The organism is Subtercola lobariae, assembly GCF_014640255.1.
Lineage (GTDB): Bacteria > Actinomycetota > Actinomycetes > Actinomycetales > Microbacteriaceae > Subtercola > Subtercola lobariae.
The window spans coordinates 1-115,343 of record NZ_BMGP01000003.1 but is presented as its reverse complement, the minus strand read 5'-3'; the positions used below and the strand labels follow the sequence as shown (position 1 = coordinate 115,343).

At 64.9% G+C, this 115,343-nt stretch carries 97 protein-coding genes, 4 tRNA genes and 1 pseudogene (1 of these 102 running past the window's edge); 71 read left to right on the top strand and 31 right to left on the bottom strand.

All coding sequences use genetic code 11. The features are described 5' to 3' along the window. Nucleotides 1-135, top strand: partial view of a hypothetical protein gene (locus IEX24_RS08550; RefSeq protein ID WP_188676871.1) — the 3' portion only. 240 nt of this gene lie to the left of the window's left edge; the window shows 135 of its 375 coding nt (coding positions 241-375); its start codon lies beyond the left edge, outside the window; its stop codon occupies nt 133-135. A 140-nt stretch (nt 136-275) separates the two neighbouring features. Here IEX24_RS08550 and glnA read toward each other — a convergent pair whose 3' ends face one another. Both glnA and IEX24_RS08540 read right to left on the bottom strand, forming a co-directional pair. Next, nucleotides 276-1,700, bottom strand: a complete 1,425-nt coding sequence (gene glnA, locus IEX24_RS08545) for a type I glutamate--ammonia ligase (protein WP_188676868.1) — start codon at nt 1,698-1,700, stop codon at nt 276-278. Between the two features lie 178 nt (nt 1,701-1,878). Further along, a complete protein-coding gene (locus IEX24_RS08540; protein ID WP_188676865.1) occupies nt 1,879-4,056 on the bottom strand; it encodes a glutamine synthetase III family protein in 2,178 nt (725 codons plus the stop codon). A 135-nt stretch (nt 4,057-4,191) separates the two neighbouring features. Between IEX24_RS08540 and IEX24_RS08535 the strand changes: the two genes are divergently transcribed. Beyond that, nucleotides 4,192-4,647 carry an RDD family protein gene (locus IEX24_RS08535; RefSeq protein WP_229715187.1) on the top strand — a complete coding sequence of 152 codons (456 nt, stop codon included), beginning with the start codon at nt 4,192-4,194 and terminating at the stop codon, nt 4,645-4,647. An 18-nt stretch (nt 4,648-4,665) separates the two neighbouring features. Here IEX24_RS08535 and IEX24_RS08530 read toward each other — a convergent pair whose 3' ends face one another. Continuing rightward, nucleotides 4,666-5,379 carry a DUF4191 domain-containing protein gene (locus IEX24_RS08530; RefSeq protein ID WP_188676863.1) on the bottom strand — a complete coding sequence of 238 codons (714 nt, stop codon included), beginning with the start codon at nt 5,377-5,379 and terminating at the stop codon, nt 4,666-4,668. A 142-nt stretch (nt 5,380-5,521) separates the two neighbouring features. On the opposite strand from IEX24_RS08530, the gene IEX24_RS08525 reads away from it, so the two are divergent. Continuing rightward, nucleotides 5,522-7,159 carry a serine/threonine-protein kinase gene (locus IEX24_RS08525; protein ID WP_188676860.1) on the top strand — a complete coding sequence of 546 codons (1,638 nt, stop codon included), beginning with the start codon at nt 5,522-5,524 and terminating at the stop codon, nt 7,157-7,159. A gap of 10 nt (nt 7,160-7,169) precedes the next feature. Here IEX24_RS08525 and sucB read toward each other — a convergent pair whose 3' ends face one another. The 3 genes from sucB to IEX24_RS08510 all read right to left on the bottom strand — a co-directional run bounded on the left by sucB (nt 7,170) and on the right by IEX24_RS08510 (nt 11,822). Next, complete coding sequence (gene sucB / locus IEX24_RS08520) at nt 7,170-8,678, bottom strand: 2-oxoglutarate dehydrogenase, E2 component, dihydrolipoamide succinyltransferase (protein ID WP_188676857.1); 1,509 nt, start codon at nt 8,676-8,678, stop codon at nt 7,170-7,172. 121 nt (nt 8,679-8,799) lie between these two features. Next, entirely contained in the window at nt 8,800-10,173 is a 1,374-nt protein-coding gene (gene lpdA, locus IEX24_RS08515) for a dihydrolipoyl dehydrogenase (protein ID WP_188676854.1), read from the bottom strand. A 131-nt stretch (nt 10,174-10,304) separates the two neighbouring features. Beyond that, the gene (locus IEX24_RS08510) at nt 10,305-11,822 is read right to left on the bottom strand and encodes a leucyl aminopeptidase (protein ID WP_188676851.1); all 1,518 of its coding nucleotides are present in this window, start codon (nt 11,820-11,822) and stop codon (nt 10,305-10,307) included. A 118-nt stretch (nt 11,823-11,940) separates the two neighbouring features. Here IEX24_RS08510 and IEX24_RS08505 point away from each other — a divergent pair, with 118 nt between their 5' ends. The 5 genes from IEX24_RS08505 (at nt 11,941) to IEX24_RS08485 (ending at nt 18,042) form a co-directional block, all read left to right on the top strand. Next, nucleotides 11,941-12,876, top strand: coding sequence for a proteasome assembly chaperone family protein (locus IEX24_RS08505; RefSeq protein WP_188676848.1), 936 nt, complete (start codon nt 11,941-11,943; stop codon nt 12,874-12,876). A 47-nt stretch (nt 12,877-12,923) separates the two neighbouring features. Next, the gene (locus tag IEX24_RS08500) at nt 12,924-14,237 is read left to right on the top strand and encodes an MFS transporter (protein ID WP_188676845.1); all 1,314 of its coding nucleotides are present in this window, start codon (nt 12,924-12,926) and stop codon (nt 14,235-14,237) included. A 235-nt stretch (nt 14,238-14,472) separates the two neighbouring features. Next, nucleotides 14,473-15,852, top strand: coding sequence for an RNA polymerase sigma factor (locus tag IEX24_RS08495; RefSeq protein WP_188676842.1), 1,380 nt, complete (start codon nt 14,473-14,475; stop codon nt 15,850-15,852). Nucleotides 15,853-15,856: 4 nt separating this feature from the next. Further along, nucleotides 15,857-17,218 (top strand): MurT ligase domain-containing protein, encoded by a 1,362-nt coding sequence (locus IEX24_RS08490; protein ID WP_188676839.1) that lies wholly within the window; start codon nt 15,857-15,859, stop codon nt 17,216-17,218. Continuing rightward, nucleotides 17,218-18,042, top strand: coding sequence for a type 1 glutamine amidotransferase (locus IEX24_RS08485; protein WP_188676837.1), 825 nt, complete (start codon nt 17,218-17,220; stop codon nt 18,040-18,042). Before IEX24_RS08490 ends, IEX24_RS08485 begins: the two co-directional genes overlap by 1 nt. Nucleotides 18,043-18,139: 97 nt before the next feature. Here IEX24_RS08485 and IEX24_RS08480 read toward each other — a convergent pair whose 3' ends face one another. Further along, a complete protein-coding gene (locus IEX24_RS08480; protein WP_188676833.1) occupies nt 18,140-20,227 on the bottom strand; it encodes a DNA gyrase/topoisomerase IV subunit B in 2,088 nt (695 codons plus the stop codon). Between the two features lie 205 nt (nt 20,228-20,432). Here IEX24_RS08480 and IEX24_RS08475 point away from each other — a divergent pair, with 205 nt between their 5' ends. Beyond that, nucleotides 20,433-20,669, top strand: a complete 237-nt coding sequence (locus tag IEX24_RS08475; RefSeq protein ID WP_188676829.1) for a DUF7455 domain-containing protein — start codon at nt 20,433-20,435, stop codon at nt 20,667-20,669. A gap of 171 nt (nt 20,670-20,840) precedes the next feature. Here the strand turns inward: IEX24_RS08475 and IEX24_RS19550 are convergent, their stop codons facing one another. Next, nucleotides 20,841-23,570 carry a DNA gyrase/topoisomerase IV subunit A gene (locus IEX24_RS19550; RefSeq protein WP_229715186.1) on the bottom strand — a complete coding sequence of 910 codons (2,730 nt, stop codon included), beginning with the start codon at nt 23,568-23,570 and terminating at the stop codon, nt 20,841-20,843. Nucleotides 23,571-23,677: 107 nt separating this feature from the next. Here IEX24_RS19550 and IEX24_RS08460 point away from each other — a divergent pair, with 107 nt between their 5' ends. Then, nucleotides 23,678-24,832 (top strand): alkaline phosphatase family protein, encoded by a 1,155-nt coding sequence (locus tag IEX24_RS08460; RefSeq protein WP_188676826.1) that lies wholly within the window; start codon nt 23,678-23,680, stop codon nt 24,830-24,832. A gap of 243 nt (nt 24,833-25,075) precedes the next feature. Here IEX24_RS08460 and sepH read toward each other — a convergent pair whose 3' ends face one another. Then, nucleotides 25,076-26,461 carry a septation protein SepH gene (gene sepH, locus IEX24_RS19545; RefSeq protein WP_203585910.1) on the bottom strand — a complete coding sequence of 462 codons (1,386 nt, stop codon included), beginning with the start codon at nt 26,459-26,461 and terminating at the stop codon, nt 25,076-25,078. Between the two features lie 202 nt (nt 26,462-26,663). Between sepH and IEX24_RS08450 the strand changes: the two genes are divergently transcribed. Continuing rightward, nucleotides 26,664-26,957 (top strand): DUF4193 domain-containing protein, encoded by a 294-nt coding sequence (locus IEX24_RS08450; RefSeq protein WP_104244106.1) that lies wholly within the window; start codon nt 26,664-26,666, stop codon nt 26,955-26,957. An 88-nt stretch (nt 26,958-27,045) separates the two neighbouring features. Here the strand turns inward: IEX24_RS08450 and IEX24_RS08445 are convergent, their stop codons facing one another. After that, the gene (locus tag IEX24_RS08445) at nt 27,046-27,504 is read right to left on the bottom strand and encodes a DUF3093 domain-containing protein (RefSeq protein WP_188676814.1); all 459 of its coding nucleotides are present in this window, start codon (nt 27,502-27,504) and stop codon (nt 27,046-27,048) included. A gap of 51 nt (nt 27,505-27,555) precedes the next feature. Here IEX24_RS08445 and dut point away from each other — a divergent pair, with 51 nt between their 5' ends. The 6 genes from dut to dxs all read left to right on the top strand — a co-directional run bounded on the left by dut (nt 27,556) and on the right by dxs (nt 37,027). Continuing rightward, entirely contained in the window at nt 27,556-28,050 is a 495-nt protein-coding gene (gene dut, locus IEX24_RS08440) for a dUTP diphosphatase (protein ID WP_188676811.1), read from the top strand. 140 nt (nt 28,051-28,190) lie between these two features. Continuing rightward, complete coding sequence (locus IEX24_RS08435) at nt 28,191-28,811, top strand: DUF3710 domain-containing protein (protein WP_188678104.1); 621 nt, start codon at nt 28,191-28,193, stop codon at nt 28,809-28,811. 5 nt (nt 28,812-28,816) lie between these two features. Beyond that, a complete protein-coding gene (locus tag IEX24_RS08430) occupies nt 28,817-29,647 on the top strand; it encodes a DUF3159 domain-containing protein (RefSeq protein WP_188676808.1) in 831 nt (276 codons plus the stop codon). Further along, nucleotides 29,644-32,028 carry an HAD-IC family P-type ATPase gene (locus IEX24_RS08425; protein ID WP_188676806.1) on the top strand — a complete coding sequence of 795 codons (2,385 nt, stop codon included), beginning with the start codon at nt 29,644-29,646 and terminating at the stop codon, nt 32,026-32,028. Before IEX24_RS08430 ends, IEX24_RS08425 begins: the two co-directional genes overlap by 4 nt. Nucleotides 32,029-32,181: 153 nt before the next feature. Beyond that, on the top strand, nt 32,182-34,992 hold the full coding sequence (gene acnA / locus IEX24_RS08420) for an aconitate hydratase AcnA (protein ID WP_188676803.1): 2,811 nt from the start codon (nt 32,182-32,184) through the stop codon (nt 34,990-34,992). 94 nt (nt 34,993-35,086) lie between these two features. Continuing rightward, entirely contained in the window at nt 35,087-37,027 is a 1,941-nt protein-coding gene (dxs, locus tag IEX24_RS08415) for a 1-deoxy-D-xylulose-5-phosphate synthase (protein ID WP_188676801.1), read from the top strand. A 3-nt stretch (nt 37,028-37,030) separates the two neighbouring features. Here the strand turns inward: dxs and IEX24_RS08410 are convergent, their stop codons facing one another. The 5 genes from IEX24_RS08410 to IEX24_RS08390 all read right to left on the bottom strand — a co-directional run bounded on the left by IEX24_RS08410 (nt 37,031) and on the right by IEX24_RS08390 (nt 43,027). Then, the gene (locus IEX24_RS08410; protein WP_188676798.1) at nt 37,031-37,582 is read right to left on the bottom strand and encodes a dihydrofolate reductase family protein; all 552 of its coding nucleotides are present in this window, start codon (nt 37,580-37,582) and stop codon (nt 37,031-37,033) included. A 119-nt stretch (nt 37,583-37,701) separates the two neighbouring features. Then, nucleotides 37,702-39,852 carry a 3-hydroxyacyl-CoA dehydrogenase NAD-binding domain-containing protein gene (locus IEX24_RS08405; RefSeq protein ID WP_188676795.1) on the bottom strand — a complete coding sequence of 717 codons (2,151 nt, stop codon included), beginning with the start codon at nt 39,850-39,852 and terminating at the stop codon, nt 37,702-37,704. Between the two features lie 17 nt (nt 39,853-39,869). Then, complete coding sequence (locus tag IEX24_RS08400) at nt 39,870-41,060, bottom strand: thiolase family protein (RefSeq protein ID WP_372435704.1); 1,191 nt, start codon at nt 41,058-41,060, stop codon at nt 39,870-39,872. Between the two features lie 100 nt (nt 41,061-41,160). Then, a complete protein-coding gene (locus IEX24_RS08395; protein WP_188678102.1) occupies nt 41,161-42,357 on the bottom strand; it encodes an HRDC domain-containing protein in 1,197 nt (398 codons plus the stop codon). Nucleotides 42,358-42,430: 73 nt separating this feature from the next. After that, nucleotides 42,431-43,027, bottom strand: a complete 597-nt coding sequence (locus IEX24_RS08390) for a DUF3000 domain-containing protein (RefSeq protein WP_188676790.1) — start codon at nt 43,025-43,027, stop codon at nt 42,431-42,433. A gap of 88 nt (nt 43,028-43,115) precedes the next feature. Here IEX24_RS08390 and IEX24_RS08385 point away from each other — a divergent pair, with 88 nt between their 5' ends. After that, the gene (locus IEX24_RS08385; protein ID WP_188676787.1) at nt 43,116-44,363 is read left to right on the top strand and encodes an alpha/beta hydrolase; all 1,248 of its coding nucleotides are present in this window, start codon (nt 43,116-43,118) and stop codon (nt 44,361-44,363) included. Nucleotides 44,364-44,369: 6 nt separating this feature from the next. Here IEX24_RS08385 and IEX24_RS08380 read toward each other — a convergent pair whose 3' ends face one another. Both IEX24_RS08380 and IEX24_RS08375 read right to left on the bottom strand, forming a co-directional pair. After that, the gene (locus tag IEX24_RS08380) at nt 44,370-44,834 is read right to left on the bottom strand and encodes a SufE family protein (RefSeq protein ID WP_188676784.1); all 465 of its coding nucleotides are present in this window, start codon (nt 44,832-44,834) and stop codon (nt 44,370-44,372) included. A gap of 2 nt (nt 44,835-44,836) precedes the next feature. Then, nucleotides 44,837-45,742 (bottom strand): sulfurtransferase, encoded by a 906-nt coding sequence (locus IEX24_RS08375; protein WP_188676781.1) that lies wholly within the window; start codon nt 45,740-45,742, stop codon nt 44,837-44,839. Nucleotides 45,743-45,804: 62 nt separating this feature from the next. On the opposite strand from IEX24_RS08375, the gene zapE reads away from it, so the two are divergent. Together zapE and IEX24_RS08365 are read left to right on the top strand one after the other, a co-directional pair. Beyond that, complete coding sequence (gene zapE / locus IEX24_RS08370) at nt 45,805-46,842, top strand: cell division protein ZapE (RefSeq protein WP_188676778.1); 1,038 nt, start codon at nt 45,805-45,807, stop codon at nt 46,840-46,842. A 282-nt stretch (nt 46,843-47,124) separates the two neighbouring features. Then, nucleotides 47,125-48,402, top strand: a complete 1,278-nt coding sequence (locus IEX24_RS08365; protein WP_229715185.1) for an ammonium transporter — start codon at nt 47,125-47,127, stop codon at nt 48,400-48,402. 101 nt (nt 48,403-48,503) lie between these two features. On the opposite strand, the gene IEX24_RS08360 is transcribed toward IEX24_RS08365, so the two are convergent. Continuing rightward, nucleotides 48,504-50,282 (bottom strand): long-chain-fatty-acid--CoA ligase, encoded by a 1,779-nt coding sequence (locus tag IEX24_RS08360; RefSeq protein ID WP_188676771.1) that lies wholly within the window; start codon nt 50,280-50,282, stop codon nt 48,504-48,506. 229 nt (nt 50,283-50,511) lie between these two features. Between IEX24_RS08360 and IEX24_RS08355 the strand changes: the two genes are divergently transcribed. Further along, nucleotides 50,512-50,706 (top strand): hypothetical protein, encoded by a 195-nt coding sequence (locus IEX24_RS08355; RefSeq protein WP_188676769.1) that lies wholly within the window; start codon nt 50,512-50,514, stop codon nt 50,704-50,706. Between the two features lie 75 nt (nt 50,707-50,781). Further along, nucleotides 50,782-51,285: a type II toxin-antitoxin system PemK/MazF family toxin gene (locus tag IEX24_RS08350; RefSeq protein ID WP_188676766.1), complete on the top strand. Its 504-nt coding sequence runs from the start codon at nt 50,782-50,784 to the stop codon at nt 51,283-51,285. A gap of 48 nt (nt 51,286-51,333) precedes the next feature. Here IEX24_RS08350 and IEX24_RS08345 read toward each other — a convergent pair whose 3' ends face one another. The 3 genes from IEX24_RS08345 to IEX24_RS08335 form a co-directional block, all read right to left on the bottom strand. Beyond that, on the bottom strand, nt 51,334-54,063 hold the full coding sequence (locus tag IEX24_RS08345) for an MGH1-like glycoside hydrolase domain-containing protein (protein WP_188676764.1): 2,730 nt from the start codon (nt 54,061-54,063) through the stop codon (nt 51,334-51,336). 41 nt (nt 54,064-54,104) lie between these two features. Beyond that, complete coding sequence (locus tag IEX24_RS08340) at nt 54,105-54,452, bottom strand: hypothetical protein (RefSeq protein WP_188676761.1); 348 nt, start codon at nt 54,450-54,452, stop codon at nt 54,105-54,107. 181 nt (nt 54,453-54,633) lie between these two features. Then, nucleotides 54,634-54,706: transfer RNA gene (locus tag IEX24_RS08335), tRNA-Val, on the bottom strand. A gap of 184 nt (nt 54,707-54,890) precedes the next feature. Between IEX24_RS08335 and IEX24_RS08330 the strand changes: the two genes are divergently transcribed. The 3 genes from IEX24_RS08330 (at nt 54,891) to IEX24_RS08320 (ending at nt 55,222) form a co-directional block, all read left to right on the top strand. After that, a tRNA-Gly gene (locus IEX24_RS08330) sits at nt 54,891-54,962 on the top strand. Between the two features lie 36 nt (nt 54,963-54,998). Further along, a tRNA-Cys gene (locus IEX24_RS08325) sits at nt 54,999-55,069 on the top strand. 81 nt (nt 55,070-55,150) lie between these two features. Continuing rightward, nucleotides 55,151-55,222: transfer RNA gene (locus IEX24_RS08320), tRNA-Val, on the top strand. A gap of 192 nt (nt 55,223-55,414) precedes the next feature. Here IEX24_RS08320 and IEX24_RS08315 read toward each other — a convergent pair. Next, a complete protein-coding gene (locus tag IEX24_RS08315) occupies nt 55,415-55,852 on the bottom strand; it encodes a DoxX family protein (RefSeq protein ID WP_188676758.1) in 438 nt (145 codons plus the stop codon). A 117-nt stretch (nt 55,853-55,969) separates the two neighbouring features. On the opposite strand from IEX24_RS08315, the gene IEX24_RS08310 reads away from it, so the two are divergent. Continuing rightward, entirely contained in the window at nt 55,970-57,010 is a 1,041-nt protein-coding gene (locus IEX24_RS08310; RefSeq protein ID WP_188676755.1) for a zinc-binding metallopeptidase family protein, read from the top strand. On the opposite strand, the gene glsA is transcribed toward IEX24_RS08310, so the two are convergent. From glsA to IEX24_RS08295, 3 genes are all read right to left on the bottom strand, one after another. Then, the gene (gene glsA / locus IEX24_RS08305) at nt 56,989-58,062 is read right to left on the bottom strand and encodes a glutaminase A (protein WP_203585911.1); all 1,074 of its coding nucleotides are present in this window, start codon (nt 58,060-58,062) and stop codon (nt 56,989-56,991) included. The two genes, IEX24_RS08310 and glsA, sit on opposite strands and share 22 nt — an antisense overlap. An 88-nt stretch (nt 58,063-58,150) precedes the next feature. Further along, nucleotides 58,151-59,461 carry an ABC transporter permease gene (locus IEX24_RS08300; protein ID WP_188676752.1) on the bottom strand — a complete coding sequence of 437 codons (1,311 nt, stop codon included), beginning with the start codon at nt 59,459-59,461 and terminating at the stop codon, nt 58,151-58,153. Continuing rightward, entirely contained in the window at nt 59,458-60,144 is a 687-nt protein-coding gene (locus IEX24_RS08295) for an ABC transporter ATP-binding protein (RefSeq protein ID WP_188676749.1), read from the bottom strand. Before IEX24_RS08295 ends, IEX24_RS08300 begins: the two co-directional genes overlap by 4 nt. A 198-nt stretch (nt 60,145-60,342) precedes the next feature. On the opposite strand from IEX24_RS08295, the gene IEX24_RS08290 reads away from it, so the two are divergent. The 3 genes from IEX24_RS08290 to IEX24_RS08280 are packed head-to-tail and all read left to right on the top strand — an operon-like array spanning nt 60,343 to nt 62,627. Further along, on the top strand, nt 60,343-61,605 hold the full coding sequence (locus IEX24_RS08290) for a sensor histidine kinase (RefSeq protein ID WP_188676746.1): 1,263 nt from the start codon (nt 60,343-60,345) through the stop codon (nt 61,603-61,605). Beyond that, complete coding sequence (locus IEX24_RS08285; protein WP_188676741.1) at nt 61,602-62,330, top strand: response regulator transcription factor; 729 nt, start codon at nt 61,602-61,604, stop codon at nt 62,328-62,330. Before IEX24_RS08290 ends, IEX24_RS08285 begins: the two co-directional genes overlap by 4 nt. A 48-nt stretch (nt 62,331-62,378) precedes the next feature. Next, a complete protein-coding gene (locus IEX24_RS08280) occupies nt 62,379-62,627 on the top strand; it encodes a hypothetical protein (protein WP_188676740.1) in 249 nt (82 codons plus the stop codon). On the opposite strand, the gene IEX24_RS08275 is transcribed toward IEX24_RS08280, so the two are convergent. The 3 genes from IEX24_RS08275 to IEX24_RS08265 are packed head-to-tail and all read right to left on the bottom strand — an operon-like array spanning nt 62,567 to nt 65,502. Next, nucleotides 62,567-63,316 carry a pyrimidine reductase family protein gene (locus tag IEX24_RS08275; protein WP_203585912.1) on the bottom strand — a complete coding sequence of 250 codons (750 nt, stop codon included), beginning with the start codon at nt 63,314-63,316 and terminating at the stop codon, nt 62,567-62,569. The two genes, IEX24_RS08280 and IEX24_RS08275, sit on opposite strands and share 61 nt — an antisense overlap. Nucleotides 63,317-63,358: 42 nt before the next feature. Then, nucleotides 63,359-64,240, bottom strand: a complete 882-nt coding sequence (gene folP / locus IEX24_RS08270; RefSeq protein ID WP_188676734.1) for a dihydropteroate synthase — start codon at nt 64,238-64,240, stop codon at nt 63,359-63,361. Nucleotides 64,241-64,251: 11 nt separating this feature from the next. Then, nucleotides 64,252-65,502 carry a type III PLP-dependent enzyme domain-containing protein gene (locus tag IEX24_RS08265; protein WP_188676731.1) on the bottom strand — a complete coding sequence of 417 codons (1,251 nt, stop codon included), beginning with the start codon at nt 65,500-65,502 and terminating at the stop codon, nt 64,252-64,254. A 166-nt stretch (nt 65,503-65,668) separates the two neighbouring features. Here IEX24_RS08265 and thrS point away from each other — a divergent pair, with 166 nt between their 5' ends. The 12 genes from thrS to IEX24_RS08205 all read left to right on the top strand — a co-directional run bounded on the left by thrS (nt 65,669) and on the right by IEX24_RS08205 (nt 79,677). Continuing rightward, nucleotides 65,669-67,585, top strand: a complete 1,917-nt coding sequence (gene thrS / locus IEX24_RS08260) for a threonine--tRNA ligase (protein WP_229715242.1) — start codon at nt 65,669-65,671, stop codon at nt 67,583-67,585. Nucleotides 67,586-67,587: 2 nt separating this feature from the next. After that, the gene (locus IEX24_RS08255; RefSeq protein WP_188676725.1) at nt 67,588-68,130 is read left to right on the top strand and encodes an HIT family protein; all 543 of its coding nucleotides are present in this window, start codon (nt 67,588-67,590) and stop codon (nt 68,128-68,130) included. Between the two features lie 21 nt (nt 68,131-68,151). Continuing rightward, nucleotides 68,152-69,054 carry a pyridoxal 5'-phosphate synthase lyase subunit PdxS gene (gene pdxS / locus IEX24_RS08250; protein WP_188676722.1) on the top strand — a complete coding sequence of 301 codons (903 nt, stop codon included), beginning with the start codon at nt 68,152-68,154 and terminating at the stop codon, nt 69,052-69,054. Between the two features lie 122 nt (nt 69,055-69,176). Next, nucleotides 69,177-69,773: a pyridoxal 5'-phosphate synthase glutaminase subunit PdxT gene (pdxT, locus tag IEX24_RS08245; protein WP_188678097.1), complete on the top strand. Its 597-nt coding sequence runs from the start codon at nt 69,177-69,179 to the stop codon at nt 69,771-69,773. A gap of 66 nt (nt 69,774-69,839) precedes the next feature. Further along, entirely contained in the window at nt 69,840-70,598 is a 759-nt protein-coding gene (locus IEX24_RS08240; RefSeq protein ID WP_188676719.1) for a YebC/PmpR family DNA-binding transcriptional regulator, read from the top strand. A 192-nt stretch (nt 70,599-70,790) separates the two neighbouring features. Next, nucleotides 70,791-71,429, top strand: a complete 639-nt coding sequence (gene ruvC / locus IEX24_RS08235; RefSeq protein ID WP_188676716.1) for a crossover junction endodeoxyribonuclease RuvC — start codon at nt 70,791-70,793, stop codon at nt 71,427-71,429. A 436-nt stretch (nt 71,430-71,865) separates the two neighbouring features. Then, nucleotides 71,866-72,495 carry a Holliday junction branch migration protein RuvA gene (gene ruvA / locus IEX24_RS08230; RefSeq protein ID WP_188676713.1) on the top strand — a complete coding sequence of 210 codons (630 nt, stop codon included), beginning with the start codon at nt 71,866-71,868 and terminating at the stop codon, nt 72,493-72,495. Then, nucleotides 72,492-73,610, top strand: a complete 1,119-nt coding sequence (gene ruvB, locus IEX24_RS08225; protein ID WP_188676710.1) for a Holliday junction branch migration DNA helicase RuvB — start codon at nt 72,492-72,494, stop codon at nt 73,608-73,610. The genes ruvA and ruvB overlap by 4 nt, the downstream gene beginning before the upstream one ends. A 121-nt stretch (nt 73,611-73,731) precedes the next feature. Further along, nucleotides 73,732-74,169 carry a preprotein translocase subunit YajC gene (gene yajC, locus IEX24_RS08220; RefSeq protein WP_188676708.1) on the top strand — a complete coding sequence of 146 codons (438 nt, stop codon included), beginning with the start codon at nt 73,732-73,734 and terminating at the stop codon, nt 74,167-74,169. A 165-nt stretch (nt 74,170-74,334) separates the two neighbouring features. Then, nucleotides 74,335-76,242, top strand: a complete 1,908-nt coding sequence (gene secD / locus IEX24_RS08215; protein WP_188676706.1) for a protein translocase subunit SecD — start codon at nt 74,335-74,337, stop codon at nt 76,240-76,242. Further along, on the top strand, nt 76,242-77,261 hold the full coding sequence (secF, locus tag IEX24_RS08210) for a protein translocase subunit SecF (protein ID WP_188676703.1): 1,020 nt from the start codon (nt 76,242-76,244) through the stop codon (nt 77,259-77,261). Before secD ends, secF begins: the two co-directional genes overlap by 1 nt. Before the next feature lie 163 nt (nt 77,262-77,424). Beyond that, nucleotides 77,425-79,677, top strand: coding sequence for a RelA/SpoT family protein (locus IEX24_RS08205; protein ID WP_188676700.1), 2,253 nt, complete (start codon nt 77,425-77,427; stop codon nt 79,675-79,677). On the opposite strand, the gene IEX24_RS08200 is transcribed toward IEX24_RS08205, so the two are convergent. The 3 genes from IEX24_RS08200 to IEX24_RS08190 form a co-directional block, all read right to left on the bottom strand. Then, entirely contained in the window at nt 79,664-80,245 is a 582-nt protein-coding gene (locus IEX24_RS08200; RefSeq protein ID WP_188676698.1) for a hypothetical protein, read from the bottom strand. The two genes, IEX24_RS08205 and IEX24_RS08200, sit on opposite strands and share 14 nt — an antisense overlap. 95 nt (nt 80,246-80,340) lie before the next feature. After that, nucleotides 80,341-81,570 (bottom strand): DUF349 domain-containing protein, encoded by a 1,230-nt coding sequence (locus IEX24_RS08195; RefSeq protein ID WP_188676695.1) that lies wholly within the window; start codon nt 81,568-81,570, stop codon nt 80,341-80,343. A gap of 11 nt (nt 81,571-81,581) precedes the next feature. Continuing rightward, nucleotides 81,582-82,388 (bottom strand): peptidylprolyl isomerase, encoded by an 807-nt coding sequence (locus IEX24_RS08190; protein ID WP_188676692.1) that lies wholly within the window; start codon nt 82,386-82,388, stop codon nt 81,582-81,584. A gap of 166 nt (nt 82,389-82,554) precedes the next feature. Here IEX24_RS08190 and IEX24_RS08185 point away from each other — a divergent pair, with 166 nt between their 5' ends. The 30 genes and pseudogenes from IEX24_RS08185 (at nt 82,555) to IEX24_RS08040 (ending at nt 115,296) form a co-directional block, all read left to right on the top strand. Further along, the gene (locus IEX24_RS08185) at nt 82,555-83,958 is read left to right on the top strand and encodes a replication-associated recombination protein A (protein ID WP_188676689.1); all 1,404 of its coding nucleotides are present in this window, start codon (nt 82,555-82,557) and stop codon (nt 83,956-83,958) included. A gap of 191 nt (nt 83,959-84,149) precedes the next feature. Next, nucleotides 84,150-84,785, top strand: a complete 636-nt coding sequence (gene rpsD, locus IEX24_RS08180) for a 30S ribosomal protein S4 (RefSeq protein WP_188676686.1) — start codon at nt 84,150-84,152, stop codon at nt 84,783-84,785. A 118-nt stretch (nt 84,786-84,903) separates the two neighbouring features. Further along, nucleotides 84,904-85,236: pseudogene (locus IEX24_RS08175) on the top strand (DUF948 domain-containing protein); the annotation flags it as partial. A 199-nt stretch (nt 85,237-85,435) separates the two neighbouring features. Continuing rightward, entirely contained in the window at nt 85,436-85,633 is a 198-nt protein-coding gene (locus IEX24_RS08170) for a hypothetical protein (protein ID WP_188676674.1), read from the top strand. Beyond that, nucleotides 85,633-88,308: an alanine--tRNA ligase gene (alaS, locus tag IEX24_RS08165; RefSeq protein ID WP_188676672.1), complete on the top strand. Its 2,676-nt coding sequence runs from the start codon at nt 85,633-85,635 to the stop codon at nt 88,306-88,308. Before IEX24_RS08170 ends, alaS begins: the two co-directional genes overlap by 1 nt. A 9-nt stretch (nt 88,309-88,317) precedes the next feature. After that, a complete protein-coding gene (gene ruvX, locus IEX24_RS08160; protein WP_188676670.1) occupies nt 88,318-88,818 on the top strand; it encodes a Holliday junction resolvase RuvX in 501 nt (166 codons plus the stop codon). After that, nucleotides 88,815-90,158, top strand: a complete 1,344-nt coding sequence (gene mltG / locus IEX24_RS08155) for an endolytic transglycosylase MltG (RefSeq protein ID WP_229715184.1) — start codon at nt 88,815-88,817, stop codon at nt 90,156-90,158. Before ruvX ends, mltG begins: the two co-directional genes overlap by 4 nt. Further along, nucleotides 90,155-91,036 carry a shikimate dehydrogenase gene (locus tag IEX24_RS08150; protein WP_188676668.1) on the top strand — a complete coding sequence of 294 codons (882 nt, stop codon included), beginning with the start codon at nt 90,155-90,157 and terminating at the stop codon, nt 91,034-91,036. The genes mltG and IEX24_RS08150 overlap by 4 nt, the downstream gene beginning before the upstream one ends. A gap of 85 nt (nt 91,037-91,121) precedes the next feature. Then, nucleotides 91,122-92,342, top strand: coding sequence for a chorismate synthase (aroC, locus tag IEX24_RS08145; protein ID WP_188676665.1), 1,221 nt, complete (start codon nt 91,122-91,124; stop codon nt 92,340-92,342). Between the two features lie 136 nt (nt 92,343-92,478). Next, entirely contained in the window at nt 92,479-92,982 is a 504-nt protein-coding gene (locus IEX24_RS08140; protein WP_188676654.1) for a shikimate kinase, read from the top strand. Then, the gene (aroB, locus tag IEX24_RS08135; protein WP_188676652.1) at nt 92,979-94,211 is read left to right on the top strand and encodes a 3-dehydroquinate synthase; all 1,233 of its coding nucleotides are present in this window, start codon (nt 92,979-92,981) and stop codon (nt 94,209-94,211) included. Before IEX24_RS08140 ends, aroB begins: the two co-directional genes overlap by 4 nt. A gap of 59 nt (nt 94,212-94,270) precedes the next feature. Next, complete coding sequence (locus tag IEX24_RS08130; protein WP_188678094.1) at nt 94,271-94,708, top strand: type II 3-dehydroquinate dehydratase; 438 nt, start codon at nt 94,271-94,273, stop codon at nt 94,706-94,708. 133 nt (nt 94,709-94,841) lie between these two features. Further along, nucleotides 94,842-95,411: an elongation factor P gene (gene efp / locus IEX24_RS08125; protein WP_188678092.1), complete on the top strand. Its 570-nt coding sequence runs from the start codon at nt 94,842-94,844 to the stop codon at nt 95,409-95,411. A gap of 9 nt (nt 95,412-95,420) precedes the next feature. Beyond that, nucleotides 95,421-95,843 carry a transcription antitermination factor NusB gene (nusB, locus tag IEX24_RS08120; protein WP_188676651.1) on the top strand — a complete coding sequence of 141 codons (423 nt, stop codon included), beginning with the start codon at nt 95,421-95,423 and terminating at the stop codon, nt 95,841-95,843. 58 nt (nt 95,844-95,901) lie between these two features. Beyond that, nucleotides 95,902-96,543, top strand: a complete 642-nt coding sequence (gene pyrR / locus IEX24_RS08115) for a bifunctional pyr operon transcriptional regulator/uracil phosphoribosyltransferase PyrR (RefSeq protein ID WP_188676648.1) — start codon at nt 95,902-95,904, stop codon at nt 96,541-96,543. Next, the gene (locus IEX24_RS08110; RefSeq protein WP_188676645.1) at nt 96,540-97,544 is read left to right on the top strand and encodes an aspartate carbamoyltransferase catalytic subunit; all 1,005 of its coding nucleotides are present in this window, start codon (nt 96,540-96,542) and stop codon (nt 97,542-97,544) included. Before pyrR ends, IEX24_RS08110 begins: the two co-directional genes overlap by 4 nt. Further along, complete coding sequence (locus IEX24_RS08105; protein WP_188676642.1) at nt 97,541-98,896, top strand: dihydroorotase; 1,356 nt, start codon at nt 97,541-97,543, stop codon at nt 98,894-98,896. The genes IEX24_RS08110 and IEX24_RS08105 overlap by 4 nt, the downstream gene beginning before the upstream one ends. 1 nt (nt 98,897) lies before the next feature. Next, nucleotides 98,898-99,629, top strand: coding sequence for a PH-like domain-containing protein (locus IEX24_RS08100; protein WP_188676640.1), 732 nt, complete (start codon nt 98,898-98,900; stop codon nt 99,627-99,629). Beyond that, complete coding sequence (gene carA, locus IEX24_RS08095; protein ID WP_188678090.1) at nt 99,629-100,771, top strand: glutamine-hydrolyzing carbamoyl-phosphate synthase small subunit; 1,143 nt, start codon at nt 99,629-99,631, stop codon at nt 100,769-100,771. Before IEX24_RS08100 ends, carA begins: the two co-directional genes overlap by 1 nt. Further along, nucleotides 100,771-104,106, top strand: a complete 3,336-nt coding sequence (carB, locus tag IEX24_RS08090) for a carbamoyl-phosphate synthase large subunit (RefSeq protein WP_188676638.1) — start codon at nt 100,771-100,773, stop codon at nt 104,104-104,106. The genes carA and carB overlap by 1 nt, the downstream gene beginning before the upstream one ends. A gap of 153 nt (nt 104,107-104,259) precedes the next feature. Beyond that, nucleotides 104,260-105,204, top strand: a complete 945-nt coding sequence (gene pyrF / locus IEX24_RS08085; protein WP_188678085.1) for an orotidine-5'-phosphate decarboxylase — start codon at nt 104,260-104,262, stop codon at nt 105,202-105,204. Continuing rightward, complete coding sequence (gene gmk / locus IEX24_RS08080; protein ID WP_229715183.1) at nt 105,201-106,133, top strand: guanylate kinase; 933 nt, start codon at nt 105,201-105,203, stop codon at nt 106,131-106,133. Before pyrF ends, gmk begins: the two co-directional genes overlap by 4 nt. Before the next feature lie 142 nt (nt 106,134-106,275). After that, complete coding sequence (gene rpoZ / locus IEX24_RS08075; RefSeq protein ID WP_188676628.1) at nt 106,276-106,542, top strand: DNA-directed RNA polymerase subunit omega; 267 nt, start codon at nt 106,276-106,278, stop codon at nt 106,540-106,542. A gap of 129 nt (nt 106,543-106,671) precedes the next feature. Continuing rightward, nucleotides 106,672-108,030, top strand: coding sequence for a bifunctional phosphopantothenoylcysteine decarboxylase/phosphopantothenate synthase (locus IEX24_RS08070; protein ID WP_188676625.1), 1,359 nt, complete (start codon nt 106,672-106,674; stop codon nt 108,028-108,030). Beyond that, a complete protein-coding gene (gene metK, locus IEX24_RS08065; protein ID WP_188676622.1) occupies nt 108,023-109,219 on the top strand; it encodes a methionine adenosyltransferase in 1,197 nt (398 codons plus the stop codon). Before IEX24_RS08070 ends, metK begins: the two co-directional genes overlap by 8 nt. A gap of 2 nt (nt 109,220-109,221) precedes the next feature. Continuing rightward, entirely contained in the window at nt 109,222-111,579 is a 2,358-nt protein-coding gene (locus IEX24_RS19540; RefSeq protein ID WP_229715182.1) for a primosomal protein N' family DNA-binding protein, read from the top strand. Beyond that, a complete protein-coding gene (gene fmt / locus IEX24_RS08055) occupies nt 111,576-112,502 on the top strand; it encodes a methionyl-tRNA formyltransferase (protein WP_188676619.1) in 927 nt (308 codons plus the stop codon). The genes IEX24_RS19540 and fmt overlap by 4 nt, the downstream gene beginning before the upstream one ends. Next, a complete protein-coding gene (locus IEX24_RS08050; protein ID WP_188676616.1) occupies nt 112,499-114,121 on the top strand; it encodes an RsmB/NOP family class I SAM-dependent RNA methyltransferase in 1,623 nt (540 codons plus the stop codon). The genes fmt and IEX24_RS08050 overlap by 4 nt, the downstream gene beginning before the upstream one ends. Nucleotides 114,122-114,195: 74 nt before the next feature. Then, nucleotides 114,196-114,510 carry an EthD family reductase gene (locus IEX24_RS08045; protein WP_188676614.1) on the top strand — a complete coding sequence of 105 codons (315 nt, stop codon included), beginning with the start codon at nt 114,196-114,198 and terminating at the stop codon, nt 114,508-114,510. 102 nt (nt 114,511-114,612) lie between these two features. Further along, nucleotides 114,613-115,296 (top strand): DUF222 domain-containing protein, encoded by a 684-nt coding sequence (locus IEX24_RS08040; RefSeq protein WP_188676611.1) that lies wholly within the window; start codon nt 114,613-114,615, stop codon nt 115,294-115,296. Nucleotides 115,297-115,343: the final 47 nt, after the last annotated feature.

Sequence of the window (115,343 nt, the reverse complement as noted above, 5' to 3'; positions counted from 1 at the left end):
GATGCTCAGGCAGCAGCGGCGGCAGAGTCTCGAGCGGCGGCACGAGCCCTGAAAAACGATGGTCTGACCGTGCGCGAGATCGGCCACCTGCTCGGCATCTCACATCAGCGAGCACACCAGCTGCTCGCCGCCTAAGTCGCAACGCAGAAGGGCCGCGCCCCCGAAGGAGCGCGGCCCGGTAGCTCTGCATGCGCAGGGCCTTATACGTGACGCCCGGCGAGGACGGGCGTCACCAGTGGCTCAGACGCCCGGCGAGGACGGGCGTCACCAGTGACTCAGACGCCGTAGTAGAGCTCGAACTCGAAGGGGTGCGGGCGCTGCGCGATGGGCTTGATCTCGTTTTCGCGCTTGTAGGTGATCCACGTCTCGATGAGGTCGGGCGTGAAGACGTTGCCCTTCGTCAAGAACTCGTGGTCGTTCTCGAGTGCGACGAGAGCCTCTTCGAGCGACGCCGGAACCTGCGGAATGTTCGCAGCCTCCTCGGGCGGCAGCTCGTAGAGGTCTTTGTCGACCGGTTCGTGCGGCTCGATGCGGTTTTGGATGCCGTCGAGGCCAGCCATGAGCTGCGCGGCGAATGCGAGGTACGGGTTGCCCGAGGCATCCGGAGCCCTGAATTCGATGCGCTTGGCCTTCGGGTTCGTTCCCGTAATGGGGATGCGCACCGACGCCGAACGGTTGCCGGCCGAGTAGACCAGGTTCACGGGGGCCTCGAAGCCCGGCACGAGGCGGTGGTACGAGTTCACCGTGGGGTTGGTGAACGCGAGAACCGCCGGAGCGTGCTTCAGCAGACCACCGATGTACCAGCGGGCGATGTCGCTGAGCCCGCCGTAGCCGGCCTCGTCGTAGAACAGGGGAGACCCCTCGTTCCACAGCGACTGGTGGGTGTGCATGCCCGAACCGTTGTCGCCGAAGAGCGGCTTCGGCATGAACGTTGCGGTCTTGCCCCACTGGGTGGCCGTGTTCTTCACGATGTACTTGAACTTCAAGATGTCGTCTGCCGCGTGCACCATGGTGTCGAAGCGGTAGTTGATCTCGCCCTGGCCCGCGGTGCCGACCTCGTGGTGAGCGCGCTCGAGAATGAGGCCCGAGTCGATGAGCTTCAGCGAGATGTCGTCGCGCAGGTCGGCGTGCTGGTCGACCGGGCTGACGGGAAAGTAGCCACCCTTGTAGGGCGTCTTGTTGGCGAGGTTGCCACCTTCTTCTTCGCGGCCCGAGTTCCAGGCGCCTTCGCTCGAGTCGACCGAGTAAAAGCTCTTGTTCTGCTTCACTTCGTAGCGCACGTCGTCGAAGATGTAGAACTCGGCCTCGGGTGCGAAGAACGCGGTGTCGGCGATGCCAGTCGAGGCGAGGTAGCGCTCGGCCTTGTGGGCGACTTGGCGCGGGTCGCGCGAGTAGATCTCGCCGTTTCGCGGGTTGTAGATGTCGAAGATGATGATGAGAGTGCGCTCGACACGAAACGGGTCGACGTACGCGGTCGACACATCGGGAATCAGCTGCATGTCTGACTCGTGAATCGAGGCGAAGCCCCGAATGGATGATCCGTCGAACATCTGACCGACCGAGAAGAACTCTTCGTCGACCGTTGATGCGGGAATGTTGAAGTGCTGCTGAACACCGGGAAGATCGGTGAAGCGAATATCAAGGAACTTTACATCGGTGTCTTTGATGAACTTGAGCACCTCGGAGGAATCACTGAACATTTGAGAGGCTCCAAATGGCTGGTACGTGAACAGTTGCAGTCGCAACTAGCCCTGAGCATACGGGCGTGCCATTACTCCGCGGTGTCGCAATTGTTTCGGGCATGTTACGTGCGGGCACGCCAAGAGCGGTGACGTGCCCGATGCTCTCCCGCACGCCACCGTCTTCGGTGGGTTTTCGCTACAGCATGAACAGCATTTCTTGGTACGTCGGCAACGGCCAGAGGTCGTCGGCCACGATGTCTTCGAGCTTGTCGGCCGCTGCGCGCACCGCCAGCATGGCGGGCAGGAGGGCATCGCGAGCGTGTTCCGCTTCGGCAAGGGCTGAGTGCCCTACCTCGTCGGCGAGGGCGCTCTTCAGCGAACCGAGGCCCGCTTTGAGTTCGGCGAGCGGGCCAGAAACGGCGGCCAGGGCATCCGGATCACCCTCGACACCTGCAGCCTTGAGAGCCGCCACGTTCGCTGCAAGCTCTGTCTGGTAGCGAACGGCCGCCGGCAGAATCGACGTTGCGCCCACCTCGAGGGTGAGGCGCGCCTCGACGCCGATGGTCAGCGCGTACTGCTCGAGCCCGATCTCGTACCGCGAGTGCATTTCGCGGTGGTTGAAGACCTTGTACTTCTCGAAGAGTTCCATGGCGGGCTCGGTGATGAGCTCAGGCAGAGCATCCAATGTGGTCTTCAGGTTGGCGAGGCCACGCTTCTCGGCCTCGATGGGCCACGCGTCTGCGTAACCGTCGCCGTTGAACACCACGGCGCCGTGCTCGGTGATGATGTCGGTGAGCAGTTGCTGCACGGCCTTGTCGAAGTCTTCGCCATCGGCGACGGCCTTCTCGAGAATGCCGGCGATGTAGTCGAGCGAGTCGGCCATGATCGTGTTGATGGTGGTCATGGGGCCAGCGACGCTCTGCATCGAGCCTGGCGCCCGAAACTCGAATCGGTTGCCGGTGAAGGCGAACGGGCTGGTGCGGTTGCGGTCACCCGGGTCGGTCGGCAGAATCGGCAGCGTGTCGACACCGATGATCATGGTGCCCTTGCCCTTCGACGAGGTTGCGGCGCCGTTGGCGATCTGCCCGAAGACGTCTTGCAGCTGATCGCCCAAGAAGATCGAGATGATGGCCGGGGGAGCCTCGTTCGCACCGAGACGGTGGTCGTTGGTGGCTGAGGCGACGGATGCGCGCAGCAGGCCTGCGTACAGGTGCACGGCGCGAATGACGGCCGCGCAGAACACCAGGAACTGAGCGTTCTCGTGCGGGGTGTCACCGGGCACGAACACACTGCCGACCTCGGAGTTGCCGAGCGAGAAGTTGACGTGCTTGCCCGAACCGTTGACGCCGGCGAACGGCTTCTCGTGGAACAGACACTCCATGCCATGCTTCTTTGCGATGGTTTTGAACGTGGTCATCAGCAACTGCTGGTGGTCAGCGGCCAGGTTGGCCTTCTCGAACATCGGCGCGATCTCGAACTGGCCCGGCGCGACCTCGTTGTGACGAGTCTTCGCGGGGATGCCGAGTTTGAACAGTTCGCGCTCGGTGTCCATCATGAAACCGAGTACACGCTCGGGAATGGCACCGAAGTAGTGGTCGTCGAACTCTTGGCCCTTGGGCGGCTTCGCGCCAAAAAGCGTACGGCCCGCGTTCAGCAGGTCGGGGCGCGCCAAGAAGAAGTGCCGGTCGACCAAGAAGTACTCTTGCTCGGGCCCGCAGTACGACACGACGTGCTCGGGGTCGGTGTGGCCGAAGAGCTTGAGGATGCGCTCGGCGTGCTCACCCATCGCCTGCTGCGAGCGGAGAAGTGGGGTTTTGTGGTCGAGAGCTTCACCGGTCATCGACACGAAGACGGTGGGGATGCATAGGGTGTTGCCATTGGGGTTCTCGAGCACGTAGGCGGGGCTCGTCGGATCCCACGCAGTGTAACCGCGGGCTTCGAACGTGTTGCGCAGGCCGCCGTTAGGAAAGCTCGAGGCGTCAGGTTCACCCTGGGTCAGCGTTTTGCCGGCGAATTCGGCCAGTGCCGACCCGTCAGAGACTGGTTCGAGAAAGCTGTCGTGCTTTTCAGCGGTGAGGCCGGTCAGCGGGTAGAACACGTGTGCGTAGTGAGTAGCGCCTTTTTCGAGCGCCCAGTCTTTCATTGCGCTTGCGACCGCGTCAGCGACGAGGGGGTCGAGTTTCGCGCCGTGCTCGATGGTGGCGATCACCGATTTGTAGACCGACTTCGGCAGACGCTTCTGCATGACGACCTTGTTGAAGACGTTCTCGCCGAAGATCTGGCCAGGAGCCTCTGTGTTGATGAAGCTGGCCGACGGTGGCACGTACGCTTCAACATCCCGGATGGCTTGCAGGCGAACTCTGTTTCCACTCATTTTTACCCCTTATGCACAGTTCTGACTCGCAGTGTTCTGACAAGTGCGACGAGCCAAATCTAGGCAGTCGCTGTGGCGGGCATGTTTCGGCGGTGTGACAGTTTATGTCTCAGGATGCACGCATAGAATCGCTGGGTGACGAACCAGAATCGCGGCCCCGCGCCGACGTCTTCAGCTGTGCCCCCCAAACGGTGGTCAGGAGCAGCGCCGAGCGAATGGCCGGGGGAGCGGCTGGGTTTTCCCGAAGAGGGGCGAGGGTCGGTGGCCCGGCCGGGGCGCCGCATGATCGCCCTTGTCATCGACTTCGTGGTGTGCTTCGTGATCTACGCCGCGTTCTTCTTCGGCAACCCGTGGGCATCGACGATCATCTTCTTCGGTGAGCAGGTGGTGCTGATCGCGCTGACCGGAAGCGGGTTCGGGCACGTGCTGCTGGGCCTGCGAGTCGTGAAGGTCGATGGCACGTACGCGGGGTGGTGGCGCCCGATCATCCGCACGTTCTTCTTGATTCTGACCGTGCCGCCGCTGATTTGGGATTCAGACCAGCGCGGGCTGCACGACGTGTTCGCCGGAACGGTACTCGTCAGGCGGTAGAAGTGGCGGCAGGTCGGTCTAGCGACCGCGCTGCGGGCGAACCTTCAGAGGGTCGACACCCTTCGGAATGGGCAGATTGGCCGCGCCGAGCGACGTGAGACGGTTGTCGACTGCCAGCACTTCGGGCTTCGTGAGCGTCTGCTTGATACGCGCGAGCTTGCGGGGAATCTTCTGCAAGGCGATGGAATCGGCGTCAGGCCCGACGAACAGCAAGGTCACCGGCACGTTCGGCAGCACACGTAAAATCTTGCGACGCTCATCGTCGAGCATGCGCGTCGTGCGCGACTTGGGGCCTTCGCCGATGAGCACGACTCCGCCGCGGCCCACGGCACGATAGACGGCGTCTTGGGTCTTCGCGTTCACGGCGACAGGCATCTCGCTGCCACGCCAAGTGCGTTTGAGAGAGCTGCGAAGCACCGCTCCGACAGCGCCGGGCTGGCCTTCGATCTGCCCATAGGCCGCCGATTCGGCGCGCCGGCCGAGAACGACCAACGCGATCAGCACGCCGGCGAGCAGACCCGCGATGATCCACAGGGCTATGGCGAAGCCGTTGCCGTCGCCGAGCACGAGGGCGACCACCAGGCCGACGGCCACAGGGCCGAGCACGCTGAGCAAGAGCAGCGGCACGATGTTCTTGTCGTAGCGACGGGTCATCTGAAAGACCTGCCACATCTGTTTGATGCGGCCGTCTTCTTTCGGCTTTTTCGGGGTCTTTTCTTTGGTGCGTGCCATACGTCAATGGTACCGAGTCGCAGGGGCTCCAAACGCCCGGCATTCGGCCTACTACCTCTTCACAACGCAGGCTCTGAGCGAACTGTGCACAGATACGGGCTCCGGATGCCCGGCCGAGCTCACACCGGGCCACGCTGTTCGGGTGCCTCACTTCACTTTTGCGCCCCTCCGCTCAGCTCGCCGACGCCGCAACACGACCACCAGCTCGCCCTCCGTGCGCGGCTACGAGTTGCTCAGCGTGCTCGGCCACGGGCGGCACTGCACGGCGTATCTCGCTACGCCTGTAGACACACCTCAGCCGCTGCTCGACCGGGTGGTCTGCCGGGTCTACACAGCAGGCGGCGAGGATTTTGAGCATGCGCGGCAGATGGCGTATCTCTGGCAAGAACTCGATTCGCCGCACTGCCCGCAGTTTCTCGACGAGCCGCGACATGACAGCGGCGATGCCTCGCCGGCCGTCGTTTGTTCGTGGGCCCGCTGCGGTTCGCTACGGGAGCTGCTCGATCGAAGGCATTCCGGGTTTCGGCTCGGCGAAGCGGTGACGGTGCTTGCACCCGTCGCTCAGCTGCTCGCGGAGCTTCATCGACGCGCAATTACGCACGGCGGCGTCTCGGCCGAGGCGATCCATTTCGATCAGGCTGGGCGGCCGATTCTGCTCGGCTGGGGTGAAGCCACGCACGCCGAGGCTCCGATGGCAGATGTCGTGGCGTTCGCCGAGCTGTGCGAGGTGGTTTTTGCGGCGTGCCAAAAGGCAGACTGGCAAGCGATTCGGGCACGCTCACCGGGGCACGACTGTGCGATCCCGCTGCCGACCGATTTAGCCCAGTGGGGAGCGGGCCGCGAGGCGGAGATGGCGGCGTTGGCCGAGTATTGGGCGAACGTCGAAGAAGCACTCTTCGCGCTCGCCCAACCGTGCCCGATTGAACCGTTGCAGCCCTTCGACTGGGGCGCTGAAACCACCGCGGTGCTGGCCGAAATCGACGCGGAGGTCGAGACGCGGGTGGCCGAGCATCGACAGGCTGAACGACCGCTCGTGCGAATGCGCGCTGGAGTGGTGCGTGCGCTCGGCGGTGCGCGGGTTGCTGCAGCGCGAATAGCTCGGGAGCGAACCATTCGGCTCGTGCCCGGCGGTCAGCGCACGGTATCGGTGAAGACGGTGGTGATCAGTGTGCTCGTGGGTGGGATCGCGCTCACGGGCGCCCTCCTGGCAACCCCGCCGGCTTCGGTGACGGCGGCTCCAGCGCCCACCAATCCGGCCGCCACGGAAAGCCCGGCGTCGGCAGAACGCGTGACGCCTGGTTCGAATTGGAGTTCGAGTTCGGGCAGCGCAGACGCCACCACGGGCGCGACGGCCGCTGCGACTGGCGAAGAGGCTGTCGAGGGAGAAGACAGCCTGGCGGCGTTGACGGCGTTGTTACAGCGTCGCGACGCCTGCTTTCACCAAGCTTCGGCTGGCTGCTTCGACGACGTGGATCAGCAGCAGTCGGCGGCCGCCTCGAACGATCAAGGAGCGTTTGCTGAAGCTGAACGAACAGGATCAACATCGTGGCCGAGATACGTCGTCAGCAGTGGAACCTCACCGCCGCCGATCCAGCGTGTCGGAGATGCGGTGATGATTCCGGTGACGGCGTCGACCGCGGCCGGCGCGAGCACGGCCGTCGCCACTGGCTCCGTCGCCGGAGCGGCACCGGCAGGCAGTACGACAAAGCCGGCCTCCGCCCTTCTCGTGAAAGGGGAGACCGGCTGGCGAATCAGGGAGGTATTTATTCAGCCTGATTGAGGTGGTGCTATCAGATACCGAGGTTCGCGGCGAAGTTGCCCTCTTCGAGGCGGTTCTTCACGGCGACCAGGAAGCGAGCGGCGTCAGCCCCATCGACGATGCGGTGGTCATAGCTCAGGGCGAGGTAGACCGTCGAGCGGATCGCGATGGCGTCGGATCCGTCGACCGTCACGACGACAGGCTTCTTCGTCACGATGCCGGTGCCGAGAATGGCTACCTGCGGCAAGAAGACGATAGGGGTGTCGAAGAGTGCTCCACGCGAACCGGTGTTGGTCAACGTGAACGTGCCGCCACCGAGTTCGTCGGGCTTGAGCTTGTTGTCGCGGGTACGAGCGGCCAGGTCGGCGATCTCTTGAGCGAGGCCGGCCAGGTCGAGCTCGCCGGCGTTGCGCACCACGGGGGTGAGCAGACCACGCTCGGTGTCGACGGCGATCGAGATGTTCTCGTGATCGGGGTAGACGATCGAGTCGCCCTCGATGGTGGCGTTCACGATGGGGTACGCCTTGAGCGCCTCAGCGGCGGCCAGAGCGAAGAATGGCAAGAACGAGAGCTTCGTGCCGGTCTTCTCGGCGAACGATGCCTTCACCGAGTCGCGGAACGCGGCGACCTTCGTCACGTCGACCTCGACCACAGAGGTGAGCTGGGCGCTCGTCTGCATGGAGATGACGGCACGCTCGGCGACGACCTTGCGAAGGCGCGACATGGGAACCGTGGTTCCGCGAAGCGGCGAGACCTCGAGCGGTGCGGCAGCAGCCGCGGGGGTGGCCGAAGCACCACCCTGCGGCTTGGCAGCGACGGCAGCGAGCACGTCTTCTTTGCGAATTCGGCCGCCGACGCCGGTTCCGCTGACGGTCGAAAGCTCGATGCCTTGGTCGTGAGCCAGCTTGCGAACGAGCGGCGTCACGTAACCCGAGTTGCTCGTCGACGATTCTGAAGAGGAGGCAGCAGGAGGCGCAGGCGTTGCCGGAGCAGCGGCCGCGGGTGCAGCGGCAGCAGGGGCTGGTGCGGGCGCAGCAGCAACCGGAGCAGCAGCGGCGGGAGCAGCAGGAGCAGGAGCAGGCGCAGCAGCAACGGGCTCAGGAGCAGCTGCCGGAGCAGGTTCGGGCGCAGCAGGCGCCGGCGCCTCGGCCTCGGTGGTCGCTTCGGTCGAGGGCACCTCGGCGGCCGGAGCCGCTTCAGGCGCGGGCGCAGCGGCAGGCTCGGGCTCAGCGGCCGGCTCGGGCTCAGGTGCCGCAGCAGGCTCCTCGGCGGGAGCTTCGGGCGCAGCCGCGGCCGCACCAGACCCGTCACCGATGGTCACGAGGGGGGTACCCACCTCGACGGTCTCGTCTTCTTGAACCAGAATCTGCTCGATGACGCCCGACACGGGCGACGGAATTTCGGTGTCGACTTTGTCCGTTGACACCTCGAGCAGGGGTTCGTCGACCTCGACGTGATCCCCGACGTTCTTGAGCCAGCGGGTCACCGTTCCCTCGGTTACACTCTCGCCGAGTGCTGGAAGGTTGACGGATTCGCTCATCAGTGTGTCTCCTCTTCAGAAACAGTTCAGTTGTTGATATCTACTTTAGGTGTTCGGTGCGCAGAGCGCTTCGCAGCCCGCGCGGCACCGTCTGCCGCAGGGGCGGCGGCTGACAACGAAATCAGAGCGCGTGCAGCGGCTTGCCTGCCAGAGCGAGATGTGCCTCGCCGAGAGCTTCGTTCTGAGTCGGGTGAGCGTGGATGAGCGAGGCGACGTCTTCGGGGTAGGCCTCCCAGTTGACGATGAGCTGGCCTTCGCCGATCAGCTCGCCGACGCGGGCGCCGATCATGTGGATGCCCACAACAGGCCCATCGTTGACCCGAACCACCTTCACCGAACCAGACGTTCCGATGATGTGGCTCTTGCCGTTGCCGGCGAGGTTGTAGTCGTACGACGAAACCTTGTCGGCGCCGTACTTCTCGGCGGCCTTGGCCTGCGTGTAACCGACCGAGGCGACCTCAGGGTCGGAGTAGGTGACCTTCGGAATGTTGACGTCTTCGACGATCTGCGGCGCGAGGCCGGCGATCTCTTCGGCCACGAAGATGCCCTGCTGAAAGCCGCGGTGGGCCAGTTGCAGGCCGGGAACGATGTCGCCGACGGCGTAGACACCGGGCACGCTCGTCTCGAGGCGCTCGTTGGTGATGACGAAGCCGCGGTCGATGGTGACGCCCTGCTCTTCGAAGCCGAGACCGGCGGTCGAGGGGCCGCGACCGACGGCGACGAGCAGCAACTCGGCCTCGATCACGGTGCCGTTTTCGAGCGTCACGACGACACCCTGATCATCCTGAGTCACGCTTTGAAAGCGCACGCCGAGCGAGAACTCGATGCCGCGCTTGCGGTAGGCGCGCTCGAACTGCTTGCTGATCGATTCTTCTTCGTTCGGCACCAGGTGGGGGAGAGCCTCGATGATGGAGACATCGGCGCCGAACGACTTCCAGACGCTGGCGAACTCCACGCCGATGACGCCGCCGCCGAGAATAGCGACCTTCTGGGGAATGTAGTCGAGCGAGAGCGCAGCTTCGCTGGTGATGACGCGACCGCCGATTTCGAGGCCGGGCAGTGAGCGGGAGTAGGAGCCGGTAGCCAGAATGATGTTCTTGCCCACGAGCGTGTCGTCGCCGACCTGAACCGTCTTCGGCCCGACGAGCTTGCCCTCGCCGCGAATCACCGTGATCTTGCGCGCGTTGATCAGGCCCTCGAGGCCCTTGAACTTGCTCGAGACGATGCCCTCGCGGTACGAGGTGACCGCAGCGAGGTCGATGCCCTCGAACGTGGTCTTGACGCCGTACTTCTCTGACTCACGCGACACATCTGCGACCTCGGCCGAGTGCAGCAGCGCCTTGGTGGGAATGCAGCCGCGGTGCAGGCATGTTCCGCCTAGCTTGTCTTTTTCGACCAGCGCGACGCTGAAACCCAGCTGGCTGGCGCGAAGCGCTGCGGCATAACCGCCGCTGCCGCCACCCAGAACGACAATGTCAAAATTCTGTTCCGACACTACGAGACTCCCTTTGTGCATGAAGATTGTGCTGTGGATGACGGGTGTGAGTTCACATTCGTCAAACGGCCCGCTTGTCGCAGGTCTCTTGATGGCGAGATATTTTTTCGCCCATCAGAGCCTACTACGAGTCACTCGCTCGCCAGCTTCTCCGCCACATCGAGCAGCGTTCGCACAGTTACTCCGGTGGGGCCTTTCGGGGTGAAGCCGTAGCCTTCGCCGCCGTTCACGGCCGGCCCTGCGATGTCGAGATGCACCCACGGAATGGCGCCAGAGCCGTCTGCCTTCTCGCCCACGAACTCGCGCAAGAAGATCGCCGCGATGAGCATGCCGCCTGCGGTGTTGCCCGGCTTCACGTTCTGCAGGTCGGCGATGTCTGAGTTCAGCAGCGGCCTGAGCTCGGCCGGCAGCGGCATAGGCCAGAGTGTTTCGCCCACCGCCTTGGCCGACGCGATGACGCTCGCCACCAGCTCGTCGTCGCCCATGGTGCCCACATAACGATTGCCGAGTGCGGTGACTTGGGCGCCGGTCAGCGTGGCGACATCGATGATCGCGTCGGGGTGCTCTTCGCTCGCGGCGACCAGTCCGTCGGCCAGCACGAGCCGCCCCTCGGCGTCGGTGTTCAGCACCTCGACCGTTCGACCGCCGTAGATGCTCAGCACGTCTCCCGGGCGAATGGCCGAACCCGAAGGCATGTTCTCGGCCACGCACAGCCAGGCCGTCACCCGCACCGGCAGCCCGAGCGCGGCGACAGCCAACGTTGCCGCCAGCACGGTGGCCGCGCCGGTCATGTCGTTCTTCATGCCGATCATCGAGGCCGGCGGCTTCAGCGAGAGTCCGCCCGAATCGAACGTGATGCCCTTGCCCACCAGAGCGAGGTGTCGGGATGCCCGTTCGGGCTCATAACTCACCTTCAGCAATCGCGGCCCCCGCGTCGACCCTTGGCCGACCCCGAGTATTCCGCCGAAGCCGCCCTCTTCGAGCTCGGCCTGCGCCCAGACCTTCAGCGTCACGGGCAGGCCCTCGGCCGCGGCGACGGCACGCTGTACGAGCGTTTCGGGGTAGAGGTCGAGCGGGGGCTCGTTCACCAGATCACGCACGAGGGCGACGGCACGAGCGGCCTCGCGTGCGGCGTCGATTGCCGCGGTGACGGCGGCGTCAGAAGCCTCGAGGTCGGTCGCGAGGGCGATCGATTCGGCACCCTGCTGCCGGGCATCCAGCGACTTCACGCGATAGGCGGTGTAGCTGTACGAGCCCAGTGCGGCGCCTTCGAGAATCGCGCGTACGTCGGTTGCGGTCTCGGCGGGCAGCCCCAGGCCGAAGTTCGCCAGCCCGCGAATGCGGCGTGTCGCGGCTCCGGCGGCATAGCGCAGCGACTCAGCGGTCGGTGTCGACGCTCCGAGGCCCACCAGAACGACGACGCGGGCCCGGATGCCCGTCACCGCCCCGACCCGAACCACTTCGTCTTTCTTACCGCCGAACCCGAGGCCCTCGAACTGCCCCTCGAGCGCTGCCGCGGTTTCGGGCGCTAAACCTGCAGGCACGAGCAGCGACGGGCGGTCATCCACTCTCGTCGCGCCCAGAACGAGCACGTCGGTGTCGAGTTCTGATGCGGGTGTCGGGGTAACGGAAATATCGGGAAGGCTCATGCGCTTAATGCTACCGAGCCATGAACGCGCTGACTGGGTACCGCGCCCGGCATGCGCGTTCGCTCAGGGCTTGAGCCGACGCGACTCAGGGCCCTGGTGGTCAGATTAGAGTGGAAACATGAAGGATCCGGCGCAGTTGTACGAACTGGCAGACGAGGTCGACCAGATACCTGACGGTCTGCCGCTTGTTGCTGCCCTCACCGGGTTCACCGACGCTGGCGGGGCCGTGAGCCAGTTCGGCGAATACGTTCTCGACACCCTGAACAATCGGGTGGTGGCAGAGTTTGACACTGACACGCTGCTCGACTACCGGGCGCGCCGGCCGATCATCTACTTCGATCAAGACCATCTCACCGACTACCAGCCGCAGACGCTGCGGCTCTACCTGGTGAACGACGAACTGGGTCAGCAGTTTCTGTTGCTGCACGGCTTCGAGCCCGACTTCAGGTGGGAGCAGTTCACGGCCGCGGTGCTGCAGCTCATCGACCGTTTTCAGGTCAAGACCACCACGTGGGTGCACGCGATTCCGATGCCGGTACCGCATACTCGCTCGGTCGGGGTGACGGTCAGCGGCAACCGCGTCGAGCTGACCGACGCGATGTCAGTGTGGCGGCCGCACACGCAGGTGCCCTCGAACGTCTTGCACCTCGTCGAGTACCGGTTACAGCAGCTCGGGCATCCGGTCACCGGGTTCGTGTTGCTGATACCGCACTACCTGGCTGACACTGAATACCCGTCGGCCGCCGTGACAGCGCTCGAGTGCATCAGCGCGGCAACGGGCCTCATTTTTCCCACCGACAAGCTGCGTGAAGAGAACCGTGAATTCTTGACGAAGATCGATCAGCAGGTGAGCTCGAACGCCGAACTCGAGAAGCTGGTGGGTACGCTCGAAGAGCGGCACGACAGCTATATGGAGAACGCCGGGCTGCGGTCGCCGTTGACCGACGAAGACGGCGAACTGCCGTCGGCCGACGAGATCGCTGCCGAGCTCGAGAACTTTCTCGCCATCAAGCGGCGCGGCGACGACTCGTCGCCCGGCTTCGGCGGGCTGTAAACCTTCAGCGCCAGGCGCATTCGCCGCCACCGCCTAGACTTGAGCGAGTGAACTCCCGGCGTTCTTGGCTCATCTTCGGCATCGCCGCACTCGCCTACGTCGCCGCCGTTCTGCAGCGCTCGACTCTCGGTGTGGCAGGCGTGGCGGCGGCCGACCGGTTCGACACGTCGGCCGCGGTGCTCTCGAGTCTCGCCGTAGTGCAGCTCATCGTGTACGCCGCGCTGCAGATTCCGAACGGTGTGCTCATCGATAAGGTGGGCCCCCGCCTGCTCGTCGTCGTAGGTACCGGCGTCATGGTGGCCGGCCAGCTGATCTTGGCGTTCTCGCCCGACATCGGCACCGCCATCATCGGCCGCATTCTGGTCGGGGCGGGCGACTCGGCCATCTTCATCTCGGTCATCCGTCTCGTGAACTCATGGTTCTCGGGCCGCATCGTTCCTCAGCTGTCACAGTGGATGGGCAACATCGGCGCCCTCGGCCAGATTCTGTCGGCCGTGCCGTTCGCCCTCGTGTTGCACGCCGCAGGGTGGTCGGTGGCGTTCACCTCGGCGGCATCCGTCGCCTTCTTGGCATTCATGCTGAGCCTCATTGCCCTTCGCGACCGGCCCGCGTCGGTGAAAGCGCCCGTGGCGCCCTCGTTTCGCACCGTGCTCGGCCGCCTCGGGCCCACGCTCAGACGGCCCGGAACTCAGCTCGGATTCTGGTCGCACTTCGTGACGCAGTCGTCGGGCACGGTGTTCGCGTTGTTCTGGGGTTTTCCGTTCATGGTTTCGGCGTTGGGCTTCAGCACCGAGCTCGCTTCGAGCCTGCTGGTGGTGATGGTGGTCACCGGTCTGATCGCCGGGCCCATTCTCGGTGTGCTGACGGCCCGCTTTCCCATGCGCCGATCGAACTTGGTGCTCGCGATCGTCGTGATGCTCGGCGTCGTGTGGACTGTTGTGCTGCTCTGGCCCACCGCCCCGCCCGTCTGGCTCATCGTTGTGCTGGTCGTGGCTCTCGGGGTCGGCGGCCCCGGGTCGCTGATCGGCTTCGACTTCGCCCGTACCTTCAACCCGCCGCACACCTTGGGTTCTGCGAACGGCGTCGTCAACGTGGGCGGTTTCACCGCGAGCTTCATCATGATGTTCGTCATCGGCGTGCTGCTGGATGCTGAACACAACGCCGGCTGGAGCGTGAACCTCTACGACCTCAGCGCCTTCAGAGTGGCCTTCTGCATTCAATACGTGGTCGTCGGCGCGGGAGTCATTTTCTTGCTGCGTTCACGGCGCCGGGCTCGCAGGCAACTCGAAGAAGACGAGGGAATATCGGTAGCACCCTTGTGGGTTGCACTGAGTGCGGCTTGGCAGCGAAGAAAGGCTTGACAAAGCAGTGGCTGACACTGCATGCGTCGGTCAGCTTCGCCCCAGAAACCGTGCAATAATTGTAGGTAGAGACCCGTTCTTGTGTTGGGGTGGTCAGTCAAACGATCACGCAAAATCCCGGCACTTGACATGGGTCTTAGTAATGTCAAAAAACAACTCTGGTTGACCTTGACGCGGGGGGCTTCGGCGCTTTCGTCGCTCTTTCGTCATCTCGATCGGTGTGAAAGGTGATCGTATGGCCACCACGAAGGCTCCGGCCGCAGTCTCAACCGCCCCCGCTTCAACGAAGGCGCCCGCCGCAAAGGCAAGCGCCACTACATCCGCGCCCAAAGCCGCTACAACCAAAGCAGCTACCAAAGCAGCTTCTGCCAAAACGGCGGCAAAGGGCCCCGCAACCAAGACCGCCGCAAAAGGCAAGGCTACGGCCAGCAAAGCCACAGCCGAAGTCGACGGCGAAGACGAAGAGGTCGTCGACCTCGACGATGTGAGTGCCGACGACGTAGCCACTGACGACGACACAGAAGACGTGCTTGTTGTCGTCGCGGTAACCGACACCGACGACGCCGCCGCAACCGACGACGACGCAGATTCAGACGACGACTCGAAGAAGAGTGCTGTCGCCGAAGACCTGCCCCAGGGTGCCCTCGTGCTCTCGCTCGTCGACGACGATGATGACGTTCCCGTCTACTCGAGTGCCATCACCGGCGCCACCGCCGACCCGGTCAAAGACTATTTGAAGCAGATCGGTAAGGTCGCTCTGCTGAACGCGGCCGAAGAGGTCGAGCTCGCGATGCGTATCGAGGCGGGTCTCTTCGCCGAAGACAAGCTGGCGAACACCGAAGGCATGACGCCCCAGCTGAAGCGTGAGCTGCAGTGGGTCGCCAAAGACGGCCAGCGCGCGAAGAGTCACTTGCTGGGCGCGAACCTGCGCCTCGTGGTTTCGCTCGCGAAGCGCTACACCGGCCGCGGCATGCAGTTTCTCGACCTGATTCAAGAGGGCAACTTGGGCCTCATCCGCGCGGTCGAGAAGTTCGACTACACCAAGGGCTTCAAGTTCTCGACGTATGCAACGTGGTGGATTCGCCAGGCCATCACCCGCGCCATGGCCGACCAGGCTCGCACCATTCGTATTCCGGTGCACATGGTCGAGGTCATCAACAAGCTGGCACGCGTTCAGCGCCAGATGTTGCAAGACCTGGGCCGCGAGCCCACGCCAGAAGAGCTCTCCCGCGAACTCGACATGACCCCTGAAAAGGTCGTCGAGGTGCAGAAGTACGGCCGTGAGCCGATTTCGCTGCACACTCCGCTGGGTGAAGACGGCGACAGCGAGTTCGGTGACCTCATCGAAGACACCGAAGCGGTCGTTCCGGCCGACGCGGTGGGCTTCACCATGCTGCAGAAGCAGCTGGAGTCGCTGCTCGATTCGCTCTCCGAGCGCGAAGCGGGCGTCATCCGCATGCGCTTCGGGCTCGGTGACGGCATGCCGAAGACGCTCGACCAGATCGGTGACACGTTCGGTGTGACGCGCGAGCGCATCCGCCAGATCGAGTCGAAGACCATGGCGAAGCTTCGCCACCCCTCCCGGTCGCAGTCACTTCGCGACTACCTCGAGTAAACCCTTGGGGTTTCGCACCACGACGGCCGTTCTCGTCGGCCGCGCCGTACGCGTCGCTTCGCGTGCGCGCGGCGGCGGATCGGCGATTCCCGGCAACATCGCCCTCAAGATCGACCCCGAGTTTCTTCAGCACAGCATCGCGCGCATTCCGCTCGGTGTGGTTGCGGTGTCGGGCTCGAACGGCAAATCCACGACGACGAACATGCTTGCGGGCATCCTGCGCGAACACGGGCTGAAGGTCTTCACGAACCCCTCGGGCGGTAACCTGCCGCAGGGCATTGCGTCGTCGGTGCTCTCGTCGGTGTCGGTGACGGGCGTGCTCGACGCCGACATAGCGATTCTCGAGGTCGACGAGGGCTACGGGCCCAAGATCACGAAAATGCTGACGCCGTCGACGGTGCTGCTGCTGAACATCCAAATCGACCAGCTGAACCGCTATCACGAGCCCGATCGGGTGGTGCGGATGCTCGAAGAAGTAGCCAGCACGGCCACGCAGTCACTCGTGCTGAACCGCGACGACAACTACCTTGTCGACCTCGATACGCGTCTGGGATCGGGGTTTACCGGCTCACGTGCCGTGTCGTTCTTCGGGGCATCACCTGAGCTCATTGGCGCCTCGGCTCATGGGCTGGCGTCGGCTGAGCGTTTCGGCGACGCCACGAGTGGGTCGGGTACTCCGGTTGCGGGCGGCGCGGCTGGCTCCGCCGAGGGCACCGCAGGCTCGGGCCACCTCGCCGCGGGCGCTCGTGAGGCAGACGTGACGGTCACCGACCTCGGCGACAGCCAAGCCGTGCTCGGCATCGATGGACACGACATCGCCGTTCGCCTGCCCGCTCGCGGTCTGCACTACGCACTCGATGCTGCCGCCGCTACCGCTGCTGCTCGTGCGGTGCTCGGCGACCGTTTTCGGGCCGGGCTCGTCACGGCTGCGCTCAACGGGCTCACCACGGTATATGGCCGCGGCGAGCTGCTGCAGGTCGACGGCGAAGACATCGAGATCATCATGATGAAGAACCCGGCGAGCTTGCAGCTGAACCTCGATTCACTGTCGGCGCCGCCCGAACAGGTGTTCATGGCCGTCGACGAAGGAACGCCAGACCCCTCGTGGGTATACGACATCGACCTGTCGAGCCTCGATCACGTCGACGTGATCACGGGGTCGAAGGCGTGGCAGTTCGCGGTGCGGTTCGGGTACGCGAACATTCCCGTGGGTACGGTCGATCTCGATGTGCGGGCCGCGGTGAAGCAGTTTCTCGCGCTGCCTCGGCCGGCGCACGGTCGCAAGACGATGATTCTGAACTACGAGCAGATGATGGGCATCCGCAAGATTCTGGGCTTCAAAGAGCTCGAAGGCGGGGGAGCGTGATGGCTGAGCACGGTGAACCGCTGCGAATCCTCCATCTGTTTCCCACCACGCTGGGGTTGAACGGCGAGAGTGGCAACGTAGACATTCTGCGTCGGCGCGCCGAGTCACGCGGCGTCGAGGTCGACGTGGTGCGCCTCGAGGCCGGCGACCAACTACCGGCGTCGGTCGATCTCGTCTTCATCGGCAGCGGGCCGGTTTCGGCGCAGGTGCAGACGCAGGCCGCCGTGCTCGCGGTTGCCGCGCCGCTACGCGAGCTCGCTGCGTCTGGAGTGCCGTTTCTCGCGGTGGGCGCCGGCTTCCAGCTACTGGGAGAGTCGATCACCCTTGCCGACGGCACAGGACTCACCGGCGCTGCCGTCTTCCCAGTGAGCACCGTCATTGCGGGCGAACGCGTCGTGGGCGATTTCGTGGTCGAGTCACGCCTCGGCACCCTCGTCGGGTTCGAGAACCGCGGTTCGTACATCGACATCGGCCAGGCGGCGCCCATCGGGCATGTGGTCTACGGTCGCGGAAACGTGGCGGCAACCGGCCCCGGCGCGGGCGCAAGTGCTGCGGCCATCGCGGCGTCGGGCGGCACCGCCGAGGGTACCGTTCTGGTGGCTCCGGATTCCCGTGTCGAGGGTTTCTGGGTCGACAACCTCATCGGCACTCACCTTCACGGCCCCGTTCTCGCGAACAACCCGGCGCTGGCAGAGTGGTTGCTCGAAACCGCCCTTGCGCGGCACGGCGCGGCGCTGCCTCCGGCAACACCCGATCTCGTCGAGATCGACCGCCGAGCATCCGAAGCCCGCGCCACCATCGCGGCGGCCCCCCTCTCGGAGTAGCGCCCAAGGCAATCGAGAGGTCGAAATCTCTCCCAAAACGGCTCGTTTCGGAGAGATTTCGACCTCTCGATTGCCATGGCCGAGACGGGGCTTGGGGTTAGGTGTCGATGCGGTCGGCGCTGAGGCCCGCGCCGCCGGCGATGATGAAATCCTTGCGGGGGGCTACGTCGTCGCCCATGAGCAGTTCGAACGTGCGTTCGGCGGCCTGGGCATCCGTCACGCGTACGCGGCGCAGCATGCGGTGCCGTTTGTCCATGGTGGTGAGGGCGAGTTGGTCGGCATCCATCTCGCCGAGACCCTTGTAGCGCTGAATGGGGTCTTGGTACTTCTTGTTGGTGCGCTTGAGTCCGGCGAGCACGCCGTTCAGCTCAGTCTCTGAGTAGGTGTAGATGGTCTCGTTCGGCTTCGTTCCGGGGTTCATCACCACCACCCGATGCAAGGGGGGCACTGCGGCGAAGACCCGGCCGGCGTCGATCATCGGCCGCATGTAGCGGAAGAACAGCGTCAGCAACAGCGTGCGAATGTGCGCCCCGTCGACGTCGGCGTCGCTCATCAGGATGATCTTGCCGTACCTGGCCGTATCGATATCGAACGAGCGACCGGAGCCCGCGCCGAGCACCTGGATGATCGACGCGCACTCGCTGTTCGACAGCATGTCGGCCACCGAAGCCTTCTGCACGTTGAGAATCTTGCCGCGAATCGGCAACAACGCCTGAAACTCACTGTTGCGAGCAAGTTTCGCCGTGCCGAGCGCGGAATCGCCCTCGACGATGAACAACTCCGACGACACCACGTCGCTCGAGCGGCAGTCGACCAGTTTTGCCGGCAGCGACGAGCTCTCGAGGGCGTTCTTACGACGCTGCGTTTCTTTGTGCGCGCGGGCCGAGATGCGCGACTTCATCTCGGCGACGACCTTGTCGAGCACCAGGGCGGTCTGTGTCTTGTCGTCGCGCTTCGACGAGGCGAACCGTTCGCCGAGCGCCTTCGTCACCACGCTCGTCACGATGTTGCGCACCGCGGGCGTGCCGAGAATCTCTTTCGTCTGCCCCTCGAACTGCGGCTCGGGCAGGCGCACGGTAAGCACCGCCGTGAGCCCGGCGAGCACGTCTTCTTTGTCGAGCTTGTCGTTGCCCACCTTGAGTCGGCGCGCGTTGTCTTCGACGGTCTTGCGCAAAAAGCGCAGCAAGCCGGCCTCGAAGCCCGCGAGATGCGTGCCACCCTTCGGCGTCGAGATGATATTGACGAAGGTCTTGAGCTCGGTGTCGTAACCGGTTCCCCAGCGCAAAGCGATGTCGACCGAGCAGTCGCGGGTGAGTTCGGTGGGCACCATGGCGCCCGCGTCGCTCAAGACGGGAACGGTCTCGACGAAGGTGCCAGAACCTTCCAGGCGCCAGGTTTCGGTGAGGGGAGCATCCGGCGCCAGAAAATCGACGAACTCGGCAAGGCCACCTTCGTATTTGAACGACTCGTGCAGCGGTTCTTCGCCCCGGTTGTCGGTGATGTCGAGCGCCAGGCCCGACACGAGAAACGCGGTCTGGCGCGCACGGTCGACCAGCTCTTCGGTCTGAAAAGCTGCGTTCTCGGTAAAGATCTGCGGGTCGGCCCAGTACCGGATGCGCGTACCCGTCACACCGCGGGCGACCTTGCCCACCACGCGCAGCTCGCTCTTCTTCTCGAACGGTGTGAATTTCGAGGTGGGGCTCGGGTTCTTCGGGTCGGCGTCATCGAAATTACCCGGCTCGCCGCGGTGAAACGACATCGCCCAGATTTTTCCGTCACGGTCGACCTCCACGTCGAGCCGCTCGCTCAGCGCGTTGACCACCGAGGCGCCCACGCCGTGCAGGCCACCGGATGCCGCATACGAACCCGAGCCGAACTTGCCGCCGGCGTGCAGTTTCGTGAACACCACTTCGACACCGCTGAGGCCGGTGCGAGGCTCGATGTCGACCGGAATGCCGCGCGCTTTGTCGCGCACCTCGACGCTGTTGTCGGGGTGCAGAATGATGGAGATCTCAGTGCCGAAGCCGCCGAGCGCCTCGTCGACCGAGTTGTCGATGATCTCCCACAGGCAGTGCATGAGGCCCTTGGGGCCGGTGGAGCCGATGTACATACCGGGGCGCTTGCGAACTGCTTCAAGGCCCTCCAGCACCGAGAGGTGTCTGGCCGAATAATCGGAGGATGCCAAAGAATGCTCCTAAGAGGTCACGGAATGTGGGATGCAACGTCTAAGACTACGTTCTGGAGCGTCGTCAAGCCCCCATCGACACCCGTGACCAAACCGATGGTACGCGCACAGCGAAACACAGGAGAATGTAACCTCGAAGGAACATACGCATGCTTGAATCGGTTATACAGATTGTCTGAGGTACGAACCCGTGAGGAGCCATAAGATGCAAACAATTGCAACAGAGACCAGCGTGGTTGGCGATCTGGAAGTGGGCCGGCAGTTGACTGGCGCCGACCGCTGCGACAGCTGCGGTGCCCAAGCGTACATTCGCGTCGAGATGGCGAGCGGCGAACTGCTGTTCTGCGCCCACCACGGCCGCGAGGTTCACGACAAACTCTTCCCCATCGCCAAGAGCTGGCACGACGAGTCAGCGAAGCTGCTCGAAGACCACCGCTCGTAGGCGGCGGCTTCGCGCACGCCAGCGGCGTCGGCGCATCCTTCGGGATGCCCGGCGCCGCTTTTTCGTGCCTGCTTCAGAGGGAGTTCGGTCGGAGCACAGGGCCTCTGTCGACGTAGTGCAGACATGTCGCCTGATCTCCGACCGAACTCCCTGTGGGCGAGAAGGGGTGGATTAGTCGAGGGCGACGGCGAAGCCGACGGAGCCCACGGCGGCCGCGAGGGGCACGCCGGAGGCGTCGCGCTTGGCGCCGGAGTCGGGCAGTGTGCGCACCGCACCGTCGGGGGCCACGGCCAGCGCAGGGGCAGGGCCGACCCAGGCGAGCTGCAGGGCATCCTCACCCTTGATGAAGCGCTGAGCCCTCACTCCGCCGGTTGCACGACCCTTGGTGGGAAATTCGCTGAGCGCCGAGACCTTCGCCGAACCCGCGTCGGTGCCGGGGAGGGTGGCCGAGTTGCCAGCGACGGTGACCACGACGATGCCGAGGTTCCCGGTCGCGGTGGTGTCATCGCTATCAGCGGCGCCACTTGTCGCGGAGGGCGCCGACGGGTCGACCGCGGAGAAGGCGATGACGGTAGATCCCGCGCCGAGACTGATGCCCGCCATACCGCCCGCGGAGCGGCCCTGCGGCCGAACGGAGGCCGCCGGGTAGTGCAGCAGCTGAGCATCCGTCGCCACAAAGACGAGGTTCGACGTCTCGGGAGCCTGCTCGGCGCCGATCACCTCGTCTCCCGGCTTCAGCGTGATGAGTTCGAAGTCGGGTTTGTTCGGCCAGTCACCCGGAATGACGCGCTTGACCGTTCCGAGCTTGGTACCGAGCGCGATGGGCACGTCGCTGGTCAGCGAGACGAGCGCGATGACCCGCTCGCGCTTGGCATCGAGAGCGAGGTAGTCGGCAATACGAACGCCGGCCGCGAGCTGCACCGAGTTTGCGGGTGCCACGGGCAGGTCAAGCACCGACATACGGATGACCCGGCCGAGGTTCGTGACGGCCCCAATCTCGGTTCGCGTGGTGGTGTCGACCGCCGAACGAACCGCGTCATGCTTGCTGCGACGCAGCTTCGCGCCCGCCCCGGCACCGGCCCTCGGAGACGGGCGCGTGGTGCTGGCGACCGTGCTGGATGCACTGGCCGACGTCGAAACGGCCTCGGCCGAGAAAAGAGCCCCGTCTGGCGACGAAGACCGATCGGCGTCGATCTCTTCCATGCTTCGCACGCCACCGTCGCCGCCTGCACCAGCAGCGCCCGCACCGCCCGCACCAGCATCCCCGGCACCAGCCGCGGCATCCGCAGCGCCCACGTCGACCCGAATCGTGCGCCCTGTCGTGCTGAGAAACACCCGGCACGGCGTATCGGCCAGCTCGAGCGACTCCTGAATCTTGCGAGCTGCCGCAGTGGATGCCGGTGCCGCCCGCCCCTCGGTGAGCAACGTTCGGCGTGGGGTGCCCAGACGATCGGCGACCTCATCGAGCTCTTCTGAAACCGTCTGCCGAATCAACGCCGGGCTCGCCAGCAGTGCCTCGAGGTACTCGATTTCGCGTTGCAGCGCGTCGCGCTCGGTCTCGAGCTCGATGCGGGAGAACCGCGTGAGGCGGCGCAAACGCAGCTCGAGAATATAGTCGGCCTGCAGCGTATCGAGGTCGAAAACGTCGATCAGCCGCGTGCGCGCTTGGTCGGTGTCGTCGCTGTTACGAATGACCTGAATCACTTCGTCGATGTCGAGAATCGCAATGAGCAGCCCGAGCAGCAAATGTAAGCGTTCGCGCCGCTTGGTGAGCCGATACTGCGTTCGCCGGGTGGTGACCTCGATGCGATGGTCGACGTAGACCTCGAGCAACTGCTTCAGCCCGAGCGTCTGCGGGCTGCCGCCCACGAGCGCCACGTTGTTGATGTTGAACGAATCTTCGAGCGGAGTCTGCCGGTAGAGCTGCTCGAGTACGGCATCCGGGCTGAATCCCGTCTTGATGCCGATGACAAGACGAAGACCGTTTGTGCGGTCGGTGAGGTCGGTGACGTCGGAGATGCCCTGCAGCTTCTTCGAGTTGACGCCGTCTTTGATCTTCGAGATGACCTTCTCGGCACCGACAAGGTACGGCAACTCGGTGACGACCAGCCCCACCTTGCGCGCAGTGAGGTTCTCGACGCTCACCTTCGCACGCGTCTTGAACGCACCGCGCCCGGTCGTGTAGGCATCGCGGATGCCCGCCAGCCCCACGATCGTGCCCCCGCCCGGCAGATCGGGGCCCGGGATGAACGACATCAGGTCATCGACCGTGGCATCGGGATGCGTGATGAGGTACCGCGCCCCCGCCACGACCTCGATGAGGTTGTGCGGCGCCATATTCGTCGCCATGCCCACCGCGATACCGCTGGCCCCATTGACCAGCAGGTTCGGGTACGCGGCCGGCAGCACGTCGGGCTGAGTGAGCTGGTTGTCGTAGTTCGGCACGAAGTCGACCACGTCTTCGTCGAGCCCGTCGGTCATCGCCAGCGCGGCGGGTGCCAGGCGCGCCTCGGTGTACCGCGAGGCCGCTGGCCCGTCGTCGAGCGACCCGAAGTTGCCGTGACCGTCGATGAGCGGCAGCCGTAAGGTCCACGGCTGCGCCAGTCGCACCATCGCGTCGTAGATCGACGCGTCACCGTGCGGGTGGAGCTTGCCCATCACCTCGCCGACGACACGAGCCGACTTGACGTGCCCACGGTCGGGCCGAAGACCCATGTCGCTCATCTGGTACAAGATGCGGCGCTGAACAGGCTTCAAGCCGTCACGGGCATCTGGCAACGCCCGCGAGTAGATGACCGAATAGGCGTACTCGAGAAACGACCCCTGCATCTCGCTCGACACATCGATGTCTTCGATGTTCTCGACCACGTCGGGTTCGGGCTCGGGCGTCTTCGGTGTCATTCCTGTACGTTTCGTCGGGTTCGGGCTCGGGGTCACGAGGGTGGCCGGTGCTCAGATCTGGGTGTTCTCGTGCCCCAGCTGAGCCGGTGCGTGCCAGACTTGGCACAATGCCACCCATGCTACCGGCCCTCGATTCTGCCGCCGCGCACCTCACAGACGTGTTGCCGAGTTGCCTCGCGGCTCTCGACGGCCTACCCAACACGCTCGGGCTGCCCGCCGCGAATCACGTGGTGGTTGTGCTGGTCGACGGGCTCGGGCTCTCGTCTCTGCGCGCTCGCGCCGGGCACGCTCGGCACCTCACGGCGCATCTCACGAAAAAGAGCCGATTGGCCAGCGGATTCCCCACGACCACCGCTGCCGCGCTGGCATCTCTGACCACCGGGGTCTCGCCAGGCATCCATGGGCTCGTCGGCTACACCGCGCTCGTGCCCGAAACCGACACCGTCGTGAATCAGCTCACCGGCTGGGGCCCCAGCATGCAGCCGCAGACCTGGCAGGCAGTGCCGACCCTGTTCGAGCGGGCGAGCGCAGCGGGCATCGGATGCACGGCCATCGGCGCCCCCAAATACGTCACGAGCGGGTTCACCCAGGCCGTGCTGCGCGGGGCCACCTACCTCGGCGGCAAAACCATCGCCGACCGCTTCGCAGCCGCACGTGCCCTGCTCGATCGCACCCCGGCGGGGCAGCGCACCCTCACCTACCTGTACATTCCCGAGCTCGACATGGCTTCGCACGCCCACGGCTGGCAGTCTGACCAGTTCACGGCGGCGCTCGAGACTGTCGACGCCGAGATGGCGGCGTTCAGCGCGGCTCTTGGTTCGGGCGAGGGGATGCTCTTGACCGCCGATCACGGAATGATCGATGTACCGCAGACCTCACACGTTCTGTTCGACTCCGTTCCTGAGCTGGTGGCGGGCATCCGTCACGTGGCGGGCGACCCGCGCTGCCTGCAATTGCACTTCGAACCCGAGCTGCCTGCGGCCGAGCGGGCCGCTGTGGTCGAGGCGTGGCGGGCGGTCGAAGGCGAACGCGCCTGGGTGCTCACCCGTGACGAGGCCATCGAGGCGGGGTGGTTCGGGGAGGTGCTGCCGAGCATCCGGCCGCGTATCGGCGACCTCATTGTGGCGGCGCGCAAGAACATCGCCTACTACGACTCGCGACGAACCCCCGCGTCGAAGCGCACCATGATCGGCCAGCACGGCTCCTGGAGCGACGACGAGCTCTTCGTGCCACTGCTGCGTTTCGGCGCCTTCGGCGCCTGAGCGCCGAGCTGCGTCGGGTCGAGTGAGCCCGTTAGGCGCAATTGAGCCCGGTCTAACAGGCTCACATCGGCGTAGTGGCCTCATGTGGTTCGGCCGGGTGGATTCGAGGCCGCGCGGAAGCTGCCGGCTCGGAGTCGTGGCTGGCGCGGTAGCACGGGGTCCGGCACGGAGCCGTGGCTAGCGCGGCAGCACGGAGTCCGGCACGGAGTCGTCACGGCGCGACGGAGGCGGCAGGGCCGCGGCTCAGCCGAGGTCGTCGTCGCTGCGGGCGCCGAACACAATCTCGTCCCAGCTGGGCATCGCGGTGCGGCGCTTCGAACGAGACTGGGGGCCCGTTTGGCGCTGATCGGGCACCTCATCGAAGCCGTCGAGCGTGGTCACACCCGCTCCCGTCGGCGTCTCGAATTCACTGCCGGCGCTTGCGTCGGCCGCGGTGCCGGTTCTGCCCGATGCATCACCGGGGCGCGACAGGTGTGCGACCGGTCGGGTCTCTTCATCGGCCCGGCTGGCTGACGAGTGCGCCGATGGATGCCCGGAGCCCAGTGCATCGAATTCGTCGTCGCCCTCGACTGTGAACGAGGCCGCTTCGCGTTCACCACGACGACGACGGAGCGCCTCGAGCAGATCGGCCGTCTCGTTCTGATTCACGGGGCCGGGGGCCTGCCGGGTCACGGCTGCGGCTGCGGCGGCGGGAGACGACTCTTCGCCGGTGCGCCCGAACCGAGTGAACGGGGTGGGCTCGGTGAGAACCGGGGGAGCAGACGGGTCTGACGAAGAGCCGCCGCCGAACGACAAACCACCAGACGTACGCCCAGGCAGATCACCACCCGAAGACGCACCACCCGATGCCGCGCCCGGGCCCGATGCCGCCTCTGAGCCCGATGCTGAGCCGGGGCCCGATGTCGCCACTGGCCCAGATGAACCGTCGGCCCCGAAATCGAGGGCCGAGTCGAGCTCGTCGAGAGCGAGCCCCGCTGTCTCGGCCCGCGATTCGCTGCCGACTCGCCGAGCATCCGCATCGACCGCACGAAGGCGAGGAATCAGACCCTCGACGATCTCGCCGTGCTGCGAAAGCGTTACAGCGCCCGAGTTCAGCGGCGAGAGGGAGTGGCGCTTGGGGTCGTACTGCCAGCGCGCGTCATGGTCGATCTCGCTCGCGGTGAAGGTGAGCTTGACGACCCAGCCGGTCTCTTCTTTCCAGCTCGCCCACCGCAGGTCGACAGCGCCGAGGCCGTCGAGGCGCTCTTCGATCACGTCGCCGAACGTCGACGACTGATCGTCGCTCAGCGGGTCACCGCGCAACGGGTCAGTCGGGGAGGCGACTTTCACCGGTACGCGGAGAGCTGAACTCACGATGTGCAGACGCTCGGCGAGCACAGGGCCCTCGAAGCGTTCGACGAACTCGAGTGAGGCACCGGTCGAGCGCGCAACGTCTTCAGCGCTCATGCCAGCCCTGATCTGCGCCTGAATCTCGCGCGGCGACACCTTCACGCCGCTCTCTGGCTGTGTGGTGCTCTGTCTCAGCCGCGATTGCAATACTTCGTCGATGGCAACGCGGTAACGCTCGCCTGATTCGGAAGCGACGAGGAGTGCCCCGTTCTCGATTCCGATGACTGTCAAATCTTGCATGGTGAATGGCCCCGTCTTGGTCTGGAGTTCCCTGCAAGGATGCCATGACAACCCCCCTGAACTCGGGAATGTTTGGGGCGTGCCGTAAGTTGCTACGGGCGAGGGAATGAACCGCTGCAAACACGGTTTGCTATTCCCCTTGGAATGATGCAAACTAACGCCGCCGATTTTGTTTTAGCTGGCGTATGAGAAGTGGATAAGCATGGCAACCGATTACGACGCTCCGCGCAAGACCGACGACGATTCAGACTCGATTGAGGCGCTGAAAGAGCGAGTTCCAGACAAGATGTCTGGTGTCGTAGACGTTGATGACGCCGACAACCCCGGTGGCTTCGAACTGCCTGGAGCAGACCTCTCAGACCTCGACCTCGACGTGGTGGTTCTTCCGCCGCAGGCAGACGAGTTCACCTGTGTGAGCTGTTTTCTCGTGAAGCACCGTTCGCAGATCGATCACCAGACGAAGCTCGGCCCCGTCTGCATCGAATGCGAGATGTAAGCGAGGGCATCGGGCGCCCTGAACGGGCGCTCGCTTCATAGCCCGGCGCGAAGGCTTCGCGAGAAGCTTTGCGCTGTCACCAAACGTTCTACGAATCTGCGAGCTCGTGGTTGTTGGCCTTTTCTAAGGCCGCCACGAGCTCGTTTGGGTTTCGCGACGAGATCAGCCAGTAGGGCACCGGGTCTGCGGGGTCGTGCACGTTCACTTTGACCACAGGCTGAACCCAGCCCCGGATGCACAGCCACGCCCGCGCGTCGAGCCGCTGACCTCTGGCCAGCGTGGCGCCCTCACCCGTGAAGGCCTCTGGCTCACCCAGCAGTGACACCGGAATTCGTGCTTTGCCGGCGGTGAGCATCCCGTCTTCCACAGTCACGACAGGCGACAGCGCGAGCAGAATCAGTACGGTGCCCACATACAGCACAACCGCGCAAATGTAACCAACCGTGATGTTGATCGGGGCGAATACAAGGATGCTCGCGGGAATCACCAACACCAAATACACGTAGATGCGCCCTGAGGGGGTCAGTCTCTCTCGATACGTCGACATGCCTCTATTCGATCAGAGATTTGGGTCAGTAATCTGCACTACCCTCGACTCGTGACTGAAACCGTCGAAGTTCTCATCAAGGCAGAGCAGATTCCCAGCTACGCGCATCCGGGTGATGCCGGGGCAGATCTGTACTCTGCCGAAGCTCTGACTCTGCAACCCGGCGAGCGGTACACCGTCGCCACCGGCGTCTCGATCGCCTTGCCCGATGGGTTCGTGGCGTTCGTCGTGCCGCGCTCGGGCCTCGCCAGCAAACACGGAATCACCATTGTGAACTCACCGGGAACAGTGGATGCCGGCTATCGCGGCGAGATTCGCGTCGCCCTCCTGAATACTGACACCTCGGTGCCGTACGATATCGCCGTTGGCGACAGAATCGCCCAGTTGATCGTAATGCCGGTGACCCGTGCCATATTCGTGCCGGTCGAGGTGCTGCCCGGCAGCGCCCGAGGCGAGGGCGGCTTCGGTTCTACCGGAACCGCCGAGCTGAACCAGCTCGCCGTCACAGACGACAACACCCCAGACAGTGAAGAAAGCATGCCGTGAGCAAAAGGTCTGAACGTAAGAACGAGAAAGCCGCCCTCGAGGCAGCCGCAGCTGCCGATACGGCTGCTGACGACTCATCGACGGGTGATGCCGAGTCGAACGACGAGCTCGTCGTTCGAGGGCGCGCGGGCTCGCCAGCCGTGAACGAGAGTGATGGCGCCGACGCTGCGCCTGACGCCAAGTCGGCGCCCGAGAATCGCGCGGCCGACGGCCCCTTCGACGCCGACGAGGCGAACCCGGCGAGGCCGTACGTCGACCTCGGCGGCATCAAGATCTTGCCGCGTGAGGGCCTTCAGCTGAGGCTCGAAGTCGAAGAGGGCACGCAGCGAGTCGTTGCCGTCGGGCTCGACTTCGCCGGTTCGACGCTGCAGGTTCAAGCCTTCGCCGCGCCGCGGTCGACCGGGCTGTGGCACGACATTCGCGGGCAGATCAAAGAGCAGATCTCGGCGCAGGGCGGTTCGCTCGTCGAGCGCGACGGCGTGTTCGGCCCCGAACTCGTCGCCGAGGTGCCCGCCGCCGGCCTCGACGGCAAGCCGGTCGCGCGTCTCGCGCGATTCGTCGGCGTCGATGGCCCGCGCTGGTTTCTGCGCGGTGTGATTGCGGGCGACGCGATGAGCAGCGAAGACTCGCAGGCTGCCGTCGAGGAGCTCTTTCGCAGCGTCGTGGTGGTGCGTGGGCAGTCGCCCATGCCGCCGCGCGATCTGATTCCGCTCAGCATTCCGAAGACCACAGCGGGGCCTGCCGCGACGACCGCGATCTGATCCTCATGACCGATTCGAGCCCTTCGCAGCCAGTACCCGAGCCAGAACACGACCGCGAACCCGAGCGCAACCGGCCGAAATACGGCGAGCGGATTCCCGGCGGGGCCAGTGCCGCCGTGCATCCTGAGCCGGCCGACGATCGTGCACCGAGTACCTTCTCTGAGGCGTTCGCCGCTGCGGCGCGGCGTTCGGGAATCGGGCAAGTCGCTCCCGGCGAGACTCCCACCGCGAACTCGTTGTTACGAGCGATGGGCGGCATTAGAGGGCTCATCGAGTCGATTCTGCCGGGGCTCGCCTTTCTGGTGCTCTACACCTTCACGAAAGATCTGACGCTGAGCGTCGTCGCCCCGCTGATTCTGGGGGCGATCTTCTTCATCGTGCGCCTCGTCAGCCGCAGCGCGGTGATGCCGGCCATCATCGGGGTGGTGCTTCTCGGCATTTCTGCGGGTCTTTCGCTCATCACCGGCAAGGCCGAAGACAACTTCATTCCGGGGATGGTGATCAACGCCATCTCGTTCGTTGTACTGCTCGTCTCGATCATCGCCCGATGGCCCCTGATCGGCGTCATCGTAGGACTGCTGACGGGTGACGCCGTGGGCTGGCGCACCGATCGCGCAAAGTTTCGCGTTGTACTCGTCGCCACCTGGTGCTGGGTCGGATTGTTCGCCCTGCGGCTCGCCGTCGAACTCTCGCTCTATCTGGCAGCCCTGCCCGAGGCGCTGGCCTCGGCGAAACTGTTGCTCGGTGTTCCGCTGTACGCGGGCATGCTCTGGGTCACCTGGCTTCTCGTGCGCGCGGCCTTCGGCCACCAGAAGGTCGCGGCCGAAGAGAAATGACCGTGGCCGTCGACCCGGGGCTCAGCACTGCTGAGGTACACGAACGTGTTGCCCAGGGTCAGGTCAATGTCACGCACGCCCCTACCTCTCGGTCGCTCGGCGACATCATTCGCGAGAACGTGTTCACGTTCTTCAACGGCATTCTCACGGTGTGCTTCATCGCCGTGCTGCTGCTCGGTGATCTGCGCGACGGGTTCTTCTTCGGTGTGGTGGTGTTCAACGCGCTGATCGGCATCGTTCAAGAGCTACGCGCGAAACGGGCGCTCGATCGGCTCGCGGTGCTTGCGGCGCCCGAGACCGCGGTGCGTCGAGACGGGGCCGTGTCGGTCATCCGGCCCGAAGAAGTAGTGCTCGGCGATCTGGTGATCGCCCGGCCCGGTGACCAGATCACGGCCGACTGCGAGGTGCTGCTGACCACCGCTCTATTCATGGACGAGTCGCTGCTGACGGGGGAGTCAGACCCGGTGGGCAAGAAGCCCGGCGACCGGCTCATGTCGGGCTCACTGGTGCAATCGGGTACGGCCGAGGCGCGGGTGACGGCCGTCGGGGCAGATTCGTATGCCAGCAAGCTCACCGCCAAGATCAAGCGGCACAGCCTGGTGCACTCCGAGCTTCGGGCGGCCACGAACCGCATTCTGGTGTACCTGTCGTGGATTCTCGTTCCGCTCATCATCATCATCGTGTTCGGTCGCATCGCGACGTACGGCGGGTTTGCTGCCCTCGCAGACCCCAACGATCAGAGCTGGCGCAAGGCGCTGGTGGATGCCGTGGCCAGCGTCGTCGGCATCATTCCCGAGGGTCTCGTGCTGCTCACCAGCCTCGCGTTCGGGGTGGCCGCCATCTCGCTCTCGCGCCAGAAGGTGCTCGTGCAAGAGCTCGCCGCGGTGGAGGTTCTGGCCCGTGTCGACGTGCTCTGCCTCGACAAGACCGGCACGCTCACGACGGGAACCATCGGCTTTCACGGCCTGCAGCAGCTGCCGGGGGCCGACGAAGACCTCGGACCGTGCCGAGTGGCGCTTGCTGCGCTGGCGACGGATGACGCGGGCAACGCCACCTCGCGTGCCCTCGCCAATCGGTTCGAGCTCGGGTCGGCGGTGGTCGAAGAGCGGCTCGCGTTCAGCTCGTTCCGGGCGTTCAGCGCGGTGCGGGTTCGAGAGAGCGCTGCGAGCACCACCACGTGGTTGCTCGGTGCGCCCGAGCGGCTGCTCGCCGGGCATCCGGCAGCCCTCGACGAGGCTCACGTGATCGCCTCGAGCGGGCGGCGAACCCTCGTCTTGTCGCGTACCGATCTTGACGCCGACGTGCTGGTCGACGAGCCCGAACGGGTGCGCGAAGCCACCCCGGCGTGCTTCGTGATTCTCGAAGAGACTTTGCGGCCCGAGGCCGCCGCGACGCTCGCGTACTTCGCCGACGAGGGCGTGCGCGTCATCATCATGTCGGGTGACAACCCGCACACCGTCAGCTCTATCGCCAGACAGCTGAGTCTCGGTGACGAAGCGCTCGATGCCTCGACGCTGACGACCGACGATGAACTGACCGCGGCCCTCGCCACGACGAGCGTCTTCGGCCGGGTCGCGCCCGAGCAGAAGCAACGCGTCGTGGCCCTGCTGCAGGCTCAGGGGCGTTCGGTGGCGATGACCGGCGATGGGGTCAACGACGCCATGGCCATCAAAGACGCCGACCTCGGCATCGCCATGGGCAATGCGACGCCGGCGACGCGCGCTGTGTCACGCCTCGTGCTGCTCGACAGCCGATTCGACCGGATGCCCGAGGTGCTGCTGCTCGGCCGTCGCGTCATCGCGAACGTCGAACGCGTCTCGAACCTGTTTCTCTCGAAGACCGTCTACGGAATCATTCTGGCGCTGTTCACCGCCATCTTCGCCTGGGAGTTTCCGTTTCTGCCACGTCAGCTCACCCTGGTCTCGGTGCTCGCCATCGGCGTGCCGTCGTTCTTCTTGGCGCTGGCGCCCAACCGTCGCCGCTACCGCGCGGGAGTCCTGCCGCGAGTGTTGCGTTTCTCGGTGCCCACCGGGCTCATCGCGGCGGCCTCCTGCCTGCTCGCGTACGCTCCGCTGCGCACCGCTCTACCGCAGATCGAGGCGCGCAGCCTCAGCACCATCGCACTCTTCATCGTGTCGCTCTGGATCGTCTCGGTGCTCGCCAGACCACTGTCGAAGCCCCGTGTCGCCCTGATTCTGGCAGTATCGGTTGCATTCGTGCTCGCGTATCTGCTGCCGTTCACCCAGAGCTTCTTCGTGCTTCAGGTCACCTCGCCGGGCTGGCTGCTTTACGTTCTGCTGGTCGGCGCGCTCGGGGCTGGCGGAATCGAGCTCTACTATCGGTTCGCCAAGCGCCGCGGTCTCGTGGTGGATCGAACCTGATGTGTCGTGCAGACGCTCTGCACGGTGCTAAAGTTATCTCGACGTCGAGATACTTTCACGAGCCCTCGCGCTGACCTCTAGTTAGGGCAGCCTTGCTAGCCACGGGTATCTGGGCAGAAGAAGATTGACGTACTCAGCGAAGGAGAGACGTACGTGTCTACAGTAAACAGCTTTGGGTCGAAAGACACTCTGAAGGTCGGCGAGCAGTCGTACGAGGTCTTCAGACTCGACACCGTTCCGGGGTACGAGAAACTCCCGTTCAGCTTGAAGGTTCTGCTCGAGAACCTGCTTCGCACCGAAGACGGTGCGAACATCACCGCCGAGCACATCAAGGCCCTGGGATCGTGGGTTCCGACGGCGGAGCCCGACACCGAGATCCAGTTCACCCCCGCCCGCGTCGTGATGCAAGACTTCACCGGCGTGCCCTGCATCGTCGACCTCGCCACCATGCGTGAGGCCGTCGGCACCCTCGGCGGCGACCCCACCAAGATCAACCCGCTGGCTCCGGCCGAGCTGGTCATCGACCACTCGGTCATCGCCGACCTGTTCGGCACCGAGAACGCCCTCGAGCGCAACGTCGACATCGAGTACGAGCGCAACGGCGAGCGTTACCAGTTCCTCCGCTGGGGCCAGACCGCGTTCGACGACTTCAAGGTCGTTCCGCCGGGAACCGGCATCGTGCACCAGGTCAACATCGAGTACCTGGCCCGCGTCATCTTCACGCGAGAGGTCGGCGGAGTACTCCGCGCCTACCCCGACACCTGTGTCGGCACCGACTCGCACACCACCATGGTCAACGGCCTGGGCGTGCTCGGCTGGGGCGTCGGCGGAATCGAGGCCGAGGCTGCCATGCTCGGCCAGCCCGTGTCGATGCTCATTCCGAAGGTCGTCGGCTTCAAGCTCTCTGGCACCATTCCGGCCGGCGTCACCGCTACCGACGTGGTGCTCACCATCACGCAGATGGTGCGCAAGCACGGCGTCGTGGGCAAGTTCGTCGAGTTCTACGGCGAGGGCGTCACGGCTGTTCCGCTCGCGAACCGCGCCACCATCGGCAACATGAGCCCCGAGTTCGGCTCGACGGCTGCCATGTTCCCCATCGACGACGTCACGCTCGACTACCTGCGCCTCACCGGCCGCAGCGACGACCAGGTCGCCCTCGTCGAGGCCTACGCGAAGCTGCAGCACCTCTGGCACGACCCGGCGGTCGAGCCTTCGTTCAGCGAGTACCTCGAACTCGACCTGTCGACGGTTGTGCCCTCGATCGCCGGGCCGAAGCGCCCGCAAGACCGCGTCGAGCTCAGCCACGCGAAAGAGCAGTTCGAGCAAGACCTCAACGACTACGCCTCGCAAGACTTCTCGCGGGTCGACGCTGCGATCGATGGTTCGTTCCCCGCATCCGACCCCATCGGCTTCACCGCTCAAGACGAAGACCGTGCCCACGAGGTGTCGCACGCTCACGTGAGCCACGCCCCGTCGACTGTTTCGGCGCCGACCCCGGTCACCACGCCGGCCGGTCTGAACTACACCCTCGACCACGGAGCGGTCGCCGTTGCGGCCATCACCTCGTGCACGAACACGTCGAACCCGTCGGTCATGCTCGCTGCGGGCCTCCTCGCTCGCAACGCGGTCAAGAAGGGCCTCACCTCGAAGCCCTGGGTCAAGACCACGCTGGCTCCCGGCTCGAAGGTCGTCACCGACTACTACGAGAAGGCCGGCCTCACGGGCGACCTCGAAGCCCTCGGCTTCTACACGGTGGGGTATGGATGCACGGTCTGTATCGGTAACACGGGCCCGCTGATCGAAGAGGTCACCGACGCCATCAACAAGAACGACCTCGCTGTGACCGCGGTGCTCTCGGGTAACCGCAACTTCGAAGGCCGCATCAGCCCCGACGTGAAGATGAACTACCTGGCGTCGCCGCCCCTGGTCATCGCCTACGCCCTCGCCGGCTCGATGAACTTCGACTTCGAGACCGATTCGCTCGGTACGGGTTCTGACGGCAACGAGGTATACCTCCGCGACATCTGGCCCGACGCGGCTGAGGTGCAAGAGACCATCGACACCTCGATCAACACCGGAATGTTCACACACGAGTACTCGAGCGTGTTCGACGGTGACGAGCGCTGGCGTTCGCTGCCCACGCCCACCGGCCCGGTGTTCGAGTGGGACGCGACATCCACTTACGTGCGTAAGCCCCCGTACTTCGATGGCATGACGATTGAGACCACCCCGGTCTCGTCGATCTCGGGTGCACGTGTTCTGGCGAAGCTCGGCGACTCGGTCACCACCGACCACATCAGCCCTGCCGGCAACATCAAGGCCGACAGCCCCGCAGGCAAGTACCTCGACGAGCACGGCGTGGGCCGCAAAGATTACAACTCCTACGGCTCGCGACGCGGCAACCACGAGATCATGATCCGCGGCACGTTCGCGAACATTCGTCTGCGCAACCAATTGCTGGATGGCGTCGAGGGTGGCTACACCCGTGACTTCACGCAGCCGGATGCCCCGCAGTCGTTCATCTACGACGCTTCTCAGAACTACCAGGAGCAGGGCATTCCGCTGGTGATTCTCGGCGGCAAGGAGTACGGCTCGGGTTCGTCGCGTGACTGGGCGGCCAAGGGCACCTCGCTGCTCGGCGTGAAGGCGGTCATCACCGAGAGCTTCGAGCGTATTCACCGCTCGAACCTCATCGGAATGGGCGTTCTGCCGCTGCAGTTCCCGGCAGGGGAGTCAGCCGACTCGCTCGGCCTCGACGGCACCGAGGTCATCGATATCTCGGGCGTCGAAGAGCTGAACGAGGGTCGTACCCCGAAGACGCTGCACGTGGTCGCCACCGGCGAGGCCAAGGCTCCCATCGAGTTCGACGCCGTGCTGCGCATCGACACCCCCGGTGAGGCCGACTACTACCGCAACGGCGGCATTCTGCAGTACGTTCTGCGTTCGCTGGTCACTGCGGCATAGTCGCACAAGCACTGAACTGAGGCTGGCTCTTAGCACACGCGTGCTGAGACGCCAGCCTCAGTTATTTCCGCGCCACGCAGAATAGACTCGTCAAATGAGTATTCTCGAAACGATCTCTGGGCCTCGTGACCTTGACCGTCTGTCGAATGAACAGCTCATCGAACTCGCGGCTGAGATTCGCCGGTTTCTGATCGCCGAGGTTTCGAAGACGGGCGGCCACTTGGGCCCGAACCTCGGTGTGGTCGAGTTGACCATCGCCATCCACCGGGTCTTCGACTCGCCGCACGACGCCATCGTGTTCGACACGGGGCACCAGTCGTACGTGCACAAGCTTCTGACGGGCCGCCAAGACTTCAGCCACCTGCGCGAGCGCGGTGGGCTCGCCGGCTACCCCCAGCGCTCTGAGAGCCCGCACGACGTTGTCGAGAGCTCTCACGCCTCGAGTTCACTCTCGTGGGCCGATGGCATCTCGCGCGCGTTCGTGATGACCGGGCAGGCCGACCGGCACGTGGTCGCTGTCGTCGGCGACGGAGCTCTCACCGGCGGCATGACGTGGGAGGCGCTGAACAACATCAGCGACGACAACGACCGCAATCTCGTGATCGTCGTGAACGACAACGGCCGCTCGTACGCCCCCACCATCGGCGGCATGGCCCGCTACCTCAACTCGATTCGCACCGCAGCCGGCTACCGAGATCTGCATCACTCGAGCGAACGCCTCTTCGGCCACTTCGGTGCCGCCGGCCGCGCCGTCTACCGCGGCGTTCGCGGGGGCACGCACGGCTTTCTCGCCCGCCTCACCAACAACCAGGCGCTCTACTCGAACCTCGACATCAAGTACATCGGTCCGGTCGACGCGCACGACGAACACGCCATGGAGCAGGCCCTGCACCAGGCCAAGGAATACCGTCAGCCCGTGATCGTGCACGCCATCACCGAGAAGGGCCGCGGCTACGAGCCCGCCCGCAACGACGAGGCCGACCAGTTTCACGCGGTGGGGCAGATCGACCCCGAAACAGGCGAGCCCATCGGCGGTGCCGACGGTGGCCCTTCGTGGACGGGGGTATTCTCCGACGAGATCGCCGAACTCGCCGTGCACAACCCAAAGATCGTGGGCATCACAGCGGCCATGCTGCGGCCGACAGGCCTGCACAAGATGGCCGAGCGCTTTCCGACTCGTGTGCTCGACGTCGGCATCGCCGAGCAACACGCTGTGACGAGCGCCGCCGGCCTGGCGTTCGGCGGCCTGCACCCGGTGGTGGCCCTCTACGCAACCTTCGTCAACCGTGCATTCGACCAAGTACTGATGGATGTCGGGCTGCACCGCGCCGGAGTCACCTTCGTGCTCGACCGTGCCGGCGTGACCGGCCCCGACGGCCCCAGCCACCACGGCATGTGGGATCTGGCGATACTGCAGATCGTACCCACGATTCGGCTCGCCGCACCTCGAGACGGCGAGCGGCTGCGCGAAGAGCTCGCCGAAGCGATTGCGGTCGATGACGCCCCCACGGTCATCCGGTTCCCGAAGGGTGCAGTCGGCCCGAACATCGATGCGGTGCAGCGTACGGCAGACGGTGTGGATGTTCTGCGCGAGTCATCGCAGCACGACGTGTTGCTCGTCACCGTGGGCCCGTTCGCCTCGCTCGGTCTCGAGGTGGCCGAACGGCTCGCCGCTCAGGGCATCGGAGCCACCGTCATCGACCCGCGTTGGGTCGTTCCGACCGCTCGCAGCGTGATCGATTTCGCCGCGAAGCACCGCCTGGTCGTGACGATCGAAGACGGCATCAGGGTCGGCGGCATCGGCACGCGCATCCGGCAAGACCTGCGCGACGCAGGCGTCGACACCGCAGTCACCGAGCTCGGCCTGCCCGATGAATTTCAAGAGCACGCAACGCGATCGCAGATTCTCGAAGACGCGGGGCTCACGCCGCAGCACATCGCGCGAGACGTGGTGGCCCAGGTGCTCGGCAGCAAAATCCCCATCGCGCGCCCCCTCACCGACGCCGCCGACGACGAGTCGCGCCAGCTCGGCTGACGTTCAGGCGGCTGGGGGCCGTTCAACGCGGTACGACAGGCCGACCGCGCCGCTGTCGAACTGGGTCGTTTCGACGTGCGTCAGGCGCAGGGGAGTGCCGCCGACGGGCAGCAGCGGAGTGCCCGAGCCGAGCACGATGGGCATCACGCTCACCAGCAGCTCGTCGAGCAACCCACGCTCGGCGAACTGGGCCGCCACATTGCCGCCACCCACGATCCACACGTTCTTGCCCGCAGCCGCGCCGAGTGCTCGCGCCGCAACCACTTCGACGCTCTCGCTGCTGAACAGGATGTTCGCGCCCTCGGCCGTCGGCAGCTCACGACTCGTCAGCACCCAGATCGGCATGTCGCCGTACGGCCACGACTGCAACTCCTCGTCGAGAATGAACTGGTACGTTCCCGAGCCCATGACGAGCGCACCCACGTCGCTCAGAAACGCGTTGTAGTGCACCTCGTACGCTTCGAACCCGAACTGCAGCAGCCAATCCATCTTGTCGTCGGCGTCAGCGATGAACCCGTCGAGGCTCGCTGCGACGTAATACTGGGTCTTGGCCATGCACCCACCCTATTGGGCAGGTCGGGGCTTCGCTCAGTGCCTCGCAGGCATCGAAATCACGAAAACCGCCCCACAACGCGAGGTTTGGGGCGGTTTTCGTGATCGATTACCTAGGCTGATTAGGCGACCCCGGCGATTCGGGGGTGGTGGAAGGTGGTGCCGAAGACACGCTCTGAAGCGCCTACCCGGTCGAGGTAGGGCGTTGCGCCACCCATCTGGAACGGCCATCCGGCGCCCAGAATAAGGCAGAGGTCGATGTCTTCGGCGGCGTGCACCACGTCGTCTTCGAGCATGCGGTGAATCTCGTCGGCCAGGCCGTCTTCGACCCGCCGCAAGATCTCGGCGCCGGTCATGGGCGTCGTGCCGCCGGCGACGATCGCCACAGCCTTCTTGTCGAAGCCCTTGATCTTGCCCTTGGCGTCGCGCTCGAAGATCTTGCCATGATCGGCAAGTTTGTGCAGATTCGTGCTCTCGAAGAACCGGTCGGGGAAGGCCGCGTGATGCGTGTCGAGCACGTGCGCGCCCACCTTGAGCCCCACCAGCTCGAGCAGTTCGAACGACGTCATCGGCAGCCCGAACGGCGCTAGCGCGGTGTCGACGATCTCGAACGGAGTACCCGTGTCGACCGCGTGCATCGCCTCGCCGAGCAGTTTGGCGAGAATGCGGTTCACGACGAAACCGGGGGTGTCGCGCGTGATGACGGCGTTCTTGCGCAGCTTCGCCGCCACGACCATCGCGGTCGACAGCGTCGCCTCGTCGGTGTGCGGCGTGTTGACCACCTCGACCAGCGGCATCACAGCCACCGGGTTGAAGAAGTGAAAACCGACGACGCGCTCGGGGTGCTTGAGCTTCGACGCGATCTGCTCGACCGAGAGCGACGAGGTGTTCGTCGCGAGCACCGCGGTCTCGGAGATGTACTGCTCCACGTCGGCAAAGACGTCTTGCTTCACACCGAGCTCTTCAAACACCGCCTCGATGACCCAGTCGGCGTCAGCAAAGTCGGCCTTGTTTGTCGTGCCCGAGATGAGCGCGTTGAGCTTGTTCGACTCGTCGGGCGAGATGCGCCCCTTCGACAGCAGCGTAGCGATCTCGCCGCGAATGTAGTCGAGCCCCTTGTCGACGCGGGCCTGGTCGAGGTCGGTGATCACCACAGGCACCTGCAGGCGGCGCACGAACAGCAGCGCGAACTGCGAAGCCATCAGGCCTGCACCGATGACGCCCACCTTCGTGACCGGCTTCGCGATCTTCTTGTCGGGTGCGCCGGCAGGCCGTTTGGCCCGCTTCTGCACCAGATCGAACGAGTAAATGGATGCCCGAAACTGGTCACCGGCGACGAGATCGGCCAGCGCCTCATCTTCACGCGCGAAACCCTCTTCGCGGGTGCCCGATTTCGCGGCCCGCAGCAGCTCGAGCGCAGCGTACGGCGACTTCGCGACCGTGCCGATTCGGCTTTCGAGAGTCTTGCGGGCGATGCCGATTGCCGCATCCCACTTGACCATGCGCTCGATCTTGCCGGGCACGTTGGGCCGCTTGACCGTGACCGAACCGCCCAGCACGCCGTCGGCCCAGGCCAGCGACTCTTCGAGAAAGTTGGCCGGGCTGAACATCGCGTCGGCGATGCCGAGTTCGAGAACCTCGGCCGCCTTCAGCGTCTTGTTGTTGCGCAGCGGGTTCGAAATGATGACGTTGAGTGCATTCTCGATGCCGATGAGGTTCGGCAGCAGGTACGCACCGCCCCAGCCGGGAATGATGCCCAAGAACACCTCGGGAAACGCGAGAGCCGCAATCGACGCGTCGACGGTGCGGTAATCGGCAGCCAGCGAAATCTCCACGCCGCCACCGAGTGCGAGCCCGTTGATGAACGCGAACGAGGGCACACCCACGTCGCTCAGCTTCGTGAGCACGTAGTGACCCAGTTGAGCCATCTGCAGCGCCATGGCGCGCGACTTCACCTCGCCCACCTTGCTGAGGTCGGCCCCGGCAGCGAGGATGAACGGCTTACCGGTCACGGCCACCGCGTCGATCTCGCCGGCGGCCGCACGGTTCTTCAGGGCATCCAGAACGTCACCGTATTCGACCAGAGTCACCGGGCCGAGAGTGTTCGGGCGGGTGTGGTCACGGCCGTTGTCGAGCGTGATGAGGGCGAGCGTCTTGCCGCTCGCGAGCTTCACGTCGCGCACGAACGAGTGCGTGACGACCTCGTCGGCAGAGAACGCGAGCAGGTCGGAGAAGTCGATTTCGGAGTATTTAGTAAGCACAGTGTTCGTCATGGTCTGTCGGGCTCCGCCTAGCGGCGCGCCTTCTTCGCCTTTCGATCGTAGTTCGGGTTCTCCCAGATGACCGTTCCGCCCTGGCCGAGGCCCACGCACATGGCGGTGAGGCCGTACTGCACCTCGGGGTGCTCGCTGAACTGGCGGGCGAGCTGGTTCATCAACCGCACCCCTGACGAGGCGAGTGGATGCCCGATGGCGATCGCCCCACCGTATTCGTTCACGCGCTCGTCGTCGTCATCGATGCCGAAGTGGTCGAGAAACGACAGCACCTGAACGGCGAACGCCTCGTTGAGCTCGAACAGGCCGATGTCGGTGATTGAGAGCCCAGCCTTCTTCAGCGCCTTCTCGGTCGAGGGAACTGGGCCAATGCCCATGATCTCGGGCTCGACGCCCGCGAAGGCGAAACTCACCAGACGCATCTTGGCGGTCAGACCGAGCTCGCGCGCGACCTCACCGCTCGCCAGCAGGGCGGCGGTGGCACCGTCGTTCAGCCCTGACGAGTTGCCGGCCGTGACGCGGCCGTGCGGGCGGAAGGGAGTGCGCAGGTTTGAGAGCCCCTCCATGGTGGTCTCCGGGCGAGGTGCCTCGTCGATAGTCGCGAGACCCCAGCCGCTCTCGCTTCGGGTCGCGACCGAGATCAGGTCGGGCTGAATCTTGCCGGCCGCGTAAGCCGCGGCGACCTTCTGCTGCGAACGCAGCGCGTAGTGGTCTGAGCGCTCTTTGGTGAGCTGCGGAAAACGGTCGTGAATGCGCTCGGCCGTGTTGCCCATGTTCAGCGCCTCGGCGTCGACCAGACGCTCGGAGACGAATCGCGGGTTGGGGTCTGCGCCCGCGCCCATCGGGTGGTGACCCATGTGCTCAACTCCACCGGCGATGACGAGGTCGTAAGCCCCGAAGGCGATGCCGCTACCGGTCGTGGTGACGGCGGTCATCGCGCCGGCGCACATGCGGTCGATGGCGAACCCGGGCACCGATTTCGGCAGCCCGGCGAGCAGCGCTGCTGTGCGGCCGATGGTCAGACCCTGGTCGCCCGTTTGCGTTGTCGCAGCAATAGCGACCTCGTCGATGCGCTCTTTCGGCACGTTCGGGTTGCGTTCGAGCAGCCCCAGCATCGCCTTGACCACCAGGTCATCGGCCCTGGTGTTCCAGTACATTCCCTTTTCGCCCGCGCGCCCGAAGGGGGTGCGAACTCCATCAACAAACACGACTTCAGATTTTTCGGCCACTGTGCCTCATGCCTCCCGCAATAACGTCACTTGCGATACTAGGCACCCGAAAAACCGGCCCGAAATCGTTTGCTTCTTTCTACGATTCGGGTTCGGCCTCATCGAGCAGCCTTTGGTGTGCTTCTACAAAGGCTTGGGCGATTGGCTGTGCAGTTAGCTCAATCTGCCACGGGCGCGCGCCGGCCCGTGCAAGGGCCTCTGCGACGTGCTCGGCGTCGATGACGGCCGGGGGAGTCCAGGCGATTCGCCGCAGAAACTCGGGTGTGAGCAGGTTCTCGAGAGGAATCTGCCGCTCTTCGCCGAGCGCCACGAGCGTTTGGCGTGCCGACTTCAGCCGGGCATCCGCTTCAGGGTTGCGGTCGCCCCAGCTGCGCGGCGGGGGCAGCGTGTCGCCGGTGCGGGTGAGTTGCGGTGGGGTGGTGGATGCCCGCCCGGCCTCAATCGCGTTCCACCACCTATCGAGTTCAGACCTCGACGCGCGCCCGGTGAACTCACGTAACGCGGCGAGCTCGCGCTTCGACTCCGGCAGGGCCCTCGCGGCGGCGGTCAGCGACAGGTCAGGAACCAGACGCCCCGGCGCAATGTCTGTCTCGCGCGCAAGCTGATCGCGTGCGAACCACAGCTCGCGCGCAACCGACAGGCTCTTCGGCCCGCGCAGCGAGTGGACCCCCGACAGCCGCCGCCACGGGTCGGCCGCGGCCGGCTTCGTCTCTTTATCGAGGGTGGCCTGAAACTCTTGACGAGCGATCTCGGTCTTGCCCTGCTCGGCCAGCAACCCCACCATCACGTCGCGCAGGTCGACCAGCAGCTCGACGTCGAGCGCCGCATACTCCAGCCAGGTCGCCGGCAACGGGCGCGTCGACCAGTCGGCTGCAGAATGCTCTTTCGCCAAGTGGATGCCCAGCAACTCCTCGACCACAGTGCCGAGCCCCACCCGGGGCAGCCCCAAGAGCCGCGCAGCGAGTTCGGTATCGAAGATGACGGTCGGCGAAAGCCCCACTTCGCGCAGGCACGCCAGGTCTTGGCTGGCCGCGTGCAACACCCACTCCTCACCGGAGATGAGAGCAGAAAGCTCGGCGAACGAGCCGATGGGCGGCGGGTCGAACAAGAACGTTCCCGCGCCTCGGCGGTACAGCTGAATGAGGTAGGCGCGCTGCGAGTACTTGAAGCCAGAGGCGCGCTCGGCGTCGATGGCCAACGGGCCGGTGCCCGCCGCGATCTGGTCGATGGCGGCCAGATACCCGTCGCGGGTGTCGATGACCGTGCGCGGGGTCACCTCAGCGGCTTCGGCAATCTCGCCCGGCACGCCGCCCTGAGTTTCACCATCGGTGTCGCCCTGCGCCGAAGCTTCACTCACGATTCGCGCGCTTCGTCGACAGCAGACTCACGCCTTCGCCCACCGGCGGCAGCCCCGCCAGCATGCAGAGCAGTTCACCCCAGCCTTCGACATGGCTCTTCACGTCAGCGTTCCCTGGGCTCCACGATGCGCGCAATTCGATCTGGGCACCGTCGCCCTGTTTCGCCAGTTCGCCGAACCCGGAGGAGATGATTTTCGTTGCTGTACCCGAAGCATGTGAATAGTCTGCTCCCTGTGCGTCTAAAGCATCAATCAGCCACGACCAGGTGACGTCTGCGAGAAACGGGTCGAGCCCGATTTCGGTCTCGAGCGGAGCCTGAACGAAGCACACCACACGAAACGGGCCGCCCCACGCCTGAGGCTCTTCGGGGTCGTACAAGAGAATGAACCGGCCGGTGCCGAGGTCGGAGTCGGAGCCGTGCCGCTGCGGGTTGACATCGGCCGAAAGCGCAATGGAGTAGGGCGCGAGGTTCGCCGGCGAGGCGATCTCGTTCACCACGAGCTCAGGGCGGGTCTTCGCCTTTCGCAGCGAGCCCAGTGCCGCGGCGAAGGCCTGCGGCAGCGCAGGGCTGAAGGGAGAATCGGACACGTGGTCAGACTAGGGTTTTTTTGTGTGTCTGCTGGGAAGGCACGCCGTTTGGCAGGTGGGCCTGCCCAACATATGAAAAGGTGTGCGCATGAACAACCGCGACTCACAAGGCAGACGTACGAGCGTTCACGATCGGCCCGCTCGCGATCTGGTCGCGCCGTGGGTGATCTCAGCCATCGCCGTTGGTGCGGCCGCCACCCTCGCCACGGCGACGGCCGCTTTCGTCACCGCGAAGTTCTCGCGGTCAGTGGTCATACCCACCGACTCGGCCACCGAGAACCTGCGCATCTACGGCACCGAGCTGCACGACGACGGCGCGGGCAACGTCACCGGCACCGTCACCCTGGGCATCTCGGCCGATTCCCTGGTGGCCGGCCGCTACAGCCTCTGGTTCGCGGGCGGCACGGGGCACGCCCGAGTGGGCGGCATCATTTCGGTGAAAGACGGCACGGTCATCCGCACCGTTGAACGTGTCGACTACGGCGAGCTGACGGATGCCCGCTGGGGGCGCCTGGGCAGTTGGTACTTTCTCGACCCCCGTGAAACCGGCCTCGAGGTGAACGACGTCGAGGTCGAAACCGAACTGGGTCTGGCCCCCGCGTGGTTCGTGCCCGCTCAGGCAGCGGATGGCACCGCCAGCACCCGCTGGGTCATCGCGGTGCACGGCAGGGGAGTGCGCCGCGCCGAGACGATTCGCCCGTTGCCGCTCTTTCACGAACTCGGCTACAGCGTGCTGCAGGTGTCGTACCGAAACGACGGCGAGGCGCCGCGCAGCGCCGACGGTCGCTATGCGCTCGGCGACACCGAGTGGCACGACATCGACGCCGCCATGGCCTACGCCGTAGCGAACGGCGCAACCGAACTGGTTCTGATGGGCTGGTCGATGGGCGGCGCAACCGTGCTTCAGGCGGCCACTCGTTCATCGAGCCGTTCGTATCTCACCGCGGTCATTCTCGACTCGCCGGTGGTCGCCTGGAGCGACACCATCATCTTTCAGGGGCGCCTCAACCACTTGCCCGAACCCATCTCGAAGGCCGTCATGGCAACCATCGGCTCCGAGGTCGGTCGCCCGGTGACCGGCCAGTCGCAGCCCATCGACTTCAAACGGCTCGACTTCGTGGCACGGGCGTCAGAAGTGGCCTGGCCCGTGCTGATCATGCACAGCGACGATGACGGCTTCGTACCCTCCACAGCGTCGCGCAAGCTCGCCGAGGCTCGTCCTGACCTCGTGACGCTCGTACCCTTCTCGGTGGCGAAACACGTGCGCCTGTACAACTACGACCCCGAGAAGTACCTCACGAGCATCCGCACCTGGCTGACTGGTCTAGATAACTGAGCTGGTCTAGATAACTGAGGCGGTCTTCTCGCGCACCTGACGCTTGGTGCGGGCGAGCATCGCGGTCATGCCCCGAATGCGAAGGGGCGAGACGGCCTGCGTGAGGCCGAGCATCTGAGGGTAGTCGTCGGGTACTGCCAGAACCTCTTCGGCAGTGAGCCCGGCGAGCCCCTGCGCCAGAATCGACGCGAAACCGCGCGTGGTCGGGGCCTCCTGCGGCGCGGTGGCGTAGAGGTGCACGATCTGGTTCTCGTCGACCTCGACGAAGATGAACACCGGCGACTGACACTCCACCACTTTTTCGAAGAGGTCAGGATGCTCGCCGTACCGCCCGGGCAGCTCGGGCAGCTCGTTAGAGAACTCGAGCAGTAACAGCAGCCGATCTTTCTGGCCGAGCTCGAGAAACCCGTCGCGTATCTCAGCCAGGGCCGGGTGCAGCTCGGCGTTCGGGGTGGAATCAGAGAGAGGCATCGCTATTTCGCGACGTGCTCGCCGCGGTCGGAGCCCTGAACGATGGGCACGCGCACGGCAGAACCCCACTCGGTCCACGATCCGTCGTAGTTGCGCACGCCTTCGAAGCCCAACAGGTGGGTCAGTACGAACCAGGTGTGGCTCGAACGCTCGCCGATGCGGCAGTACGCGATGACGTCGGAGCTGTCGTCGAGGCCGAGCCCTTCGCGGTAGATCGCGTTCAGATCGGCGAGTGGCTTGAAGGTGCCGTCTTCGGCAGCCGCTTTGGCCCACGGCACGTTATGAGCACTCGGGATGTGCCCGGCGCGCAAGGCGCCCTCTTCGGGGTAGGCCGGCGCGGTGGTGCGCTCACCGCTGTACTCTTCGGGCGAGCGAACATCGATGAGCTTGCCACCGGCATCCAAATGCTCGAGCACGTCGTCTTTGAAGGCGCGAATCTCGACGTCGCTGCGCTCGGCAATGGGGTACTCGACCGGCGTCACGTCGGGCTGGTCGGTGGTGATCTCGCGACCCTCGGCAATCCACTTGTCACGGCCGCCGTCGAGCAGACGCACGTCTTCGTGGCCGAACAGGCTGAACACCCAGAGCGTGTACGCGGCCCACCAGTTGCTCTTGTCGCCGTAGATGACCACGGTCGAGTTGCGGTCGATGCCACGGCTGCCAGCGAGAACAGCGAACTCTTCGCCGAAGATGTAGTCGCGGGTCACCGGGTCGTTGAGGTCGGTGTGCCAGTCGATCTTCACGGCACCCGGAATGTGGCCGGTCTCGTACAGCAGCACGTCTTCGTCAGACTCGACGACCACGAGATCGGTGTCTCCCAGGTGTTCGGCGAGCCACTCCGTGCTCACCAGACGGTTGGGGTGAGCGTATTCGGCGAATTTGGGTGTGGTGTCGGCTTCGGCAGCCATTGTTACCTCCGGGTTGCGGCCGTGCGGCCGGGTGGTTCATTCGTGCGCTTTAATTGCTAGTGATGACAACCGACAGCGGCAGTACAACTATTCCATTGCATCTCGTTGATCTGCGGCCCACGCTCAGTGGGGCAGAGATGGCTGCCGTTCTGGTGCCACCGCGCCAGTTTGACACGGCATCATTCGACTCATACCGACCCGACCCCGATTATCCGTCACAAGCCGAAACACTTCAGAAGGTGCGCGCGTTCGAGCAGAACTGGGGCGCTTCTAAGTCGGGCGGCTTCTTCGGCCGAGCCAAGAAGGCACCCGAGGCAAAGCCGGGTGTGTACCTCGACGGCGGTTTCGGCGTGGGCAAGACCCACCTGCTCGCATCGCTCTGGCATGCGGCGCCCGCGCCTAAATACTTCGGCACCTTCATCGAGTTCACCGCGCTCGTCGGCGCGCTCGGGTACCTCGACACGGTCAAACTGCTCACGGGCGCGAAGCTCATCGCCATCGACGAGTTCGAACTCGACGACCCGGGCGACACCATGATGATGACCCGCCTGCTCGGCGACCTGGTTGCCACCGGAACAAAAATAGCCGCGACCTCGAACACCCCGCCGAACGCTCTCGGCGAAGGCCGGTTCGCCGCTCAAGACTTCTTGCGCGAAATTCAGGCGCTCTCTGGCCGATTCGATATCATTCGCATCGATGGTCTCGACTACCGCCGCCGCAACATAGAAGGCCACGCCACAACTCTCACCGACGATGAACTCGAAGCACGGCTCGCCGAGTTGGATGCCCGGGGCAGCCATTACACGGTCGACTCCTTCAGCGAGCTCATCAGCTTTCTCGGCAGTCTGCACCCGTCGAAGTACGTCAAGCTGCTCGACGGCCTCGACGCACTGGTCATCACTGACGTTTCGACGCTGGTGAACCAGACCGACGCGCTGCGTTTCGTCGCCTTCATCGACCGGGTCTACGACGCCCAGTTGCCCATAGTGGCCACCGGGCTGCCACTCGACGAGGTTTTTGCCGGAGACATGATGAATGGTGGCTATCGCAAGAAATACCTGCGGTCGGTGTCTCGATTGATCGCGTCGACGCAAGCGTAGCCAGAGGCTTCGCCGAGCATCCGCGAAACCATGCGGATGCGCACCTCACGCACGACAGATTTGTCACCCGAAGAGGGGGTACAGATTTCAATCGAATTGTCGGCAGCCCGAAACACAGTTGTTACAAAGGCATGTATGGCGTTACGAACGCGAAACATAGATTCACCTCAGCCGAAACCTCGACCCACGAAGCTAATGGCGTAGCCGAGGCGAGCAGACCCGAACTGTGGGGGACATCTGCGCACCGGTGCATTTACTCGGTTCGAGAGAGGTAATTTTCCAATGATGTTCCTAGCAGATGATCCAACAGCTGGAGACGTTCAATCCGCTGTAAACGCCCTGTGGCTGCTTGTCGCAGCCGCCCTCGTGCTCATCATGACCCCCGGTGTCGCCTTCTTCTACGGCGGCATGGTCAAGGCAAAGAGCGTTGTCAGCATGATGATGATGAGCTTCGGCGCCATGGGTTTGATTGGCGTGTTGTGGGTGATCTACGGGTTCGGTATGTCGTTCGGAACGGGCGGTATTCCGGGTCTGGTGGGTAACCCGTTCGACTCGTCGAACCCGCTGTTCTTGCTGACCGGCCTGCTCGGTGCGGGTGACAACCCCGGGTCGATGAGCCCAGAACTGCCTCAGTTGGCGTTCGTCGGCTTCCAGGCCACGTTTGCCATCATCACCGTAGCGCTCATCTCGGGTGCCATTGCAGACCGCGCCAAGTTCGGTGCGTGGATGGTTTTCGCCGGTATTTGGGGCACGATCGTCTACTTCCCCGTCGCGTTCTGGGTGTTCAACCTCGGCAACGGCTGGGCTTCGGCGTGGGGCGTCAATGACTTCGCGGGTGGTACTGCAGTGCACATCAACGCTGGTGCGGCGGGCCTCGCTCTCGCACTGGTACTCGGCAAGCGCATCGGATTCCAAAAGGGCATTCAGAAGCCTCACAACGTTCCGCTGACACTTCTCGGTGCTTCGCTGCTCTGGTTCGGTTGGTTCGGCTTCAACTCCGGTTCAGAAGCCGCAGTTGACGGCGTCGCAGCCATCGCCTGGATCAACACCCTGGCCGCTCCCGCCGCCGCCATCATCGGCTGGCTGATCGTTGAGAAGATCAAAGACGGCAAGGCCACCTCTATCGGTGCCGCTTCGGGCGCGGTCACCGGCCTCGTCGCCATCACCCCGGCCTGTAACATTCTGACGCCCGGTTGGGGGCTGCTGCTCGGTCTGCTCGCCGGTGGCCTGTGCTGCCTCACCATCGAGCTGAAGTTCAAGCTCGGCTTCGACGACTCACTCGACGTGGTGGGCATCCACCTCATCGGCGGTCTCTTCGGTACCCTCTACATCGGTATCTTCGGCGCCGGCATCGGCCTCATCGACACCGGCAGCTTCGCTCAGCTCGGTAAGCAGGCCGGCGCAGCATTCGCGGTCATGGGGTACTCCTTCGTTCTCGCCTGGATCATCGGCACGATCATCCAGAAGACGATGGGCTTCCGCATCACCAGCGAAGACGAGATCGCTGGCGTCGACACGGCGGTTCACGGCGAAGAGAGCTACGCTCTCGACCCGGCGTAACCACCGCCTGCACCAACAGCAACAGCAGAAAAGCTGGGTATCGCTCCTTCGGGAGTGGTACCCAGCTTTTTGCGTTGCGCCGAGTGAAGGCGCGCGTGCGCCTAGCTCTGCGCCTCGTCGGCACTCAGCAGGTCGTCGCGCACCTTACGGCGCAACACCTTGCCGATGAGCGACACCGGCAGTTCATCCAACTCGACCACGCGGCGGGGCACCTTATAGGCGGCCAGGTGGTCGCGGCAGAGGTCGCGAATCGCCCTCTCGTCGAGCATCTGCCCTGGCTTCAGCACTACTGCAGCAACCACGTCTTCTCCGCCCTTGGCGCCCGGCAAGCCGACGACGGCCACGTCTTTCACGCTGGAGTGAGTGCGCACCGCGTCTTCGACTTCAGACGGCGAGACGTTGAAGCCGCCCGTGATGATGAGCTCTTTGATGCGGTCGACCACCGAGACGAATCCGTCTGCGTCGATCGACACGATGTCGCCTGTTCTGAACCAGCCGCCCTCGAGCAACACCTCTCGAGTCTGATCGGGCTTACCCCAGTAACCAGAGAAGACCTGGGGCCCCCGAATGAGCAATTCGCCTGCCTCGCCTACTGCCCGATCTGTCTCCACATTCTCGGGGTCGACGATGCGAATCTCGGTGTTCGGAAACGGCAGGCCGATCGACCCTGCGCGTCTGGTCGGCCCGACCGGGTTGCCCAACGCGATAGGCGATGTCTCGGTCAAGCCGTAACCCTCGACCAGCAGACCACCCGTGACGCTCTCCCAGAGCTCGACGGTGGCGACCGGCAGGTTCATCGCGCCCGAAATCGACACCCGGATGCCCGTCAGATCGACCCCGCGCTCCTTCGCCGCCACGGCGAGCCTCTGGTAGATCGGCGGCACTGCCGGCAAGAACGTCGGCGGGTTCTTCTTCGCCGCCCGCAGCACGAGGTCGACGTCGAAGCGCGGCAGCAGAACGAGCCTGGCTCCGAGGCTCATGGCGAAGGTGAGGCAGAGCGTGAGCCCATAGGCGTGGAACATCGGCAGCACGCCGTAGACCACCTCGGCGCCTTCGCTCATTCCGGGCACCCAGGCGCGGCCCTGCAGGGCGTTGACGTGCAAATTGAGGTGGGTGAGCATGGCACCCTTCGGCGCGCCCGTTGTGCCGCTGGTGTACTGCAGCAAGGCGATGTCGTCGACGCTCGGCTTGGCGACCGACTTCTTGATGCGGCGGTGCGCAAGCAGCGACTCCCACGTCACGGTGCGACGCGCCTTCGCGTGCAGGGCATTTCGCGATTCGTGGGCGCGCTTGATCGGCAGTCGCAGGGCAGCTCGGGTCGAGAGCGGCATTGCGCGGGTGAGGTCGACGGAGATCAGATGACTGACGGCAAGATCATCCGGCATCTTCTGAATGGTCTCGCACACCTTGTCCCAGGCGATCACGACTGAGGCGCCGTGGTCTTCGAACTGGTGCCGAAGCTCACGCGGGGTGTAGAGCGGGTTGTGCTCCACCACGATGGCGCCCAAGCGAAGAACGGCGTAGAACGCGGCGATGTGCTGCGGGCAGTTCGGCAGCACCAGAGCGACCCGGTCGCCGTGCTTGACACCCAGCTTGCGCAGGCCCTCGGCGGCCCGATCGATCTGCTCACCCAGCTCGCGGTAGGTGGTCTCGCTGCCGAAAAACTCCAGAGCCACTCGGCGCCCGTGGCGGGCAACTGACCCTTCGATGAAATCGACGAGCGATTCGGTGGGCAGTTCGATGTCACTGGGCACGCCCTCTGCATAGCTGCTGAGCCACGGCCTCGTCGCGGTGAACGGTTCAGTGCTGCCGGTATCGGTGGTGCCAGATTCGGTGGTTCCGGATTCGGTGGTGCCGGTATCAGTGCTGCTGGTGCTCATAAACGGGGGCTGCCTTTCCGTGGCCTCGATGCCGTCACCCATTATGCGACAAGCCACAGGTCGAACCGAACTCCGCTGTCGACATCGCACAATGATCGCGCCGCCCAGAACGTCGCGCCTTAGCACGATTCACGAATCGGCACCATCGGGTTTACGAGCTTTCGAGGCGTGCCTACTGTGTAGAAGGTAAGTGGTGCCCGACTGGGGCACACGAGAGAAGGAGTACACCATGGGACTTCTTGACAACGCAAAAGAAGCTGCCGAGGCGACCGGCGAGAAGATCAGCCGCACCCTCGACGACACCAAGGGCCGTTTGTCTGACAAGGCCGACGAGGCAAAGGCGAACGCCGATGTGAAGGCAGCCGAAAAGAATCGTGACGCCACGCAGGCGAAGAACGACTACAAAGAGAACCTGCGCCAGTAGTTTTCTCCCACCGACTCGAGGCCCGGCTGCCCTGCGAACCGCAGGCGCCGGGCCTCGTTCTCGTAGGATGGCCGAATGGCTAGCCTTTCGGGTCTATTGCGGTCGATCGGCCGCATGCTCGGCGTTCAACGCACACCGCCCGCACGAACATCCACCCCGCAGAAGCCACCCTCGGGCAAGGCGGCGACGGTTCAGGTCGACCCGCGATCGCTCGGCACGGTGAAGCTCAGCTACACCCCGCATGCCGATTCGCGGCCAGACCCGGGAGAAGTCGTCTGGACGTGGGTTCCCTACGAAGAGAACGACGGGCGTGGTAAAGACCGCCCGGTGCTCATCGTGGCGCGGCTGAGCGCGTCGACCTGCCTCGGCATCGCTCTCACGAGCAAGTCGCATGAGGGTGACCGGGGCGCACTGCGGCTCGGCGCCGGCGGCTGGGATCAGGGTGGCCGGGCATCCTGGGCCCGCCTCGACCGGCTGTTCAGGGTGAGCAACGCCGGCATGCGCCGCGAAGGGTCGGCTCTGGATGCCCGTACCTACGATGCCGTGGCGAAGGCGCTCAGGGCGCGTTACCGCTGGTAGCTCGGCTGGCGCTCACGGGCAGGCTCCCGCTCACGGGAACCCGGGCGCTCACGGCCCGTCGGGGGTCACTTCGTTGGCCGCCGGCCCCACGCTCTGATCGCGGTCGCCGGTGGTGAGAATGAGGTGGGCGACGAGTGCGGTCCAGCCGGTCTGGTGCGAGGCGCCGAGGCCTTGGCCCGTGTCGCCGTCGAAGTACTCGTAGAAGAAGATGTTGTCGCGCCATCGGGGGTCGGTCGAAAGCAGTTCGTAGCGGGCATCCGCCGGCCGTCTGCCGTCTGCGCCGGGCAGAAAGAGCGAGATCAGCCGGCTCGAGAGCGCGTCGGCCGCCTCGTCGAAGGTCAAGAACGTGCCGGAGCCTTCGGGAAATTCGACCGTCGTCGTGGGGGAGCCTGTGGCGCCGTAGTTGCGCAGAGCCTCGACGAACAGCACGTTGAGCGGAAACCAGACAGGCCCGCGCCAGTTCGAGTTACCGCCGAACAGGCCAGAAGTAGATTCGGCCGGTTCGTAGTCGACGGAGGCCTCGGCGCCATTGACCTCGACGCTGAACGGGTGCTCGCGGTGGTAGGCCGAGATGCCGCGGATTCCGTGGTCAGAGAGCATGCCCTGTTCGTTGAACACCTTCGCCAGAATGCGCTTGAGGCGGTCGGGCGAGACCAGCGCGAGCAGATACGACTGCACACCGTCTTTCGTGTGCTGGTGAAACGACTGCGCCATCTCAGGGTGCATGCCGAGATACCACAGCACCCGGTCGCGAAACTCGGGCAGGGCGATGAACTCGTTGGTGTCGAACACCAGCGATGCCACCACCGGCACGAGGCCGACCAACGAGCGCACCTTCATGGGAACGTCACGGCCGTCGGCGAGGTGCAGCACGTCGTAGAAGAACGCGTCTTCTTCATCCCACAGCCCGGTGGCGTTCGCCGAGTTGGCGATCTGCAGAAAGTGTTCGATGAACTTGGTGGCGACGTCCTCATACGAGCGTTCGTTGCCAGCCAGGCGCAGCGCAATGTTGAGCAGGTCGAGGGCGTACATCGCCATCCACGCCGTGGAGTCGGCCTGCTCGAGGTAGCCGACCTCGGGCGGCAGCTTCGAGCGGTCGAGCGGCGCGATGTTGTCGAGGCCCATGAAGCCGCCCTCGAACAGGTTGTTCTCGCCGCGGTCTTTGTTGTTCGTCCACCACGTGAAATTCATCAGCAGCTTGTGAAAGACGCGCGCCAAGAAGCTGTAGTCGGTGCCGCCGTCGAGCAGAAACACGTGCAAGGCCGCCCAGGCGTGCGTCGGCGGGTTCACGTCAGAGAAGTTCCACTCGTAGGCCGGCAGCTGGCCGCTCGGGTGCATGTACCACTCGCGCAGCATCAGAATGAGCTGCGCCTTCGCGAACGAGGGGTCGATGTGGGCGAGCGTCACGCAATGAAACGCGAGATCCCACGCGGCGAACCACGGGTACTCCCACGGGTCGGGCATGAGAATGACGTCGTGCGCGTCGAGGTGCCGCCACGATCCGTTGCGCACCGCGGCGCGCTCGGGCGGTGGCGGGGGAGTCGCGGGGTCGCCGTCGAGCCACTTCTGCACGTTGAAGTGAAAGAACTGCTTCGACCAGAGCAGGCCGGCGAAGGCCTGTCGAAGCACTCGGGCTTCGTCTGCTGAGGCTCCGGCCGGAGTCAGGTTGTCGTAGAACGCGTCGGCCTCGCGGCGCCGGCGGTCGACCACGGCGTCGTAGGCCGACACGTCGATGCCCACTCCGCCGTCGGCAGCACCGGTAGCCGAAGGCGTCTCACGCTCGGCGTTGAACTCCGCGTCGTCACCGCTCGAGAGCCGCACCCGAATGACACGGCTCTCGCCGGGCCCGAGCGTCACCGAGTAGTGCAGCGCCGCCTTGGTGCCCGTCTCTTCGGGGTTCACCGTCGCCGCGCCGCTCACGATGTAGTCGTTGATGCCGTCTTTCGGGTAGGCGGGCGATTCGGCCTCGCCGTAGATGCGCGCGGTGTTGGTCTCGTTGTCGCAGAAAAGTGCATGCCCGGCCCCGGCACCCCCAGCCCCTTCACCCTGCAGATAGAGTGTTCCCGTGCTCTGCTGGCGCCCCACCACGCGGCCGTCTTCGTAGCTCAGCACGGGCTTCGGATCTTCGTCGGCGTAACCCCATGCCCAGGTATTGCGGTACCACAGCGTCGGCAGCACGTCGATGGTCGCGGCATCCGGGCCCGCGTTCTCGACCGTGATCTGCATCAGCAGGTCGTGCGGGCCCTTCTTGGCGTAGTCGACGGTGACGACCCAGAAGCGCGACTCGTCGAAGATGCCGGTGTCGACGAGCTCGTACTCGGCCTCGAGCTTGGAACGGTTCGCGTTGGTCTCAATGAGGTCGTTGTAGGGGAACGGCGCCTGCGGGTAGTGATACCGCCAGGTATTGAACGAGTGCGTAGGGGTGCCGTCGAGGTACCACCAGTACTCTTTGACGTCTTCGCCGTGGTTGCCTTGGGGGCCGGCGAGCCCGAACATCCGCTCTTTCAGAATCGGATCGACGCCGTTGTGCAGGGCGAGTGCGAGGCACCACTTCTGGTCGAGGTCGCTGAAGCCGGCCATGCCGTCTTCGTTCCAGCGGTAGACCCGGCTGCGGGCATGATCGTGCGGAAACGACGCCCAGGCGTCGCCGTCGGCGCTGTAGTCTTCGCGCACCGAACCCCACGCGCGCTCGGCTACGTAGGGGCCCCAATCGCGCCAGGCGACGCTGCCGTCGTTCGCCTCTGCCAGCCGCTGCGCTTCTGCGTCGTCAATCGCCATGAAGCCCATTCTGGCCTACGGCGGTGACGCTCACGTTACGGTCAGTGATCGACTTTTCGGTAGCCACCCTCGAGCAGGGTCTCGGCCCGGTCGCGGTACAGGTCTTTCACGTGGTCGGGGGCCTCAGCCCACGAATCGCCCGGCTCCATCGTGTGAAAAATGAGGCGGGCGAGACGCTCGAGTTCGCGCGGTGTCGCGTCGCTCGCGCGCCACTCGTTCGCGATGCGGGTAATGCGCTCCATCGTCTCTGCGTACGACTGCGTGCGGTCTCTGAGGGTCGCCTTGATGCGGTCGACGAACTCGGCGTCGGGGGAGTGCGGTGCGTCGACGTCGTCGACCTTACGCGGGTAGAGCTTCCAATCGGCACGTGCGTTGCCGTAGGTAGGCATCGGGTGAAGCCTTTCGCTGTGAATCGAACGCCGACGCACACATCGGCGCCGACAGTGACTCACTGTACGAGAAGGTGGCGAAAACTCAACACCCCAGTAGGGGCGGCACCCCGATGGGTTTCATGGGCCGGCACCCCATGCGGGCGGTGGATGCTCGGGAATTTCTGTTGGGTATGAACTGTGGGCGATACCGGACTCGAACCGATGACCTCTTCGGTGTGAACGAAGCGCGCTACCAACTGCGCCAATCGCCCGAAAACTCGTAACGGCGGTGGCCGGCACGACTATCTAGCTCGTTGATACTAGCTGACGACGGGCATCCGGCGCACATCGAGGGGGTGTGGCGACACACGTGGCGCCTGGTTTGGTTTTGTCGCTCGCGTTCGGGTAGAGTCTTCCGAGCACGCAGTAATGCGGGCCAGCTGTAGAAGATGCAGTGCGGATGTGGCGCAGTGGTAGCGCACAACCTTGCCAAGGTTGGGGTCGCGAGTTCGAATCTCGTCATCCGCTCGAGTGTAGATGTACCTTTGGGGTGACCCTCCATATGGTGGCGTGGCCGAGAGGCGAGGCAGCGGCCTGCAAAGCCGTCCACACGGGTTCAAATCCCGTCGCCACCTCTCCGCTCAATTGATTTCGACGCCCTCCTGGTCGAAATCGTATGAAGCTCGGTTTTGGTCGAGCGGTTGAAAATGAATATTGGGCGGTTGGCGCAGCGGTAGCGCGCTTCCCTGACACGGAAGAGGTCGCTGGTTCGATCCCAGTACCGCCCACATCACGAAATCCCCGGTAGCTCTGCCTCGGCAGCGTCACCGGGGATTTTCTCTGCCCCGCCAGGGGTCGTGAGGCCAATGCGCCGTGTTGAGGCCGCTATACCGACCTCAAGATGGTCATAAGAGCCTCACGAGACGTCGGGGCACAAAAAGGGCGTCGGGGCGCCAAGACTTTGGAACAGCGGGCCTGGGTCAGCGGGATGCACGCCACGACTTGAGCGCGCCGGTCGACCACAGGGCCCACAGCACGAGCAGGGGCTGAAAGACGAGGCGCGCGGCACGAGCCGTGTCGGAGTTCAGCCCGAAGGCGCTGGTGCGGGCCACGAACTGCGAGACGTTACCCGGAAACACCGCCACGAAGAAGGCCGCCGCGAGCACGCCGACCGCGGTGCGGTGTTTGGGCAGGGCCAGTAGCGCCGTTCCGAGAGCGATTTCGACGGCTCCGGATGCCACGACCACCGTGTCGGGCGATAACGGAACCCACGGCGGTACCTGCGCCTGAAACTCCTGGCGGGCGCGGGTGAGGTGGCTGATGCCGGCGAAGGCGAGAAAGCCGCCGAGCACGAGCCTGCCAACGGTGTGGGCCATGGAGACGGGCGTGCGGGGGAGACGAGAGGTGAGATCGGCCATGACTCATTGTCTCCCCGAATCTCGGGGAGCGATGAGAGCGCAGCACTTTTCGGCGTTGAGAAGCCGAAGTCGCCGCCACGAGACCCCCCGGTCGCGCCAGACCCCTAGGGTGTGAAGGTGCGTAACTTCAGCTGCGATAACTGCGGCGCCCTCGTATTCTTCGAAGACTTCACCTGCGGTACCTGCGGCGAGACCCTCAGTTTCAGACCAGATCTGCTCGACATGGCCGTCGTGCGTGACGGAGCCTCGGCCTCGAAGCACGGCCGCTGGCTGCCCTGCGTCAACCGCTTCTGGCAGTGCAATTGGCTGGTGCACGAAGACGCCGGCAGCGGTGAGTGCGATTCGTGTCGAATAACCCGTGAGCAGCCGGCCAGCGACGACACCATCGCTCTGGAGCAGCTCGCCAAGGCCGGCTTTTCGAAGCGACGGTTGTTGTTTCAGCTGTACGAGTTGCGGCTGCCGGTCATCCCGTTCTACGAGGTGGCAACGCACGGGCTCGCCTTCGATCTGCTGTCGTCGGCGACCGGTGAGCGCGTGGTCACCGGTCACCTGAATGGCGTGATCACGCTCGACCTCGAAGAGGTCAACGACCCCTACCGCGAGGGGCTGCGGGTAGCGCTGAACGAGCCGTATCGCACCATGCTCGGGCACTTCAGGCACGAGATCGGCCACTACTACTGGCAGCTTCTCGTGGGCGACACCCCTCGCATCGAAAGCTTTCGGGCACTGTTCGGTGACGAACAGCAGAGCTACCAAGACGCGATTCGGCGCCACTACAGCCAGGGCGCACCCGAGGGCTGGCGCGAGAACTTCATCAGCGAGTACGCCACGATGCACCCGTGGGAAGACTTCGCCGAGTGCTTCGCCCACTATCTGCACATGCGCGACACCCTGCAGACGGCGGCCGCCACGGGCCTCGAGGTCGACGCGGCCGACACGCACCGCGAGCTCGGTGACGGCCTCTACCAGCCGCGTCTCGACTACACGGGCGCCGACTTCGCCGAAGTGCTGGCAACCTGGAGCGTCTTCACCGTCGCCTTCAACGAGATCAACCGCTCAATGGGCATGAGCGACGTCTACCCGTTCACTCTTTCGCCCGCGGTAGTGACGAAGCTCGCGTGGGTGCACGAGCTGGCTCAGGATGCCCGGCTGCCGTGACCCGCATCGAGTGCTTCGTTCGTGATCAGCCCCGGTACCATCGGCCCCGGTACGACCGGCGCTGACGCGAACAGGTTCAGCCCGAGCAGATCCGAGAGAAACTTCGAGGCGAGTTGGCCGCGCACACTGTTTCCGGCCTCGTCGAGCGGGGGAGAGTAGGTGGCCACGCCGCCCTTGCCGGGCGCGATGGTGATGATTCCGCCGCTCACACCACTCTTGCCGGGTAGGCCGATGTCGTACATCCACTCGCCCGACCGTTCGTACAGGCCCGCGGTTGCCAGAACGGCGAGCACGCGTTTGCACGTGTCTGCCCTCACCACGCGTTCGCCCGTGACCGGGTTCACCCCGCCGTCGGCGAGCGTGGCGCCCATCACGGCGAGATCGGTGACCGTGACGTCGATGGAGCATTGTTTGGTATAGACGTCGGTCGCCTCGAGCGGGTCGAAATACAGGCGACCGTAACTCTCGAGCAGTCGGGCGATGCCCTGGTTTCGCTTGTTATTTGCCGCCTCAGAGGCATACACATCGGCGGCCATCGACAGCGGGCGGCCCGCGAACTTCGAGAGTCCGTTGAGCACGAACTGCCACTTCTCGTCGGCCGTGTCGCCGGGCACGAGGCTCGTGGTGGCGATGGCTCCGGCGTTCACGAGCGGATTCATGGCGCTGCCGTCATTCAGCTCGATGGCCATCACCGAATTGAACGGCAAGCCCGTGTTGTTCACTCCGATGCGTTTGCGAGCTTCGTCGGCGCCGAGCACATCACAGACGAGAGCGAATACGAACGGTTTCGAAACGCTCTGAATCGAGAATTCGACGGCATGGTCGCCCACCACGTAGGTTCGGCCGCGCACGCCCGCCACGGCCAGCCCGAACAGGTCGGGCGAGGCCGCGGCGAGCGCCGGAATGTAGTCGGCAACATTCCCGTCTGAGACGCTGCCGTATCGGCTGTGGGCCTCTATCAGGAGCTCGCGCACCCGACCGGGCGGTGGCAGCTCACCGGTGGAGACAACCTGCTCGTGGCCCTGCTCATCGTCGCTGAGGTCTGCATGCACGGCGCCAGCCTACTGCGCGGCCTGAGCATGGCCGAGGCCGGGTCTGACCGCTTCTCGTGCACGTCGGTTCAGGATGCCCGACGCCAGCCTATTCGTACCGCAACGCGTCGATCGGGTTCTGCCTTGCCGCCCGTCGCGCCGGCAGCGTGCCGGCCAAGAACGCGATGAGCATCACCACCAGAATGATGATCAGAATCGACACCGGAGAGAATTCGAGCAGATGAAGCCCCGGCAGCCCAGACAGCAGACGCTTCGACAGCACACTGCTGATCACCGAGCCGACGAGAATGGCCACGCCCGCGCCGATGGCGCTGCCGAGGAATCCGATGAACACCGCTTCGGTGCTGAACAGGGCGTAGACCTTTCGCCCGCTCATGCCCATCGCCTTCATCAGGCCGATCTCGCGAGTTCGCTCCTGCACACTCATCAGCAGCGTGTTGATGATGCCGAACCCGGCGGCGATGAGCGCGATGACCGCAAACGCATCGAGCACCCCGATGATGCCGTTGATCACGGTCTCGAACGTACCGATCTGGTCGGCGACTGTGAGAGCGGTGTAGCCCTGCGTCTTCAGCGAGTCTTTGATGGCCGAGATCTGCGATTTCGACGAGTTCGGGTCGATGTGCGCGACCGCCCGCGAGTAGCCGGCCACGGAGTTCGCCGGCTTACCGGTGGACTGCAGGTCGTGCAGCTGGGTGGTGGCGTATTGATTCAGCCCGACTCCGCCGCCGAGCAGCGTGGTGTTCTGCACGCCGACCACAGTCGCGGTCACCTCGTGCTGGGTGCCCGCGTAGTCGGTGATACCGATGGTCACCGGCTGACCGACAGCACTTGCCGCATCACTGAAGCCCAGGTTCGACAGGTAGTCCAGCGGCAGCATGACTTGCAGGGTCTGGTCGGTCGACGACAGCTGGGCGCCGGCAGCGAGGTCTGCCTTCGTGAACGCCGATGTCGCGCTCACGGTCAACACGTACTTGCCGTTGTCACCGTATTGAATGTAGTCGGGGGTTACCGTGACGATGGGGTCGACGCTCAACACTCCCGAGGTCTGCCCGATGGTGGTGAGGTCTGCTTGCGTGAGCACGGTCGTCGCCTGACCGGGAGCGCCCGCGCCCAGCCCACCGCCGGCAGCGGCCTTGGCCGCCGTGGGGTCGTATTTCGCGGGCCCGGTGTCGGTGCCCGTGGTGGTCTGGTCGCTGGTCTTACTGACCAGCAGCACGTCGCTCGCACCGACCGAGGCCACCTGTTTGTTGATGTAGTCAGAGACACCGGTGCCGATGGCGGTGGTGATCGTCAGCGTGAACGCGCCGATGAAAATGGCCACGACGGTCAGAGTGGTACGCAGCCTGCTGCGAAAAGTGTTCGAGACGGCGGTGCGAAAGATGTCGACGAAGTTCATGAGTGGCTGCTCTCTTCCAGGCCGTCGCGAATGAAGAATTGCCGGTCGCAGCGCGCCGCAAGCTCGACATCGTGCGTCACCACGATCAACGTGATGCCGTGCTCTTTGTTCAGCGAGAACAGAATGTCTTCGACGATCGCGCCCGTGGCCGTGTCGAGATTGCCTGTGGGTTCATCGGCGAAAATGACCTTCGGGTTGTTCACCAGCGCTCGGGCGATCACGACCCGCTGTTTCTGACCACCCGACAGGTTGATGGCCTTGTTCTTCGCCTTGTCGGCGAGTTCGAGCTGTTCGAGCGCCGCCATTCCGCGCGCCCGGCGCTCTTTCGGGCTCACTCCGGCGATTTTCAGCGGAAGAATCACGTTCTCGAGCACCGACGAGTTGGGCGTCAAGAAGAACTGCTGAAACACGAAACCGAAGTCTTGGTTGCGCAGCCGATTCAGGTCACGCTCCTTCAGCTTCTTCGCCTCGGTACCCTCGACTTCGAGCACACCCGAATCGGGGTCGTCGAGCAGCGCGAGCAAGTGCATCAACGTCGACTTGCCCGAACCGCTCTTGCCCACGATGGCTACCGACTCTCCGGCCTGAACGGTCAGCGACACCCCCTTCAGCGCATCGAAGCGGTTGACGCCGTGGCCATACGACTTACGTATGTCTACGGCTGAGAGCACAGGAGTGGTCATAGCGGGCTTTCTGTCATCGGGTGAGGGCACGGGCATCCACGGTTCATCGAAGCTTCTGGATGCTCACACCACAGCCTGCCGTTGCGACTCGTTTTGCGCGTCGTCTGCTCGCAGCAACTTCAGCTACTGCGTTCGCGGTACACAACGTTGCTGCGTCAGCCGCATGCGGTTCTCGGCTGAGTGGGCGATGCTAAAGGGGTGACTTTCTCACCGCTACCGCCCGAACGGCACGTGGCTGTGCCCAACTGGTTCAGCGACATCATCATCGGCTCTGTGGTGATCGTGAGTTCATTCGTGCCCTTCGGCACCGAAGCGCGGGCGCCAGGCACCCCATTGACGGTGGCGCTGATGGTCGTCGCAGCGTTCATCTTGCCGCTGCGTCGGCGATTCGGGCTTGTCGTTCTTGGTACCACATTGGTCATTTTCGTGGTGGGTGCGGTGTTCGCTGTCATCAGCCCCGCCTTCATCCTTCCCGTGGCCGTGGCGATGTACGGCATCGGCTCGACGAGGCCCGGTCGGGTCACTGCCATTGCCGCCGGAGTGGTGGGGGCCGTCGTTCTCTCGGCGAGCTGGGCCTTTCTGCCGCTCAACTGGTTCGACGCCCGCGTCATTCAGCAGGTGGCGTTCATCGCGTTCGCGGCCGCTCTCGGCGCCGCCATGCAATCTCGGCGCGCCTACGTCGCCGCCATCACCGAACGGGCCCTGCGGGCCGAGCAGACCCGAGACTCCGAAGCGCGGCGGCAGGTCGCCGAAGAACGACTTCGTATCGCTCGCGATCTGCACGACGCGGTGGCCCACCAGATCGCGGTGATCAACCTTCATGCCGGAGTCGCGTCTCAGGCTCTGCCCGCACGGCCCGATGATGCCGAAGCATCGCTCGCGACCATCCGCGAGGCTGCCCGTTCGGTGCTGAGCGAGATCAGCGACTTGCTGCGGGTGCTGCGTTCTGAGCCCGGCGATCTCACCGGGGCAGCCGGTAGCGGGGTGCGGCGAAGTTCGCTGTCGACCCTTGACCGACTCGACGAATTGGTCGCGATGTTCGAAGTCAGCGGGCTGATCGTTCGGGTGAACCGTCAGCCGGCAGGCGGTCAACAGATCGCGCCGCTGACGCCTACGGTCGACGACGTGGCCTACCGCGTTCTGTACGAAGCACTCACCAATGCACACAAGCACGGCTCACCGCAGATCGCCGACGTCACCCTCAGCGAAACGAGGCAGGGGCTCGTGCTGCGAGTGCAGAACCCGGTACCGGCTCTGGCGACTCTCGACCGGGCACGCACCACATCGGGGCACGGGTTGATCGGTATGCGTGAGCGGCTCCAGCAGGTCGGTGGCACGCTGACGGCCGGTGAGAGCAACGAGGGGGGCATTGCCGGTGACCGCGTGTTCGTGCTGGTGGCCACACTGCCTCACGTCGATGCTCGGGCGCGGCCGAGCCAGTCGCCGGTGAACGCGGCATGAGAGACATCTCGGTGCTGATCGTCGACGATCAGGCGCTCATCCGCTCTGCGGTGCGCGAGATCGTGCGCCACGAGCCCGGCTTCGAGATTACCGGCGAGGCCGTGAACGGTGAGCAGGCGGTCGAATTGGCCGAGTCGATGCGCCCCGATGTCGTGCTGATGGACATTCGGATGCCCGTTCTCGACGGCCTCGCCGCCACCCGGCTGATCTGCGGCAACCCCGAACTCGCCGCAGTCAAGGTGCTCATTCTTACGACGTTCGAAGAAGACGAGTACATTCTCGAGGCCTTACGTTCGGGCGCGAGCGGCTTCATCGGCAAGGGAACCGAGCCCGCAGACCTCCTGCGCGCCCTGCGCACTGTGCACGACGGCAATGCGTTGCTGTCGCCAACCGCCACCAAGAGCCTGATCGATCGTTACGTTCGGCCGCCGGGTGGCCGTTCGCTCGGCGGCTCGGGGAGTACGGGCGGCTCCGGCGGTGCGGGCGGTGCGGATGCTCTGCCCGCCGTTCTCGCCTCGTTGACCGATCGCGAACTCGAGATACTCGTACTCGTGGCGAGCGGCCTCTCGAACGACGACATCGCCGCGCGCTTGGTCATCTCGCCTCTCACCGCCAAGACGCACGTGAACCGCACCATGCTGAAGCTCGGCGCCCACGACCGCGCCCAGCTGGTCATCATCGCCTACGAGACCGGCCTGATCGTGCCGGGCGTACCGCTCACCTGAGCCGAGCCGCTGCTAGCCGCTGCTGGCCCTGCTGTCGCCGACGCTGCCTTGGCTGGGCAGGCCGTCGCCGACGCCGCCCTGACTGGGCAGGCCGTCGCAGACGCCGGCTTGGCTGGGCAGGCCGTCGCCGACGCCGACTCCGCCTTGGCTGGGCAGGCAGTCGCCGACGCTGCGCTGACCGGGCACGCCGTCGCCGACCCCGTCGGGGCTGGGTGCGCTACAGCCGGCCTGAGCGCTCAGTCGGCCTTCTGCCTCGAGTACTTGGTGAAGAGCATGCTGCCGGCCAGCAAAACGTGATCGAGGCGCATCGCGCGCAGGTCGACGGGGTCGTCGCCGGCCGTCACGATGCGTGGCCCCGCACCGCCCTCGAGCGACGGGCTGACGCTCAGACACAGCTCATCGAGTTGATCGGCCGCCACCAGCGAACCGAGCAGCGACGGGCCGCCCTCACAGTGCACCTGCCGGAGCCCACGAGACGTAAGCGCCGCAATGAGGGCGGCCGCAGCTACTCGGTTCTCCCCGCAGTCGATGATTTCAGCCACCTCCTCGAGCCCGGCGCGCTTGGCCCCATCGGCAGAGGCAGCAGTCAGCACCAGAGGCCGCACGGGCGCTTTCGCAAACACGTCTGAGGCAGGGTCGAGGTCGAGCCGGCCCGAAACGATGGCGAACGTCGGATGCTCGGGCAGCCCGTTTCGGGTGCGCCAGGCCGAGGCATCCGGAGCCAACCGCATGGCCCCGTAGCCCTCGGTACGAACCGTTCCTGCCCCCACCAGCACAACGTCGCTGACCTGACGCAGCAGGTCGAAGACGCGCTTGTCGGCGGGGGAGCCGAGCTTGCCCGAGAGCCCTCCGGCGCTCGCCGAGCCATCGACCGACGAGATGAAGTTCGCCCGCACGCGCGGCTGCGATCGGTCGGCATGCCCATACAGCGTCAGCAGGTCGGCGTCAGCGAGAGCATCCGGAGCCGAACGGCCACGCACTGGCATTAGCTGAGTAATAGTGTCGCCCGACATATGCGACTCCTGCCCCTAGAGGTTGTGGGTCTCGAAGACCGGCTCGCGCCAGCCCAGAACGGCCTCGACCATGCGCATCGCGTCGACGGAGGATGCCACGTTGTGCATGCGCACGATGCGCGCACCGAGCAGCACGCTCACCGTTGCTGCGGCGAGGCTTCCGGCGAGTCGATCGGGCTTCTCGCGGCCGAGCGATTCGCCCACGAAGTCTTTGTTCGAGACCGCCGCCAGGGTCGGAAAGCCGAGCGCAGCAATCTCGCCGAAACGCCTGGTCAGTTCGAGCGTCTGGCGGGTGTTCTTATTGAGGTCGTGCCCCGGGTCGAGAATGATGCGCTCGTCAGGCACGCCGCAGGCGCGAGCCAGGTCGACGCGCTTGCTGAGAAACGCAGCGATCTCGCCGGCCACATCGCCATACTGCGGGCGCGGGTAGGGGTGCCGGGGTTCCGCCAGGCTGTGCGTGATGATGAGCGTCGCGCCACTGTCGGCCACCACTTCGGCCAGCCGGGGGTCGTGGATGCCCGTGGTGTCGTTAATCACGCTCGCCCCCGCTTCGATGGCGGCCGCCGCCACCTCTGGGCGAAAGGTGTCGACCGAAATGACCACGTCTGACTCGGCGCGCAACCCCTCGATCACCGGAATCACCCGGTCGAGTTCGTCAGCCAGCGCTATCTCGGGCCCGGGAGCGAACGGAGCCCCGCCGATGTCGACCCAGTCTGCCCCGTCTGCCGCTGCCTGCACGGCCGCCGCTACGGCTCGGTCGAGCGCGAACGTTCGCCCCTGGTCGAAGAACGAGTCGGGCGTGCGGTTCACGATGGCCATGACCGCGATCTGCCGCGAGAAGTCGAACATGTGGCCGCCGATGCTGCGCACGGGCAGTGCGATCGGCGGCAGCACCATGCGCGGCGCCGTCACAGCGCCGGCCTCACAACGCCCATGATGCGCCCATCGGCGTCGAGCTCGCTGATACTGCGCCACCGGTCGAAAGCGCCGCACGGGTGGCTGATGCCGAAACGCAGCACCGTGCCAGGCGAGACGTCGACCCCTACCGGCACGCGCAGAAAGGCGTGGTGATCGTTCACGGCGAAAACGCTCCATTCGGTTGTGTCTGCGGGCCCGGGCGCGCCCCCGCCGTCACTCGCGCCGTGGCCGTCGCCCCCGCCCCCGCCGTCGCTCTCGCCGTCGTCCGCGCCCCCGCCGTCACTCTGGCCGTCGCCCGCGCCCCCGCCGTCACTCGCGCCGTCGCCGTCGCCCGTGCGGCTCTGAAACCCCAGAACCACCGGCAGGCCGGCATCGGTCGGCACGTCGCGCCTGCCGAACCCTACGATCAGCACCCCCGGCTCGGGCTGCGACAGCACGCTCGCGTGCACCTCGAGCGCGGGCGTCAGCCGGCCGGCGAGCGGCGATGTGCGGGCATACAGCCCGTGATCGTGGGTGACGTAGCATCCACTTCGCAGCACCGTCTGCACCTCGAAATCGAACGACGACGGGCCGAGCTGCCGGGCCACGGCGTCGAAAAACGAACTGCCACCTGCCGTAACCACGGGCACCCCGTCGAACAAGCTCTCGGCGTGGCAGTCGACCACGGTCTGATGGATGCTCTGCAGAAGCTCATCGACCCCACTCCGGTCGCCGATCAACCCCTCGAACCCCGCGACGCCGGCCAGGCTCAGCCACGCCGAGCCCGCTACGTGCCGGGCGATCTGCAGAGCATCCACGGGGCTGCGCACGCCCGTGCGGCCGCCCTCGAAGCCTCGCTCGAGCAGCACCCTGAGCGGCCGTTCGGCACCCGCGACCGCCAACTCACGCTCGAGCAGCAGAGCACCGGCCACCGAATCGACGTAACAGAGGTACTCGGCCGAAGCGCCCTGCCCGAGAAACGTCGTCGCAACCCAGTGGATGCCCGGGGCATCCACCAGCACTTTCGCGTGCACAATGCGGGGCACCCCCCACGCCTCGAGCTGCCGAACCTGCGCCGTGGTCGCAGCGGTCAACCCCCAGGCACCCGCCGCCAGCTGCCGCTCGCAGAGCTCTCGAACGAGATGGGTCTTCGCGTGCGGGGCGAGCAGAACACCGCGCTCGTCGCAATACGACTGCATCACGGCGATGTTGCTCTGCACGGCGTCGTGGTGCAGCACCAGGCGCGGGAGGTCTGACTCCACCTACAGAACTCCATTCGCGCGGGTAAGCCCTCAGTTTATAGCGCACTAAAGTTGAAGGGCTGGGTACCACAATTGCGCAAGGAGCACCCGTTACGTGAGTGACATCATCACCGTCGAGACCGATCACACCGGATTCGAACTGTTTACCGATCGAACGATCGTGGCCATGAAGGTCAACGGTGAACTGCGTGATCTCGCTGCCACCGCCAAGGCCGGCGACTTCGTCGAGGCGGTGCCCATCGACTCGCCCGACGGCCTCAACATTCTGCGACACTCGGCAACCCACGTCATGGCGCAGGCCGTGCAGTCGATCAACCCCGAGGCGAAACTCGGCATCGGGCCGCCCGTGACCGACGGCTTCTACTACGACTTCGGTGTTGCCGAGCCGTTCACTCCGGATGATCTGAAGACGCTCGAAAAGGCGATGGAACGCATCATCCGTCAGGGCCAGCGCTTCGTACGCCGTGTCGTCACCGACGACGAGGCCCGCGCCGAGCTGGCGAATGAGCCGTACAAGCTCGAACTCATCGGCATCAAGGGCGGTTCGGCCGCCGAAGACGAGTCGGTCGAGGTCGGCGGCGCCGAACTCACCATCTACGACAACGTCGACCCGAAGACCGGCGAAACGGTCTGGAAAGACCTCTGCCGCGGCCCGCACCTGCCGAACACGAGAATGATCGGCAACGGTTTCGCGCTCACCCGCCTGGCGGCGGCGTACTGGCGTGGCTCTGAGAAGAACCCGCAGTTACAGCGCATCTACGGCACCGCGTGGCCCACCAAAGACGAACTGCGTGCCTACCAGGCCCGGCAGGAGGAGGCCGCGAAGCGCGATCACCGCCGCCTCGGCGCGGAACTCGATCTGTTCTCGTTCCCCGACAAGATCGGCTCGGGGCTCGCGGTCTTCCACCCGAAGGGCGGAATCATCCGCCGCGAGATGGAGGACTACTCGCGCAAGCGCCACGAGGTCGAAGGCTACGACTTCGTCTACTCGCCGCACATCACCAAGTCGAACTTGTTCGAAACCTCTGGGCACCTCGGTTTCTACAAAGACTCGATGTTCCCGCCGATGCAGCTCGATGAGGCGCGCAACGAAGAGGGCGAGATCACTCGCCAGGCCGCCGACTACTACCTCAAGCCGATGAACTGCCCGTTCCACTGTTTGATTTTCGAATCGTCAGGCCGGTCGTACCGCGACCTTCCGCTGCGCATGTTCGAATTCGGCACGGTCTACCGGTACGAGAAGTCGGGCGTCGTTCACGGGCTCACTCGTGTGCGCGGCATGACCCAAGACGACGCACATATCTTCACGACTCTCGAAGATATGAAAGGCGAGCTCACCAGCCTGCTCACATTCGTGCTCGGGCTGCTGAAAGACTACGGGCTCGACGACTTCTACCTCGAGCTCTCGACCCGCAACGACGAGAAGTACGTAGGTACCGACGAGGCGTGGAAGGAGGCCACCGATACGCTCGCCGAGGTGGCCGCCGCATCCGGGCTCGAACTCGTACCCGACCCCGCCGGGGCGGCGTTCTACGGCCCGAAGATCTCGGTTCAGGCGCGCGACGCCATCGGTCGCACCTGGCAGATGTCGACCATCCAGCTCGACTTCAATATGCCCGAGCGCTTCGAGCTCGAATACACCGCGAGCGACGGCACGAAGAAGCGGCCCGTCATGATCCACCGCGCGCTGTTCGGTTCGGTCGAGCGGTTCTTCGGGCTGCTCACCGAGCACTACGCGGGGGCGTTCCCGGTGTGGCTTTCGCCCGTGCAAGTGGTAGGCATCCCGGTCGCCGAGCAATACGAAGAGTACTTGGGTGACGTCATCAAACAGCTCAAGGCGCGTGGCGTGAGGGCCGAATTGGATGCCTCGGCCGACCGTATGCAGAAGAAGATTCGCACTCACACCAAGAACAAGGTGCCGTTTCAGCTGATCGTCGGCGACGAAGACCGCGCCGGCGGCACTGTGAGCTTCCGCTTCCGCGACGGAACGCAAGAGAACGCCGTGCCGGTCGCCGACGCCATCGACAAGATCGTGGCGTCGATCGAGAACAAGGTGCAGGTCACCAGCCAGGGTCAGATCTGATTGTGAGCGACATCGAGATCACCGACCCCAGCCACCTGGCCGGGGTTCCTGACGAATTTCAGCGCCTGTGGACCCCGCACCGCATGGTCTACATTCAGGCCGGCCCGACTCCGCACGAAAAGTCGTGCCCGTTCTGCGTCGCGCCCTCGCTGAGCGACGAAGAAGCTCTGATCGTGGCCCGTGGAACGCACGCCTATGTTCTGCTGAACCTGTTTCCGTACAACAGCGGTCATCTCCTGGTCTGCCCGTATCGCCACGTTCCGCTCTATGACGAGGCGACAGACGACGAGGTCGCCGAGATCGCGGCACTGACCCAGACGGCGATGCGCGTCGTGCGCTCTGTCTCGAAGAACGACGGCTTCAATATCGGCATCAACCAAGGCCAGGTGGCGGGCGCCGGCATCGCCGATCACCTGCACCAGCACATTGTGCCGCGCTGGGCGAGCGATGCGAATTTCTTTCCGATCATCGCGAGAACGAAGGCGCTGCCCGAGCTCCTCGGCGAGGTTCGGGCGACCATCGCGGCCGCGTGGCCCGCATCCTAGACCCGTAGAATAGAAAGCACTATGACTGACTCCACCCCCACTTCTTCCGTCGGCTCGAGCCGTGTCAAACGCGGCCTCGCAGAGATGCTCAAGGGCGGCGTCATTATGGACGTCGTGAACGCCGAACAGGCCCGCATCGCCGAAGACGCTGGCGCCGTCGCCGTGATGGCCCTCGAGCGCGTTCCCGCCGACATTCGTTCGCAGGGCGGTGTCGCGCGCATGAGCGACCCCGACCTGATCGACGGCATCATCTCTGCCGTGTCGATTCCGGTGATGGCAAAGGCCCGCATCGGCCACTTCGTCGAGGCGCAGATTCTGCAGGCGCTCGACGTCGACTACATCGACGAGTCAGAGGTTCTCTCACCGGCTGACTACGTGAACCACATCGACAAGTGGAACTTCACGGTTCCCTTCGTCTGTGGTGCCACCAACCTCGGTGAGGCTCTGCGCCGCATCAACGAGGGCGCGGCGATGATCCGCTCGAAGGGCGAGGCCGGCACCGGTGACGTGTCAGAGGCCACCAAGCACATTCGCAAGATCCTCGGCGAGATCCGGGCCCTGAGCTCGATGGCGCCCGACGAACTGTACGTCGCTTCGAAAGAGCTGCAGGCGCCCTACGAACTCGTGGTCGAAATCGCTGAGACCGGCAAGCTGCCCGTCGTGCTCTTCACCGCGGGCGGCGTCGCGACGCCAGCCGACGCGGCCATGATGATGCAGCTCGGAGCCGACGGCGTGTTCGTGGGTTCAGGCGTGTTCAAGTCGGGTGACCCGGCCGCACGTGCCGCGGCAATCGTCAAGGCGACCACGTTCTACGACGACCCTCAGGTCATCGCCGAGGCATCGCGCGGGCTCGGTGAGGCCATGGTGGGCATCAACGTGGCAGACCTCGCCGCGCCGCACCGCCTCTCAGAGCGTGGCTGGTAGCGAGGGGCGTGGCTGGTAACTCGGGCCTGAACGACCTCGTCGGCAGCGCAGCGGGCGCCGGGGCTCGCAGCTCCACAGGTTCTGCCAGCTCTGCCGGTTCTGGCAGCTCCGCCGGCTCCGGGTTGGCGCCGGTCGGCGTTCTTGCGCTGCAAGGCGATTACCGAGAACATGCCGATGTACTGAGATCGTTCGGTGCCGATGTCATCACCGTGCGCCGGCCATCCGAGCTCGCCCAGGTTTCTGGGCTCGTCATTCCCGGCGGCGAGTCGAGCGTCATCGACAAGCTGTCACGGATGTTCGGGCTCGCCGACCCGCTCACAGAGGCCATTGCGGCGGGTCTGCCCGTCTACGGCACGTGTGCGGGGCTGATCATGCTCGCCGACACCGTGCTCGACGGCATCGAGGGGCAGCAGAGCCTCGGTGGCCTCGACATTGCGGTGCGCCGCAACGCATTCGGCAGCCAGAAGGAGTCGTTCGAGGTCGACATCGACATTCCTGCGCTCGGTGCACCGGCGGTGCACGCGGTGTTCATCAGGGCTCCGGTGGTCGAGCAGGTGGGGGAGCGGGCATCCATTCTCGGCGCACTCGACGACGGGCGAGTCATCGCGGTCGAACAGGGCAACCTGCTGGGCACCTCGTTTCACCCCGAGATGACCGACGATTACCGGTTTCACCGCCGCTTCTACGACCGCGTGCTGAGCGTCGGTTTCCACAGCTAGCGCTTTCGAACCGCAGCGCCCCGCCCATCTGATTTAGACTGGGTGAGATTTTTCAAGGAGAGCACTATGTCAGGTCATTCCAAGTGGGCAACCACCAAGCACCAGAAAGCGGTCACCGACGCCCGCCGTGCGAAGTCGTTCGCCAAGCTCATCAAGAACATCGAGGTCGCCGCGAAGCTGGGCGGCGCCGACCTCTCTGGTAACCCCACACTCGTCGACGCCATTCAGAAGGCGAAGAAGACGTCTGTTCCGAAAGACCTGATCGACCGGGCCGTCAAGCGAGGCGCCGGTGTCGGCGCTGACGCCGTGGACTACCAGACCATCATGTACGAGGGTTATGCCGCCAATGGTGTCGCGATGCTCATCGAGTGCCTCACTGACAACAAAAACCGGGCGGCGGCGGATGTTCGGGCCATCGTCTCGCGCAACGGCGGCACCATGGGCGACCCGGGTAGCGTCGCGTACAACTTCCACCGCAAGGGCGTCATCAAGGTCGAGCACACGCCCACGCTGAGTGAAGACGACGTGATGCTCGCCGTTCTCGACGCCGGAGCCGAAGAAGTCATCGACCACGGTCACGAGTTCGAGGTGCTCACCGAGCCCTCAGACCTCGTCGCGAACCGAACGGCGCTGCAAGACGCCGGAATCGACTACGACTCTGCCGACATCGAGTTCGTGCCCACCCTCAAGGTCGAGGTCGACGCCGAGACCGCGCGCAAGGTCTTCCGCCTCATCGACGCGCTCGAAGACAACGACGACGTGCAGAACATCTACTCGAACCTCGACCTCACCCCCGAGGTGCAGGCCGAGCTCGAGAACGACTAACCCGGCGCCGCCTCCGCCGCCACTTCCGGCATTATGAGGTCGTTGTCACGGTTGTGAGGCAGCCACAGCGACCGCTCTTGCGTCGAAACGGCCTCAGGTTGAGTTCGACGGGAGCGGGCGGCCGCGGGCCCGCGGCGAGACACGCATCGGAGCGTTCGGGTCAAGGAGCTCGGTGCGAGATAGGTTTGCGCCGTGCGCGTATTAGGAATCGACCCGGGGCTGACCCGCTGCGGTGTCGGCATCGTCGATGTGTCGCAGAACCGTCGCGCCACCTTGGTGCACGTCACGGTCATCCGTACCCCCGCCGGTGAACAGCACGAGAATCGGCTGCTGACCATCAGCGACGGCATCGAACGGATGCTCGACGAGTACAAGCCCGAACGCGTAGCCCTCGAGCGGGTATTCGCCGACACCAACGTCAGCACCGTCATGGGTACGGCCCAGGTGAGCGGCATCGCGATGCTGCAGGCCGTGAAACGTGGGCTGCCGATCGGCATGCACACGCCCACCGAAGTGAAGGCCGCCGTCACAGGCTACGGCCAGGCCGACAAGAAGCAGGTCGGCACCATGGTGGCGAAAATTCTGCGGCTCGAAGAGATTCCGAGGCCGGCTGACGCCGCCGACGCCCTTGCGCTGGCCATCTGCCACGCCTGGCGCTCACCACTCGGCGCGCTCGCGCAGAGCGCCGCGGCCGCGAGCGGCGACCTGCACGGCGGCGCTACCCCCCGCGATCGCCCCGCCGCACGCCTCACCAACGCCCAGGCCGCCTGGTTCGCCGCCGAACAGGCCGCGAAGGCCGCGGCCCCCGAGCGCAGCGGCCTTCGCCGCTGACCGCCCGCGACCCGTGACGCTCGCCCGGCGCACGGCGCACGCCGCGCCTCGAGGTGAGCCCCTTACGCCGTATTGAGGCGGGTAGACCTAGCTCACTACGTCGTAGGTGGCTCACTTCGACGTAGGCGACTCGCTCGCTCGCTCGCTCGCGCCGCGCCAGTCGCGCCTTAAGGTGAGCCCCTTACGCCGCGAGCCCGGTAGGCCTAGCTCACTTCGACGTGGGCGGCTCACTTCGACGTAGGCGGCTCGCTCGCTCGCGCGGCGCCTGTCGCGCCTTGAGGTGAGCCCCTTACGCCGTATTGAGGCGGGTAGACATAGCTCACTACGTCGTAGGTGGCTCACTTCGCCGTGTTCGCGCCGCGGCTGAGCTGAAGTCGGCGGCGGCACGCCGGGGAACATAGGTTCGAATGTCGGGGATCGCCCGTAGGCTGAGGGGGTGATTTCAAGTCTGCGCGGAACCGTACTCGACCTGTACGGCACGGGTGCCGTCATCGAAGTCGGCGGGGTGGGGTTTCAGGTGCAATTGACGCCCGAACACTCGCTGTCGCTGCGGGTCGGTGAAGAAGCGCGCGTGCTCACCAGCATGATCGTGCGCGAAGACTCGCTATCGCTGTTCGGCTTCCCTGACTCTGAGTCGCTCGAGATCTTCTCGCTGCTCGTGGGGGTCACAGGTGTCGGCCCGAAGTCGGCGATGGGCGTGCTCGCCGCCCTCTCGCCCAACGAAATAGCCCGCGCTGTGGGCGCCGACGACGACTCCGTCTTTCGCCGCGTGACCGGTATCGGCCCAAAGACGGCCAAGCTCATTGTCGTGTCACTGACCGGCAAAGTCGCGGCGTACGCACACGCTGCCACGGCAGGGCGGCCCAGTTTCGCGCCTGCGGGCTCGGTACGCGACGATGTGCTGGTGGCACTGGTCGGTTTGGGCTGGAGCGATCGCAGTGCATCCGATGCTCTCGACAGCGTGCTCGCGGTGACGAGCGATGACGACGCGGCCAACATGCAGATTCTGCTGCGGCGCGCGCTCACCGAACTCGGCCCGCGGCAGAGCACGGCGGGCCCGCGATGAGTGGTGACGACACGCGTCGCCCCGGCGACGAACTGCTGCAGCCCGAGATGATGGGTTCTGAGGCCGAGGTCGCGTTCGAGGGCGCCCTCAGACCCAAGAGCCTTGCCGAATTCGTGGGGCAACAGCGGGTGCGTGGGCAGCTTCAATTGCTGTTGGATGCCGCGACCATCCAGAACCGAACGCCCGACCACATTCTGCTCGCCGGCCCTCCGGGGCTCGGCAAGACCACCCTCGCCATGATCGTGGCGCACGAAAGCGGCAGACCGCTGCGGCTGTCGAGCGGGCCCGCCATTCAGCACGCCGGAGACCTCGCCGCGGTGCTTTCGAGCCTTGTGCCGGGTGAGGTGCTCTTCGTCGACGAGATTCACCGCATGGCCCGCTCGGCCGAAGAACTGCTGTATCTCGCCATGGAAGACTTTCGCATCGACATCATGGTGGGAAAGGGTGCTGGCGCCACCTCCATACCGCTTGATCTCGCCCCGTTCACGCTGGTGGGCGCGACAACTCGCTCTGGGCTGCTGCCGAACCCGCTGCGAGACCGCTTCGGGTTCACCGCGCACCTCGAGTTCTACGACGCCGACGAACTCGTGCAGGTGCTGCGCCGGGCCGCAGTGATGCTCGAGCTGCGCATCGAAGAGAGTGCCCTGATCGAGATCGCGACCCGGTCGCGCGGAACACCGCGCATCGCGAACCGGCTGCTGCGCCGGGTACGCGACTACGCGCTGGTGCACGGGGGAGAGGCGACACGTGCGGTGGTTCGGTCGGCGCTCGAACTCTACGATGTCGACGAACTCGGGCTCGACCGACTCGACCGGGCCGTGATGCTCATTCTGCTCACCCGGTTCAACGGCGGCCCGGTCGGCCTGAACACGCTCGCCGTGTCAGTCGGCGAAGAATCAGAGACCATCGAATCGGTCGTCGAACCGTTTCTCGTGAGAATCGGTTTGATCGTTCGAACGCCGCGAGGTCGCATGGCGACACGCGAAGGGTGGGAGCATTTCAACATGCAGCCCCGCAACGACATCGCCGATCAATTGACCCAGAAGCATCGGCGTGCCGCTGGCGAACGAGCAGTTTCTGATGGCACTGAGCCTCTTTTCGATGACGAGCTATAATTCAGGCAGACACTCAGCTCGCTCTCGCTGACTCATCAGCGCTGTCTAGCTGACGCTCAGCCCGGCTCTGTATGCTGAGCCCCGTCTGCACCCCCGATTGCTGGAAGGCTCGAACTTTTAAATGGATCCGTTAACCCTGATCATGCTGGCCGTTTTGGCCGTTCTCATTATTTTCATGGTGCGCAATTCCCGCAAGCGCAAGCGCGAGGCCGAAGAGCTCACCAACAAGATCGCCGAGGGCGCTTACGTCATGACGAACTTCGGCGTGTACGGCACCATTCTCAACATCGACGTTGAGAACAACCAGATTCTGCTCGAGACCACCCCGGGCACCGTGCTGAAGGTGCACCGCCAGACGGTCACCCGCGTGGTGCCCACCGAAGAGCCCCTGGCCATCACCGACACCGACACCATCGACGACCAGAGCGAGCCCGAATTCGGCGAACGCATTCACGAATCGCGTCTTGACGACAATCGGTCTGAAACATCGGGTACTGTTCTGAACGGCGTTCCGCTCGATGAGAACGGTAAGCCGAAGTCAAACAAGTCGGGCGAGTAGTTCGCACCCCGTTCGCGATTTCGTAGAACAACTCTGCGCTCAACGGTTCGTCTGGCGTGTAATTCGCCGAGAACGGTTCAGCGCTAGCCTGAAGTGAGCGATAGTCAGGTATTGTTCGAGAACAGGTCTGTTCACGCAGTCGTTATAGAAAGCTGAGTTTCGCAGGTGGCAAAATCAACCGCCGTCAAGAGAGCCAGACGCACCCTCGTCTGGCTCCTTGTCATCTTCATCGCCCTCGCCGGCGTCAACGCCGCAGGCGCCATCTGGGGCGGCGGTTCGTGGCTGCCTAAGCTCGGGCTCGACCTCGAGGGCGGCACCGAGATCATTCTCGCGCCGAAGCTCGAGAACGGCCAGACCGTGTCTGACGACCAGGTCACGCAGGCGGTATCGATCATTCGCCAGCGAGTGGATGCCAGTGGTGTCTCTGAAGCGCAGATCTCCACTCAGGGCGGCCAGAACATCGTCGTCTCCATTCCGGGCAAGCCTGACGACGCGACCCTCGCTCGCATCGAGGCCTCGGCAAAGCTGGAGTTTCGGCCCGTGCTGGTGACCGACACCGCGTCGGTGCCGACAACCACACCGACACCAGGCCTCGACAGCACTCCCACAGCGCAGCCCACCGACGCGAGTGACCTGGCGTGGGTGACACCGGCCCTTGAAGACCAGTTCTTGAACATCGACTGCAGCTCGACTGCGGCCACCGATGCGGGTCAGGCCCCCGCAGACCAGCCGCTGGTCGCCTGTGGCGACGATGGGGCGAAGTACATTCTCGGCCCGGTCGAGGTTTCGGGCGAGACCGTGACGAACGCCACCAGCGGTGTCGCGCAGACCAGCTCGGGTGCATCCACTGGCCAGTACGTGGTGAACATCTTCTTCAACGACCAGGGCACGTCGCAGTTCGCGACGGTGACCACTCGTCTCTCTGGCCTGACCGGCGCGCAGAACCAGTTCGCCATCGTGCTCGACGGCAAGGTCATCTCCGCTCCGCGCACACTCGCCGTGATCACCAACGGGCAACCGCAGATCTCGGGTAACTTCACCGCCGACACCGCGAAGACCCTCGCCGATCAGCTGAAGTTCGGTGCTCTGCCCATCAGCTTCACCGTGCAGAGCCAAGACACCATCTCGGCCACGCTCGGTTCGACCCAGCTGCTGAGCGGCCTGATCGCCGGTCTCATCGGTCTCGTTCTCGTGGTGGGGTACTCGGTGTTGCAATACCGGGTACTCGGCGCCGTGACCATCGCCTCTCTTGTGGTGGCCGCGACTCTCACGTTCTTGGTGGTCGATCTGCTCTCGTGGCGTGCCGGTTTCCGGTTGTCGCTGGCCGGTGTTGCGGGTCTGATCGTGGCCATCGGTATCACTGCCGACTCGTTCATCGTGTACTTCGAACGAATACGCGACGAATTGCGCGACGGGAGAGGTCTCGAATCATCCGTTCAGGCCGGCTGGAAGCGGGCCATTCGCACCATTTTCGCGTCTGACTTCATCAACCTGATGGCGGCCGTGGTGCTGTACATCGTGGCTGTCGGCAGCGTGAAGGGCTTCGCGCTCACCCTGGGTATGACCACGGTCATCGACCTTGTGGTGGTGCTGATGTTCACGCACCCCATCATGACGCTGCTCGCCGAACTGCCCTTCTTCAAAGACGGCCACAAGGCGAGCGGGCTCGACCCGCGTCAGCTCGGCGCCGTGTACCGTGGGCGAGCGCAGTTCAAGGCTCCGTCGGCGACGATTTCGCGCGGCAAGCAAGAGTCTGCGAGCCGTGAGGCCGCGCGCCGACAGACCATCGCTGAGCGCCGTGCCGCCGGCTCTGCTCCGCTCGTTATCGAGCCGGGCACCGAAACCACGCCGAAGCCTCAGACGACCTCGGTTGCCGTCGACGATCGCCCCGTCACCACGCCCGATGTCGAGACGAACGGCACCACCGACGCGTCCACGGTCATGCCGACTGGCGCGCCGAACGTCACTGATGCGACATCCACTGCCGAGACATCCTCTGCCGAGACATCCACTGCCCCGAAGAAACCCACGCCGCCCGTGCGAAAGCCGTCGCCGAAGAGGAAGAAGCGCTGATGGCCCGCATGAGTGATCTGGGTAACGATCTCTACTCAGGCAAGAAGTCGTACAACATCGTCGGCAAATGGAAGCTGTGGTTCACCATTGCCGCAGTGATGATTCTGATCTCGGTGATCGGCCCGTTCTTACGCGGCGGCTTCGTGTTCGGCATCGAGTTTCGCGGTGGGTCGCAGTTCTCTATTCAGCAGGTCTCCGACACCAGCCAGCAGCTGGGCATCGATGCGGTGAAGTCGGTCGACCCGGGCGTCATCCCCGCCGTCACCACGCTCGGCCAGAACGGCATTCGGGTGCAGACCGATCAACTCAACGACGCCGAGAGCAACCAGGTTCGTGACGCACTGGCGACCGCCTACAAGGTGTCACCCGACGATGTGACCATCAACTTCATCGGGCCGACCTGGGGCGCTGACATCACCGGGCAGGCCATCAGGGGTCTGTTGATCTTCCTGGCGTTCGCTGCTGTGTTCATGGCTATCTACTTCAGAACGTGGAAGATGGCGGCGGCGGCCATGACGGCGCTGCTGCACGACCTCATACTCACCGCCGGAATCTACGGAATCACCGGGTTCGAGATCACTCCAGCAGCGGTCATCGGGTTCTTGACGATTCTCGGCTATTCGCTTTACGACACCGTGGTGGTGTTTGACAAGATTCGCGAGAACACCCGGCTGATGGGTGAGAAGCCCACCCGCACATTCAGCGAGACCGTGAACCTCGCCGTGAACCAGACCCTGGTGCGGTCGTTGAACACCTCGATCGTGGCCATGCTGCCCGTGGCATCCATTCTGTTCATCGGCGCCTTTGTGCTCGGTGCCGGCACGCTGCGCGACATTTCGCTCGCGCTGCTCATCGGAATCTTCGTGGGCACCTACTCGACCATCTTCATCGCCTCACCGATGTATGCCCTCTTTCGGCGCGGTGAACCGAAGATCAAGAAGATGGATGCTCGTGTTCTCGCACAGCGTGCGCAGCGTCAAGCCGAAGCCGCGCCCGAAAGCGAGAGCGTCTCTGCCTAGGCCTTCGGCGATTGTGGGCCTAGCCCTTCGGCGAATGTGGGCCTAGCCTGCGGCGATTGTGGGCTTAAGCCGTCGGCGAATGTGGGGCTCAGCCTCTGGTGAATCTGGGTGGAGTGCGTCAAGCGTGTGACCCTAGTGCGATAATTGCAGTGGAGGCAGCCACATGACCGAAACCACTGCGCCGACCAATGCGTCGCTGCGGCGGCTGGTACCGCGACTGTTCTCCCGCGCACAACCGGCAGGTGCTGTCGACACGCTGATTCGCACGGTTCGGGCGAACCACCCGAAGGCTGATGTCAGCATCATCGAGCGGGCCTACACCGTGGCCGAGCGCGCTCACGACGGGCAGAAGCGCCGCTCGGGCGAACCGTACATCACGCACCCCGTTGCAGTGGCGCAGATTCTGGCCGAACTGGGCATCGGCGTGAAGACCGTTGCCGCCGCTCTGCTGCACGACACCGTCGAAGACACCGACTACACGCTGAACGACTTGCGTGCCGAGTTCGGTGACGAGGTGGCCATGCTCGTCGACGGCGTCACCAAACTCGACAAGGTGAAATACGGCGAGAGCGCGCAGGCCGAGACCGTGCGCAAGATGATCGTCGCCATGTCGAAAGACATTCGCGTGCTCATCATCAAGCTCGCCGACCGTTTGCACAACGCCCGCACCTGGGGCTTCGTGTCGACCGAGTCGGCCACCCGCAAAGCTCAAGAGACGCTCGAGATCTACGCTCCGCTGGCACATCGGCTGGGCATCCAGGCCATCAAATGGGAGCTCGAAGACCTCTCGTTCGCCGTGCTCTCGCCGAAGCTCTACGTCGAGATCGAAAATCTCGTTCGCCAGCGCACTCCGCAGCGCGAAGAGTACGTTCAACAGGTCATCGAGCTGGTCACCGACGACCTCAAGGCCTCGAAGATTCGCGGCAAGGTCGCCGGTCGGCCCAAGCAGTACTACTCCATCTACCAGAAGATGATCGTTCGTGGCCGCGAGTTCGACGAGATCTACGACCTCGTAGGCATTCGCGTGCTGGTGAACTCGGTGCGCGACTGTTATGCGGTTCTCGGCTCCATTCACGCCCGCTGGACCCCGATGCCCGGGCGGTTCAAAGACTACATAGCTACGCCGAAGTTCAACCTCTACCAGTCGTTGCACACCACCGTCGTCGGCCCGGGCGGCCGTGCCGTCGAGATTCAGATTCGCACGAACGAGATGCACCAGCGTGCCGAGTTCGGTGTGGCTGCGCACTGGAAGTACAAAGAACGCGTGAACTCGGGCAAGGCCGGGGCAGTGGATGATCGGGGCGACGCCGACATGGCGTGGCTGGCCCGAATCTCCGACTGGCAGGCCGAAACCGTCGACCCCGGAGAGTTTCTCGATTCGCTGCGTTTCGAGATCGGCGCCAAAGAGGTTTACGTCTTCACGCCGAAGGGCCGGGTCATCGGATTGCCCGCCGGTGCGACGCCGGTCGACTTCGCGTACGCCGTGCACACCGAGGTCGGCCATCGCACCATGGGCGCGAAGGTCAATGGCCGGTTGGTTCCGCTCGAGAGCACGCTGACTACTGGTGATGTGGTCGAAGTCTTCACGTCGAAGAACCCCGACTCCGGGCCGAGCCAAGACTGGCTGAGCTTTGTGCAGAGCCCCCGGGCGCGCAACAAGATTCGGCAGTGGTTCACCAAAGAGCGGCGTGACGAAGCCATTGAGCAGGGGCGCGACTCCATCGCCCGGGCCATGCGCAAACAGAATCTGCCCCTTCAGAAGCTGATGAGCCAAGACTCGTTCGCCGAGGTGGCGTCGCAGCTGAGCTACAACAATGTCGAGGCCCTGTATGCGGCGATCGGCGAAGGGCACGTTTCTACCCAGTCGGTCATCGAAAAGGTTCTGCAGTCGCTGCAGACCGAGGTGGAGAGCGACGACAGCGAACTCGATGTGGTTGTCGGTCGGCGCCCGCGGTCGACCCATAGCGAATCAGGGGTTCTGGTTCGCGGTGCGCCCGACATTCTCGTCAAGCTCGCCAAGTGCTGCACCCCGGTTCCAGGCGACGAGATCGTGGGCTTCGTCACCCGTGGCACCGGAGTCTCGGTGCACCAGAGCGACTGCCACAACGTTCAATCGCTGTTGCAAGAGCCCGAGCGCATGATCGAGGTCGAGTGGGCACCGTCGTCGAAGAGTGTCTTCTTGGTTCAGATTCAGGTCGAGGCGCTTGACCGATCGGGTCTGCTCTCTGACGTCACCCGGGTGCTGTCAGAGCATCACGTCAACATTCTCTCGGCAACGGTCAGCACCTCACGCGATCGTCTCGCCATCAGCCGCTTCGTCTTCGAGATGGGTGACACCACTCACCTCGATCGAGTACTGAACGCGGTGCGGCGCATCGACGCCGTCTACGACGTCTACCGCGTCAGCGGCGGCTGACACTGCCCTCGTCGGCTCTGCAGAACGCGGCTTCGACCACCAGGCGGAGGCGCGCCAGCGCCAGCTTCTTGTGCGGCAGATTGCGCGACGCGCTCAGCCGCCGTTCGAAGTCGGCGATCGTGAGCCGTTCGGGTCTGATCAGCTCGGCGAGCTGCCGAATCAGGTGCTGATCGAAGACGTCGCTCGTTCGAGAAAGATCGACGGCGGTGCGAAGCGGCGAGGTCACCTGCACGTCGGCGAAGGTGCGCACGTCGCCGACGAGCAGCGCCACTTCACGCACGATGTAGCGCCGCGTGGTGGCGATGCGAAGGGTGCTGTGCGCCCCCAGGCACAGCTGCAGGGGAGTGGGCGGTCGAGCGAGCACCCCGTACACCCACAAGGCACTGTGTCGTTCGACCGCAGCCTGCGGCGGAACCCAACTGGCGAGCGAACGAGCCCGTAGCTGAATGGTTTCTGGTTCAGCAACGCTGGCATAGTCGTCGCTGACGTCGAACAGCTCACCATCGAGGCGTGCTGCTGAAAGTTCTGCGATCGAGAGAAGCGAAGGGTGCGCGGTAACTGTGGTCATGCGACAAGCCTGCGCCGAGCATCCACTCGCCAACCTCAGAAGGCAACGATCTGTGGAGAAGCTCAGCAGCAAACTGTGCAGAACGAGGCGCAGGGCTAGTTCAGCGCGTCGAGCCAGATCTTGCGGGCGTCGAGAGCCTCTTGCAGTTCGGCGACCTTAACGGCATCGCCCGCGGCCGAGGCTGCGTCGATCTCGAGCTGCAGTTTCGCGATGGCATCGGTGAGCTGCCCTGCGAGACCTTCGGCGCGAGCCTTCTTCTCGGGGTTGTTCTTCTGCCAGAAGTCTTCGTCGAGCTTACGAACGGCAGCCTCGACACGGCGCAACCGGTCGTCGACCGTTTTGACGTTGTCGCGCGGAACCTTGCCGATCTCATCCCACCGGCGCTGAATCGAGGTGAGTTTGTCGCGAGCGACCGTGCGGTCTTTCTCGGTGAGCAGCGGCTCGGCTTCATCGAGCAAGGCGAGCTTCTTGGTGAGGTTTTCGGCGAACTCTTCGTCGTCTTTCGCGACGACCTCGCTGCGGGCGGCGTAAATGGCATCGCCGGCGGCCTTGAACTTGTCCCAGAGCTGGTCGTCGACACGTTTGCCCGCGCGGCCCGCGTTCTTCCACTCGGTCAGCAGGTCACGGTAGGCGTTGACGCCGTCAGCGCCCTTCGGAATGAGCGCTTCGGCACGCTCGACCAGCTGCTGCTTTTTCGTGCGGGCGTCGCGGTGCGCGTTGTCGAGATCGGCGAAGAACGCCTTGCGGTGGCCTTCGATGGTGGTACGGGCGTCGCGAAACCGCTTCCACAGCTCGCCGGCTTCGGTGCGCGGCAGCCGCGGACCGTCTTGCTGGTGCTTCTGCCAGCGGGCGAACAGCTCGTCGAGGCGAGCGGTCACCTGCTTCCACTGCGCCTTCGCGGGGTCTTCTGCTGCGAGAGCTTCGACCTCTTCGACGATGGTCGTGCGTTCGACGATGGCCTCAGAGAGCTGCGCTTTGGCTTCGACCTGCTGCTTCTCGGTGAGCGACGAGACCACGACGGTCAGGGCATCCACTCGCTTCTTCAGCGCGGCCAGGTCGCCGATGGCGTTGGCCGTCTCGATGGCGCCCGACAACGTTGAAACGGCTTTGCTGACGTCGGCAGCGGATGCTCCGCGCTTCACGCGCTGCTCTAACAGCGTTACCTGGCCTGCCAGATCGGTGTATTTGCGCTCGAAGTAGGCAAGCGCTTCTTCGGGCGTTCCGTCGGGATACTGGCCGACGACACGCTCGCCAGAGGCTTCACGAAGATAAACCGTTCCGGTTTCGTCAACGCGGCCCCATGGGTGCTGGTCACTACTGATCACAAGAAATCACCCTACTGCACGGTGAGTGCGGTGATCGAGGTTGGAACGAGAGGCTTGGTGCCGCCGGAGTCGGTGCCTGCTGCGATCACACCGGATTGCAGGGCATCCATACCGCTCGTGACCTGACCGATGACGCTGTAACCGCCGGCCGAGTCGGCGGGAATGGTGCTGTCTTGGTAGACGATGAAGAACTGGCTGCCGTTGCTGTAGGCCGCGTCAGACTGGCGCGCCATGGCGATGGTGCCGGCCGGGTAGACGTTGTCTGCCGGAGCGTTTTCGACGGGGCCGTAGTAGTAGCCGGGGCCGCCGCTGCCGTCGCCGTTCGGGTCGCCGCACTGCAAGACATAAATGCCCGTGGTGGTGAGGCGGTGGCAGGTGAGGCCGGTGTAGAAGCCTGCCTGCGCCAGCGAGATGAACGACGAAACCGCCTGGGGTGCGGCCGCGCCATTGAGAGTGATGGCCAGGGGAATGGTGTTGTTGATGGTCATCGTGCCCGTCCAGTCACGACCGGCGGCAATGGAGGGCGACGGCACATTGCCGCTGTTCGACGAGGGGTTCGGGGTGGCGGCGGGGGTGGGCGCGTCTGTCGGTGCGACCGACGCCGAAGCTTCGGGTACGGGCATGCCGGGGCCGCTCGAGAAGTAGAAGACCTGCACCACGATGGCCACGATGACGACCACGAGCACGGCGATGACCGACACGAGGTTGTCGCGCTTGCGGCGGGAGACCTGGTTCTGGTGAACCGTCTGACGCGCCTGGTAGTTGCGCAGTCGCTGCTTCGACTCGCGCGCCTCGCGCTCGGAATTGGTGGGTGCCACGAATCCTCCACTGCCGCTTGTGCCGGCAGAACTTGTAATGCCTGTTCCGCTGCCGAAAAGCGACGGACCCCCGAGAACTTTACGATGCCGGTGGTGTGTCTCCCAAATAGTCGCTTCTGGCGGTGCTCAGATTCTGGTGTCAGTGGCTGCGACTACCCTTGAGACCATGGTCAGTTCACAGCCCGGGCTGCACGCCGGCGCCGTGCCTCTCGCGGTGCGTATGCGCCCGAAAAGTCTCGATGAAGTCGCCGGGCAGAAGCATCTTCTGCGCCCGGGGTCGCCTTTGGTGAACCTGGCGAGCGACACCGGGCAGGCTCAGGGTTCGGTCTCGATCATCCTGTGGGGCCCGCCGGGTACCGGCAAAACCACGCTCGCACAGGCCATTGCGCACAGCTCGAACCGCAAGTTCGTCGAGCTGTCGGCCGTCACGGCGGGGGTTCGCGACGTGCGACAGGTCATGGAAGAGGCGTTTCGCAGCCGAGACCTCTATGGCGTCTCGACCGTGCTGTTTCTCGACGAGATTCACCGCTTCTCAAAAGCTCAGCAAGACGCGTTGCTGCCGGGGGTCGAGAACGGCTGGGTGATTCTGGTGGCGGCGACCACCGAGAACCCCTCTTTCTCGGTCATCTCGCCGTTGCTCTCGCGTTCGCTGCTGTTGACGCTCGAACAGCTGACCGATGATGACTTGGCGGTGCTGGTCGACAGGGCGGTGGTGGATGCCCGGGGGCTCGCCGGGCGCGTGACACTGTCTGCTGAGGCGAAGGCCGCGATCATCCGTATGTCGTCGGGTGACGCCAGGCGCGCGCTGACGATGCTCGAAGCCGCTTCAGTTGCTGTTGGCTCAGCCGCCAAAGCGGCTGATGCGATCGGCGGGGGTGACGGCGAGGGTGACGACGACAGCGATGGCGACGACGTCGGCGATGCCGCTGTGCCCGAGATCACCGCCGAGGTCGTGGCGCAGGCCGTCGACCGAGCGTTGCTTCGATACGACCGCAACGGCGACGAGCACTACGACGTGATCAGCGCGTTCATCAAGTCGGTGCGGGGGTCTGACGTCGATGCGAGCATCCATTACCTGGCACGCATGATCGAGGCGGGTGAAGACCCGCGGTTCATCTGCCGGCGAATGATCGTGCTGGCTGCCGAAGACATCGGCATGGCCGACCCGCAGGCACTGATGATGGCGACCGCTGCCGCTGACGCCGTGCAGTACATCGGCATGCCAGAGGGGCGTATTCCGCTCGCCGAAGCGGTGGTGTATCTGGCGACCGCGCCGAAGTCGAACGCTTCATACCTGGCAATCGATAAGGCCATCGCCGATGTGAAGGCCGGAAAGTTCGGGCGGGTGCTCAAACCACTGCGAGACGCGCACTACCCGGGGGCGAAACGACTCGGCCACGGCAAGGGCTATAAGTACGCGCACGACTCCGACGTGGGGGTGGTGACGCAGCAGTACCTGCCTGACGAACTGCTTGGCACCGAGTATTACCGGCCGACCGAACACGGCAACGAGCGTGATGTGTCGGCACGGCTAGAGAAGATCCGCAGAATCACTCGCGGAGAAGCCTGAATCACGTGAGATCTCGGGTTGGATTGTGATAATCTTTTTGAGGCCTACTTTTGGGTGTCTTTAGCGCGGCTGCGAGAGACCCCAGTCAGGAAGAACGAGTTCTGTAGCCGAACCGTCTGGCCCATCCCTCGATTTCGATAGACATCCGATATGTCTCGTCGTCAACAATTTCACTATTTCTCTTTTGAAGGATGTTTGTGTCTACCAAGTCACGTACCCGTAGCAAGACCCGCCTTTCCCGGGCCCTCGGCATTCCGCTGACCCCGAAGGCAGCGAAGTACCTCGAGAAGCGTCCGTACGCTCCGGGTGAGCACGGCCGCACCAAGCGCAAGACCGACTCCGACTACGCGGTGCGTCTGCGCGAGAAGCAGCGTCTGCGCGCCCAGTACGGCATTCGCGAAGCCCAGCTGAAGATCATCTTCCAAGAGGCCCGTCGCCAGGGCGGCCTTACCGGTGAGAACCTGGTCGAGCTGCTCGAGATGCGTCTCGACGCCCTCGTGCTGCGTGCCGGCTTCGCCCGCACTACCGCACAGGCTCGCCAGCTGATCGTGCACCGTCACATTCTCGTTGACGGCGCTCGCGTCGACCGCCCGTCGTTTCGCGTCAAGCCCGGCCAGATGATTCACGTTCACGCCCGCTCAGAGGTTCTGCCCCCGTTCCAGGTTGCAGCGGCCGGCGGTCACGTCGACGTTCTGCCCAAGGTTCCGGCGTACCTCTCGGTTGAGATCGACAAGCTGCAGGCCCGTCTCGAGCGTCGCCCCAAGCGCGCCGAGGTTCCCGTGACCTGTGAAGTTCAGCTCGTCGTCGAGTACTACGCGGCCCGCTAACACGCGCACCACTAGCTGACGAATCACCAGCTACCATTAGGGCGAGTCACCTTCGGGTGGCTCGCCCTTTTTGTATCCCTTACCGTTGTGCAACGACGTCACCTTTAGGAGTACCCCAATGTCGGGTGGAGATATCGCCGGCCTCATCGCAGCAGGCGTGTTCGCCGTTCTCGTGGCGATCATCGCGGTGCCGTTGGTGAAGCTCGGCAAGGTGTTCGACGAGACCACGCTCGCGATTCGCGACGTGAGCAAGGGTGTGGCCCCGATTCTCGAAGAGTCGACCACGACCATCCAGGAGGCCAACAAGCAGCTGGCGCGAGTGGATGTGATCACCTCGAACGTGGCCGAGGTCACCGGCAACGTCAATTCGCTCGTGGCGCTGTTCGCGGCGTCTCTCGGCGGCCCGCTGATCGCCATCGCGAGCTTTGGGGGAGCGGTGCGGGCGGCGGTGCGAGGCACACACGCCTTCGATGACGACGCTTCAGACCGCGCTGACCGCTCGCTGCGTAACGCAACGGCGAAGCCCAAGCGTGACAAGAGCCACAGCAACGATAAGAGCGAGAGCAAGAAGGCCTCGAAGGCCAGCCGGGCCGAGTATTGATGACCCGTAGACTTGAAGCTGATTTTCACCTCACCTCTAGGAGCGCCTTGTGAAAAAAGTACTGTGGTTCAGCGCCGGCATCGCCGTGGGCGTGGTTGTCGCCCACCAGATCAACCAGACGGCCCAGGGTAAGAAGGCGTTCGCGAATCTCGATGCGAAGGTCAAAGACTTCTCTGAGGCGTTCTCTGAGGGCTACCGCGAACGCGAATCAGAGCTGCGCTCTGCCCTGAGTGGTGCCACGAAGTAGTGCTCACCGCAGATATTCGCCAGCGCTGGCTCACGTTCTTCGAGAACCGCGGGCACACTGTTGTGCCGTCGGCCTCGCTGGTCAGCGAAGACCCCACCTTGTTGTTCACGGTTGCGGGCATGGTTCCGTTCATTCCGTACATGTCGGGGCTTGTGCCGGCGCCGTTCAAGCGGGCGACCAGTGTGCAGAAGTGCATCCGCACGCTCGACATCGAAGAAGTCGGTAAGACCACCCGCCACGGCACGTTCTTTCAGATGAACGGCAATTTCAGCTTCGGCGACTACTTCAAAGAGCAAGCCATCGAGTTCGCCTGGGAGTTGCTCACGACGAGCGAGGCCGACGGCGGCCTCGGCTTCGAGCCGAAAGACCTGTGGGTCACGGTCTACGAAGACGACGACGAAGCCATCGCGTTCTGGAAGAAGACCGCTGGCCTGCCCGACCACAAGATTCAGCGCCTCGGCAAAGACTCGAACTACTGGTCGACCGGCCAGCCCGGCCCCGCCGGCCCGTGTTCGGAAATCTTCTACGACCGCGGCCCCGCTTACGGCAAAGATGGCGGCCCCGCAGCAGACGAAGACCGCTACATCGAGATCTGGAATCTCGTCTTCATGCAGTACCTCATCACGAACGTCACCTCGAAGTACCACTTCGACGTGGTCGGGGAACTGCCCCGCAAGAACATCGACACCGGCATGGGCCTCGAGCGGGTGGCGTTCATCAAGCAAGACGTCGAGAACCTCTACGAAATCGACCAGGTTCGCCCCGTGCTCGACTTGGCCTCAGCGCTTTCTGGTCGCCGTTATGGCGCTGTACACGACGACGACGTGCGGATGCGCGTGGTCGCCGACCACGTGCGTTCAGCCCTCATGCTGATGTCTGACGGGGTCACCCCGTCGAACGAGGGCCGCGGCTACGTGCTGCGCCGCCTGCTGCGCCGCACTGTGCGCAGCATGCGTCTGCTGGGTGTCGACCGCACCACGTTCCCTGAGTTGTTCCCTGCTTCGCGTGACGCGATGAAGGCCGCCTACCCCGAGCTCGAAGCCGACTACGAGCGCATCTCGCGCACGGCGTATGCCGAAGAAGAGGCGTTTTTGCGCACGCTCACGGGCGGCACGAGCATCCTCGACCTCGCCGTTTCGAAGACCAAGGCCGAGAAGAGTGTTTCGCTCGCGGGCGACACCGCCTTCGCGCTGCACGACACCTACGGTTTTCCCATCGACCTCACCGTCGAGATCGCCGAAGAGGCTGGCCTGACGGTCGACCGTGAGGCCTTCGAACGGCTGATGACCGAGCAGAAGCAGCGTGCCAAGGCCGACGCGAAAACCAAGAAGCTCGGGGCGAACGACCTCTCGGCGTTCGCCGAGTTCCGCGCCGAGGGAGAGACCGTCTTCACCGGCTACACCGAGCTCGAGACCGACTCGCGCGTGCTCGGCCTGATCATCGACGGCACCTCGGTGAACACCGCGGTGACCGGCGAACTCGTCGAGGTGATTCTGGCCGAGACCAGTCTGTACGCCGAATCCGGTGGCCAGGAGGCCGACGCGGGCACGATCATCAGCCTCGATGGCGGCCAGACCTTCGAAGTCGAGGTGCTCGACGTGCAGAAGCCCGTGAAGGGGCTCATCAGCCACCGCGGGCGTGTCACGAGCGGCCAGGTCTCCATCGGCGACGCTGCCCGCAGCGTGGTCGACAAGAACTGGCGCAAGGGCGCAACCCAGGCGCACTCGGCGACGCACATCGTGCACGCCGCTCTGCGCGAGATTCTCGGGTCGACCGCGCACCAGTCGGGCTCGTATAACAAAGCTGGTTACATGCGCCTCGACTTCACCTGGTCAAGCCCACTGTCTGCCGAAACGAAGAGCGAAGTCGAAGAGATCTCGAACACCGCAGTGCAAGCCGACTTCGGCGTGATCACGCGCGAGATGGCCGTCGACGATGCCAAAGCCCTCGGCGCCATGGCGCTTTTCGGCGAGAAGTACGGCGATGTCGTGCGCATGGTGGAGATCGGCGGCCCCTGGTCGCGCGAGCTCTGCGGCGGCACGCACGTGGTGCACACCTCTGAGATCGGGCTCATCAACCTGCTCGGCGAATCGTCGATCGGGTCGACCAACCGCCGCGTCGAATCGCTCGTGGGCGCTGACGCCTTTCGCGAGTTCGCCGCCGAGCGGGCCATTGTGTCGCAGCTCACCTCGTCGCTGAAGGCGCCACGAGACGAGCTCGTCTCGCGCATCGGCACGCTCTCGGCCGAGCTCAAGGCCGCAGAGAAGAAGATAGCGGCCTACGAGGCGAGCGCGCTGTCATCACGCGTGCCCGCCCTCGTTGCGAACGCCAGGCGCGAAGGCGACGTCACCGTTGTGGCAGCGTCTGTCGGCGAGTTGCGTTCGGCTGACGACCTACGGATGCTCGTGACCAGCGTTCGCGAACGCCTCGGTTCTGACGCCAGCGTGGTGGCCCTCGCGGCCTCCGTCGCAGGCAAGCCCGTGGTCATCGTGGCCACCAACGACGAGGCGCGAACGGCCTCGTTGAAGGCCGGCGCACTGGCCAGGGTAGCGGCCTCGATTCTCGGCGGCGGTGGCGGCGGCAAAGACGACCTCGCGCAGGGTGGCGGCACGAACGTTGCGGCCATCGATGAGGCGCTGGCGGGCATCCGCTCGGCCGTCGCGGGCGCGAAGTAACGAAAAGGCATGCGGTCGGGAGTGCGCTTGGGCATCGACGTGGGCAAGGCCCGCGTGGGTGTGGCGCGCTCAGATCTGCACGGAATACTGGCGACTCCGGTGGAGACGGTGCCCCGGGCATCCGGCAACGAGAGCCGCAGCAGCGACATTGTGCGCATTCTCGAGCTGGCGGCAGAGTTCGACGCGACAGAGTTCATTGTGGGGCTGCCCCTCTCGATGTCGGGCGGCTCGACGGCCTCGACCGAAGACGCCGAGGGTTTCGCGCTGCGATTGGCGACTGCCGGGCACCCGGTGCGCATGATCGACGAGCGGCTCACCACTGTTTCAGCCCAGGCCGCGCTGCATAAGAATGGTCGCACCACCAAGAATTCGCGCTCAGTAATCGATCAAGTAGCCGCCGTTATACTTTTGCAACACGCGCTTGATGTCGAGCGTGCTTCGGGTAAACCGCCCGGTACCGTTGTTGACCCGACCATCGGCGTCGATTTCACCGAAGGACGTGAACTGTGACTGACTCCAAGCTGCCGGAGGATCATCCGTTCGCGGAATTCTTCAGGGAACCGGCCGAGCCGACGCCCACGCCTCCAGCACCGGCCGCGCCTGTCACCGACGCAGGAGCTGCCTCCCCGGTGCCGGGAACGCGTCGTGCGGTCAGGGCTACCCAGGTGATCGACGCCTCCGATTCGGCTGCGCGGCCCGATGCGGCCGCCGCCGCCTTCGATTCGCTGCCGCCGCAGTCACCACCGCCTTCGGGGCCGCTGCCTCGAGTGCGTGAACCACGGCCGCCGAAACGACGACGCTCGCGCCGCGCGATCTGGACCATCATCATCGCGGTGGTGCTGGTGGGCGGGCTCGCCACCATCGGCAGCACCATCTATTTCTCGTACCAACCGCAGATCAACAAGATCTTCGGCGCGAAAGACGTCGACGACTACACCGGAACCGGCACGGGCGAGACGGTGAACTTCGTCATCGCGTCGGGTGACGACGGCACCAAGATCGGCGACAACCTGCAGACTGCCGGCGTGGTGAAGTCGTCAGACACGTTCTACGCGCTGCTACTGAAGAACCCGAACGTGGTCTTTCAGCCCGGAACGTACACCCTGCAGAAGGGCATGAGCTCACAGGCCGCTCTCGACGGGCTCCAGAACCCCGCCAATGCAGTGACCACGACGGTTGTGATCACTGAGGGCACCGTAGCGGCCGATGTGCTGAGCCAGCTCGCCGATAAGACCGGGGTGCCGCTCGCCGATCTGCAGGCGGAGGCTGCAAACTACACGCAGTTCGGCATCGACCCCTCGGCGCCGAACATCGAGGGCTACCTCTTTCCTGCGACGTACACGTTCCAGCCGAACACGAGTGCTCACGACCTCATCAAGACGATGGTCGATCGTGCGTTCCAGTCGCTCGATGCGGCCGGTGTCGCCCCCGCAGACCGCGAGAAGACGCTGACGATGGCCTCGATCATTCAGAAAGAAGGCGGCAGCACCGACGACTTCTACAAGGTGTCTCGAGTGTTCGCCAACCGCATCGCCGACGGCATGCCGCTGCAGTCTGACGCCACCGTTGCCTATGGCACGGGCTCGAAAGAGGTCGATACGACCGACGCCCAGCGCAACGACGAGTCGAACAAGTACAACACCTACGTGATTCTGGGTCTGCCCATCGGCCCCATCTCGAACCCGGGAGACGACGCCATCAATGCGGCCCTGAAACCGGCCGACGGCAGCTGGCTGTACTTCGTCACGGTGAATCTCGACACGGGTCTCACCTGCTTCTCAGACAACCTCGACGAGCACAACGCCGCCGTCGAGCTCTACCAGGCCGGCAACGCGACCAGCTGCCCATGACCGAGGGTTCGAACACGGTTTCGGCTCCCGCCGAGCGTTTGGCGGTTCTCGGGTCGCCGATTGCGCACTCGAAATCACCCCAGCTGCACCTCGCTGCCTACCGTGCGCTCGGGCTCGACTGGCAGTACAGCAAGGCTGAAGTCGCCCCCGGGCAACTCAGTGATTTCGTGCTGGGGCTCGACGAGTCGTGGCGCGGGTTGTCGCTGACCATGCCGCTGAAAGAAGAGGCGCTGGCCCTCATCGACTCGGCCGACGTGCAGACCATGCTCACGGGTGCGGCGAATACCATCACGTTCGCGCATGAGAACGGGTCACTGGCGGTTCAGGGTTTCAACACCGACGTGGGCGGCATTGTCGACGCGCTCGCCGGTACCGGAATCAGTCGCTCGAGCGAAGTGCTGATTCTGGGCGCCGGCGCGACCGCGCGCTCGGCCGTGGTCGCTGCCGCAGAACTGGGCGCCGAACACGTCACCATCGCGGCACGATCGCCCGAGAAGGCCGAGCAGGTGACGGCGGTGGCTGCCAATGCGGGAGTCGCCATCTCGGTGGTCTGGCTGGCCGACGCCCTCGCTCAGGAGGTCGACGCACCGGTGACCATCAGCACGCTGCCGGGCGGCAGCCTCACGGAGGCCGACGTGGTGGGGTTCGCGCCCACGCCAGGCGCGGTATTGCTCGACGTTGCCTACGACCCGTGGCCGAGCATCCTCGCTACCGCGTGGCGTGAACGCGGGGGAGTCGATGTTTCAGGGCTGTGGATGCTCGCCCACCAGGCCCTCGCCCAAGTACGCATCTTCGTCACCGGCGACCCCCAACTGCGGCTCGCCGACGAGCCCGCGGTCTTCGCCGCGATGACCCGCGCCGTGGGGCTCACCGCCTGACCCAGTCTGGTGTGGGCCTGACCTCGTGTGGGCCTGGCTAGTTCTCGTGTGGGAGGGTCAACCGGGTCTGTGGGAGGATTGAGGCATGCTTCGTTGGCTCACCGCCGGTGAATCCCACGGCCCCGAACTCATTGCCATCATTGAGGGCCTGCCGTCTGGAATCCCGGTCACCCTTCACGATATCCGCACCGATCTGGCGCGCCGCAAACTCGGTTACGGCCGAGGCGCGCGCATGAAGTTCGAAGAAGACGAGGTCACCGTTTCGGGTGGAGTCGTGCACGGCTTCACCTTGGGCAGCCCGGTGGCTATTCGCGTCGGCAATACCGAGTGGCCGAAGTGGACCGAGGTGATGAACTCTGAGCCCATCGAGAACTATGTGCCGAGTGCCGGCCGAGGTGCCGCTTTGACACGGCCGAGGCCGGGGCATGCCGACCTCGTGGGCATGCAGAAGTACGCCTTCGACGAAGCACGGCCCATTCTCGAGCGGGCCAGTGCACGCGAGACTGCGGCGCGTGTTGCGCTCGGCGCTGTCGCACGCCAGTTTCTCGGGGCGCTCGACATCACGCTCGTCAGCCACACCCTCGCCATCGGGCCCGTTCGCGTGCCCGAAGGTTCTGCGCTACCCACGCCTGCCGATGTCGACCTGCTCGACGCCGACCCGCTGCGCTGCTTCGACCCCGAAACCTCGGCCCTGATGGTGGCCGAAGTGGATGACGCCCAGAAAGAGGGCGACACGCTCGGCGGCGTGGTCGAGGTGCTCGCCTACGGGCTGCCACCGGGCCTCGGCTCGCACGTGCACTGGGATCGCCGACTCGACTCGCAGCTCGCGGGCGCGCTGATGGGCATCCAGGCCATCAAAGGTGTCGAGGTGGGTGACGGATTTCTCACAACCACCCGTCGCGGGTCACAAGCGCACGATGAACTCTTCGAGATCGACGGCGAGATCGAGCGCTCGAGCGATAAGGCCGGCGGCACCGAGGGCGGCATGAGCACTGGCACAGTGCTGCGGGTGCGCGCGGGCATGAAGCCCATCGCCACGATTCCGCACGCGCTCCGCACGGTCGACGTCGCCACCGGCGGCGCCGCTGCTGCCCACCACCAACGTTCTGACGTCTGCGCGGTTCCGGCGGCGGGCGTGGTGGCCGAGGCGATGGTGGCACTCGTGCTGGCGAACGCCGTGCAAGAGAAGTTCGGCGGCGACTCCATCACCGAGACGCGTCGCAACCTCGACTCGTACCTCGCCGCGATTCCGGATGCTCTGCGAACCGGTTCTGCGAGCGTCGGCGAGCCCGTCGAGCAGCCGTGATGCCCCGCACACATGCGTCGGCACCGGCCCGCGACCTCGCGCAGGCGACCACCGTGCCGCGGGAAATCGTGATAGAAAGCGGCGGGTGGTCGCGCCAGCAATCCGGCCGCGGCATCGACCGCGCAGTGACTCTGCCGTGACCGTCGTCATCATCGGGCCGCCGGCGGCCGGCAAGACCCGCATCGGGCGACGCGTTGCGCGTTTGCTCGAGTTGCCGTTCACCGACACCGATAAGCAGATCGTCGCCGCGCACGGGCCCATTCCCGCCATCTTCGAAACGCTCGGCGAACCGGCCTTTCGCGAGATCGAACGCGCCGAAGTCGTTCAGGCCCTCGCCGAGGGCGGCGTCGTTTCGTTCGGCGGCGGCGCTGTGCTGAACCGTGCGACCCAGCTCGACCTCGACGGATGCCTCGTGGTGCTGTTCACCGCAACGGCGGAGGCCGTAGGCGCGCGTCTCGGCGGATCGAACCGCCCGCTCGTACCCGACGTCGCCGCCTGGGAGCGCATCGAGCACGCCCGCCACGATCTGTACGCCGGCCTCGCCGACCTCACCATCGACACGTCACACCGCCCCGCCGACGACATCGCAGCCGATGTCGCGACGTGGGTGCGCAGCCAGCTCGCCAAGGAGACAGTATGACCATCGACAGCCCCACGATCATCCGGGTGGCCGGTTCGGCTGCTGCCGCAGCAGCCGGTACCGCTTCTGTGGCAGACACTGCCGCTGGCACTGCTGCCACTGCCGACGGCGCTTCGGCTGCTACCGCGGCGGCAACCGGAAGCGCCACGACCTCGGCGTCGACACCGGTGCCCGTGGGCGGCGAAACGGGTTCGTACGACATCATCGTGGGTCGCGGCGTGCTCGCCGGCCTCCGCGACACGTTCGCCCCTGGCGTGCGTAAGGTGCTCATCGTGCACGCTCCGCCGCTCGCCGACTGGGCCGGTGCGCTGCGTGACGAACTCAAGGGCGACTACGAGGTGCTGCTCGCCGAGGTTCCCGACGGCGAAGGCGCCAAGCGCGTCGAAGTGGCGTCGTTTCTCTGGCAGATTCTCGGTCAGGCCGACTTCACCCGGTCAGACGCCATCGTGGGTTTCGGCGGGGGAGCGACCACCGACCTGGCAGGCTTCGTCGCCGCCACCTGGCTGCGCGGGGTTCAGCTCATTCAGGCTCCCACCACCGTGCTCGGCATGGTCGACGCAGCCGTCGGCGGAAAGACCGGCATCAACACGGCAGAGGGCAAGAACCTCGTCGGCGCCTTCTACGCGCCCACTGCGGTGTTGGCCGACCTCGACACCCTGGTCAGCCTGCCGAAGAACGACCTGCTCGCCGGCTTCGCCGAGATCGCGAAGGCCGGCTTCATCGGCGAAACGGAGATTCTCGACATTCTCGAGGCCGATGTGGCCGCCGCCACCGACCCGACGACGCCGCAGTTCAGGCGCGTCGTCGAGCTGTCGATCGGCCTGAAGGCGCGCGTGGTGAGCGAAGACTTCCGCGAAGCGGGGCTCCGCGAGATTCTGAACTACGGGCACACCCTCGGGCACGCCATCGAACATACCGAGCGCTACCAGTGGCGGCACGGCGCAGCGGTCGCCGTGGGCATGGTCTTCGCGGCCGAACTCGGGCGGCTTACCGGCAGCCTGAGCGACGAAGCTGTCGACCGCCACCGGCGCATTCTCGAGTCGCTCACGCTGCCGACGACCTACCCGGTCGGCCGCTGGAACACCCTGCTTGCCGCGATGCAACGCGACAAGAAGGCGCGCGGGGCGATGCTGCGCTTCATCGTGCTCGACGACATCGGCAAGCCCACGGTGCTCACCGGCCCCGAGACTTCGCTGTTGTTCGCGGCCTACCAGGAGATCGGGTCGTGAGCGAGCTCGGCTCTGCCAGCTCGACTGGCTCGGTCGGGTCGGCCGCTTCGGTCGGCTCGTTGACCGTACTCGTGCTCAACGGCCCGAACCTCGGTCGCCTCGGCAGCCGCGAACCCGACGTCTACGGCAGTCAAGACCTCGTCGCCCTCACCAAACAGCTCGGCGAGGCGGCACCCGACGGCGTCAGCATCGAGGTGCGCCAGACCGATGACGAGGGTGAACTGATCGGGTGGCTTCATGGGGCCGTGGATGCCCGCACCCCGGTCATCCTGAACCCCGCCGCATTCACGCATTACTCGTACGGGCTTCGTGACGCAGCGGCCATGGTGACGAAGGCGGGTCTGCCGCTGATCGAGGTACACATCTCGAACCCGCATGCCCGGGAGTCGTTTCGGCACAACAGCGTAATCTCGGCCGTGGCTACGGGTGTCATCGCGGGGTTCGGTTTCGACTCGTACCGGCTCGCGCTCGATCAGATCATCCGCACAATCGGCTGACTGCCAATCGTCGGCACCCGCTCGGCAGTCTGACCGCCTTCTCAGCCACGCAACGATTGCTCGACTACACTGGTATGTCGGGCCGTCAGCGGCCCCCGCACTTTCTCAACAGAATGAATGGATGTACCCCGGAATGGCTTCGACAAGCGACATCAGCAACGGCGTAGTGATGAAGATCGACGGGCAGCTCTGGGCTGTCATCGAGTTTCAGCACGTCAAACCCGGTAAGGGCGGCGCGTTCGTTCGCACCAAGATCAAGAACGTCGTCTCGGGCAAGGTCGTCGACCGCACGTTCAACGCCGGCGCAAAGATCGAGACGGCCAACGTCGACCGCCGCGACTACCAGTACCTCTATAACGACGGCCAAGACTTCGTGTTCATGGACACCGACACCTACGAGCAACTGACCGTGACCGACGCGGTTGTCGGCGATGCCGCGAATTACATGCTCGAGAACCAGATGGCCACCATCGCCCTGCACGAAGACGCACCTCTGTACGTCGAACTGCCGGCCTCGGTCATCCTCGAAATCACCTACACCGAGCCCGGTCTGCAGGGCGACCGCTCCACTGGCGGAACCAAGCCCGCAACGGTCGAGACCGGGCACCAGATTCAGGTTCCGCTCTTTCTCGAGCAGGGCACCAAGGTCAAGGTCGACACCCGCACAGGCGACTACCTCGGCCGCGTCAGCGACAAGGGCTGATCTGCCTTCATGAGCGCACGCACAAAGGCACGCAAACGCGCCCTCGACGTTCTCTACGCGGCGGATGTTCGGCAGATCTCCATCAACGAATCCCTCGCAGCCGAGGCGGCTAGGGCGCTGACCGAACCCGCCCGCGAGGCCTCGTGGCTCTACGCCCGCGAGATCGTCGACGGGGTGGTGGCGCACGGCTACGAAATCGACGAACTCATCGAAACGTACGCCGTCGGCTGGACTCTCGGTCGCATGCCGCACATCGACCGTGCCCTGCTGCGCATCGGCATCTGGGAGATTCTCTACAACGACGGCGTGCCCGACAACGTGGCCATCGCCGAGGCCGTCGAGGCCGCCCAGTCGATGTCGACGGAGGCCTCCGCCTCCTTCATCAACGGCATCCTGGCCAAAATCGCCTCCTCGAAGGGCGTCACCCACTAAGCTAGTGCGTACCGAAAACCTTTAAGTTCCGCCCTGTGAGGCGGGGAAGGGGCGGAGTATGGCGCGCGTTGTGCTGTCTCAGGCTGATATGACCCGGGCGTTGACTCGAATCTCTCACGAGATTCTGGAGTCCAACCGGGGTGCCGACGATCTCGTGATACTCGGGGTGCCGACGCGGGGAGTTTTTCTCGCGCAGCGCATCGGGGCGATCATCCAGCGCATCGAGCCCGATGCACCGAAAGCGCTGGTGGGCGCACTCGACGCCACCATGTACCGCGACGATCTGTCGCGAAACCTCACCCGCACGCCGCGGCCCACGCAGATTCCGGCCGGGGGAGTCGACGGCAAGACCGTGGTGCTCGTCGACGACGTGCTGTACTCGGGGCGCACCATTCGGGCGGCACTGGATGCGCTCAGCGACATCGGTCGCCCGCGAATCGTGCGGCTCGCGGTGCTGGTCGACCGCGGCCACCGCGAATTGCCCATTCGGGCCGACTTCGTGGGCAAGAACCTGCCCACCTCGACCGACGAACGCATCAACGTGCGGCTGGCCGAACTCGACGAGGTCGAAGAGGTCAGCATCGAGACTCGCAGCGGCGAGGCCCGCAGCAGCGCCGACACTCGCAGCGCCGACGCAGCGCCGAGCGCGCGCCCCGCCGACGCCTCGAACACAAGCGACACCGCGGGGGGCACCCGATGAGGCACCTGCTCAGCACGCGGCACCTCAGCCGCGACGCCGCGATTCAGATTCTCGACATCGCCGAAGACATGGCCGAGGTGTCGAACCGCGAGGTCAAGAAGCTCCCCACCCTGCGCGGCAAAACCGTCGTGAACCTGTTCTTCGAAGACTCGACCCGCACCCGCATCTCGTTCGAGGCCGCCGCAAAACGGCTGAGCGCAGACGTCATCAACTTCAGCGCCAAAGGCTCCAGCGTCTCGAAGGGCGAGAGCCTCAAAGACACCGCCCAGACGCTCGCCGCGATGGGCGCCGATGGCGTGGTCATCAGGCACCAGTCGAGCGGTGCGCCTCAACTACTGGCCGAGACGGGGTGGATCGACGCCCCCATCGTGAATGCGGGTGATGGCACCCACGAGCATCCGACTCAGGCCCTGCTCGACGCCTTCACCATGCGCCGCCGACTGTTCGGCACGACCGGCGGCACAAGCGGCACGACCGGCGGCACAAGCGGCACGAACGGCGGCAGCCGCGGCCGCGACCTCGACGGCATCAGCGTGGTGATCGTCGGCGACATTCTGCACTCCCGGGTCGCCCGCTCGAACCTCTGGTTGCTCGAAACCCTCGGCGCCCACGTCACCTTCGTCGCCCCGGCCACCCTGGTTCCGTTCGGCGCCGACACCTGGCCGGCCGCCATCTCGTACGACCTCGACCAGACTCTCGCCGAGGTTAAGCCCGACGTCGTGATGATGCTGCGCATTCAGAGCGAACGCATGAACGCGGCTTTCTTTCCGAACGCCCGCGAGTACGCCCGCGAGTGGGGCCTTGACGACGTGCGATTTCAGGCCCTCGCCCCCGATACGATTGTCATGCACCCCGGCCCCATGAACCGCGGCCTCGAGATTTCGGCCGCCGCGGCTGATTCTGCCCAGTCGACCGTGCTCGAGCAGGTCACCAACGGGGTGTCAATACGGATGGCCGTGCTCTACCTGCTGCTGTCTGGCGATCGAGAGGCTCTGCTGTGACGACCACACCCGCACGGGCGACGTACCTCATCTCGGGTGCGACATTGCCGAACGGTGCCCGGGCCGACCTGCTGGTTCAGGATGCCCGCATCACCGCCGTGGGCACGAACCTCGACGAGGGCCTCGGCATCACCACCATCGACGCCGACGGTCTCGTGGCCCTCCCCGGTCTCGTCGACCTGCACACCCACCTTCGCGAGCCCGGATTCGAGCAGAGCGAAACCGTGCTCACCGGCTCTCGTGCCGCGGCGGCCGGCGGCTTCACCAGCGTGTTCGCGATGGCGAACACCATGCCCGTCTCCGACACCGCCGGTGTGGTCGAGCAGGTTCAGGCGCTCGGCGACGCGGCGGGGTACGCCACCGTGCGCCCGATCGGCGCCGTCACCGTGGGCCTCGCGGGCGAGCGTCTCAGCGAGATCGGCGCCATGGCGCACTCCCGTGCCCAGGTGCGGGTCTTCTCCGACGACGGCAAATGCGTGCACGACTCGCTGCTGATGCGGCGCTCGCTCGAATACGTGCGCACGTTCGACGGCGTCGTGGCGCAGCACGCCCAAGATCCTAGGCTGACCGAGAACGCCCAGATGAACGAGGGCGCACTCAGTAGCGAGCTCGGGCTGAAGGGCTGGCCGGCGGTGGCCGAGGAGTCGATCATCGCCCGCGATGTGCTGCTCGCCGAACACGTGGGTGCACGCCTGCACGTGTGTCATGTTTCGACCGCGGGCTCGGTGGAGGTCATCCGCTGGGCGAAGTCGCGTGGCATCACCGTGACGGCCGAGGCGACACCGCATCACCTGCTGCTCACCGAAGACCTCATTCGCAGTTACGACGCGCGCTACAAGGTGAACCCGCCGCTGCGCCGCGACGAAGACGTTCAGGCTCTGCGGGAAGGGCTCGCCGACGGCACCATCGACATCATCGCCACCGACCACGCCCCGCACCCGAAAGAGTCGAAAGAGGCCGAGTGGGATGCCGCGAGCTTCGGCATGGTGGGCCTCGAGTCTGCGCTGAGCGTCGCCCAGACCGCCCTCATCGACACCGGCCTGCTCAGCTGGGCCGACCTCGCTCGCGTGCTGTCGCAGACCCCTGCAGAGATCGGCCGCCTCGCCGATCACTCCCACGACTTCGAGGTGGGCGCCCCCGCCAACGTCACACTGGTCGACCCCGCGAACTCCAGCACGTTCGACCTCGGCCGGCTCGCCGGCAAGAGCACGAACTCGCCGTACCTCGGGCGAACCCTCTCTGGCCGGGTGGAATACACCTTTCACCACGGCTACCCCACCGTTCGCGCCGCCCAGGTGGCGCCGAGCGACGAAATCGCGGCTCAGGCCGAAGCATGGAAAGCAAGTAACTGACATGGACCCGAACCAGATCGTTCCCGCCATCATCGTTGTGGCGATTCTCGTCGTCATCTACATCGGCATGGCGCTCGCCTGGCGAGCGCGCAAACGCCGCCAGTCGGCCTTCACGGTCGACACCGTGACGCCGACCGATGCCGGTGATCTGTTGCTCGAAGTGCAGATGCTCTACGTGGCCACCACCCCCGCGAACAAGCCGCTCGAGCGTCTCGCGCTGCCCGGCCTCGCCTTTCGCGGCCGGGGAACGTTCATCGTCTGGCAGAAGGGCGTCACCATCTCGGTGAACGGCGAACCAGACGTCTACGTTCCGCTCGCCCAGATTCGTTCCATTGGCACGTCGACGTTCACCATCGACAAGGTGGTCGAGAGCGGCGGCCTGACCCGCCTCGACTGGACAACCGCGCTCGTCGGCAGCGACAAAGCCCGCCTGAAGGCAGCGACGGTCGGCGCAACGCGCCGGGAGAAGAAGGCCGCCATCGCCGATGCGGTGAAGTCGGCGCACGACACGACCGAGGCCATTGCAGCCGCCAGCGCCGCGAGCGCCGAGGTCGATGCCCACCACCACGACGACACAGCTCGAGCCGAAAGCGCGGCGGCAGCAGAGGCATTCGCCGCGCACAGCACCGCTGACGTCGAGTCGTACGTTCGCATTCTCGACGGCACCGACGCGCTGCGCGTGCTCAGCACCGTTCAGTCGCTCATTCCGAAGCAAGAAGGGTCTCTCGCGTGATCGCTACCGAACCGGCAGTATTCGTTCTCGAAGACGGCAACCGCTACGTGGGGCGCGCCTATGGCGCCCGCGGCCGCACGTTCGGCGAGGCCGTGTTCGCAACCGGCATGACGGGCTACCAAGAGACGCTCACCGACCCGTCGTACGCCGGTCAGATCGTCATGATGACGGCCCCGCACATCGGCAACACCGGAACGAACGACGAAGACCTCGAGTCGAGTCGCATCTGGGTCTCGGGTTACGTCGTGCGAGACCCTTCGCGCATCGTCTCGAACTTTCGCGCCACGCGCTCGCTCGACGACGACCTCGTTCGAGGCGACGTGGTGGGCATCAGCGGTATTGACACGCGGGCGGTAACAAGGCACATCCGGTCATCCGGAGCCATGAGAGCCGGCATCTTCTCGGGTGCTGACTTCGAGCTGGCACCGGATGCTCAGCTCGAGTTGGTACGGGCCGGCGCCGAAATGACGGGGCTGAACCTCTCGAGCACCGTATCGACGGCCGAGCGGTACACCGTGCCTGCCACCACCGAACGCATCGGATCTGTGGTTGTGCTCGACCTCGGGGTGAAGAAGTCCACGCTGAACTACCTCGCAGCGCGCGGCTTCGACGTAGAAGTACTGCCGGAGTCGGCCTCGACCGACGAAGTTCTGGCGCTCTCGCCGAGCGCGCTGTTCTACTCGAACGGGCCGGGCGACCCCGAGGCATCCGAAGGCCATGTGGCGGTGCTGCAAGACGTTCTGCGCGCCGGCGTGCCGTACTTCGGCATCTGCTTCGGCAATCAGTTGCTCGGCCGTGCGCTCGGCTTCGGCACCTACAAGCTGCCGTTCGGGCACCGCGGCATCAACCAGCCCGTGCTCGATCGCACCACCGGGCGGGTAGAGATCACCAGCCAGAACCACGGGTTCGCGGTCGATGCGCCGCGCGAAGGCGTGCTCGAGTCGCCGGCCGGGTTCGGCCGGGTCGAGGTGAGTCACGTGAGTTTGAACGATGATGTGGTGGAGGGCATCCGCTGCCTCGACATCAACGCGTTCTCGGTGCAATACCACCCGGAGGCGGCCGCAGGGCCGCACGATTCGATGTACCTGTTCGACCGGTTCAGAGACATGGTGCTCGACATTCAGAAGGATGAAAACCAGTAATGCCCAAGAGAGAAGACATCAAGAGCGTTCTCGTCATCGGCTCTGGCCCCATCGTGATCGGCCAGGCCTGCGAGTTCGACTACTCGGGCACCCAGGCCTGCCGCGTGCTTCGTGAAGAGGGCGTTCGCGTCATTCTGGTGAACTCGAACCCCGCCACCATCATGACCGACCCCGACTTCGCCGATGCGACCTACATCGAGCCGATCACCTGGCGCGTCATCGAGAGCATCATCGCCAAAGAGAAGCCCGACGCGATTCTGCCGACTCTCGGCGGCCAGACCGCTCTGAACGCGGCCATCGATCTGCACAAGCACGGCATTCTCGAGATGTACAACGTCGAGCTCATCGGCGCCAACTTCGAGGCGATCAACAAGGGTGAAGACCGCCAGATCTTCAAGGAACTGGTGCTCGAGTGCGGTGCCGACGTTGCTCGCTCGCACATTGCTCACACGGTCGAAGAGGCGGTCGTGTTCGCCCTTGACCTCGGGTACCCGCTCGTCGTGCGTCCGTCGTTCACGATGGGCGGTCTCGGCTCGGGGTTCGCGTACAACGAGACCGAGCTACGGCGCATCGTCGGTGACGGGCTGCACCAGAGCCCCACCACCGAGGTGCTACTCGAAGAGAGCATCCTGGGCTGGAAAGAATACGAGCTCGAGCTCATGCGCGACACGGCCGACAACACTGTTGTGGTGTGTTCGATCGAGAACGTCGACCCGGTGGGTGTGCACACGGGCGACTCCATCACGGTGGCGCCGGCGCTCACGCTGACCGACCGCGAATACCAGAACCTGCGCGACATCGGCATCGACATCATTCGGGCAGTGGGTGTCGACACCGGTGGCTGCAACATTCAGTTCGCCATCGACCCCGCGAACGGCCGCGTCATTGTGATCGAGATGAACCCGCGCGTGTCGCGGTCGTCTGCACTGGCGTCGAAGGCCACCGGCTTTCCGATCGCCAAGATCGCCGCCAAGTTGGCTATCGGCTACCGGCTCGACGAGATTCCGAACGACATCACTCGCGTGACTCCCGCTTCGTTCGAGCCGACGCTCGACTACGTGGTCGTGAAGGTGCCGCGGTTCGCGTTCGAGAAGTTTCCGGCCGCCGACCCGACCCTCACCACAACCATGAAGTCGGTGGGCGAGGCCATGGCCATCGGCCGCAACTACTCGACCGCCTTGCAGAAGGCGCTGCGTTCGCTCGAGAAGCGCGGTTCGTCATTCCACTGGGACGGCCCGGCTTCTGAGCTCTCGAAAGACGAGCTGTTGGCCGTTGCTGCGGTGCCCACCGACGGCCGCATCGTCACGGTGCAGCAGGCGCTGCGCGCGGGTGCGACCATCGACGAGGTGTTCGAGTCGACCAAGATCGACCCCTGGTTCATCGACCAGATCGTTCTCATCAACGAGGTAGCGGATGCTGTCGCCGCAGCCACGGAGACCGACGAGGCAACTCTGCGCCTGGCTAAAGACCACGGCTTCTCAGATGTGCAGATAGCGGCCCTTCGTGGTGTCGCCGAAGACGACATTCGTGCGCTGCGCCACTCGCTCAACGTTCGCCCGGTCTACAAGACCGTCGACACGTGTGCGGGCGAGTTTCCTGCGCTCACGCCATACCACTACTCGTCGTACGACCTCGAGACCGAAGTCACGCCGTCGTCGCGCCGCAAGGTCGTGATTCTCGGCTCAGGGCCGAACCGCATCGGTCAGGGCGTGGAGTTCGACTACTCGTGCGTACACGCCTCGTTCGCGCTCTCTGACGCGGGCTACGAGACCATCATGATCAACTGCAACCCCGAGACGGTCTCGACCGACTACGACACGAGCGACCGGCTCTATTTCGAGCCGCTGACGCTTGAAGACGTGCTCGAGGTCATCCACGCCGAGAGCCTTTCCGGCGAGCTGGTGGGCGTTGTGGTACAGCTCGGCGGTCAGACTGCGCTCGGGCTCGCGAAGGGCCTCAAGGCGAACGGCGTGCCCATTCTCGGCACGACTCCCGAGGCCATCGACCTCGCAGAAGAGCGCGGCTTGTTCGCGGGCATCCTCGATGCCGCAGGCCTGCTCGCGCCGAAGAACGGCACGGCCTTCGACTACGCATCGGCGGTCACTGTGGCCGAGGAGATCGGCTACCCCGTTCTGGTGCGTCCCTCGTATGTGCTCGGCGGGCGCGGCATGGAGATCGTCTACGACAGCCCCTCGCTCGAAGACTATTTCGTGCGGGTGGCCGGTCAGGGAATTGTGGGGCCGTCGCATCCACTGCTCGTCGACCGGTTTCTCGACGACGCCATCGAGATCGATGTCGACGCGCTGTACGACGGTGAAGAGTTGTACATCGGCGGCATCATGGAGCACATCGAAGAGGCGGGCATCCACTCGGGTGACTCGTCGTGCACGCTGCCGCCGGTGACCCTCGGGCCAGATGTGATCTCGCGCGTCAAGAAGGCGACGCTCGGTATCGCTGAAGGCGTGGGTGTGCGCGGGCTGCTGAACGTGCAGTTCGCGGTGGGCGCGGGCATCTTGTACGTGCTCGAGGCGAACCCCCGGGCATCCCGAACCGTGCCGTTCGTCTCGAAGGCGCTCGGCATTCCGCTGGCCAAGGCGGCGTCGCGCATCATGGTGGGCGACTCGATCGCTTCGTTGAAGGCCGAGGGGCTCTTGCCCGTCATCGACGGGTCGATTGTGCCGTTCGATGCCCCGGTTTCGGTGAAAGAGGCGGTTCTGCCGTTCAAACGCTTTCGAACGAAAGAGGGCCTGGTCGTCGACTCGGTGCTCGGCCCGGAGATGCGTTCGACCGGCGAGGTCATGGGCATCGACCGCGACTTTCCGCGGGCGTTCGCGAAGAGCCAGGAGGCCGCGTACGGCGGTCTGCCCACCTCGGGAGCGGTTTTCGTCTCGGTCAGCGACCGCGACAAGCGCGCCATCGTGCTGCCGGTGCTGCGGCTCTCGCAGCTCGGGTTCGAGATTCTCGCAACCGTGGGAACCGCAGAGGTGCTGAACCGCAACGGCATTCGCACGCGAATCGTTCGTAAGTACAGCCAGGGTGTCGAGCCCACAACTGCCGAGCCGACCATCGTCGACCTGATCAATCGAAACGAAGTCGACATCGTCATCAACACGCCTTCGGGGCGCTCGGCGCGTGCCGACGGGTACGAGATTCGCGCGGCGGCGGTTGCGGCCGACAAGCCGCTGTTCACGACCATTGCGCAATTGGGTGCCGCAGTGGCGTCATTCGATGGCATTCGTGACGGTTTCACCGTGACAAGCCTGCAAGAGTACGCGTGGGAGCGGGCGGAGGCCCTCGAGAAGGCCGAGCTGCTGGCTGCTGCAGAGCTTGTCTGACGGGCCAGGTCGTATGACGAGCGTGATCTTGTGACAAGCACTGAAGACGGCGAAGGTCTGGCTGGGGCGGTCTCTGAGCCGCCATCGGCCGATCGCCGTCTTGGCGCCGGCGGGTCGGCCACGGCGCTCGGCGGCCACGGCGAGCTACCCGCTGTGCGCGGTTTCGGCGCGCGGCTGGCCGAGACCTTCGGCACCGTCGGGCAGCTCTGCGTGGGCATCGACCCGCACGACTACCTGCTCGACGCATGGGGCCTGCCCCGCTCGGCTTCGGGCGTGCGCGAGTTCGGCCTTCGGGTAGTGGATGCCGCCGCCGGCCTCATCGGCATCATCAAGCCGCAGGTCGCCTTCTATGAGCTCTATGGCGCCGCCGGTTTCGCGGCACTCGAAGAAGTTCTGGCGGCTGGTCGTGCCGCAGGGCTTCTGGTGATCGCAGATGCGAAGCGCGGTGACATCGGAACGAGTGCCGAGGCGTATGGACGAGCCTGGCTCGCGGCCGGTTCGCCCCTCGAGGCCGACGCGGTAACTCTGACCGCCTATGCCGGGGTCGGATCGCTGACGGCGGTCTTCGAGCTGGCCGAAGCGGCGGGTAAGGGCGCATTCGTGCTGAGCGCGACGTCGAACCCCGAGTCGTTCGCGTTGCAGACGGCGCAGGTCGCGACGCGTTCGGCCGATTCGGCCTCCTCGGCGGGCGCTGCGGACTCCGTGGCGGGTGCTGCCGAGTTTTCCACAGCAGGGCTGGTGGCCTCAGAAGTTTCCACATTCAACGGCCAACACGGTACTGCCGGCGATCGGCTCGGTAACATCGGTCTCGTGCTTGGTGCTACGAAAAACCTCCTCGACTACGGAATCGACCGCGATCTGCTCGCGGCGACGCCGGCCGTTCCCGTGCTCGCCCCAGGGTTCGGTTTTCAGGGGGCGCGGTTCGATCAGGTGCAGTCTGTTTTCGGTGCGCTGACCGCCTCGACCGTGGTGGCGGTGTCTCGTTCGGTATTGCAAGCAGGGCCGAGCGGTCTTGAGCAGAGCATCCGGCAGCAGGCCGACGAGCTGGCTGAAGCGCTTTCACGGCCGGCAGCCGGGGTCACGGGGGCCACCAGGTGAGCGGCAGGGTGAACCCTCCCGAGGTCGACCGGGTTGCGGCGTCGAAAGCCGCGGTTGCCGCTCGCCGGGCGCGGGCATCAGTGAAGAACGCGGTGGTCTCGGGGGAACGAAGCGCAAGCGATGTCGTGCGCGCGGGCCTCAGCGAGCCCACCTCGGCCGAAGGCGGCCTGCGCGTGCGCGAACTGCTGCTGTGTATTCCTGGTCTCGGGCCGGTGCGCGGCGATCGTGCACTTGAAAAACTCGGTATTTCGCCATCGAAGCGGGTCGGCGGCCTTGGCCTGCACCAGCAGGCGAAACTGCTTGAATATCTCGCCGTTCGCGCACCGTTCGGCGACGCGGCCGAGGGTAACGACACCGTTGTGCCTCGTGCCCCGGCCTCAACCAGGCTCGTCGTGCTCGCCGGGCCCACAGCTGTGGGCAAAGGAACAGTATCGACCTACATTCGCGAGAACTACCCCGACGTGCGGCTCTCGGTTTCGGCCACGACGCGCGCTCCGCGCCCCGGCGAGATCGACGGCGTGAGCTACTACTTCGTCACCGACGCGGAGTTCGATCACATGGTCGAAGCGGGCGAGTTTCTCGAGTGGGCGACAGTACACAATCAGTCGCGCTACGGCACACCACGCGGGCCCGTGAAACAAGCACTGAACGAGGGCAAGAGTGTGCTGCTCGAGATCGATATTCAGGGCGCTAGGCAGGTTCGAGCATCCATGCCCGAAGCTGTTTTAGTGTTTTTGCTGCCGCCCACCTGGGAGGAGCTGGTGCGCCGGCTGATCGGCCGAGGCACCGAATCGAGCGAGGAACAAGCGCGCCGGCTGGCCACTGCGAAGGTCGAACTGGCTGCTTCCGATGAGTTCGATTTTCGCGTCGTGAACAGCAAAGTCGAAGATGCGGCCCGAGAGGTCGTAGACTTGATGAATATTTCGTAGGCCTGCGAGGCCTTCTGCGGGCCAGCTCTGCTGCACTCGTGCACTAGCGACTGATGCTCTGCGTGTTCATCACTTGCGTGCATTACCCACCCGGCCGCGTAACAAACGTCAGTAATTCCATCACCAATCAAGGAGCACACACATGCCATCGAAGCCACTCGGCATCATCGACCCGCCCATCGACGAACTGCTCTCGAAGGTCGACTCGAAGTACGCGCTCGTCATCTTCGCCTCGAAGCGCGCCCGCCAGATCAACGACTACTACGCTGACCTGCACGAAGGCAGCCTGTTCGACAACGTCGGCCCGCTGGTCGACTCGGGCATCGACGACAAGCCGCTCTCGATCGCTCTGCACGAGATCAACGAAGACAAGCTCACCGTGAAGGCCAACGCGCCCATCGAAGACTGAGTTCTTCCTGTTCAGAACCAGACCCGTCGCTCGTTCGTGCGGCGGGTCTTTTTCATGCCCGCGAGCGTGCCAAAGTAGATGTATGAATCGAAGTGAATACGGCGGCGAATCGTTCGCAGGATGCACGTCATGAACATCGTCGTCGGTATCACCGGAGGCATCGCCGCCTATAAGGCTGTCGGCGTGGTTCGCGGTTTCGTGCTGGCCGGGCACTCCGTTCAGGTCATCGCCACCGAACACGCGCTTCGATTCGTCGGCAAACCCACCCTCGAGGCCATTTCACGCAATACCGTGCACACCGACCTCTACGAGGGTGTCGCCGAGGTGCGGCACGTGGCCATCGGCCAGGCCGCAGATCTAATCGTCATCGCACCGACCACGGCCAACACGCTCGCCAAGCTCGCAGCGGGAATCGCCGACGATCTGCTGGGCAACACTGTGCTCGCGTCGAAAGCGCCCATTCTGCTCGCGCCCGCCATGCACACCGAGATGTGGCAGAACGCGGCGACCGTCGCCAACACGGCAGTGCTGCGCGCACGCGGCTTTCACTTCATCGGGCCCGCCCGCGGTCAGCTGACCGGCACCGACTCGGGCCCGGGCCGCATGTCAGAACCCGACGACATCGTTGCGGCGGGCCTCGGGCTGCTCGGCGACGCCACGGGTTCCGCGGGTTCACCACGCACCGCGGGCGAGCCATCGTCAGCCGCGGCCATCTCCGCAGCGACGACCGAGCTTGTCGAAGCAGTCACCGAATACGCGGAGCACGGAAATGCGCCTGCGAGTGCCTCACACGGCGATGCACCGGCGGGTGTTTCGCGCGACTTGGAGGGCGTGAGCATCCTCATCTCGGCCGGCGGCACTCGCGAGCCCCTCGACCCGGTGCGGTTCATCGGCAACCGATCCAGCGGTAAGCAGGGCGTTGCACTCGCTGACGCCGCGGTCAGCCGCGGTGCACGCGTGATTTTCGTAGGCGCGCACCTCGAAGTCGAGCCGCCTCGGGGGGCGGAGCTACACAGCGTCGAGACCGCCGAAGAACTACGGGTCGAGATGCTGGCGTTGGCACCCGAAGCCGATGTGGTGATCATGTCAGCCGCAGTCGCCGACTATCGACCGAAAACCGTGGCCGAAGGCAAGATCAAGAAAGACCAGGTGGGCGACACCCTCAGCCTGGAGCTGGTGAAGAACGCCGATATTCTGGCCGAGCTCTCGGCGAACAAAGCAGCTCATCAGACGGTCGTGGGTTTTGCGGCCGAAACGGCGTCGAGCCGCGAAGAACTGCTCGAACTGGGCCGCGCCAAGATCGCCCGAAAGGGCTGCGACTATCTTGTTCTCAACAAAGTGGGCTGGCGAGAAGGTTTCACCAGCGACACCAACGACGTCGCAATTATCGACAATGCCGGGCATATAGTGATCGAGGTCGCCGACACGAAGCTGTCGGTGGCGAACAGCATTCTTTCCACCGTCATCTCACCGGAGCACAATGACTAACCTTCGCCTTTTCACGTCAGAGTCGGTCACCGAAGGCCACCCCGACAAGATCTGCGACCAGATCTCAGACAGCATTCTCGACGCACTTCTCGAGGTCGACCCCGCAAGCCGCGTGGCCGTCGAAACGCTGGTCACCACTGGTCTCGTTCATGTCGCCGGTGAAGTGACGACCAAAGGCTACGTCGACATTCCCACCATCGTGCGCGAAAAGGTCACGTCGATCGGGTACACCTCGTCAGACATCGGCTTCGACGGTATGAGCTGCGGCGTCTCCGTCTCCATCGGCGCCCAGTCGCCCGACATCGCGCAGGGCGTCAACAACGCGTGGGAGACACGTCAAGGTGTTCCCGACTCCGACCCGCTCGACCGTCAAGGCGCCGGTGACCAGGGCATCATGTTCGGTTACGCCACCACAGAGACTCCTCAGCTCATGCCTCTGCCCATCTGGCTGGCGCATCGGCTCGCCGAGCGTCTCGCCGAGGTGCGTAAGACGGGCCAGCTCGACTACCTCCGCCCCGACGGCAAGACCCAGGTGACCATCGGCTACGACGGCCTCGTGCCGCGTACGGTCGAGACGGTCGTTCTCTCAACCCAGCACACGCCGCGGGTATCGACTGAACAGTTGCAGCACGATGTCGAAGAGCTGATCATCCGGCCCGTGCTCGACGACTCGCACCTCGATTCTGCTTCGACACGTCTGCTCATCAACCCCACGGGTCGCTTCGAGATCGGCGGCCCGCAGGGCGACGCCGGGGTCACCGGCCGCAAGATCATCGTCGACACTTACGGCGGCGCGAGCCGGCACGGTGGGGGAGCGTTCAGCGGAAAAGACCCGTCGAAGGTCGACCGTTCGGCCGCCTACGCTATGCGTTGGGTCGCCAAGAACGCGGTCGCCGCTGGGTTCGCCGACAAGCTCGAGGTGCAGATCGCCTACGCCATCGGCAAGTCGGCTCCAGTGGGCCTCTACGTCGAAACGTTCGGCACCGGTCACCTGCCCGACGAGCAGATCATCGCGGCGATTCAAGAGGTCTTCGACCTGCGGCCCGCGGCCATCATCGCCGACCTCGACTTGTTGCGCCCCATCTACGCGAAAACATCGACGTATGGGCACTTCGGCCGTGAACTGCCCGACTTCACCTGGGAGCGCCTTGACCGGGTCGACGCCCTGCAAGGCGCTGCGCGGTTGTGACCGTGAGCGGCGACACCCCCGTCGCCGATGTGACGCGCATCGCGCGGGTAATGCTCGAGTCGCCTCTTCCGCAGCTCGACAGGCTCTTCGACTATCGCATTCCTGACGCGCTGGTTCCGGATGCCCGGCCGGGCGTACGGGTCAAAGTACCTCTGCGCACCGCCGGCCGGGTCTCCCGCGGCTACATCGTCGAGGTCACCGACCGCGCCGACTTCGTGGGAACACTCAGCGACATCGAAGAGATCGTCTCGGCCGCGGCCGTACTGACGCCCGATGTCTGGGCGCTCGCTCGTCGCGTCGCCACCCGCGCGGCCGGCAACGCGAGCGATGTCGTACGCCTCGCCGTGCCCCCGCGGCAGGTGCGCGTAGAAAAGGCCTGGCTGGCCCGCCAACAGAAACTCGCAGAAACGCACACGGAACCTCCGAGGTCGGCGCCAGACGCGGCCGACTCATCGACCGGCGCGACCCCGACTCGACGCGGCGTGGCCGTCTCATCGGCGGCCGCGCCATTCGTCTCCGCCGCGCAGGCTGCCACGCCGAGTTCCGCCGGCTCGTCTTCTGCGGCCACCCCGGAATCTCTGGCCGGCACGATCGTAGGCTACGGGCGCGGCGTGATCGAACGCGCGCTCGAACAGCGCCGCCGAATCGCCGTCACCGCTATCGCGACCGTGAAGCAAGCCGGCCGATACAGCTCAGCGGAAACGGCGGCCGCCCGCACCCCGCCACTGCGCACGGCTGATTCCAGCACCACGCCGCCACGCTCGGCCGATTTCACCGCAGTGCCAGCGCGAATGACCGCAACCAGCGCTGCGCGAGCCGGCGCCGCACCACAGAGCGCCGCGTGGGTGGGCGCCTGGGCGGCCACGATGGCCGCGATGGCCGTTCACACGCTGAGCCTCGGCCGATCATCCATTCTCGTCGTGCCCGACTACCGCGACCAAGAGCAACTCGAAACCGCGCTGGCCGCAGTGCTGGCCGGCGAGAGCACCCTTGAACACGCAGCCCACCCCATCTTCGACAGCACGGTGGTGCGTCTCGACGCCCGCCAAACGAATCCCGAACGGTATGCCAACTTCTTGGCGTGCCTCGAGCCGCGGCCGCGCATCATCGTCGGAACCCGCTCAGCCGTCTACGCCCCTGCGCACGAGCTCGGCCTGATCGCGCTGTGGGACGAAGCCGACCCCCTGCACAACGAGCCGCTCAGCCCTTACGTCGCCTCGCGCGACGTCGCACTCATTCGTCAAGAGCAATCGGCCTGCGCTCTCGCATTCGTGTCACATTCACGCAGCAGCGAGGTGCAACGCCTTGTTGAGCTCGGCTTTCTCGACGACATCGCTCAGCAGCCAAGGTTTCTGCCGAAGGTCGTACCCACGTCGGCGCAGTCGTCGAACGACCGTTTTGCACAGACCGCGCGCATCCCCTCGTCTGCTTGGAACGCCGCCCGCACCGCCCTCGAAACCGGCCCCGTTCTCGTGCAGGTCGCCCGGCCGGGCTACTCGCCCGTGCTGGCCTGCGCAAGCTGCCGCAACCCCGCACACTGCTTGGTCTGCGACGGGCCGCTGCGTGCACAATCGAAAAACTCTCCACCGTCGTGCGCCTGGTGCGGGGCAATCGCGGCCCAGTGGCAGTGTCGGCACTGCGAAGGCACCACCTTCACTCACATCGGTCAGGGCAGCGAACGCACCGCCGAAGAACTCGGGCGCGCCTTTCCGGCCACCAGAATCATCGTCTCCGACGGCTCGCGCTCGCTTGGCGACGTGGGCAGCGCCCCCGCCCTCGTCATCGCCACCCGCGGCGCAGAACCCGTTGCGGCAGGCGGCTATCACGCCGTTCTGTTGCTCGACGGCGAGCGGATGCTCGCCCGCGAGTCACTGACGGTCGCCGAAGACTGCCTGCGGTGGTGGTCGAACGCCGTCGCCCTCGCTGCCCCCCGCGCGCCCACCATCATTGTGGGGGTCGGCGGTGAACTCGCCCGCACCCTCGTCACCTGGCAGCAACCGCGATTCGCCAGCGAAGAGCTCGCAGACAGACGCCGACTGCGGTTTCCGCCTGCCATTCGCGTTGCAACGGTGCGCGGCACCCCTGAAGCCGTAGCAAGTGCTGTGAAAGAGCTTCACGATTCGGTTCACGGCGAAGATAGCGCGAAGATAGACGTGCTGGGCCCCGTGCCCGACGAGAACGATTTTGTCAGATCCATCGTTCGCTTCGACTACTCAGTCGGGGCATCCGTCGCCTCGACCTTGCGCGCCGCCGTCATCAAGAACGCCACCAGCAGGCGCAAAACCCCCGGCAGACCGACAAATTACCGCACGCCGCCGACCCTTCGGGTTCGCTTCGACGACAGAGAGACGCTCGATTGAGAATTGTCTTCGCCGGCACCCCCGCCGTTGCCGAGCCGACCCTCCGCGCTCTCGCGGCGTCGCATGAGATCGTCGCCGTCATCACCCGAACGGATGCCCCGCAGGGCCGCAAACGTGTGCTCACCCCGTCACCCATGGCCGAAGTCGCGACCTCGCTCGGGCTCACCGTCATCAAGGCGAACAGGCTCGACGACGCCGTCACCGCTCAGGTCGCAGCACTCACTCCCGACCTCGGGGTGATCGTGGCCTACGGCGGCTTCGTTCGCGAACCCTTGCTCAGCCTGCCTCGCCTCGGCTGGATCAACCTGCACTTCTCCCTGCTCCCGCGCTGGCGCGGCGCCGCGCCTGTGCAGCGCGCCGTCATCGAGGGCGATTTCGTCACAGGCGCCTCCGTCTTTCAACTCGTCGAGGCAATGGATGCCGGTGCCGTCTTCGCCCAGACCAGCGCCACGGTCGGCGCTCACCAGACGGCCGGCAACCTGCTCGAGTCGCTCGCCGTCGAAGGCGCTGCGCTTACCTCTCGTGTCGTCGATGACCTGGCCGCCGGCACGGCCGTTGCCGTTCCGCAGGTCGGCGATGCCGTTCTTGCGCCGAAGCTCACACTCGAAGACGCTCGGCTCGACTGGGCGCGGCCGCGCGCCGAGGTCTACCAGCGCCTCCGCGGCGTAACGCCAGAGCCCGGCGCCTTCACCGTCATCGACGGCGAGCGATTCAAAGTGCTCGAAGCGGAGCCCGCTCACGATGCTGTGGCGCTCGCGCCCGGGCGCATCCAGTCGCAGGCTGGATCCGTTCTCGTCGGCACAGGCGATCTGCCCCTGCGTCTTGTTCGGGTGCAGCCCGCCGGAAAAAACTCCATGTCTGCCGCCGATTGGTGGCGTGGCCGAGAAGGTCGCGCCGACCAGAACGAGGTGATCGCCGAATGACCGATTCTGCATCGAAGCATCCTGATCGCAAGGCCAGCAGCGCCAGAGCGGGCGCAAGTGGCTCGAATTCCGGTTCTGGCAGCTCTGCCAACAGAGCGGGCGCAAGTGGCTCGAATGGCGGCTCTGGCAGCTCAGTGGGCCGAGCGCCGCGAGACACGAACGCCGAGCGACCCAAGCACGGGCGCAAGGGAGCCAACCAGGGTCGCGGGCCGGTTCCGCAACGCCAAGGCCCCACCATCGTTCAGCCCGCGCGGCGGATCGCCTTCGAAGTGATTCGTGCGGTGCGCGAAGACGACGCGTATGCCAACCTTCTGCTGCCGACCAAAATTCAGCGCGCCAAACTCAACTCGGCCGATGCGGGTCTTGCAACCGAACTCACCTACGGCACCCTGCGGCTGCGGGGGTACTACGACCGTGTGATCGAACTCGCGGCCAAGCGGCCGATCGCCGAGATCGACGGCGTCATCGTCGATGTGCTCGAGCTCGCGGCGCACCAGCTGCTGTCGCTTCGGGTGGCCAGCCATGCGGCCGTGAATGAGGCCGTGGAGTTGGCACGAGTGGTGGCAAGCCGATCATCCACTGGCTTCGTGAACGGAGTGCTGCGCACCATCACGCGTTCGACTCCAGAAGAATGGCAAGATCGGGTGCTCGAATCGGCGCATAACGACGACGAGCGGCTCGAGGTGCTGTACTCGCATCCGGCGTGGATCATCCGTGCGTTTCGGCGGGCGCTGCTCGGTGATGGGGCGTCGGCCGACGAAGCTGCGGTCGACCTGGTCGAGTTGCTCGAGGCCGACAATGAGGCTGCGCGCCTCGGGCTGATCGCGCTGCCCGGGCTGGCTTCGCGCGACGAGATTCGGGTCGACGGGCATCCGGCGGCGTATTCGCCGTACGGGTTCATCACCGACGCGGGAGACCCACGCGAGATTTCGCAGGTTCGGCAGGGTACCGTTCGGGTGCAAGACGAGGGTTCGCAATTGGCAGCACTCGCGCTGGTCAATGCGGCGCCCGTTGTCGCGGGGGAGAAGTGGCTCGACCTCTGTGCGGGGCCCGGTGGCAAATCGGCCGTGCTCGCCTCATGTGCTACGGCAGGCGGTGCAACGCTGATCGCGAACGAACCCGTGGCGGCCCGCGCCGAGCTCGTGCGGCAGGCGGTGGCTGCGCTGCCCTCGCCGCCGGTGGTCTGGCAGCTCGACGGAACGCTCGTAGGCGCCTCGCACCCCGACGAATTCGACCGCATTCTCGTCGACGCTCCCTGCACGGGCCTTGGCGCCCTGCGCAGGCGACCCGAGGCGCGCTGGCGCAAATCGCCGGCCGACGTTTCGTCGCTCGTCGTGCTGCAGTCTCGGCTCATCGATGCAGCCGTGCTCGCGCTGAAGCCCGGCGGAATACTCGCTTACGTCACGTGCTCGCCGCACGTGGCTGAGACTCGCGGGCAGGTGGCGGATGCTCTGAAGCGCCACTCCGGAGTACTCACACCCCTCGGTACCCAGGCCACGCTGCAGTCGTTCGTCTCCGCGCCTGTGACGCTCGGCGCTGACGTGACGCAGGCGCAGCTCTGGCCGCACGCGCACGGTACTGACGCGATGTTCATCGCCCTCTTCCGCAAGGAGGGGTGACCCGCACCGTCGCTCGCATTTAATGATTAATGCTCACTGCTTCGATACGCTCTTTCAAAACAAAGGAGTTTTACGTGGTCAAATGCATTTTCACCGTCTCATTCAGATCAGACCTCGATCAAGGAGCCGCACTTCGCCATTGGCGCGAAGTCCACGCGCCCTTGATCACGCAGGTGGCGGGAGTGACTCGTTTCACACAGAACATTGCTTCGCAGCAACTCGCACCTGCTTGGGATGGCGTGGCTGAGATCTGGTTCGAGTCCGCCGCATCTTATGAAGAGGCGGTCAAATCGCCCGAATGGAACGTGGTGCTGGCCGACTGCCCGAAGTTCATGGACATGAGCAAGCTCGGCGCCGCGGTCGTCGACGAAGTGATGATTCTCCAGTAACCGTCATACGATCTTCCTCTTCACATTTGGAACTCGGGCGAGACTTTCTGTCGATTCCGCCCACGACGACCGAGTGTCGTTGGGTGGTGGTTGAATCGAAGCATGAATCGAGCAATACTCACCCCTGATGGCGATGGAAGCGACTTCGCTACCAGGCGCCTGCTGCGCGAACGATACAAGGCCGCGGTCGGTGCGGTCATCGATTCCGCGCGCACTGTCGCGGTGGCGCAAGCCGAGCACGCAGCCCGGGTCGAAGACGCCCGGCAGGCGTGCCTGGCCGTGGGATTCACAGACCAATCCACCGGCGGGCCCACCTGGACACCTGACGTCGTCACCCAACGCATCCTCGTCACCGAACTCGCTGTCGCGTTACGGCTGAATGAGACCGACGCCCGACGCCTGATCGACACCGCAGAAGGCCTCGCCGGCACGTTCACCGCCACCCGCACCGCCCTGGAGTCAGGCCAGATTTCGTTTCGGCATGCGGAGAAGATCATCCAGCACTCCGCTGCCCTGCCGCCCGAATGCGTGGCCGACTACGAAACCCGGCTGCTGCCGATCGCGGGGCGGGTGTGTGTGCAACGCCTGACCCGGCATGCCCGTGCCACCGCGGAAGAAGCTCAACCGCAAACGGCGATCGAACGGCACCTGACCGCGACCACCCACCGGCACCTCAGCCTTGACCCCGCCGCTGACGGCATGGCCTACCGTGTCCCGCGTCAAGTAGTTGGCAGGGTTTCTTCTTTTTCGAAGTTGGGGATGGTGGGGTCGGCGAGGCCGGCGTGAACGTCGGCGGGCCGGTTCCAGGCGATCGCTTCGTGTGGCCGGACGTG

Coding starts and splice junctions, on each gene's coding strand:
- glnA (WP_188676868.1), bottom strand. CDS start 1,700: ATGTTCAGTGATTCCTCCGAGGTGCTCAAGTTCATCAAAGACACCGAT.
- IEX24_RS08540 (WP_188676865.1), bottom strand. CDS start 4,056: ATGAGTGGAAACAGAGTTCGCCTGCAAGCCATCCGGGATGTTGAAGCG.
- IEX24_RS08530 (WP_188676863.1), bottom strand. CDS start 5,379: ATGGCACGCACCAAAGAAAAGACCCCGAAAAAGCCGAAAGAAGACGGC.
- sucB (WP_188676857.1), bottom strand. CDS start 8,678: ATGAGCGAATCCGTCAACCTTCCAGCACTCGGCGAGAGTGTAACCGAG.
- IEX24_RS08510 (WP_188676851.1), bottom strand. CDS start 11,822: ATGAGCCTTCCCGATATTTCCGTTACCCCGACACCCGCATCAGAACTC.
- IEX24_RS08505 (WP_188676848.1), top strand. CDS start 11,941: ATGAAGGATCCGGCGCAGTTGTACGAACTGGCAGACGAGGTCGACCAG.
- IEX24_RS08495 (WP_188676842.1), top strand. CDS start 14,473: ATGGCCACCACGAAGGCTCCGGCCGCAGTCTCAACCGCCCCCGCTTCA.
- IEX24_RS08485 (WP_188676837.1), top strand. CDS start 17,218: ATGGCTGAGCACGGTGAACCGCTGCGAATCCTCCATCTGTTTCCCACC.
- IEX24_RS08475 (WP_188676829.1), top strand. CDS start 20,433: ATGCAAACAATTGCAACAGAGACCAGCGTGGTTGGCGATCTGGAAGTG.
- IEX24_RS19550 (WP_229715186.1), bottom strand. CDS start 23,570: ATGACACCGAAGACGCCCGAGCCCGAACCCGACGTGGTCGAGAACATC.
- IEX24_RS08460 (WP_188676826.1), top strand. CDS start 23,678: ATGCCACCCATGCTACCGGCCCTCGATTCTGCCGCCGCGCACCTCACA.
- sepH (WP_203585910.1), bottom strand. CDS start 26,461: ATGCAAGATTTGACAGTCATCGGAATCGAGAACGGGGCACTCCTCGTC.
- IEX24_RS08450 (WP_104244106.1), top strand. CDS start 26,664: ATGGCAACCGATTACGACGCTCCGCGCAAGACCGACGACGATTCAGAC.
- IEX24_RS08445 (WP_188676814.1), bottom strand. CDS start 27,504: ATGTCGACGTATCGAGAGAGACTGACCCCCTCAGGGCGCATCTACGTG.
- IEX24_RS08430 (WP_188676808.1), top strand. CDS start 28,817: ATGACCGATTCGAGCCCTTCGCAGCCAGTACCCGAGCCAGAACACGAC.
- IEX24_RS08425 (WP_188676806.1), top strand. CDS start 29,644: ATGACCGTGGCCGTCGACCCGGGGCTCAGCACTGCTGAGGTACACGAA.
- dxs (WP_188676801.1), top strand. CDS start 35,087: ATGAGTATTCTCGAAACGATCTCTGGGCCTCGTGACCTTGACCGTCTG.
- IEX24_RS08410 (WP_188676798.1), bottom strand. CDS start 37,582: ATGGCCAAGACCCAGTATTACGTCGCAGCGAGCCTCGACGGGTTCATC.
- IEX24_RS08405 (WP_188676795.1), bottom strand. CDS start 39,852: ATGACGAACACTGTGCTTACTAAATACTCCGAAATCGACTTCTCCGAC.
- IEX24_RS08385 (WP_188676787.1), top strand. CDS start 43,116: ATGAACAACCGCGACTCACAAGGCAGACGTACGAGCGTTCACGATCGG.
- IEX24_RS08380 (WP_188676784.1), bottom strand. CDS start 44,834: ATGCCTCTCTCTGATTCCACCCCGAACGCCGAGCTGCACCCGGCCCTG.
- IEX24_RS08375 (WP_188676781.1), bottom strand. CDS start 45,742: ATGGCTGCCGAAGCCGACACCACACCCAAATTCGCCGAATACGCTCAC.
- zapE (WP_188676778.1), top strand. CDS start 45,805: ATGACAACCGACAGCGGCAGTACAACTATTCCATTGCATCTCGTTGAT.
- IEX24_RS08365 (WP_229715185.1), top strand. CDS start 47,125: ATGATGTTCCTAGCAGATGATCCAACAGCTGGAGACGTTCAATCCGCT.
- IEX24_RS08360 (WP_188676771.1), bottom strand. CDS start 50,282: ATGAGCACCAGCAGCACTGATACCGGCACCACCGAATCCGGAACCACC.
- IEX24_RS08355 (WP_188676769.1), top strand. CDS start 50,512: ATGGGACTTCTTGACAACGCAAAAGAAGCTGCCGAGGCGACCGGCGAG.
- IEX24_RS08350 (WP_188676766.1), top strand. CDS start 50,782: ATGGCTAGCCTTTCGGGTCTATTGCGGTCGATCGGCCGCATGCTCGGC.
- IEX24_RS08345 (WP_188676764.1), bottom strand. CDS start 54,063: ATGGCGATTGACGACGCAGAAGCGCAGCGGCTGGCAGAGGCGAACGAC.
- IEX24_RS08340 (WP_188676761.1), bottom strand. CDS start 54,452: ATGCCTACCTACGGCAACGCACGTGCCGATTGGAAGCTCTACCCGCGT.
- IEX24_RS08315 (WP_188676758.1), bottom strand. CDS start 55,852: ATGGCCGATCTCACCTCTCGTCTCCCCCGCACGCCCGTCTCCATGGCC.
- IEX24_RS08300 (WP_188676752.1), bottom strand. CDS start 59,461: ATGAACTTCGTCGACATCTTTCGCACCGCCGTCTCGAACACTTTTCGC.
- IEX24_RS08295 (WP_188676749.1), bottom strand. CDS start 60,144: ATGACCACTCCTGTGCTCTCAGCCGTAGACATACGTAAGTCGTATGGC.
- IEX24_RS08285 (WP_188676741.1), top strand. CDS start 61,602: ATGAGAGACATCTCGGTGCTGATCGTCGACGATCAGGCGCTCATCCGC.
- IEX24_RS08275 (WP_203585912.1), bottom strand. CDS start 63,316: ATGCCAGTGCGTGGCCGTTCGGCTCCGGATGCTCTCGCTGACGCCGAC.
- folP (WP_188676734.1), bottom strand. CDS start 64,240: ATGGTGCTGCCGCCGATCGCACTGCCCGTGCGCAGCATCGGCGGCCAC.
- thrS (WP_229715242.1), top strand. CDS start 65,669: ATGAAGGTCAACGGTGAACTGCGTGATCTCGCTGCCACCGCCAAGGCC.
- pdxS (WP_188676722.1), top strand. CDS start 68,152: ATGACTGACTCCACCCCCACTTCTTCCGTCGGCTCGAGCCGTGTCAAA.
- IEX24_RS08240 (WP_188676719.1), top strand. CDS start 69,840: ATGTCAGGTCATTCCAAGTGGGCAACCACCAAGCACCAGAAAGCGGTC.
- ruvB (WP_188676710.1), top strand. CDS start 72,492: ATGAGTGGTGACGACACGCGTCGCCCCGGCGACGAACTGCTGCAGCCC.
- yajC (WP_188676708.1), top strand. CDS start 73,732: ATGGATCCGTTAACCCTGATCATGCTGGCCGTTTTGGCCGTTCTCATT.
- secF (WP_188676703.1), top strand. CDS start 76,242: ATGGCCCGCATGAGTGATCTGGGTAACGATCTCTACTCAGGCAAGAAG.
- IEX24_RS08205 (WP_188676700.1), top strand. CDS start 77,425: ATGACCGAAACCACTGCGCCGACCAATGCGTCGCTGCGGCGGCTGGTA.
- IEX24_RS08200 (WP_188676698.1), bottom strand. CDS start 80,245: ATGACCACAGTTACCGCGCACCCTTCGCTTCTCTCGATCGCAGAACTT.
- IEX24_RS08185 (WP_188676689.1), top strand. CDS start 82,555: ATGGTCAGTTCACAGCCCGGGCTGCACGCCGGCGCCGTGCCTCTCGCG.
- rpsD (WP_188676686.1), top strand. CDS start 84,150: ATGTTTGTGTCTACCAAGTCACGTACCCGTAGCAAGACCCGCCTTTCC.
- ruvX (WP_188676670.1), top strand. CDS start 88,318: ATGCGGTCGGGAGTGCGCTTGGGCATCGACGTGGGCAAGGCCCGCGTG.
- IEX24_RS08150 (WP_188676668.1), top strand. CDS start 90,155: ATGACCGAGGGTTCGAACACGGTTTCGGCTCCCGCCGAGCGTTTGGCG.
- aroC (WP_188676665.1), top strand. CDS start 91,122: ATGCTTCGTTGGCTCACCGCCGGTGAATCCCACGGCCCCGAACTCATT.
- aroB (WP_188676652.1), top strand. CDS start 92,979: ATGACCATCGACAGCCCCACGATCATCCGGGTGGCCGGTTCGGCTGCT.
- efp (WP_188678092.1), top strand. CDS start 94,842: ATGGCTTCGACAAGCGACATCAGCAACGGCGTAGTGATGAAGATCGAC.
- nusB (WP_188676651.1), top strand. CDS start 95,421: ATGAGCGCACGCACAAAGGCACGCAAACGCGCCCTCGACGTTCTCTAC.
- pyrR (WP_188676648.1), top strand. CDS start 95,902: ATGGCGCGCGTTGTGCTGTCTCAGGCTGATATGACCCGGGCGTTGACT.
- IEX24_RS08110 (WP_188676645.1), top strand. CDS start 96,540: ATGAGGCACCTGCTCAGCACGCGGCACCTCAGCCGCGACGCCGCGATT.
- IEX24_RS08100 (WP_188676640.1), top strand. CDS start 98,898: ATGGACCCGAACCAGATCGTTCCCGCCATCATCGTTGTGGCGATTCTC.
- carB (WP_188676638.1), top strand. CDS start 100,771: ATGCCCAAGAGAGAAGACATCAAGAGCGTTCTCGTCATCGGCTCTGGC.
- rpoZ (WP_188676628.1), top strand. CDS start 106,276: ATGCCATCGAAGCCACTCGGCATCATCGACCCGCCCATCGACGAACTG.
- IEX24_RS08070 (WP_188676625.1), top strand. CDS start 106,672: ATGAACATCGTCGTCGGTATCACCGGAGGCATCGCCGCCTATAAGGCT.
- metK (WP_188676622.1), top strand. CDS start 108,023: ATGACTAACCTTCGCCTTTTCACGTCAGAGTCGGTCACCGAAGGCCAC.
- IEX24_RS08050 (WP_188676616.1), top strand. CDS start 112,499: ATGACCGATTCTGCATCGAAGCATCCTGATCGCAAGGCCAGCAGCGCC.
- IEX24_RS08040 (WP_188676611.1), top strand. CDS start 114,613: ATGAATCGAGCAATACTCACCCCTGATGGCGATGGAAGCGACTTCGCT.